General features: G+C 71.7%; 93 protein-coding genes and 3 pseudogenes (2 of these 96 only partly in view). 38 read left to right on the top strand and 58 right to left on the bottom strand.

The annotated features are described in order from the left end of the window. Window positions 1-566, top strand: partial view of a ThuA domain-containing protein gene (locus QFZ58_RS04460; RefSeq protein ID WP_307123579.1) — the 3' portion only. It extends 1192 nt beyond the left edge of the window; the window shows 566 of its 1758 coding nt (coding positions 1193-1758); its start codon lies off the left edge, out of view; it ends in the stop codon at window positions 564-566. Window positions 567-957: 391 nt separating this feature from the next. On the opposite strand, the gene QFZ58_RS04465 is transcribed toward QFZ58_RS04460, so the two are convergent. Genes QFZ58_RS04465 through QFZ58_RS04475 form a run of 3 tightly spaced genes read right to left on the bottom strand, consistent with a single transcriptional unit; the run spans window position 958 to window position 2110 of the window. After that, window positions 958-1224, bottom strand: a complete 267-nt coding sequence (locus tag QFZ58_RS04465; RefSeq protein WP_307123580.1) for a DUF4235 domain-containing protein — start codon at window positions 1222-1224, stop codon at window positions 958-960. Further along, complete coding sequence (locus QFZ58_RS04470) at window positions 1221-1700, bottom strand: DUF3618 domain-containing protein (protein ID WP_307123581.1); 480 nt, start codon at window positions 1698-1700, stop codon at window positions 1221-1223. The genes QFZ58_RS04465 and QFZ58_RS04470 overlap by 4 nt, the downstream gene beginning before the upstream one ends. Further along, window positions 1700-2110 carry a phage holin family protein gene (locus QFZ58_RS04475; RefSeq protein ID WP_307123582.1) on the bottom strand — a complete coding sequence of 137 codons (411 nt, stop codon included), beginning with the start codon at window positions 2108-2110 and terminating at the stop codon, window positions 1700-1702. Before QFZ58_RS04475 ends, QFZ58_RS04470 begins: the two co-directional genes overlap by 1 nt. Before the next feature lie 503 nt (window positions 2111-2613). Here QFZ58_RS04475 and QFZ58_RS04480 point away from each other — a divergent pair. Further along, window positions 2614-2952: pseudogene (locus QFZ58_RS04480) on the top strand (universal stress protein); the annotation flags it as partial. Window positions 2953-3397: 445 nt separating this feature from the next. On the opposite strand, the gene QFZ58_RS04490 reads toward QFZ58_RS04480, so the two are convergent. Next, a complete protein-coding gene (locus QFZ58_RS04490; RefSeq protein WP_307123583.1) occupies window positions 3398-4843 on the bottom strand; it encodes an NAD(P)/FAD-dependent oxidoreductase in 1446 nt (481 codons plus the stop codon). A 116-nt stretch (window positions 4844-4959) separates the two neighbouring features. Here QFZ58_RS04490 and trxA point away from each other — a divergent pair, with 116 nt between their 5' ends. Then, window positions 4960-5340, top strand: a complete 381-nt coding sequence (trxA, locus tag QFZ58_RS04495) for a thioredoxin (protein WP_307123584.1) — start codon at window positions 4960-4962, stop codon at window positions 5338-5340. 265 nt (window positions 5341-5605) lie between these two features. On the opposite strand, the pseudogene QFZ58_RS04500 reads toward trxA, so the two are convergent. Continuing rightward, window positions 5606-5866, bottom strand: a pseudogene (locus QFZ58_RS04500) (hypothetical protein); the annotation flags it as partial. A gap of 60 nt (window positions 5867-5926) precedes the next feature. After that, window positions 5927-6955 (bottom strand): LacI family DNA-binding transcriptional regulator, encoded by a 1029-nt coding sequence (locus QFZ58_RS04505; protein WP_307123585.1) that lies wholly within the window; start codon window positions 6953-6955, stop codon window positions 5927-5929. A gap of 133 nt (window positions 6956-7088) precedes the next feature. On the opposite strand from QFZ58_RS04505, the gene QFZ58_RS04510 reads away from it, so the two are divergent. Beyond that, complete coding sequence (locus QFZ58_RS04510) at window positions 7089-7592, top strand: type II toxin-antitoxin system PemK/MazF family toxin (protein ID WP_307123586.1); 504 nt, start codon at window positions 7089-7091, stop codon at window positions 7590-7592. Here the strand turns inward: QFZ58_RS04510 and QFZ58_RS04515 are convergent. After that, window positions 7577-8413 (bottom strand): TIGR02452 family protein, encoded by an 837-nt coding sequence (locus QFZ58_RS04515; RefSeq protein WP_307123587.1) that lies wholly within the window; start codon window positions 8411-8413, stop codon window positions 7577-7579. The two genes, QFZ58_RS04510 and QFZ58_RS04515, sit on opposite strands and share 16 nt — an antisense overlap. 147 nt (window positions 8414-8560) lie before the next feature. Here QFZ58_RS04515 and egtA point away from each other — a divergent pair, with 147 nt between their 5' ends. From egtA to egtD, 4 genes are read left to right on the top strand one after another with little or no spacing between them, the layout of a single operon-like run. Then, entirely contained in the window at window positions 8561-9874 is a 1314-nt protein-coding gene (egtA, locus tag QFZ58_RS04520; RefSeq protein ID WP_307123588.1) for an ergothioneine biosynthesis glutamate--cysteine ligase EgtA, read from the top strand. Then, window positions 9871-11217 (top strand): ergothioneine biosynthesis protein EgtB, encoded by a 1347-nt coding sequence (gene egtB, locus QFZ58_RS04525; protein WP_307123589.1) that lies wholly within the window; start codon window positions 9871-9873, stop codon window positions 11215-11217. The genes egtA and egtB overlap by 4 nt, the downstream gene beginning before the upstream one ends. Then, window positions 11217-11972 carry an ergothioneine biosynthesis protein EgtC gene (gene egtC, locus QFZ58_RS04530; RefSeq protein WP_307123590.1) on the top strand — a complete coding sequence of 252 codons (756 nt, stop codon included), beginning with the start codon at window positions 11217-11219 and terminating at the stop codon, window positions 11970-11972. The genes egtB and egtC overlap by 1 nt, the downstream gene beginning before the upstream one ends. Continuing rightward, entirely contained in the window at window positions 11969-12931 is a 963-nt protein-coding gene (egtD, locus tag QFZ58_RS04535; protein ID WP_307123591.1) for an L-histidine N(alpha)-methyltransferase, read from the top strand. Before egtC ends, egtD begins: the two co-directional genes overlap by 4 nt. A gap of 235 nt (window positions 12932-13166) precedes the next feature. Here egtD and QFZ58_RS04540 read toward each other — a convergent pair whose 3' ends face one another. Further along, the gene (locus tag QFZ58_RS04540) at window positions 13167-14420 is read right to left on the bottom strand and encodes an extracellular solute-binding protein (protein ID WP_307123592.1); all 1254 of its coding nucleotides are present in this window, start codon (window positions 14418-14420) and stop codon (window positions 13167-13169) included. 199 nt (window positions 14421-14619) lie between these two features. Here QFZ58_RS04540 and QFZ58_RS04545 point away from each other — a divergent pair, with 199 nt between their 5' ends. Further along, complete coding sequence (locus QFZ58_RS04545) at window positions 14620-14835, top strand: dodecin (protein WP_307123593.1); 216 nt, start codon at window positions 14620-14622, stop codon at window positions 14833-14835. Window positions 14836-14979: 144 nt separating this feature from the next. On the opposite strand, the pseudogene QFZ58_RS04550 reads toward QFZ58_RS04545, so the two are convergent. The 4 genes and pseudogenes from QFZ58_RS04550 to QFZ58_RS04565 all read right to left on the bottom strand — a co-directional run bounded on the left by QFZ58_RS04550 (window position 14980) and on the right by QFZ58_RS04565 (window position 17856). Next, a pseudogene (locus tag QFZ58_RS04550) lies at window positions 14980-15258 on the bottom strand (hypothetical protein). A gap of 83 nt (window positions 15259-15341) precedes the next feature. Continuing rightward, on the bottom strand, window positions 15342-16634 hold the full coding sequence (locus tag QFZ58_RS04555) for a PP2C family protein-serine/threonine phosphatase (RefSeq protein ID WP_307123594.1): 1293 nt from the start codon (window positions 16632-16634) through the stop codon (window positions 15342-15344). Beyond that, window positions 16634-17434 carry an alpha/beta fold hydrolase gene (locus QFZ58_RS04560; protein WP_307123595.1) on the bottom strand — a complete coding sequence of 267 codons (801 nt, stop codon included), beginning with the start codon at window positions 17432-17434 and terminating at the stop codon, window positions 16634-16636. The genes QFZ58_RS04555 and QFZ58_RS04560 overlap by 1 nt, the downstream gene beginning before the upstream one ends. 146 nt (window positions 17435-17580) lie before the next feature. Beyond that, the gene (locus QFZ58_RS04565) at window positions 17581-17856 is read right to left on the bottom strand and encodes a hypothetical protein (RefSeq protein ID WP_307123596.1); all 276 of its coding nucleotides are present in this window, start codon (window positions 17854-17856) and stop codon (window positions 17581-17583) included. 194 nt (window positions 17857-18050) lie between these two features. On the opposite strand from QFZ58_RS04565, the gene QFZ58_RS04570 reads away from it, so the two are divergent. Next, on the top strand, window positions 18051-18242 hold the full coding sequence (locus QFZ58_RS04570) for a DUF6381 family protein (RefSeq protein ID WP_307123597.1): 192 nt from the start codon (window positions 18051-18053) through the stop codon (window positions 18240-18242). 111 nt (window positions 18243-18353) lie between these two features. Continuing rightward, window positions 18354-20777: an excinuclease ABC subunit UvrA gene (locus QFZ58_RS04575; protein ID WP_307128767.1), complete on the top strand. Its 2424-nt coding sequence runs from the start codon at window positions 18354-18356 to the stop codon at window positions 20775-20777. A gap of 28 nt (window positions 20778-20805) precedes the next feature. Here the strand turns inward: QFZ58_RS04575 and QFZ58_RS04580 are convergent, their stop codons facing one another. The 3 genes from QFZ58_RS04580 to QFZ58_RS04590 are packed head-to-tail and all read right to left on the bottom strand — an operon-like array spanning window position 20806 to window position 24207. Beyond that, window positions 20806-21552, bottom strand: coding sequence for a succinate dehydrogenase/fumarate reductase iron-sulfur subunit (locus QFZ58_RS04580; RefSeq protein ID WP_307123598.1), 747 nt, complete (start codon window positions 21550-21552; stop codon window positions 20806-20808). Further along, window positions 21549-23498, bottom strand: coding sequence for a fumarate reductase/succinate dehydrogenase flavoprotein subunit (locus QFZ58_RS04585; protein WP_307123599.1), 1950 nt, complete (start codon window positions 23496-23498; stop codon window positions 21549-21551). Before QFZ58_RS04585 ends, QFZ58_RS04580 begins: the two co-directional genes overlap by 4 nt. Window position 23499: 1 nt before the next feature. Beyond that, on the bottom strand, window positions 23500-24207 hold the full coding sequence (locus QFZ58_RS04590) for a succinate dehydrogenase (RefSeq protein ID WP_307123600.1): 708 nt from the start codon (window positions 24205-24207) through the stop codon (window positions 23500-23502). A 96-nt stretch (window positions 24208-24303) separates the two neighbouring features. On the opposite strand from QFZ58_RS04590, the gene QFZ58_RS04595 reads away from it, so the two are divergent. After that, on the top strand, window positions 24304-25236 hold the full coding sequence (locus QFZ58_RS04595; protein ID WP_307123601.1) for a LysR family transcriptional regulator: 933 nt from the start codon (window positions 24304-24306) through the stop codon (window positions 25234-25236). Between the two features lie 10 nt (window positions 25237-25246). Here QFZ58_RS04595 and QFZ58_RS04600 read toward each other — a convergent pair whose 3' ends face one another. From QFZ58_RS04600 to QFZ58_RS04610, 3 genes are all read right to left on the bottom strand, one after another. Beyond that, complete coding sequence (locus QFZ58_RS04600) at window positions 25247-27421, bottom strand: bifunctional diguanylate cyclase/phosphodiesterase (RefSeq protein WP_307123602.1); 2175 nt, start codon at window positions 27419-27421, stop codon at window positions 25247-25249. Further along, complete coding sequence (locus QFZ58_RS04605) at window positions 27418-28236, bottom strand: SAM-dependent methyltransferase (protein ID WP_307123603.1); 819 nt, start codon at window positions 28234-28236, stop codon at window positions 27418-27420. The genes QFZ58_RS04600 and QFZ58_RS04605 overlap by 4 nt, the downstream gene beginning before the upstream one ends. Window positions 28237-28439: 203 nt before the next feature. Beyond that, window positions 28440-29402, bottom strand: coding sequence for an SCO0930 family lipoprotein (locus QFZ58_RS04610; RefSeq protein ID WP_307123604.1), 963 nt, complete (start codon window positions 29400-29402; stop codon window positions 28440-28442). A gap of 205 nt (window positions 29403-29607) precedes the next feature. Between QFZ58_RS04610 and QFZ58_RS04615 the strand changes: the two genes are divergently transcribed. From QFZ58_RS04615 to QFZ58_RS04625, 3 genes are all read left to right on the top strand, one after another. Continuing rightward, window positions 29608-30174 carry a hypothetical protein gene (locus tag QFZ58_RS04615; RefSeq protein ID WP_307129093.1) on the top strand — a complete coding sequence of 189 codons (567 nt, stop codon included), beginning with the start codon at window positions 29608-29610 and terminating at the stop codon, window positions 30172-30174. Window positions 30175-30189: 15 nt separating this feature from the next. Further along, window positions 30190-30957: a hypothetical protein gene (locus QFZ58_RS04620; protein ID WP_307123605.1), complete on the top strand. Its 768-nt coding sequence runs from the start codon at window positions 30190-30192 to the stop codon at window positions 30955-30957. Between the two features lie 183 nt (window positions 30958-31140). After that, window positions 31141-31677, top strand: a complete 537-nt coding sequence (locus QFZ58_RS04625; protein WP_307123606.1) for a hypothetical protein — start codon at window positions 31141-31143, stop codon at window positions 31675-31677. Between the two features lie 93 nt (window positions 31678-31770). On the opposite strand, the gene QFZ58_RS04630 is transcribed toward QFZ58_RS04625, so the two are convergent. After that, entirely contained in the window at window positions 31771-32451 is a 681-nt protein-coding gene (locus tag QFZ58_RS04630) for a hypothetical protein (protein WP_307123607.1), read from the bottom strand. Between the two features lie 326 nt (window positions 32452-32777). On the opposite strand from QFZ58_RS04630, the gene QFZ58_RS04635 reads away from it, so the two are divergent. Further along, on the top strand, window positions 32778-33440 hold the full coding sequence (locus tag QFZ58_RS04635; protein WP_307123608.1) for a class F sortase: 663 nt from the start codon (window positions 32778-32780) through the stop codon (window positions 33438-33440). Between the two features lie 72 nt (window positions 33441-33512). On the opposite strand, the gene QFZ58_RS04640 is transcribed toward QFZ58_RS04635, so the two are convergent. Next, a complete protein-coding gene (locus QFZ58_RS04640; RefSeq protein WP_307123609.1) occupies window positions 33513-34358 on the bottom strand; it encodes a polysaccharide deacetylase family protein in 846 nt (281 codons plus the stop codon). A gap of 166 nt (window positions 34359-34524) precedes the next feature. Here QFZ58_RS04640 and QFZ58_RS04645 point away from each other — a divergent pair, with 166 nt between their 5' ends. Further along, window positions 34525-34986, top strand: coding sequence for a universal stress protein (locus tag QFZ58_RS04645; RefSeq protein WP_307123610.1), 462 nt, complete (start codon window positions 34525-34527; stop codon window positions 34984-34986). A 33-nt stretch (window positions 34987-35019) separates the two neighbouring features. On the opposite strand, the gene QFZ58_RS04650 is transcribed toward QFZ58_RS04645, so the two are convergent. Beyond that, window positions 35020-36231 carry a CapA family protein gene (locus QFZ58_RS04650; RefSeq protein ID WP_307123611.1) on the bottom strand — a complete coding sequence of 404 codons (1212 nt, stop codon included), beginning with the start codon at window positions 36229-36231 and terminating at the stop codon, window positions 35020-35022. Between the two features lie 257 nt (window positions 36232-36488). On the opposite strand from QFZ58_RS04650, the gene QFZ58_RS04655 reads away from it, so the two are divergent. Further along, entirely contained in the window at window positions 36489-37058 is a 570-nt protein-coding gene (locus QFZ58_RS04655; protein WP_307123612.1) for a sigma-70 family RNA polymerase sigma factor, read from the top strand. On the opposite strand, the gene QFZ58_RS04660 is transcribed toward QFZ58_RS04655, so the two are convergent. Continuing rightward, window positions 36992-37189, bottom strand: a complete 198-nt coding sequence (locus QFZ58_RS04660; protein ID WP_307123613.1) for a zf-HC2 domain-containing protein — start codon at window positions 37187-37189, stop codon at window positions 36992-36994. The two genes, QFZ58_RS04655 and QFZ58_RS04660, sit on opposite strands and share 67 nt — an antisense overlap. 111 nt (window positions 37190-37300) lie before the next feature. Between QFZ58_RS04660 and QFZ58_RS04665 the strand changes: the two genes are divergently transcribed. Then, entirely contained in the window at window positions 37301-37831 is a 531-nt protein-coding gene (locus QFZ58_RS04665) for a hypothetical protein (RefSeq protein WP_307123614.1), read from the top strand. 14 nt (window positions 37832-37845) lie between these two features. On the opposite strand, the gene QFZ58_RS04670 is transcribed toward QFZ58_RS04665, so the two are convergent. The 4 genes from QFZ58_RS04670 to QFZ58_RS04685 form a co-directional block, all read right to left on the bottom strand. After that, on the bottom strand, window positions 37846-39033 hold the full coding sequence (locus tag QFZ58_RS04670) for a sensor histidine kinase (RefSeq protein ID WP_307123615.1): 1188 nt from the start codon (window positions 39031-39033) through the stop codon (window positions 37846-37848). Between the two features lie 25 nt (window positions 39034-39058). After that, the gene (locus QFZ58_RS04675) at window positions 39059-40549 is read right to left on the bottom strand and encodes a cation acetate symporter (RefSeq protein ID WP_307123616.1); all 1491 of its coding nucleotides are present in this window, start codon (window positions 40547-40549) and stop codon (window positions 39059-39061) included. Next, window positions 40546-40908, bottom strand: coding sequence for a hypothetical protein (locus QFZ58_RS04680; protein ID WP_307123617.1), 363 nt, complete (start codon window positions 40906-40908; stop codon window positions 40546-40548). Before QFZ58_RS04680 ends, QFZ58_RS04675 begins: the two co-directional genes overlap by 4 nt. Window positions 40909-40971: 63 nt before the next feature. After that, a complete protein-coding gene (locus tag QFZ58_RS04685; protein WP_307123618.1) occupies window positions 40972-41724 on the bottom strand; it encodes a LytTR family DNA-binding domain-containing protein in 753 nt (250 codons plus the stop codon). 135 nt (window positions 41725-41859) lie between these two features. Between QFZ58_RS04685 and QFZ58_RS04690 the strand changes: the two genes are divergently transcribed. After that, the gene (locus tag QFZ58_RS04690) at window positions 41860-42537 is read left to right on the top strand and encodes a zf-HC2 domain-containing protein (protein ID WP_307123619.1); all 678 of its coding nucleotides are present in this window, start codon (window positions 41860-41862) and stop codon (window positions 42535-42537) included. On the opposite strand, the gene QFZ58_RS04695 is transcribed toward QFZ58_RS04690, so the two are convergent. From QFZ58_RS04695 to QFZ58_RS04715, 5 genes are all read right to left on the bottom strand, one after another. Next, window positions 42530-43390, bottom strand: coding sequence for an Fpg/Nei family DNA glycosylase (locus QFZ58_RS04695; protein ID WP_307123620.1), 861 nt, complete (start codon window positions 43388-43390; stop codon window positions 42530-42532). The genes QFZ58_RS04690 and QFZ58_RS04695 overlap by 8 nt on opposite strands. A gap of 79 nt (window positions 43391-43469) precedes the next feature. Then, a complete protein-coding gene (locus tag QFZ58_RS04700; protein WP_307123621.1) occupies window positions 43470-44333 on the bottom strand; it encodes an amidohydrolase in 864 nt (287 codons plus the stop codon). After that, window positions 44330-45349 (bottom strand): aldo/keto reductase, encoded by a 1020-nt coding sequence (locus tag QFZ58_RS04705; RefSeq protein ID WP_307123622.1) that lies wholly within the window; start codon window positions 45347-45349, stop codon window positions 44330-44332. Before QFZ58_RS04705 ends, QFZ58_RS04700 begins: the two co-directional genes overlap by 4 nt. A 139-nt stretch (window positions 45350-45488) precedes the next feature. Beyond that, window positions 45489-46844: a wax ester/triacylglycerol synthase family O-acyltransferase gene (locus tag QFZ58_RS04710; RefSeq protein WP_307123623.1), complete on the bottom strand. Its 1356-nt coding sequence runs from the start codon at window positions 46842-46844 to the stop codon at window positions 45489-45491. 181 nt (window positions 46845-47025) lie between these two features. After that, a complete protein-coding gene (locus QFZ58_RS04715) occupies window positions 47026-49092 on the bottom strand; it encodes a SpoIIE family protein phosphatase (RefSeq protein WP_307123624.1) in 2067 nt (688 codons plus the stop codon). Window positions 49093-49250: 158 nt separating this feature from the next. Here QFZ58_RS04715 and QFZ58_RS04720 point away from each other — a divergent pair, with 158 nt between their 5' ends. From QFZ58_RS04720 to QFZ58_RS04730, 3 genes are read left to right on the top strand one after another with little or no spacing between them, the layout of a single operon-like run. Continuing rightward, entirely contained in the window at window positions 49251-50093 is an 843-nt protein-coding gene (locus QFZ58_RS04720; RefSeq protein WP_307128768.1) for a YndJ family protein, read from the top strand. Continuing rightward, window positions 50090-50629, top strand: a complete 540-nt coding sequence (locus QFZ58_RS04725; RefSeq protein ID WP_307123625.1) for a DUF1990 family protein — start codon at window positions 50090-50092, stop codon at window positions 50627-50629. The genes QFZ58_RS04720 and QFZ58_RS04725 overlap by 4 nt, the downstream gene beginning before the upstream one ends. Continuing rightward, window positions 50629-52065, top strand: coding sequence for a lipase maturation factor family protein (locus QFZ58_RS04730; protein ID WP_307123626.1), 1437 nt, complete (start codon window positions 50629-50631; stop codon window positions 52063-52065). Before QFZ58_RS04725 ends, QFZ58_RS04730 begins: the two co-directional genes overlap by 1 nt. Before the next feature lie 61 nt (window positions 52066-52126). Here QFZ58_RS04730 and QFZ58_RS04735 read toward each other — a convergent pair whose 3' ends face one another. The 3 genes from QFZ58_RS04735 to QFZ58_RS04745 all read right to left on the bottom strand — a co-directional run bounded on the left by QFZ58_RS04735 (window position 52127) and on the right by QFZ58_RS04745 (window position 55788). After that, window positions 52127-52300 (bottom strand): hypothetical protein, encoded by a 174-nt coding sequence (locus QFZ58_RS04735; protein WP_307129094.1) that lies wholly within the window; start codon window positions 52298-52300, stop codon window positions 52127-52129. Window positions 52301-52696: 396 nt separating this feature from the next. After that, the gene (locus QFZ58_RS04740; protein WP_307123627.1) at window positions 52697-54184 is read right to left on the bottom strand and encodes an SDR family NAD(P)-dependent oxidoreductase; all 1488 of its coding nucleotides are present in this window, start codon (window positions 54182-54184) and stop codon (window positions 52697-52699) included. Window positions 54185-54324: 140 nt separating this feature from the next. Further along, entirely contained in the window at window positions 54325-55788 is a 1464-nt protein-coding gene (locus QFZ58_RS04745) for an MFS transporter (protein ID WP_307123628.1), read from the bottom strand. A 247-nt stretch (window positions 55789-56035) separates the two neighbouring features. Between QFZ58_RS04745 and QFZ58_RS04750 the strand changes: the two genes are divergently transcribed. The 5 genes from QFZ58_RS04750 to QFZ58_RS04770 all read left to right on the top strand — a co-directional run bounded on the left by QFZ58_RS04750 (window position 56036) and on the right by QFZ58_RS04770 (window position 60994). Next, a complete protein-coding gene (locus QFZ58_RS04750) occupies window positions 56036-56932 on the top strand; it encodes an RNA polymerase sigma factor SigF (RefSeq protein WP_307123629.1) in 897 nt (298 codons plus the stop codon). 117 nt (window positions 56933-57049) lie between these two features. Beyond that, a complete protein-coding gene (locus QFZ58_RS04755) occupies window positions 57050-58306 on the top strand; it encodes a PP2C family protein-serine/threonine phosphatase (RefSeq protein WP_373428519.1) in 1257 nt (418 codons plus the stop codon). An 83-nt stretch (window positions 58307-58389) separates the two neighbouring features. Continuing rightward, a complete protein-coding gene (locus QFZ58_RS04760) occupies window positions 58390-60000 on the top strand; it encodes a CHASE3 domain-containing protein (RefSeq protein ID WP_307128770.1) in 1611 nt (536 codons plus the stop codon). Next, entirely contained in the window at window positions 59997-60440 is a 444-nt protein-coding gene (locus QFZ58_RS04765) for a response regulator (protein WP_307123630.1), read from the top strand. Before QFZ58_RS04760 ends, QFZ58_RS04765 begins: the two co-directional genes overlap by 4 nt. A 98-nt stretch (window positions 60441-60538) precedes the next feature. Continuing rightward, entirely contained in the window at window positions 60539-60994 is a 456-nt protein-coding gene (locus QFZ58_RS04770) for an ATP-binding protein (RefSeq protein WP_307123631.1), read from the top strand. A 110-nt stretch (window positions 60995-61104) separates the two neighbouring features. On the opposite strand, the gene QFZ58_RS04775 is transcribed toward QFZ58_RS04770, so the two are convergent. Further along, the gene (locus tag QFZ58_RS04775; protein WP_307123632.1) at window positions 61105-63456 is read right to left on the bottom strand and encodes a GH92 family glycosyl hydrolase; all 2352 of its coding nucleotides are present in this window, start codon (window positions 63454-63456) and stop codon (window positions 61105-61107) included. 329 nt (window positions 63457-63785) lie between these two features. Between QFZ58_RS04775 and QFZ58_RS04780 the strand changes: the two genes are divergently transcribed. Next, a complete protein-coding gene (locus tag QFZ58_RS04780; protein WP_307123633.1) occupies window positions 63786-64985 on the top strand; it encodes a DMT family transporter in 1200 nt (399 codons plus the stop codon). On the opposite strand, the gene QFZ58_RS04785 is transcribed toward QFZ58_RS04780, so the two are convergent. Further along, window positions 64955-66331 (bottom strand): transglycosylase family protein, encoded by a 1377-nt coding sequence (locus QFZ58_RS04785; RefSeq protein ID WP_307123634.1) that lies wholly within the window; start codon window positions 66329-66331, stop codon window positions 64955-64957. The genes QFZ58_RS04780 and QFZ58_RS04785 overlap by 31 nt on opposite strands. Window positions 66332-66721: 390 nt before the next feature. Between QFZ58_RS04785 and QFZ58_RS04790 the strand changes: the two genes are divergently transcribed. Then, on the top strand, window positions 66722-67102 hold the full coding sequence (locus tag QFZ58_RS04790; RefSeq protein ID WP_307123635.1) for a hypothetical protein: 381 nt from the start codon (window positions 66722-66724) through the stop codon (window positions 67100-67102). A 373-nt stretch (window positions 67103-67475) separates the two neighbouring features. On the opposite strand, the gene QFZ58_RS04795 is transcribed toward QFZ58_RS04790, so the two are convergent. The 13 genes from QFZ58_RS04795 to QFZ58_RS04855 all read right to left on the bottom strand — a co-directional run bounded on the left by QFZ58_RS04795 (window position 67476) and on the right by QFZ58_RS04855 (window position 83860). Next, on the bottom strand, window positions 67476-68609 hold the full coding sequence (locus tag QFZ58_RS04795; RefSeq protein WP_307128771.1) for a S1 family peptidase: 1134 nt from the start codon (window positions 68607-68609) through the stop codon (window positions 67476-67478). 151 nt (window positions 68610-68760) lie between these two features. Then, window positions 68761-70284, bottom strand: coding sequence for a carboxylesterase/lipase family protein (locus tag QFZ58_RS04800; RefSeq protein WP_307123636.1), 1524 nt, complete (start codon window positions 70282-70284; stop codon window positions 68761-68763). A gap of 247 nt (window positions 70285-70531) precedes the next feature. Continuing rightward, window positions 70532-72004 (bottom strand): UDP-N-acetylmuramoyl-L-alanyl-D-glutamate--2,6-diaminopimelate ligase, encoded by a 1473-nt coding sequence (locus QFZ58_RS04805; protein WP_307123637.1) that lies wholly within the window; start codon window positions 72002-72004, stop codon window positions 70532-70534. 294 nt (window positions 72005-72298) lie between these two features. Then, window positions 72299-74020, bottom strand: a complete 1722-nt coding sequence (locus tag QFZ58_RS04810) for an ABC transporter ATP-binding protein (RefSeq protein ID WP_307123638.1) — start codon at window positions 74018-74020, stop codon at window positions 72299-72301. After that, entirely contained in the window at window positions 74017-74826 is an 810-nt protein-coding gene (locus tag QFZ58_RS04815) for an ABC transporter permease subunit (protein WP_307123639.1), read from the bottom strand. The genes QFZ58_RS04810 and QFZ58_RS04815 overlap by 4 nt, the downstream gene beginning before the upstream one ends. Continuing rightward, window positions 74823-75776 (bottom strand): ABC transporter permease, encoded by a 954-nt coding sequence (locus QFZ58_RS04820; RefSeq protein WP_307123640.1) that lies wholly within the window; start codon window positions 75774-75776, stop codon window positions 74823-74825. The genes QFZ58_RS04815 and QFZ58_RS04820 overlap by 4 nt, the downstream gene beginning before the upstream one ends. Continuing rightward, window positions 75773-77371, bottom strand: a complete 1599-nt coding sequence (locus QFZ58_RS04825) for an ABC transporter substrate-binding protein (protein WP_307123641.1) — start codon at window positions 77369-77371, stop codon at window positions 75773-75775. The genes QFZ58_RS04820 and QFZ58_RS04825 overlap by 4 nt, the downstream gene beginning before the upstream one ends. Then, the gene (locus QFZ58_RS04830) at window positions 77368-78183 is read right to left on the bottom strand and encodes a bifunctional 2-polyprenyl-6-hydroxyphenol methylase/3-demethylubiquinol 3-O-methyltransferase UbiG (protein ID WP_307123642.1); all 816 of its coding nucleotides are present in this window, start codon (window positions 78181-78183) and stop codon (window positions 77368-77370) included. The genes QFZ58_RS04825 and QFZ58_RS04830 overlap by 4 nt, the downstream gene beginning before the upstream one ends. Beyond that, entirely contained in the window at window positions 78180-79454 is a 1275-nt protein-coding gene (locus tag QFZ58_RS04835; RefSeq protein WP_307123643.1) for an MFS transporter, read from the bottom strand. Before QFZ58_RS04835 ends, QFZ58_RS04830 begins: the two co-directional genes overlap by 4 nt. After that, entirely contained in the window at window positions 79451-80575 is a 1125-nt protein-coding gene (locus tag QFZ58_RS04840) for an enolase C-terminal domain-like protein (protein ID WP_307123644.1), read from the bottom strand. The genes QFZ58_RS04835 and QFZ58_RS04840 overlap by 4 nt, the downstream gene beginning before the upstream one ends. Then, the gene (locus QFZ58_RS04845) at window positions 80572-81657 is read right to left on the bottom strand and encodes a PLP-dependent cysteine synthase family protein (protein WP_307123645.1); all 1086 of its coding nucleotides are present in this window, start codon (window positions 81655-81657) and stop codon (window positions 80572-80574) included. Before QFZ58_RS04845 ends, QFZ58_RS04840 begins: the two co-directional genes overlap by 4 nt. Further along, on the bottom strand, window positions 81654-82607 hold the full coding sequence (locus tag QFZ58_RS04850) for a Rossmann-like domain-containing protein (RefSeq protein ID WP_307123646.1): 954 nt from the start codon (window positions 82605-82607) through the stop codon (window positions 81654-81656). The genes QFZ58_RS04845 and QFZ58_RS04850 overlap by 4 nt, the downstream gene beginning before the upstream one ends. Further along, window positions 82604-83860 (bottom strand): ATP-grasp domain-containing protein, encoded by a 1257-nt coding sequence (locus tag QFZ58_RS04855; protein WP_307123647.1) that lies wholly within the window; start codon window positions 83858-83860, stop codon window positions 82604-82606. The genes QFZ58_RS04850 and QFZ58_RS04855 overlap by 4 nt, the downstream gene beginning before the upstream one ends. Window positions 83861-84132: 272 nt before the next feature. Between QFZ58_RS04855 and QFZ58_RS04860 the strand changes: the two genes are divergently transcribed. The 4 genes from QFZ58_RS04860 (at window position 84133) to QFZ58_RS04875 (ending at window position 89588) form a co-directional block, all read left to right on the top strand. Continuing rightward, window positions 84133-84597: a DUF5709 domain-containing protein gene (locus QFZ58_RS04860; RefSeq protein ID WP_307123648.1), complete on the top strand. Its 465-nt coding sequence runs from the start codon at window positions 84133-84135 to the stop codon at window positions 84595-84597. 238 nt (window positions 84598-84835) lie between these two features. Continuing rightward, on the top strand, window positions 84836-86278 hold the full coding sequence (gene gndA / locus QFZ58_RS04865) for an NADP-dependent phosphogluconate dehydrogenase (RefSeq protein ID WP_307123649.1): 1443 nt from the start codon (window positions 84836-84838) through the stop codon (window positions 86276-86278). A gap of 27 nt (window positions 86279-86305) precedes the next feature. Continuing rightward, a complete protein-coding gene (locus QFZ58_RS04870) occupies window positions 86306-88045 on the top strand; it encodes a CdaR family transcriptional regulator (protein ID WP_307123650.1) in 1740 nt (579 codons plus the stop codon). 109 nt (window positions 88046-88154) lie between these two features. Continuing rightward, window positions 88155-89588, top strand: coding sequence for a diaminopimelate decarboxylase (locus QFZ58_RS04875; protein WP_307123651.1), 1434 nt, complete (start codon window positions 88155-88157; stop codon window positions 89586-89588). A 558-nt stretch (window positions 89589-90146) separates the two neighbouring features. Here QFZ58_RS04875 and QFZ58_RS04880 read toward each other — a convergent pair. Next, on the bottom strand, window positions 90147-90503 hold the full coding sequence (locus tag QFZ58_RS04880) for a GNAT family N-acetyltransferase (protein ID WP_307123652.1): 357 nt from the start codon (window positions 90501-90503) through the stop codon (window positions 90147-90149). A 43-nt stretch (window positions 90504-90546) separates the two neighbouring features. Next, a complete protein-coding gene (panD, locus tag QFZ58_RS04885; protein WP_307123653.1) occupies window positions 90547-90972 on the bottom strand; it encodes an aspartate 1-decarboxylase in 426 nt (141 codons plus the stop codon). Between the two features lie 945 nt (window positions 90973-91917). On the opposite strand from panD, the gene QFZ58_RS04890 reads away from it, so the two are divergent. Further along, the gene (locus QFZ58_RS04890) at window positions 91918-93099 is read left to right on the top strand and encodes a N(5)-(carboxyethyl)ornithine synthase (protein WP_307123654.1); all 1182 of its coding nucleotides are present in this window, start codon (window positions 91918-91920) and stop codon (window positions 93097-93099) included. A 386-nt stretch (window positions 93100-93485) separates the two neighbouring features. Here the strand turns inward: QFZ58_RS04890 and recA are convergent, their stop codons facing one another. From recA to QFZ58_RS04915, 5 genes are all read right to left on the bottom strand, one after another. Next, entirely contained in the window at window positions 93486-94526 is a 1041-nt protein-coding gene (gene recA / locus QFZ58_RS04895; protein ID WP_307123655.1) for a recombinase RecA, read from the bottom strand. Window positions 94527-94835: 309 nt separating this feature from the next. Beyond that, a complete protein-coding gene (locus QFZ58_RS04900; RefSeq protein ID WP_307123656.1) occupies window positions 94836-95054 on the bottom strand; it encodes a hypothetical protein in 219 nt (72 codons plus the stop codon). 295 nt (window positions 95055-95349) lie between these two features. Beyond that, window positions 95350-97782 (bottom strand): SpoIIE family protein phosphatase, encoded by a 2433-nt coding sequence (locus tag QFZ58_RS04905; protein ID WP_307123657.1) that lies wholly within the window; start codon window positions 97780-97782, stop codon window positions 95350-95352. Then, complete coding sequence (locus tag QFZ58_RS04910) at window positions 97779-102101, bottom strand: HAMP domain-containing protein (RefSeq protein ID WP_307123658.1); 4323 nt, start codon at window positions 102099-102101, stop codon at window positions 97779-97781. The genes QFZ58_RS04905 and QFZ58_RS04910 overlap by 4 nt, the downstream gene beginning before the upstream one ends. A 504-nt stretch (window positions 102102-102605) precedes the next feature. Continuing rightward, window positions 102606-104732, bottom strand: a complete 2127-nt coding sequence (locus QFZ58_RS04915; protein WP_307123659.1) for a cellulose binding domain-containing protein — start codon at window positions 104730-104732, stop codon at window positions 102606-102608. Window positions 104733-105447: 715 nt separating this feature from the next. Between QFZ58_RS04915 and QFZ58_RS04920 the strand changes: the two genes are divergently transcribed. The 3 genes from QFZ58_RS04920 (at window position 105448) to QFZ58_RS04930 (ending at window position 110848) form a co-directional block, all read left to right on the top strand. Beyond that, on the top strand, window positions 105448-106131 hold the full coding sequence (locus QFZ58_RS04920; RefSeq protein WP_307123660.1) for a lytic polysaccharide monooxygenase: 684 nt from the start codon (window positions 105448-105450) through the stop codon (window positions 106129-106131). Window positions 106132-106373: 242 nt separating this feature from the next. Further along, complete coding sequence (locus QFZ58_RS04925; RefSeq protein ID WP_307123661.1) at window positions 106374-107930, top strand: PQQ-dependent sugar dehydrogenase; 1557 nt, start codon at window positions 106374-106376, stop codon at window positions 107928-107930. 614 nt (window positions 107931-108544) lie between these two features. After that, window positions 108545-110848: a glycoside hydrolase family 9 protein gene (locus tag QFZ58_RS04930; protein WP_307123662.1), complete on the top strand. Its 2304-nt coding sequence runs from the start codon at window positions 108545-108547 to the stop codon at window positions 110846-110848. A 139-nt stretch (window positions 110849-110987) separates the two neighbouring features. On the opposite strand, the gene QFZ58_RS04935 is transcribed toward QFZ58_RS04930, so the two are convergent. Beyond that, window positions 110988-111692, bottom strand: a complete 705-nt coding sequence (locus QFZ58_RS04935; protein WP_307123663.1) for a type VII secretion system-associated protein — start codon at window positions 111690-111692, stop codon at window positions 110988-110990. Window positions 111693-111772: 80 nt separating this feature from the next. Continuing rightward, on the bottom strand, window positions 111773-114176 hold the end of the coding sequence (locus QFZ58_RS04940) for a lonely Cys domain-containing protein (protein ID WP_307123664.1). The gene runs 19232 nt beyond the window's last position; the window shows 2404 of its 21636 coding nt (coding positions 19233-21636); its start codon lies beyond the right edge, outside the window — the gene reads right to left on this strand; it ends in the stop codon at window positions 111773-111775.

Genomic DNA, 114176 nt, shown 5'->3' on the forward strand with positions numbered 1-114176 from the left:
TCCGGGTCGAGGGCGAGCGTCTGCGGGTGTACCTCAACGGAATCGAGATCAACGACTTCACCAACACCGTCCCCGCCCGCAGCCTCCGGCAGGGTCATATCGGGCTGCAGAACCACGGCGACGGTGACGACGTGTCCTTCCGCAACATCCGCATCAAGGAACTCGGAGGTACCACCGGCCCCAAGGAGGGCGCCATCACGGGCATCGGCGGCAAGTGCGTCGACGTCGCGAGCGGGGCGAGCGCGGACGGCACGCAGATCCAGCTGTGGACGTGCAACCAGTCGGCGGCCCAGACATGGACGGCCGGCACCGACAGCACGCTGCGGGCACTGGGCAAGTGCATGGACATCAGCGGCGGCGGGACGACCGACGGCACCAAGATCCAGCTCTACGGCTGCAACAACACCGCGGCCCAGAAATGGGTGCCGCAAGCCGACGGCACCCTGAGAAACCCCCAGTCCGGCAAGTGCCTCGACGCCGCCGGCGTGTCCTCCGCCGACGGCACCAGGCTCCACCTGTGGACCTGCCTCGCCGCCGACAACCAGAAGTGGATCCTGCCCGGCTGAGCGACCCCCGCAACTCCGTCGTCGCCGCGGGAGGCGGTGCCGACGGAACCGGCCGCGGTACCGGGCCGGTGACGGCGGCGGGGCGTGACGCCGAAGCGCCCCGCCGCCGTTCCTCGGGGCAGAAGGAACGCATGGTCCCACCGAACGGCGGGAGCACGCGTGAAACGCGGGCCGTTGCTCACGGCCCGGGGCGGGACTCGGCGGTACTGGGCGGTACCGGGCGCGCGCAGTGGCAGCTCCACGGGGACGTCACCCTGCCCCGGGACGGGCATGGCCGCGCCGGTCTTGGGCCACATGCGCCCTCACGTCACCACGGCCTGCTCCTCGATATGCGGCGCCTGTGAAGTGGCGGCGCCGGCCCGCTGGGGAGCGGGGCCGGCGCCGCGGCGGGTCAGCCCGGCCAGACGCCCGTCGCCCGTCGTGTCGCCAGAGCTCCCGAGCGATCTACCGCGGCCTTGACCACGGCGAAGATCGCGCCCTGGATGGCGGCGGCGAGCAGGATCTGCTGCCAGGAACGGTCTTCGTCCAAGGCGTCGGGGGCGTCGTCGTGACCCTCGATGACCTTCCAGGTCTGCTTGAACGCGGCACTCGCGATCATGCCGCTCGCCGCGCCGAGGGCCAGCCCGACCGGCTTGTAGAGGAATGCCGACGCCCTCATCGGCGTCCCCGGCCCCGGCGCACCAGCAGGAAGGCGGCGAGCAGCGCACCGCCTGCGAGGAGTGGGGTGCGGTTGGCACGTGCGACGGACGTGGCCCGGCCGGCCATGCCGACCAGCGGTTCGGGAGCCCGGTCCGCCGCGTACTGTCCTGCCCGGGTCGCGGTCTCCCGTACGTGGGCGGCGGCTTGGACCGTCTTCTCCAGGAGGGGGTCGGGCGTCCTGTCCTTGACGAGTTGCGTGGCCTGCTCCGCCTTCCCACGGATCTGGTCGGCCATCAGGGCCGCCTTTTCCGAGGCCTGTTCCTTCGCGGCGGCCGTCTTTTCCTTCGCCTGTGCCTTCACGTCGGCCTTGGCGGCCAGCGCTTCGACGGTCCGCCCGAGTTCGTCACGGGTCTGCTCGACCTGCTCGCGCAGTTCCCCGGCGTCGGAAGCGTCGGGGACGGGGGTGCCTATGTTGGTGCGGGATTCTTCCTTCATCAGTGTGCCTTCTCCTTGATCTCGGCCAGATCGGCCTTGACGCTGTCGACGGTCTGCTCGGGGGCGGGGGAGCCGGCTTCGGCGATCTGCTTCTTCCCGGCCAGGGCGGTCACGGCCGCCACGGCCGCCAGCACCGCCGTGACGACGAGGGCCGACGCCCACACCGGCATCACCAGCGCGAGAGCTGCGATGCAGGTCGCGATCAGCGCCTGGGCCGCCAAGGCCCCGATGAGGCCCGCGGCGCCGAAGAGGCCGCCGCCCTTCCCGAAGCGCTTGCCCTTCTGGGTCATTTCGGCCCGGGCCAGCTGCATCTCCTCGCGGACCAGCTCCGCCATCTGTTGCGAGGCGCGCGAGACCAGCACGCTCACCGAGTCGTCGGTGGCGTGGGTCTGCCGCTCTGCCGTGTTCATGGCTGGGTCACCTTGCCTTCCTCGGTCTGTCGGAAACATCGGCCGCCCCACGGCGGCCGGGGGCGATCACCTGTCCGTAGGTGGCGATCAGCACCGAGTGCCGGCCCCCGGTTGGCTGGTGGGGAACCTCGGCGCGAACCCGCCACGGCGAAACCTCCTCATTGACGCGTGTTTGCCGATGTCTCGGCTCGACTACCCCGCAACCGCTCCGCCACCCACTTCACCTGGGAGAGCCTGTCTCGATCCGGAAGACGGATGTTCCGCGAAGGGCCTGGGTGCACAGAGAGGAGGGTGGGAGACGGACGGACCCGGCGAAGGGACCGCACGGCCGTCCCGTCGCGGGAGAGCGACGGGCCACTTCGACACGTGACGCGTGCCGGCGACGGCCACGGCGGGGGTGGTGGGTGGCGGCATCCACGGGTACGTTCCCGCCCGGCCACCTGCCAGGACACCGGCGCACCCGTGTCACACGACCTGCCCCTTGCCCGGCGGGCCGGCCGCCCTTCTGCGCGTACGCGCCGATGCGCGGGCCGGAACTCGCCCTGGCGCAGGCCCAGCTGGGACCCGAGGCGTATCAGGTGGTGGGCTCGGCACCCGTCGAGGACACCCTGCGTATCGCCAGGGGCCGGGCCCGCGCGCAGGGTGCGGCGAACGTGCGGTCGGTCGCCGTGCAGGACGAACCGGTCGCCGCACTCGTGCGGACCGCCCGGGGGTGCTCGGCCGATCTCCTGGTCGTCGGGAACCGGGGACTGCGCTCGCTCGCCGGGCGCATCCTCGGCTCCGTACCCGCGGACATCGCCGGAAGGGCAGAACTCGACGTGCTGATCGTGCACACCACATGAGTGTGGCGGAGCCGGCGGAGGAACCTGTGGCCCCCTCAGGTGTCGACGAGGTGCGGGGAGCATCGAGGAGGTTCTGCTAGGGCGTGTTTCGAAAGTGGCGTCGTCTGCCCGAAGGGCAGGCCCGGGGGCGTCTGGTGCGTGCGATCGCAAGGCGGAGGGTCGCCTCGATACCGGGTGTATCGGGGTGATCCCGACAACGCGGCGAGCGTGCGTGCCAGACGCCCCCGGGCAGGCGGGACTTTCGAAACACGCCCTAGGCGGCGACCGCATGTGGACGAGGCGGGACATCGCCGGGCGGTCCGGGGTGGGGTCCGAGCGCACCGTGCGGATCCGGCGCGCCCTGGGGTCCCCGGTGGTCGACGACGACGCACGGGTGTTCACATCGATCGCCGCCCCTGCCGTGCCACCCGTGTACACCACCGCCGTCCGGTTCCGCCGGCGGCTGCTAGCCGCGGAAAGTCTCCAGCAGCCGCAGCCAGACCTCGCTGATCGTCGGATACGCGGGGACCGCGTGCCAGAGCCGCTCGATGGGGACCTCACCCGCGACCGCGATCGTCGCGGAGTGCAGCAGTTCCCCGATCCCCGGGCCGACGAAGGTGACGCCGAGGAGGATCTCGCGGTCCAGGTCCACGACCATCCGGGCCCGCCCCGTGTATCCCTGCGCGTAGAGGCCGGAGCCCGCGACCGAGGCCAGGTCGTAGTCGACGGCCCGCACCCGGTGGCCCGCGGCTTCCGCCTCCGCGAAGGTGAGACCGACCGAGGCGGCCTCCGGGTCGGTGAAGACGACCTGGGGAACGGCCGCGTGGTCGGCGGTGGCGGCGTGCGCACCCCAGCGGTCGGTCTCCAGCAGGGGTGCGCCCTGGGCCCGGGCCGCGATCGCTGCTCCGGCGATCCGCGCCTGGTACTTGCCCTGGTGGGTCAGGAGCGCACGGTGGTTGACGTCGCCGACGGCGTAGAGCCAGTCGCTGCCCTCGACGAGACAGCTGTCGTCGACGGCGAGCCACGAGCCGGGCTTGAGGCCTACGGTGTCGAGGCCGAGGTCGTCGGTGCGCGGGGCACGGCCGGTGGCGAAGAGGATCTCGTCGGTCTCCAGCCGTTCCCCGTTGTCCAGTTCGACGGTGACCGGGCCGTCGTGGCCTGCCCGGCGCACCGCGGTGGCCGACACGTCCGTCAGGATCCGCACACCGGCTTCGGTGAGCGCGTCCCCGACCAGCTCGCCTGCGAACGGCTCCATCTTGGGGAGCAGTCGCTTGCCGCGGATCAGCATCGTCACCTGGGCACCGAGCCCCTGCCATACGGTGGCCATCTCGACACCGACCACTCCCCCGCCGACGACGACGAGACGCCCGGGCACCTCCTTGGCGCTGGTCGCCTCACGGCTGGTCCACGGGTGCACGTCGGCGACCCCGGGCAGCGCGGGGACGACGGCCCGGCTGCCCGTGCAGACGGCGACGGCGTGCCGCGCGGTGAGCCGTTGCTCCGACCCGTCCTCCGCGGTCACCGACACCTGCCGGATGCCGGTCAGCCGCCCCTTGCCGCGGTAGATGTCCGCGCCGATGCTCTCCAGCCAGGCGACCTGGCCGTCGTCCTTCCAGTGGGAGGCCTCCTCGTCACGGTGGGCGAGGACCGCGTCCGCGTCGAGCGGTCCCTGCACGGCACCGCTCAGCCCCGGGACGCGGCGGGCGTCGGCGCGGGCGACGATCGGGCGCAGCAGCGCCTTGCTGGGCATGCACGCCCAGTACGAACACTCACCGCCGATGAGTTCGGCCTCCACCACGGCGGTGCTCAGACCGGCGGCCCGGGCGCGGTCCGCCACGTTCTCGCCGACGGGGCCCGCGCCGATGACCACGACGTCGTACGCGGTGCTCTGCTCAATGTTGGCATCAGTCATGGGAACAGTGTGGTCGTGGGTGTGCGCCGTGGCCACATGGGCAGGCGGAATAGGACGGGTCTCGGCGCCGTTGTGCCCGGCAGGACCTGACGGCTCCCAGGAAGAGGTATCAGAGTATGAGCACCGTAGAGCTCACCAAGGAAAACTTCGATCAGGTCGTGAGCGACAACGAATTCCTGCTGATCGACTTCTGGGCTTCCTGGTGCGGTCCGTGTCGGCAGTTCGCGCCGGTCTACGACTCGGCGTCCGAGCGCCACCCCGACCTGGTCTTCGCCAAGGTCGACACGGAGGCGCAGCAGGAGCTCGCGGCCGCTTTCGAGATCCGGTCCATCCCCACGCTGATGATCGTGCGGGACAACGTGGCGGTCTTCTCCCAGCCGGGAGCGCTCCCGGAGGCCGCGCTCGAGGACGTCATCGGGCAGGCCCGCAAGCTGGACATGGACGAGGTGCGCAAGTCCGTGGAGGAACAGAAGCAGGGTCAGCAGGCCCAGCAGTAGTTCCGTACTCCCTGAGGGCATGCGGCACACGTCGCGAGGGCCCGGCAGCCACCGCTGCCGGGCCCTTCGTGCGCCTGCTCGCGGGAGGTGGTCAGCCGTTTCCGGTCTCCCCTGCGGAGGGCGGCCGGTCTCCGGCCCGCTCCCCCTCGGCCGTCCGCGCCCCGGCCCCCTGCGCCCCGGCGCCCCGGTCCTCCGGCGCACCGGCCGGGGGTTCCTCCTCCGGCCGCTGCTCCCCCGCCGCGTCGCCGTTCTCCCGCTCCGCTGCGCCCATACGCTCGGCGATCCTGACGGTGAGTCCGTAGTCCAGCTCCGCGCCGTCCACCAGCAGCGCCTCGACGGTGTGGGTCGACGGGTCGATGTCCACCTCCATGCCGTCGCCCGCGTAGCGCGGGTACCCCGATGCGCCCGTGTCCCCGGTGGCCGCCACGACCCCCGAGCGGATGGCCGTGCCGGGTACGGGGGCGCCGGTGCCGGATTCCTCGTGCTCCGGGTACAGCAGGATCTCGTAGCTCTGGGGATGGCTCATGCCGACGACGCTAGACATCCGTCGCGGGCCGCGCACGTCGTGACGCCCCGGCCGGTCAGGTCAGCTGGACTCGCGTACGACGGCAGCGGCCCGCAGCAGGTGGTGACGCTCGGGGGCGCCGCCGGGGTGGTGGACCAGCCGGTCGATCATCTCCGCGGGCGGCTGCGCGGCCACCAGCTCCATCCTGACGCTGCTGAGCCGGGGCCGCAGGAGCCTGCCGAGCATCAGGTCGCCGGCGCCGATCACCGCCGTCTCGGCGGGCACCGCGACCCCGGCGTCCTGCAGCGCCCTCGTCAGGAGCATGGCGTACTCGTCGTCGTACGCGAACACGGCGTCCAGGCCCAGGTCCCGCCACCGGACGGCGAGGTCGTCGGCCGATGCCTCCTCGTACCGCAGCGGCAGCGGCTGGACGTGGGCGTCCGTGTCCGACTCCTCCACGGCCCGGCGTGCGCCCGCCAGCCGCGGGAGGGCGAACAGCGCGTGTCCGGGCTCCTGCGGCATGACGACACCGATCCGGCGGCGTCCGCGGGAGAGCAGGTGCCGGACCGCGCAGCTGCCCACTTCCCGCTGGTCCATGACCAGGGCGTGGGCGCCGTCCACCGGTTGCGGTCCGAGCGTGAGGACCGCCTTGGCACCGGAGCGGGTGAGCACCCCTATGGCGTGCGGTGTGAGGGCGATACCGCCGGGGGACACGACGGCCACGGGGCGGAGTTCGGCCCATGCCCTGGCCGCCTCCTCGGCGTCGAGACCGACGGTCCCGTACTGCACGACGGTGTAGTCGAGGCGCCGCAGATCCGTCTGCAGGTCGGTGAGGAAGCGCTGGTGGAGGGGGTCGGCCGGCAGGGGCGGGGTGGGCAGCAGCACCATCCGGGTGTGCCCCGCGCGCAGGCTCCGGGCCGCGGCGTGCGGGACGTAGCCGAGCTCGGAGGCGGCTTCCCTGACCCGGCGACGGGTGGGTTCACTGATGCGCACGGTGGTGTTGTTGTTCAGAACGTAGGACACGGTGGCCCGGGACACTCCGGCGAGCCGCGCCACATCGGCGCTGGTCGGTACGGAGGTGCCGGAGGGCTGCTCGGGTAACTGGCTCATGGCGTCGGGCAGTCTTACAGACCCCTCACCACCACCCGTGGGCCGGGGCGCCGCTCCGGGGAACGGGCGCGGCGCGCGGGCCCGGCACAGACCCGCTCCACGTTTCGCCCCGTGCGGGTTCTACGGTGTTGCGATGACGTTCCAGCATTTCGAGCACAGCGGCAACCGCAGCAGTGGCCTCGGCACGAACCACAGCAGCGACCCCTCGTCCGACTTCCCCGGCCGCAACGGCCCTGCCGCCACCACGCGGGCCGATCCCCTCGGCGTGGGCCCGGTACACACCTCGTACGCCCCCGACCGCGACGGCGCCCCCGATCCCGGCGAGATCGTCTGGACCTGGGTCCCCTTCGAGGAGAACGACGGGCGTGGCAAGGACCGGCCGGTACTGGTCGTGGCGCGTGAAGCGCCGGGCACCCTGCTCGCCGTACAGCTCTCCAGCAAGCAGCACGACAGGGACCACGAGTGGGTCGCGCTGGGCGCCGGGCCGTGGGACAGCTCCGGCCGCCCGTCCTGGGTGGATCTGGACCGGGTGCTGCGGGTCTGCGAGGACGGGATGCGGCGTGAGGCCTGTGCGCTCGACCGGGGCAGGTTCGACCTGGTCGCGGGGCGGCTGAGGGAGCGCTACGGCTGGAGCTGACCGGCGAACTCCCGGGCGAAGGCCGCCCGGACGGCGGAATCGGGAGTGCGGTCCAGGATGCCGAAGACGATCTGCTCGAAGTGGCCCGCGAACCGTCCGCCGTCGGTGAGCAGGGTGCGGAACGCGCCTGCCACCTCCGCCGGGTCGTTCTGGAACACGCCGCACCCCCAGGCCCCGAGGACCAGCCGGCGATAGCCGCGTGCGGCGGCGACCTCGAGCACCCGTCCGGCGCGGCTCGCCAGGGCTGCCGGGATGCGGTGTGCCCGGCCCGGCTCCTGTCTGCGGACGACTCCGGCGTTGGGGGCGGGCGAGGTCAGGAACCCGGCGGTGTACGGGGTGTCGAGGAGCCTGCCCCGGTCGTCGCGGAAGACGGGAACGCCTGGCGAGTGGATGACCCGGTCGCTGTAGAAGGCGGTGCGCTCGGCGCGGTGGTGGGCGTAGTACTCGGGGGCGCGCAGCAGCGTGGCGTGGAGCCCGGACGCGCGGCAGAGTGCTTCTTCCTGGGCCTGGGCGCCGTTCAGGTAGCCTCCGCCGGGGTTACGGGCGGAGGCGTAGTTCAGTACGGCCACCTTGGCAGGCGACGCGCCGGTCATCCGGTGCGCCGCCTGCAGGCTGCTCTCGGCCGTCACCTCGATGACCGGGGTGCGGTCGGTGTCCAGGGCGGCGACGGGCACGGGCTCGGGGCCGTGGAGACGGGTCCCCGAGAGCGCGGTGGTGAGGGCGCGTTCGATCGACACCTCGCGCCCTCCGGGGGTGCGGTAGCTCCCTGCCCGGACGATGGCCTCTGTCTCGCGCGCGATGCCGCGCAGTCGTGCGCTCATGGGCGCGCCCCCGTGTGGTGCATACGGGGCATGCTGGACCTCCCTGCGGCATGGGCGCAACCTGATTTCCCTGCCGCAAAGGCACCCTTGTGCGAAATGCCGCTACGGGTTTGGGTGGTAGGCAAGCACCCGAAAAGGAGGCCCGGCATGCCCCTGGACACCCCCGGTGACTACGGCCCGCCCATCGAGGCGGAGCCCCTCGGCGAGGACGACGCGGAGGACTTGCTGCGCGGCATATGTTTCAAGACGGGACCGCCCCGGACGGTCGGAGTGGAACTCGAATGGCTCATCCATGACCGTGAACATCCCGATGTCGCCGTCCCGCCCGAAAGGCTCCGCGCAGCCGCCGACGCCGTACGCGCCGTCCCGCTGGACGCGGCCCTGACCTTCGAACCGGGTGGTCAGCTGGAGCTCAGCTCCCGGCCCGCCGGTTCCCTGATGGCCTGCGTCGACACCACGACCGCCGATCTGGCGCTCGTGCGTGCCACCCTCGGCCGGGCGGGGCTCGCGCCGGTCGGTCTCGGCGTCGACCCGTGGCAACCCCCTCGCCGTCTGCTCGAGGAGCCCCGTTACGCCGCCATGGAAGCCGCCTTCGACCGTTCGGGGGACTCCGGCCGCGCCATGATGTGCACGTCCGCGTCCGTCCAGGTCTGTCTGGACGCGGGCGAGGAGGAGCCGGGGCCACTGGGCTACGGGCGGCGCTGGCAGCTCGGCCACCTGCTGGGCGCGGTCCTCGTGGCGGCGTTCGCCAATTCGCCGTTCCGGCAGGGGCGGCGTACCGGCTGGCGCTCCACGCGGCAAGCGCTGTGGACGGATCTCGATCCGGACAGGTCGCTGGCCCCCCGTACCGGCCGGCCGCCGCGCGACGCGTGGGCGGCCCATGTGCTCGACACCCCCGTCATGTGCATCCGGAGTGACGGCGACGTCCCCTGGGCCGTGCCCGAGAAGCTGACCTTCCGGGACTGGATCCGCACAGGTGCGCCGAGACCGCCGGTGCGCGGCGACCTGGAGTACCACGTCACCACGCTCTTCCCGCCGGTACGCCCGCGCGGGCACCTGGAGCTCCGCATGATCGACGCCCAGTCCGGCGACGACGGCTGGCTGGTGCCGCTGGCCGTCACCACGGCTCTGTTCGACGACCCGGAGGCCGCCGAGACCGTGTACCGCACCGTCAAGCCCCTGGCGGAGACGGCGGGCCACGCCGCCGCCCCCCGCAACCCCCTCTGGACGACGGCGGCACGTGACGGCCTGAGCGATCCGGAGCTGGCCTCGGCGGCGGCAGCCTGTTTCACGGCCGCCCTGGAGGCGCTGCCCAGGATCGGGGCGAGCCGGCATGTCATGGACACCGTTGCGGCGTTCACCGACCGCTACGTGGACCGGGGCCGATGTCCCGGCGACGATCTTCCCCACCCGGCCGAGGCCGGAGGCGTACCCGTGCACGGAAAGGGCCGTGGCCGATGACCGACACCGGCGACACCAGCATCCCGACCGACCAGGAGTTCGACGCGGAGGTGCTGCGCGGGCGTGCCCGGGCGGCGCTCCTGACCGCGCGTGAGCGCACCGCGCTGCTCACCTCCGGCGTCGACGACCACGACCTCACCGCCCAGCACTCACCGCTGATGTCGCCCCTGGTCTGGGACCTGGCGCACATCGGGAACCAGGAGGAGCTGTGGCTGCTGCGCGCGGTGGGTGGCCGTGAGGCGATGCGTCCTGAGATAGACGGGCTGTACGACGCCTTCGAGCACCCCCGTGCCAGCCGGCCGTCGCTTCCGCTGCTGCCACCCGCGGAGGCCCGGAGCTATGCCGCGGACGTGCGCGGGCGGGCGCTGGACATCCTCGACGGCGCTCCGCTCGGCGACGGCGGCCGCCCCCTCGAACGGGCGGGCTTCGCCTTCGGCATGATCGCCCAGCACGAGCAGCAGCACGACGAGACGATGCTGATCACCCACCAGTTGCGCCGCGGGCCGGCTGTGCTGGACGCCCCCGAGCCTCCCCGGCCGACCGGCGCGGTGGCGCTCCCGGCCGAGGTCCTGGTTCCGGGAGGCCCGTTCACCATGGGGACGTCGACCGAGCCGTGGGCACTGGACAACGAGCGGCCGGCGCACCGGCGTGAGGTGGCGGCGTTCTACGTCGACACCGCCCCGGTCACCTGCGGCGCCTACCGACGGTTCGTCGAGGACGGCGGCTACACGGACGACCGCTGGTGGGCTCCGGACGGGTGGGCGATGGTCCGCGAACACGGCCTGACCGCGCCTCTGTTCTGGCACCGGGACGCCGGGCAGTGGCTGCGCCGCCGCTTCGGGGTGACCGAACCGGTGCCGGACGACGAGCCCGTGCTCCACGTCAGCTGGTACGAGGCCGACGCGTACGCGCGCTGGGCCGGGCGGCGGCTGCCGACCGAGCCCGAGTGGGAGAAGGCCGCCCGCCACGACCCGGTGGCCGGGCGTTCGCGGCGCTACCCCTGGGGGGACGAGGACCCCACGCCCGAGCGGGCCAACCTGGGCCAGCGCCATCTGCGTCCTGCCGCCGCGGGGGCGTACCCGGCCGGCCGGTCCCCGTCGGGCGCGGGCCAGCTGATCGGTGACGTGTGGGAGTGGACGTCGAGCGACTTCCTGCCTTATCCGGGCTTCGCCCCGTTCCCGTACCGCGAGTACTCGGAGGTCTTCTTCGGGTCGGAGCACAAGGTGCTGCGGGGCGGCTCCTTCGCCGTGGACCCGGTCGCCTGCCGAGGTACGTTCCGCAATTGGGACCTGCCTGTGAGGCGGCAGATCTTTGCCGGCTTCCGGACTGCGAGGAGCGCCTGATGTGCCGTCATATCGCTTATCTGGGACCACCGGTGGCGCTGGGAGAGATACTCGCGGCCCCGGCCCACTCGCTCGTGCGCCAGTCCTGGGAGCCCCGGCGCCAGAAGTACGGCACGGTCAACGCGGACGGTTTCGGGGTCGGCTGGTACGCGGACGGCGACCCCGTGCCGGCACGCTACCGCCGCAAGGGCCCGGTGTGGGGCGACGAGTCCTTCGCCGATCTGGCACGCGTGGTGCGCAGCACGGCGCTGCTCGCCGCCGTCCGTGACGCGACCTTCGCCGGCGCGGACGGCGAGGCCGCCGCCGCGCCGTTCGCCGGGGGCCGCCTCCTGTTCAGCCACAACGGCGCCGTGCGGGGCTGGCCCGGTTCCCTCGAGGCGCGGGCCGCCGCCCTGCCGCCCGAACGGCTGCTCACGCTGGCGGCCCGGAGCGACTCGGCGCTGGTGTGGGCACTCGTGCAGCACCGGGTGGCCGAGGGTGACGAGCTGTCCCAGGCCGTCGCCGACACCGTCCTCGACGTCTCGTCCGCGGCACCGGGGTCCCGCCTCAACCTGCTGGTGACGGACGGCTCCGCCATCGTGGCGACGGCGTGGGGCGACACGCTCTGGTACCTCCACGAGCCGGGCCGCCGCACGGTGGTGGCCTCGGAGCCGTACGACGACGATCCCTACTGGCGCGAGGTCGCGGACCACACCCTGCTGGCCGCGACACACACCGACATTCTGCTGACCCCGCTCAAGGAGCCCGCCGCGTGAGTCCCTTCCTGCTGACCCGCACCCTGCCGGTGGACGCGACGGACGCGGCGCTGCGCGCCGACGTGCTGGACGGTCTGACCCGGCAGCCGAAGACGCTGCCGCCCAAGTGGTTCTACGACGCGCACGGCAGCGACCTGTTCGAGGAGATCACCCGGCTGGCCGAGTACTACCCGACGCGGGCCGAACGGGAGATCCTGATCGCCCGCGCGGGCGACATCGCCGCGGCGTCGGGCGCACGGACCCTGATCGAGCTGGGGTCCGGCTCCTCGGAGAAGACCAGGCATCTGCTGGACGCCCTGCCCGCACTGCACACCTACGTGCCGGTGGATGTCAGTGAGAGCGCCCTCACCGGTGCGGCCCAGGCCCTGCTGGCCGAGCGTCCCGGACTCTCCGTGCACGCGCTCATCGCGGACTTCACGCGGCCACTGGACCTGCCCGACAGCCCCGGGCCCCGGCTGGTGGCGTTCCTGGGCGGCACGCTGGGCAACCTCCTGCCGCGCGAGCGTGCGGAGTTCCTGAGTGCCGTACGGGCACGGCTCGTGCCCGGCGACGGGCTGCTGCTCGGTACGGACCTGGTCAAGGACGAGGCCACGCTCGTGACCGCGTACGACGACGCGGCCGGGGTGACGGCCGCCTTCAACAAGAACGTGCTGACGGTGGTGGACCGCGAGCTGGGGGCCGACTTCCAGCTCGACGACTTCGCCCATGTGGCCGTGTGGGACCCGGACAACGAGTGGATCGAGATGCGGCTGCGGGCCCGCCGGGCACTGACGGTGAAGATCCGCGAGCTGGATCTGGTGGTGACGTTCGAGGAGGGTGAGGAACTGCGCACGGAGGTCTCGGCGAAGTTCCGCGAGGAGGGGGTGCGCGAGGAACTGGCGGCCGCGGGGCTGCGGCTCGATCAGTGGTGGACGGACACGGAGGGCCGCTTCGCGCTGTCGCTCGCGACAGTCGACTGAGCGGCGCGCCGGCCGGGCTCACCGTCCGAGGGGATCGACGGCTGGACGTGGATCCCGGCGGCGGGCCCGGCCGGCGCTCACACCCGCGGAGCGGGACGGCGAGCGGGGCGTCCCCGGCGAACGCGGAGGGCAGGAACCGGCGCTGGACGTCCCGGAGGCGCGGACGCCCGTGGGCGTCACCCAGTACTCCTCGGGCGCGTGGTGGTCGCGCCGCCCGGCCCTCCCAGGCGGGCGGTCAGCCGGAGATGAGCTCGTGCGTGATGCGGTCCGACGCCTTCCTCGCCTCCGTCGCGGGGTCCGCGCCCTCCAGTACGGCCGTCATGTACGGCTTGATGGGGTTGTCGGTCTCGACGGCCGCCCAGTTGGGCGAATTGGGGGTGGCCCGGCCCTCGGTGGCTCCCTGGGCCATCGCGGCCGTTCCCTCCTGGCCCTCGATGACACGGGCGAGTGCGGGCTTGTTGGGTACGTAACTCATCGCCTTGGCGAGTTCCGTCTGCCACTGCTCGCTCGCCAGTGCCTTGACGACCTCGATGCCTTCGCTGCGCTGGTCGGCGTGTTCCGGGACGATCAGGTCCGACCCGCCGGTGAAGACGGCTCCCGGCTTCTTGGCGCTCTTGCCGGGAACCGGGAAGTAGCCGAGCCTGCCCTTGAGTTCGGGGTTCTGCTGCTCGATGAGGGCGGCGCTGCCGGGGACCGCGATGATCTGCGCGACGTTCCCCTTGGCGAAGACGTCGGTCTCGGGGGGCGTCTGCTCGTCGGCGTCCTTGGGGCCACTGCCGAGTGCCTGCAGCCGCTTGTAGAAGTCCATGCCCCTGAGCGCGGCGGGCGAGTGGAGGGCGCCCTCCCAGTCCCCGCTGCTGTCGTCGGCCAGTTCGCCGCCCTCGTCCCAGATGAACCCGGCGAGGACGTACCAGTTCTGACCGGCGAGGTAGATGCCCTGCCGGTCCCCGCCGTTCAGCTTCCCGGTGATCTCGATCCACTCCTCGCGGGTCCGGGGAGGGGCGGTGACACCCGCCTGCTCGAAGAGGTCCTTGTCGTAGATCACGACGCGGTTGGCGGCGTACCAGGGAATGCCGTACTGCCCCCCGTTGACGCTGCCCGGCTCCGCGAGCCCCGGGAGCCAGTCCTCCCCGCCCAGGTCACGCATCGCTTCCAGGGTGAGATCGCGCAGTCTGCCGCTCTCGGCGTACTGGGCGACCTGGGTGTTGCCGACCTCGATGACGTCCGGGGCGTCGTCGCCCTCGAGGGTCTTCATGACCTTGGGGCCGATGCCACCCCACTCCTGGACAACGAACTCCAGTTCGACAGAAGGGTGTTCGTCCTCGTAGGACTCCGTGAAGCGGTCCAGGAAGTCCTGCGAGACGCTGCCCTTCATCAGCCACACCGTCACCGTGCGGCCGTCGTCACCCGATCCGGGGAAGTAGCCGCAGCCGCCCAGCACGACGGAGGATACGAGCGCGACGGCTCCGGCCAGTATGCGGATCTTCACGAGCGTCACCTTCTGCGAAACGGCACGACGAGTTACAGGACCCGGATGGGGGGACTGCGGGCGGCGCTCGCACGGGTGGCTGGAAGTTTGGTATGGACCAATCGACAGGTCAAGGCCCGTCCCCCACCGATCACCGCTCGTGGCGCCTCGCGCGCGGCCCCGGAGTAGGGCACCGTGGAATCACGAAAGGAGACATTTGATGTCCAATCACACCTATCGGGTCACCGAAATCGTAGGATCCTCCGAGGAGGGTCTGGACGCGGCGATCCGCAACGGCGTCGCAAGAGCCTCCGAAACGTTGCACAATCTCGACTGGTTCGAGATGACGCAGGTCCGCGGCCACATCAAGGACGGCCGGATCGCCCACTACCAGGTGGGCCTCAAAGTCGGCTTCCGGCTCGACGAGAAGGCCTGACCGGGCCGGCCCGCCGCACGCGGTCCCGCAGGCCGCGGCCCGCCGCACGACCGGGGTCCCGTCCGCCGCAGCCCTTCGCACGCACGATCAGGCGGTCCTTCGCACGGCCGGGTACACCCTCGCCTGATCGGTCACGCCCCGAGTTCAGGTACGCCCCTCGCGCTCCTGCGCGTCCTTCAGCTCGGGGAGGGAACGGCCCACCGGGCACGCACGACCGGGAATCCGGCCCGTTCGGCCGCGTCACAGACCAGCTCGTCGTTCATCGACGAGGACTCGTAGCTCACGCTCCCGGCCCAGCCGCTTCAGGATCTCCAGCTTGGTGTGGCGGGCCGGCCGCCGGTCGTCGTCGCGCCGCGCCCGGTCCCGCCGCGCCCCCGCCTGGAAGTGCTGCCGGTGGCCGGTGTCCGCGAGTGTTCCGTCCAGGTCGCATACGGCCGGCGGCCGGGCGTCGTTCTCACGACGCCCACCCTGGAGGAGACCGGCACGCGTCCGGCCGGACCCACGCCTCACGGCTCCGCCTGACCGGGCCCCTCCCCGCCGGCCTCGGGCGCGAGTTCGGCGGGCACGCTGAGGGCCAGGAGCGCGGTGTCGTCGTCGAGGCCCTCACCGAGGGAGTCCAGGAGCCCGGTGAGGGCTTCGATGGTGGCCGGGGCCGAGGCCGGGGCCAGGGCCCGGGCGAACTCCAGGAGGGCCTCGTCCCCGTACCGCCCGTCGCCCGTGGTGGTTTTCGCCTCGGTCAGACCGTCCGTGTAGAGCAGCAGCGTGTCGCCGAGGCCCAGGTGCACGACGGTGCTGGCGAAGTCCGCGTCCGGGAGCACGCCGATCAGCTGGCCACCCGGAGTCGGGAGGAAGTCGGCGCTCCCGTCGGCACGCAGGAGGACGGCCGGCGGGTGGCCGCCGCTGGCCAGGACGACCCGGAACCCCCGGTGTTCGCCCTCGGGTGCCAGCAGACCGAAGATCACCGTGCAGAAGCGGGGCTCGTCGTCCTGGTGCTCGTCCTGGGTGAGCAGGGTGTTGAGGGCACTCAGGACCGTGGCGGGGTCGCGGTCGTGGACGGCCGCCGCGCGCAGGGTGTAGCGGGCGAGGGAGGTCACTGCCGCGGCGGAAGCGCCCTTGCCGCGGACGTCCCCGAGGAAGAACCCCCAGCTGCCGGACGTCAGCGGGAAGAGGTCGTAGAAATCGCCGCCCACTTCGTCGGACGAGGCGATGTGGTAGTGCGCGGCCACGTCCAGACCGGGCACGGGCACGAGCACGGGCGGCAGCAGCGAGCGCTGCAGGGTGGTCGCGAGCCGCTGCAGCCGTTCCCGTTCGTGTTCGGCCTCCCGCCGGGCGCGCAGCAGCTCCCGCTCGTACGAACGCCGGTCACGGGCGTCCAGGAGGGTGGTGCGGATCAGCAGGGGCTCACCGTCGGTGCCGGTCCGGACGGTCGACGTGACCAGGACGGGCAGCACGCCGCCGTCGGCGGCCACCAGGTCCAGGGCGATTCCGCTGACCTCCCCCTGCATGCTCAGCAGCGGGGCGAAATGCGTCTCGTGGTAGAGCCGGCCACCGACGGTGAGCAGGTCGGAGAACCGTTCGTGGCCCACCAGTTCCTCGCGCCGTCGGCCGAGCCACTTGAGGAGCGTGCCGTTGACCTTGACGATCCGGCCGTCCAGCAGGGTGGAGAGGTAGCCGCACGGCGCGTTCTCGTACAGGTCCTCGGCACTGTCGCCCAGCAGAGCCGCCAGTTCCGTCTGCCGGGGTTCGGCGGCTCCCGTGGCCCGGCTCGCCTCGTTCCCGTCGGCCTCCGGGTCGCGCATCACCGCTCCGGGACGAAGGAGGCGATGGCGTCGGCCGTGGCCCGTGGGGCGCTCAACTGGGGGCAGTGGCCCGTCGCGTCCAGCGTGACCAGTTCGCTGCCCGGGATCTGCTCGTGCACGAAGGCGCCCACCTCGGGCGGGGCGATGGCGTCGCGCGCGCACTGGGCGATCAGGGTCGGGACCGTGACCCGGGCCAGGTCGGCGCGGTTGTCGGAGAGGAACGTCGTACGTGCGAATACCCGTGCGATCTCCGGATCGGTGCGGCAGAAGCTGTTGGTGAGCTCCTCGCCGAGCTCGGGGCGTTCCGGATTCCCCATGATCACGGGGGCCATCGTCGCGGACCACCCCAGGTAATTGCTCTCCAGCGAGTCCAGGAGCTCATCGATGTCCTGTGCACTGAATCCGCCCCGGTAACCGGCGTCGTCGATGTAGCGCGGCGACGGAGTGAGCAGGACCAGTCCGTCGAAGAGGTCCGGCTCCCGTACCGAGGCCACCACACCCATCATGGAACTCACCGAGTGCCCCACGAACGTCACGGGCGCGGGCGCGAACTCGTGGCAGACAGCGGCGACGTCTCGCGCGTACCCCTCCACCGTGGAGTACTTCTCCGGGTCCCAGGCGGACGGGTCGGAGCGTCCCGCCCCCACATGGTCGAAGAGAACGACCCGCATCCTGTCTTCCAGGAGGGGTACCACCAGGCGCCACATGTTCTGATCGCATCCGAACCCGTGGGCGAGCACCACCACCGGACCGTCCTCGCGGCCCGTCACCGTCACCCGGTTCCTGCGCCATACGTCCATGGCTCAATCCTGTCATCCCTGCGGCCGGGAGGCCCGCCGCCGAGGAGGGGGCGGTGGCGTGGAGCGGCCCCGGCGGGCGCCTTCGGGAGGGGCCGGTCGAGCGTCCCTCACCGTGGCACCCACCGGGTTCGCCCCGCGAGGACCGCTCAGCCGGCCTGCTCGTCCGGCGTGGGGTGCTCGGGATGGACACCCGCCTGCCGTGCCTTGTCGCGGCCCGCTCCCGACTCGTCCAGGTCCGGGAGCTCCCCGCGGCCGTCCTCGGTAGCGGCGCCCGCCTCCTGTCCCGGTGTCTCGGGCAGGACGGGCACATCGAGCGGATCTTCGCCGTCCTGTATCTGCTGGTCGGGCATGTCCCTGGGAAGGGGCGTGTCGGCGCTCTTCCCGTCCGTGTCGGCGGCTGCCTGGGGCCGGCGCTCACTCATGGTCTTCCTCCTGTCCCGCGGCGTCGCGTGGTCGCCCCTCGCGTACCCCTCACGCACGGGACGAACCTTCATCCGCACGGGTGGGCACCGGCGCCCGCCTGCGCCGATCGCGGTGGGTGGCCGTTCGAGATGCACGGTGGCCGGGCCGCTGCTTCGCTGATCCTGTCCGCTCCCCCACAGATCCAGGAGTGATCATGAGCGTTGCAGGTGAGTCAGGCGGTCGTGCCCAGCAGATGCGCGCCAAGGCGGAGGAACTGAAGGAGGCCGCGGAGCGCGCCACCGACCCGGAGCAGCGTCAGCGGCTCCAGGACAAGGCCCGCCGCCTGCGCGAGCAGAGCGAGCAGGAGAGCGGCATGCAGGACCGGGGCATGGACCCGATGGTGTAGGTCCCGCCGCCCACGGCGCCCGCCGGCCGGTGATCCTCCCGCCCACGACGATGCGGCAGGATCACCGGCACAGCCATGTCCGTCGCCGACCGTTACGGAGCCGTACCGCTCATGCCGACCCCTCACGATCCCTACGTCCGGGTGCGCGGCGCTCGCGAGCACAACCTCCGTGCTGTGGACGTCGACATCCCGCGCGACACCCTCACGGTCTTCACCGGCGTCTCGGGCTCGGGAAAGTCCTCACTCGCGTTCGGGACCATCTACGCCGAGGCACAGCGCCGCTACTTCGAGTCGGTCGCCCCCTATGCCCGCCGGCTGATCCATCAGGTCGGGGCACCCCTTGTCGGTGAGATCACCGGTCTGCCACCTGCCGTCTCCCTGGAGCAGCGCCGGTCGGCGCCCGGTTCGCGGTCCTCGGTGGGAACCGTCACGACCCTCTCCAACTCGCTGCGCATGCTGTTCTCCCGCGCGGGCGACTACCCGGCGGGAGCCGGACGGCTCGACTCCGACGCGTTCTCGCCCAACACGGCGGCCGGGGCGTGCCCCGAGTGTCACGGGCTGGGGAGGATCCACCGCACCACCGAGGAACTGCTCGTCCCCGACCCCTCCCTGTCGATCCGGGAGGGGGCGATCGCGGCCTGGCCGGGCGCGTGGCAGGGCAAGAACCTCCGCGATGTGCTGGACGCGCTCGGTCATGACGTGGACCGGCCGTGGCGGGAGCTCGATCCGCGGACCCGGGAGTGGATCCTGTTCACCGACGAGCAGCCGGTGGTCACCGTCCACCCGGTCCGCGAGGCGGGCCGGATCCAGCGCCCCTATCAGGGCACGTACATGAGTGCGCGGCGCTATGTGATGCACACGTTCGCCGATTCCCGCAGCCGTGCGCTGCGGGCGAAGGCGGAGCGTTTCCTGACCGCCGAGCCGTGCCCCGTGTGCCGCGGCAGCCGGCTGCGGCCCGAGGCGCTGGCGGTCACCTTCGCCGGCCGGACGATCGCCGACCTCGTCGCCCTGCCCCTGACGTCCCTCACCGAGGTGCTGCGTGCGGCCGGTGGCGACGGCACGGCGCACGTGCTGACGGCCGACCTGCTGGCCCGGATCGAACCCGTGTCGGAGCTGGGCCTGGGCTACCTCAGTCTGGACCGCACGACCCCGACCCTGTCCTCGGGCGAGCTGCAACGGCTGCGTCTCGCCACGCAGCTGCGCTCGGGGCTCTTCGGTGTCGTCTATGTACTGGACGAACCGTCGGCCGGCCTCCATCCGGCGGACACGGAGTCCCTGCTCCGCGTCCTCGGAAGGCTGAGGGAGGCGGGGAACTCGGTCTTCGTGGTGGAGCACCAGATGGACGTGGTGCGGCAGGCCGACTGGCTGGTGGACGTGGGGCCGCTGGCGGGCGAGCACGGCGGCCGGGTCCTGCACAGCGGGCCGCCGGCGGGATTGGCCGGGGTGGCGGAGTCCGCGACCCGCCGGTTCCTGTTCGACGAGGAGCCGCTGCCGGAGCGGGAGGCGCGCGCCCCGGCCGGCTGGATCACCCTGTTCGGGGTCGACCGGCACAACGTGCGTGGTGTCGACGCCTCGTTCCCGCTCGGTGTGCTGACCGCCGTGACGGGGGTCTCGGGGTCGGGCAAGTCGACCCTGGTCGGTGACGTCCTGGCGGGGGTTCTCGCCGACCGGCGGGCGGCGGACCCGGCGCAGGACCCCGGCGCACCCGTGGCACACGGCTGCGCGTCGGCCCGCGGGCTGGAGGCGGTGGACCGTCTGGTGCAGGTGGACCAGAAGCCCATCGGCCGCACGCCCCGGTCCAACCTGGCCACGTACACCGGACTGTTCGACGTCGTACGGAAGCTGTTCGCGGGCACGGAGACGGCGCGGGAGCGGGGGTACCGGGCGGGGCGCTTCTCGTTCAACGTGGCGGGCGGGCGCTGCGAGACCTGCCAGGGCGAGGGTTTCGTCTCCGTGGAGCTGCTCTTCCTGCCCAGTACGTACGCTCCCTGCCCGGACTGCCACGGTGCCCGCTACAACCGGCGGACCCTGGAGGTCACCCTGCGCGGCCTCACGATCGCAGAGGTCCTGGATCTGACCGTGGCGTCGGCGGCCACGTTCCTTGCCGGAACACCGGCGGCGGAGCGCAGTCTGCGGGCGCTGCTCGACGTGGGGCTCGGCTATCTGCGGCTCGGCCAGCCGGCGACGGAGCTGTCGGGCGGGGAGGCGCAGCGGATCAAGCTGGCCACGGAGCTTCAGCGCGTCCGGCGGGGGCACACCCTGTATCTGCTGGACGAGCCGACGACGGGCCTGCACCCGGCCGACGTGGAGGTGCTCATGCGGCAGCTGCACGGCCTGGTCGACGCGGGCGACACCGTGGTGGTCGTGGAACACGACATGGCGGTCGTGGCCGGCGCGGACCACGTGATCGACCTGGGGCCGGGCGGCGGGGACCGGGGCGGCCGGATCGTCGCCACGGGCTCCCCGTCGCAGGTCGCGCGGGCGGCGGGGAGTCGCACGGCGGCCTATCTTGCGAGGGCTCTGCGGACGGTCTGAGCCCTCGCCGCCCCGGTCGGCGCCGCGGTCAGCGGCGTACCTTGCGCGTGGCCCGCAGCCACTCCTTGTTCATCGCGGCGATCGACGGCAGCGGAATGCCCTTGGGGCAGGCCGTCGCGCACTCGCCTGTCAGGGTGCAGCCCCCGAATCCCTCCTCGTCCATGGTGGAGACCATGTCGAGCACCCGGGTCTCACGCTCGGGTGCGCCCTGCGGGAGCACGTTGAGGTGGTTGATCTTGGCCGAGGTGAACAGCATCGCCGAGCCGTTGGGGCAGGCGGCGACGCAGGCACCGCAGCCGATGCACTCGGCGTGCTCGAAGGCGAAGTCGGCGTCCTGCTTGGGCACGGGGGTGGCGTGTGCGTCGGGTGCCGTCCCGGTGGGGGCGGAGATGTATCCGCCGGACTGGATGATCCGGTCGAAGGCCGAACGGTCGACGACGAGGTCCTTGACGACGGGGAAGGCCGAGGCGCGCCACGGCTCGATGTCGATCGTGTCGCCGTCCCGGAAGGACCGCATGTGCAGCTGGCAGGTGGTGGTGCGTTCGGGGCCGTGGGCGTCGCCGTTGATGACGAGACTGCACGCGCCGCAGATGCCTTCACGGCAGTCGTGGTCGAAGGCGACGGGCTCGTCCCCGCCGAGGATGAGCTCCTCGTTGAGGGTGTCGAGCATCTCCAGGAACGACATGTCCTGGGAGATGCCGTCGACTTCGTAGGTGGCCATGGCGCCGGGCGCCTCGGCGTTCTGCTGGCGCCAGACGCGCAGGGTGAGCTTCATGCGTAGCTCCGCTGGGTGGGGTGGACGTACTCGAAGACGAGGTCTTCCTTGTGCAGGACGGGGGCGTCGCCGGTGGCGCTGAACTCCCAGGCGGCGGCGTAGGAGAACTCCTCGTCCCTGCGGGCGGCTTCGCCGTCCGGGGTCTGCGACTCCTCGCGGAAGTGGCCGCCGCAGGATTCGGCGCGGTGCAGGGCGTCGAGGCACATCAGCTCGGCGAGCTCCAGGTAGTCGACGATGCGGTTGGCCTTCTCCAGCGACTGGTTGAGCTGTTCGCCGGTGCCCGGCACCTTGATGCGGCGCCAGAACTCCTCGCGGATCTGCGGGATGCGGTCCAGGGCCTTGCGCAGTCCTTCCTCGGTGCGGGCCATCCCGCAGAACTCCCACATGAGTTCACCGATCTCGCGGTGGAAGGAGTCCGGGGTGCGGTCCCCGTCGACGGCGAGGAGAAGGTTGATGCGGTCCTCGGTCTCGGCGACGGCCTCGGCGACCGCCGGGTGGCCGGCGTCGATTGTCTCGCTGTGCGGGTGGCGGGCGAGGTAGTCGTTGATGGTGGACGGCAGGACGAAGTAACCGTCGGCGAGGCCCTGCATCAGCGCGGAGGCACCGAGCCGGTTGGCTCCGTGGTCGGAGAAGTTGGCCTCACCGATCGCGAAGAGACCGGGGACCGTGGTCTGGAGGTCGTAGTCGACCCAGAGCCCGCCCATCGTGTAGTGCACGGCAGGATAGATGCGCATCGGCGTCTCGTACGGGTTCTCCGCGGTGATCTGCGCGTACATGTCGAAGAGGTTGCCGTACTTCTCCTCGACGGCGGCCCTGCCCATCCGCTGGATGGCCTCCGCGAAGTCGAGGTAGACGCCCTGGCCGCCCGGTCCGACGCCGCGGCCCTCGTCGCAGACGTTCTTCGCGGCGCGGGAGGCGATGTCGCGGGGCACGAGGTTCCCGAAGGCGGGGTAGATGCGCTCCAGGTAGTAGTCGCGCTCCTGCTCGGGGATCTCGTTGGCGGGCCGCTGGTCGCCCTTGGCCTTGGGGACCCAGATGCGGCCGTCGTTGCGCAGGGATTCACTCATCAGCGTCAGCTTGGACTGGTGGTCGCCGGTGCGCGGGATGCAGGTGGGGTGGATCTGGGTGAAGCAGGGGTTCGCGAAGTACGCGCCCCGGCGGTGGGCGCGCCAGATCGCGGTGGCGTTGGAGTTCATGGCGTTGGTCGACAGGTGGAAGACGTTGCCGTACCCGCCGCTGGCCAGGACGACCGCGTCCGCGAAGTAGGTGTCGATCTTCCCGGTGACCAGGTCACGGGCCACGATGCCGCGGGCCCTCCCGTCGACGACGATCAGGTCGAGCATCTCGGTGCGGGCGTGCAGGTCGACGTTGCCCGCGGCGATCTGACGCGAGAGCGCCTGGTAGGCGCCGAGGAGAAGCTGCTGCCCGGTCTGGCCGCGGGCGTAGAAGGTGCGGGAGACCTGGACGCCGCCGAAGGAGCGGTTGTCCAGGAGGCCGCCGTACTCGCGGGCGAAGGGGACACCCTGGGCGACGCACTGGTCGATGATCTCCACGGAGATCTCGGCCAGGCGGTGGACGTTGGACTCCCGTGCGCGGAAGTCGCCGCCCTTGACGGTGTCGTAGAAGAGCCGGTGCACGGAGTCGCCGTCGTTGCGGTAGTTCTTGGCCGCGTTGATGCCGCCCTGCGCGGCGACGGAGTGGGCCCGGCGGGGCGAGTCCTGGAAACAGAACTGGACGACGTGATAGCCCTGTTCGGCCAGGGTCGCGCCGGCCGAACCGCCGGCCAGTCCGGTGCCGACGACGATGACGGTGTGCTTGCGGCGGTTGGCGGGGTTGACGAGCTTCGCCTGGAAGCGGCGGGTGTCCCAGCGTTCCGCGACGGGGCCGTCGGGCGCCTTGGAGTCGACGAGGGGCTCGCCGGTCCGGTAGTTCGTGTAGTCACTCATGTCAGCTCACCACTCCGGTCATGACGGCGACGGGCACGGAGACGAATCCGGCCGTCAGCGCCACTGCGAGGACAGTGGCGAGGGTCTTCAGGACACGATTGCGGGCGGCGTTGCCCACGCCGAGGGTCTGCGCGGCGCTCCAGAGTCCGTGCCGGACGTGCAGGCCGAGGGCCAGCACGGCGACGATGTATACGACGTTGCCGTACCAGGTGGAGAAGGTGTCGAGCACGTTCTGGTAGGGGTGCCCGGACTGGAAGCCGCCCGGGTGCACGGTGCCGGTCGTCAGGTCCAGGATGTGCCAGGCGATGAACAGCGCGAGGATGATGCCGCCGTAGCGCATGGTGCGGGTGGCGTAGCTCGCACGCGCCTTCTTGTGCACGTACGCCGTCGGGCGCGCCCTGAGGTCACGGCGGCTCAGCTGGTACGCGGAGACGGCGTGCAGGACGACGGCCGCGACGAGCACCACGCGGATGATCCACAGCGCCCACTCGTAGTGCAGGAAAGGGTCTCCGACGGTCCGGAGCCAGTGCGCGTAGTGGTTGAACTCGTCGGATCCGAAGAAGATCTTCAGGTTGCCCAGCATGTGGACAACCAGGTAGCCGAGCATGATCAGGCCGCTCACAGCCATGATCGTCTTCTTGCCGACGGACGAGTCCCAGAGCGTACGCGTCATGGACGGCCGTCGGTCCGTCCGCGTTGCCAATGCCATGGACACGACGCTAGAGGCGAGAGGTGCCATCAGTCCAAGACATGAAACGAGTCATGTTCATAGGCATCGGCTATGCGACTCGCTATCGTCGGTCCCATGCACTTCCAGCAGCTCACCTACTTCGTGGCCGTGGCCGAGGCCAGGCACTTCACGCGGGCCGCCGAAGTGGTGCACGTGTCCCAGCCCTCCCTCTCCCAGCAGATCAAGGCACTGGAGAACGAGCTGGGCGCCGAACTGTTCAGCCGCGCGCGGGGCAACATCACACTCACGGACGCCGGCGAGGCCCTCCTGCCGCTGGCCCGCCGGATCCTTGCCGACGCCGACACCGCACGGCACGAGGTGCAGGAGCTGGTCCAGCTGCGCCGGGGACGGATCAGGCTCGGCGCCACCCCGAGCGTCTGCACCGGTCTGCTGCCCGATGTGCTGCGCGCCTTCCACGGCGCACACCCGGGGATCCAGCTCCTGATCGAGGAGGGCGGATCCCATGACCTCGTGCGCGAGCTGGCGCGGGGCGCCCTGGACCTCGCGCTGCTCGTACTGCCGCTGCCCGCGGCCTCACCCGCGCTGACCACGGTCGAGCTGCTGCACGAGGACCTCGTGGTGGTGTCGTCCTCGGCCCGCCCTGCGCCCGGGCGCAGGGGCGCCGTGCACGTCGCCGATCTGGAGAACGAGCCGCTCGTGATGTTCCGGCACGGCTACGACCTGCGGGAGCTGACCGTCGCCGCATGCCGCGCGGAGGGCTTCGAGCCGTCGTTCACGGTGGAGGGCGGGGAGATGGACGCCGTACTGGGCTTCGTACGGGCGGGGCTCGGGATCGCGGTGGTACCCCGCATGGTCGCCGTCAGGGCCGGGCAGGATCTGCGGACGACTCCGCTGGCCTCGCCGGGCCTGCGGCGCACGATCGCTCTCGCGCACCGCAGTGACGTCGAACCGCCGCGCGCGGCACGCGAGCTGCAGCGCATGCTGCTCGGCACGGGGCCGCACGCCGTCCCCGCGGCCGCCGGCGGGCCCGGCCCGTCCGGCGGCTGAGGGGAAGCCGTCAGACCGCGTCCGCCAGCAGCAGCGAGTGGATCCGGTCCGGTGCGCCCGGCCTGGCGTAGTACCAGCCCTGCGCCGTGTCGCAGCCGAGCTGCCTCAGCTGCTCGGCCTGGGCGCCGGTCTCCACGCCCTCCACCGTGACCGCGAGGTCCAGGCTGTGGGCGAGCGAGACGATGCCCTCGACGATCTTCAGGTCGACCGGGTCCGCCGGATGGTGCTGCATCCCCTGCGTGAAGGAACGATCCAGCTTGAGCACGCTGACCGGCAGACGCCGCAGGTTCGCCAGGTTCGAGTAGCCCGTCCCGAAGTCGTCGAGGGCGATGGCGACGCCCATCTCGGCCAGTTGGCGCAGCGGCTTGAGCAGGTCGTCGTCGGCGCCGATCAGCGCGGACTCGGTGACCTCCAGGCAGAGCGCACCCGGTTCCAGTCCCGAGCGTTCCAGCACGTCGACGGTCTCGGCGACCAGCCTGGGGTGGTGGAGCTGGGTGGGCGAGAGGTTGACGTTGATCCGCAGCGGACCTCCGTCGGTGTGCCGCTCCTGCCAGAAGTTGGCCTGGCGGACGGACTCCTCCAGCACCCAGCGCCCGAGCGGCACGATGAGCCCCGTGTGCTCGGCGAGGGGGATGAAGCGGTCCGGCCCCAGGACGCCGTGCTGCGGGTGGCACCAGCGCACCAGCGCCTCCGCGCCGTGCACACTGCCGTCGCCCAGGTGCACCAGCGGCTGGTACTCGATGAAGAACTCCCCGCGGTCCAGCGCCGTGGGCAGGGCTGTCGTCAGCCCGTGCCGGGTGATGGCGCGGGCATCGGCCTCGGCGTCGGCGATCGCGAAGCGGTTGCCACCCGCCGCCTTGGCCCGGTACATGGTGATGTCCGCGCTGCGCAGCACCTCGGCGGCGGTACGTTCGCCGGACGGTCCTTCGACGACGCCGATGGATCCGCGTACGGTCAGCTCCCGCCCGTCCAGGCGCATGGGCGTGGCGAGCGCCGAGAGGATGCGTCCGGCCAGCTCGTCGACCTCTTCCTCGGTACGGGGGCCGGTCGTCAGGGCCACGAACTCGTCCCCGCCGAGCCGGGCGACCATCTCACCGGGAGCGGTCGCACAGCTCTGCAGCCGGTCGGCGACCTCGACCAGCAGCCGGTCGCCGGCCGCGTGGCCGAGGCTGTCGTTGATCGCCTTGAAGCCGTCGAGGTCGAGGTAGCAGAGCCCGAAGCGCATGCCCTCCCTGAGCGCGAGGGCCTTCTCCAGGCGTTCGAAGAACAGGGTCCGGTTGGGCAGGCCGGTGAGCGCGTCATGGGTGGCCTCGTACCGCAGCCGCAGGTTGAGCAGCCGCCGTTCGGTGGTGTCCTCCATGAGGGCGAGCTGGTACTCGGGCCGCCCCTCCGAGTCCCGCAGCAGCGACACCGTGAGGTTGGTCCACAGCACGGTGCCGTCGTTGCGGTAGTACGGCTTCTCGACGCTGTAGTGCTCGCGCTCGCCGCGTACGAGTTCGTCGTAGTACTTCCACACGTGCGGCGAGTCCTCCGGGTGGACCCACTCGTTCACCTTGTGGCTGCGGACGTGGTGCTCCAGCCCGCCGAACATCCGGGTGAGGGTGTCGTTGATCTCCAGGATGTTGCCGTCCAGGTCGGCGATGCCGATCCCGATGGCGGCGTCCTTGAACACGGCGCGGAAGCGTGCCTCGGTCGCGTGCAGCGCCTGTTCGGCGTGCGAACGAGCGGTGAGTGCCGAGCGTGCGATGGCCTCCTGTTCGGTGAGGGTGCGTTCGCGGAGCGCCTGCGTGAACCCGCCGGCCAACGCGTGCTGGATGCGCGCGCACCGGGCACGGCTGTCCTCGGTGGACAGCACCACCGGCCCGTTGCCGCCGCAGTAGAGCACCAGGTACGAGTCGATGACGCCGAGCGTGGAACTCAGGGCGTCGGGATCCGTGCAGTGGGCGGCGACCAGTGCGCCTCCCACCCGCTGGGCGGGTGTCGCGTCGAAGGGCCGCGCGTGCAGGATCGTGTCCAGCTCCCGGGCCAGCGGCAGCAGATGCTGCTCGAACTCCGCGCGGGTCATCGAGGTTGCCGTGGAGGGGAAGATGGCCCGGCTCCAGATGGTGGCGAATCTTCGGAGCCGGCCCTCGGGACCGTCCGGTTCCGCGTCCGGTGTACCGGACGCCTGGGCGGGAATGCTCACGCCTTGCGCCCAACCCCGGCGAAGCCCGAGAAGGCGAACGGATCTTCCTGCGCCCGGCCCTCGGGGGACTCTGGGCGCCAGTCGGGCATGGAGACGAGTCCGGGCTCGACCATCTCGTAACCCTCGAAGAAACGGCTGATCTCCGCGGGCGACCGCATGATCAGCGGGTTGCGGATGTTGCGGTAGACGCCGACCGCCCCGCCCGCCTCCTCCTGCGAGAGCGGAATGCCCTCGTACGAGGCATGGGTCAGGATGAGCAGGCTGCCGGGAGCCAGCTCCTCCCGCAGTTCGGCGACCGCCGCGTACGGGTCGTCGGCGTCCTCGATGAAGTGGAGCACCGCCACGAGCAGCAGGGCCACGGGCTTGTCCAGGTCGAGGAGTCCGCGGATCTCCGGATTGTCCAGGATGTCACGGGGTTTGCGCAGGTCCGCCGCGGCGACCATGCTCCGCTCGTTGCCCTCGAGGACCGCCTGGCTGTGCGCGACGGCGACCGGGTCGTGGTCGACGTAGACGACCCTGGCCTCCGGGTCGGCCGCCTGGGCGACTTCATGGACATTGCCGAATGTCGGTATGCCGGAGCCGATGTCCAGGAACTGGCTGATGCCCGAATGGGTTGCGTAGTGGACCGCCCTGCGCATGAAGGCCCGATTCGCCTGCATGATCTTGGGAAGCCCCGGCAGGAACTCCATGGCCTTGCGGGCCGCTTCCCGGTCCACCTCGAAATTGTGCGAACCGCCCAGATAGAAGTCGTACATGCGAGACACACTCGGCACCGAGATGTCAATGCCCTGCGGTGCCCAGGCGGGACGCTCCATCGATGTCTCCAACAAGTCGCCACGGCGATCCGGCCATGTTCATGGTCAGTGTTGACCAGAGGCTACTGACCGGCCGCCAGGAGAGCGAGTGGAAACGGAAATTAGAGATCCGTTATTGGTCACACACCGGTGGCATGTGCAACGGCCCGTCGCTGCGTGTGAACACGCGGCGACGGACCGGTACGAAAGTGCGTTCCGGGGTCCTACTTGGTGGCACCGACCAGCTTGGCGTCGGGAGACACGGCGTACCATGTCCCGCCGACACCTTGGCCGTTGGTGTCTCCCGGCGCCGCGTCGCCGGAGAAGGTGTAGATCGGCCAGCAGTCGACCGACTGCTGCTGGATGCCGTCGGGTCGGTCGAAGGTGACAAATCCCTTCGTGGTGACACCCTCGACGTCGTTCTTCGCCACAGGGCTGACGACCGGCCACTTCTTGAGGCAGTCGCCCGTGCACGCCGACTTCATCGGCCAGGCCGAATCCTTCTTGAAGCGGTAAACCGTCATACCCCTTTTGTCGACGACGATGTTTCCGAGTTCGGGGTCCTTGCGGACCGAAAGTCCGGCGAGATCCGCCGGCGCGGAGCCGACCGGCCCGTCCGCGTTCACCGCCGCCTTCTTTCCGTCCGGCGCCGCGGCGAACCACGTCCCGCCGACACCCTGCCCGTTGGATTCCCCAGGGCCGGTGTCCTTGGCATACCGGTACATCGGCCAGCCCGCGACGGTGAGTTGTTTCGACCCGTCGGCCCTGGTGACCTCGCCGATCAGTGCGGCGTCGGTGCCCGCGGCTGCCGTGGCGTTCCCGGCGGGCACCACCGGCCAGGTCTTCGCGCAGTCACCCTCGCACGTGGACTTCGGAGGCTGCGCGGTGTCCTTGTCGAAACGGTAGAGCGTGAAACCCTCGCTGTCGGTCAGCACCTTGCCCAGTTCCTTGCTGTCCCACACCGCGAGCTGTCCGGCCTCCCTCGACGCCGCCGCGTCGGTGTCCGCCGCGGAGCCGTAGCCCCCGTCCGAGCCGTAGCCGCTGTCGGCCGGCTGCTGTGCGGGGGCCGCGTTGCCCACGGGCCGGCTGTCGGTGGACGACGCGCCATTCTCCTGACCGCACGCCGTCGTCAGCGCCAACAGGGCCATCGTCGTCACCGCGAGCGAGGCGTTCCGCCAGGTATTCATGTCGACTCCCGTTGTCCTTCTGCCGTTTGGGACGCGGGTTCGCGTCTTTCATGGCCCTTGGTACGGGCGTGGGGCACCGCCGTGTTCAATGCACCGCCGGGAAAGTTTTCGGGGCGCAAACACAGATCCCCCGAGGTCCCCACCATCGGGCGAATCAGGCGGGTTCACCGCGTGTCCCGCCACGGCGGGGACCATGCTCCCCGGCGTGTACGGATCACGCATATCGCGGCTCGCGGCCGCCACCGCTCTGCTCTGGCTGCTCGCCGTACCCGCGCCCGCGGCCGGCGACTCCTGCGCGGTCGCCTCCATCGGGCAGGGGGAGGGCGGCTCGTCCGTCGCCGTCGCCGGCGACGGGGAGTGCGAGGCCGTCATCACCGAGCCCGAACCGCCCCCGCCGCCCCCGCCGCCTCCACCTCCCCCGCCCGAGCCCGAGACCCCACCGCCGCCTCCTCCCCCGCCGCCTCCCCCGCCGCCTCCGGCTCCCGCACCGCCCCCGCCGCCCCCGCCGCCCGCACCGGAACCCGCACAGGAACCCGAACCCGCACCACCGCCACCACCCCCGCCCCTGACCCCGACCCCGTCACCCTCGCCCTCACCCTCACCCTCGGTTCGGCCCGCCATTCCCGCCCCCGAGCCGGTCGCCCTGCCCACCTACCGCAAGCCGGCCCGCAAGGCACCCAGGTCCGGCTCCTCACTCGTCTCGCTCACCTTGGTGATCACCGCCCCCGCCGTCTTCGCCGTAGCAGTGCTGCGGCCCCGATCGTCCCGCTGACCGCGAAGGGAACCCATGTCGGAATGGCTCGTTCTGACCATCGCGATGGCCTCGGCCTGTGCCGTCGTCCTGACCATCGCCATCCTCAACAACCGCCGGATCGGCGACGACGACGACCCGTCGGAGACGCCCGACGTCATCGAGTACATGACGATGATGATCGGCGTGGTCTACGCGATCGTGCTCGGCCTGGCCATCGCGGGCGTCTGGGAGGGCCGCAGCGCCGCCCAGGAGTCGGTGCGCCTGGAGGCCCAGGCCCTGCACGAGGTCAGTGCACGCTCCGCGGTCTACCCGGCCGAGGTGCGCGACCGCATCCGCAAGGACGTCGACGCGTACGTGACCTATGTCGTCGGAGACGAGTGGCAGGCCATGACCGACCACGGCACCCTCACCGAGAAGGGCACCGAACTTCTCGACCGGGTACAGGCCGACGTCACGGAGTACGAACCCCGCACGGACCACGAGGGGCAGGCCTACCAGCCGCTGGTGGACCAGGTGGCCGCCGTGGACGACGCCCGTGGTGCGCGGGGGCAGAACGCCGGCGCGACGATGCCGGGAGTCGTCTGGTTCGGCCTCATCACCGGAGCCCTGGTGACCGTCGGGCTGATCTTCACGCTCCAGATCCGCAGAACCTTCCGTGAACTGCTGCTCGCCGGCCTCTTCAGCGTGCTGATCGCGTTTCTCCTCTTCCTCATCTGGGACTTCGACGCTCCCTTCGGCCGGGGCATCTCGGCCACGACCGCACCTTTCGTCGACCTGTTCCCGCACGCCACGGGTGGATAGCGCCGGGGCGCCGGTCCTGTTCCCCGGCCGATGCGCCGGCCGGGGGACAGGACTGCCCCATTCGCCTGACCCCGATCGCGGGTGGTATGGAGCACTCCTAGCGTTTCGGGCATCGAGGTGCATTTCCCACGCCGTGCGGAAATCGGTTCCGCGGCTGCTCCTCGGGGACCCGGAGGATTAACCATGCGCGCGATACGTGTCGCACCCGTCGCTCTGCTGGGCGCCGCCGCCTGCGCCCTGATGACACCGGCCGCATCGGCCCACGTGCTCACCGGCGGCACGTCCACCACCTTCACGCCGACCATCACCCCCTCGACGGTCGCGCCGGGAGGGCGGGTCACCCTCGGCGCCGTCGGCTGCACCAGCGATGCGACCGCGTCGTCGGGCGTGTTCGACACGGTCACGATCCCGCGCGGGAGGTCGGCCACCGCCACGGTCGACCAGAACGCCAGGCGGGGTGCCGTCCACCAGGTGACGTTCCGCTGCGGCACCACCACGCGGACGGCCAACCTCTCCATCACGGGCGGTGCCACCACCACCCCGACGACGGCACCCACCACCAGCTCCACCGCCACTCCCAGCGGTGTGCTGGGCGGGCTCGGCGGCAGCATCGACCCGGTGGACCCCGTGGAGATCGCCGCAGGCTCGGCACTCGTGACGGCCGCCGCGGCCGGCACCTTCTTCGCCCTGCGCAGGCGCCGCACCGGCCGTCAGCACTGACGGCACGGCTCCCCACCGCACGACGGTCGCCCCGGGTCCTGGTCCAGGACTCGGGGCGACGGGCGTATCGGGCCGGGCGGGAGGTCGGACGCCTCAGGCCGCCGCATTGCTCATCCGGCGACGGACGATGAAGACGGCACCACCCACGGCCGCCGCGGCGGCAAGACCGCCGCCTACCTGCATCTCCACGGAGCTCGGGCCGATGGAACCACCGAGACCGCCCTGTGCGCCCCGGCTGGGGAGCACGGTGAAGCGGGCCGTCGCGACCGGGTCGGTCTCGTTGCCACGGTTGCCACGGTCTCCGCCGTTGCCGCCATTGTTGCGGTCTCCGCCGTTGCCGCCGTTGCCGCCGTTGTTGCGGTCGCCGCCGTTGCCCGCGTTGTCGCGGTCACCGCCGTTGCCCCCGTCGCCGCCGTTGCCGCCGTTGCCGCCGCTTCCGAAGTTGTTGTCGCTGTCGTTGCACCTCACGGACAGGCTGTAGTGGCCGGGCGTCGCGTTGTCCCGGATGCGCGCCGTGGCATAGCCGACCCGGCCCGGCGACAGGTTCACCGTCGGGAACGCGTTCGACCAGACCTTGCCGCCGGAGCGGCCGCAGCCCTCGGCGCTGATCTGCAGGGTGGCGCCCTGGTGGACCGAGGACGGGTTGACGGTGACGTTGGTCGGAGCATTGTTCGGGTTGCTGCCCGGGCCGCCGCCCGCAGCGGCCAGCGGGGCAGCGAGCCCGACGGCCGCGAATGCGGTCGCGGTCACCGCGAGAGCGCGTGAAGCACGCATCGTTGAACCTCCATCGGGAAGCGCGCCCCGGAGCCTTGTTCTCCGGGATCAGTGGACGAGAACGCGTCCCATGACGAACCCTCACCAAATACCGCAGCCGACGCACTTCGGCACTGCTCCACCCCGGTGAGCCGACACGCCGTGGTGCGAGGTCAGGAACTGACGGAGTCGCAGGTCACAGAGCGTCAGAAGTTTTATCCGCTCATTACTCCGAAGAGAAGACGCCCGTGCGACGGCAGGACCGCCCGCCACCCGTTCGCCCCTCTCCGATCGCGGCCCGTGACCGGCGCACCTAGCCTGTGCGATGTCGCGACGAAGGGAGAACCATGGGCCGGGACCAGTGGGGCGCCGAGCGGAGCAGACGCACACCCTGGGGCGCCATCGCCCTGGTGATGCTCACCGGCATCGCCCTCATGCGCAACGGAGTGGACACCTCTGCCGGGCCGCCGCAACCGGCCGCCGCGGCATCGGTCGCCGGCGCCCGGGATCCGGCCACGGCGGCCCCCGTCGCCGGTGATCCGGTCCAGCCGCTCCCGTACGCCCCCGCCGCGCGCGTGCAGATCCCGTCCATCCAGGTCGACGCCCCCGTGATCGACGTGAACCTGGACCCGGCCGGCTGGATCGAGGCGCCTCCCCCGCAGGACCCGAACCTCGCCGGGTGGTACCAGAACGGCATCGCCCCAGGCCAGCGCGGGACGGCCGTGGTGGTCGGCCATGTCGACAACCTGGCCGGTCCCGCCGTCTTCTACGGTCTGGGCTCCCTGACCAAGGGACAGCAGGTGGAGGTGGAGCGCTACGACGGCAGGGTGGCGGTGTTCGAGATCTACGGCGTCGAGGTCTTCCCCAAGGACGGCTTCCCCGGCGCCCGGGTGTACGGCGACACCGGGTACGCCGAGCTCCGGGTCATCACCTGCGGCGGCGGCTACTCGAAGGCCGGCGGGTACGACGGGAACGTCGTGGTCTTCGCCCGGCTCGTCGAGACGCGGTAGCACGGGCCCGAAGGCACCCGAGGACGTCCACCGCGGACCCCGTACGGCCGGGCGGCCTCCGGTGCCCGGCCGTCACCCGCGGTGAGGGACCGTCGGCCGGTAGCCGTTCCCGAGCAGCGCGGGGAGGTACCGTCGCAGCGCCGCCACGCTCTGGGACCGGTTGCCGCCCGCGTCGTGCGAGAGGATCACGACGCCGGGGGCCGCGCCCCGCTCGACCCGGCGGACGATGGTGTCGGTTCCCGGCCTCGTCCAGTCCAGGCTGTCGACGGTCCAGGCCATCGGTTCCATGCCCATCGAGGCGCCGATCTCGAAGGAGTTGCGGTTCCAGGCGCCGTACGGGGCTCGGTACCAGAGGGGCGGGGCGCCCAGCGTCTGTTCGATCACGTCGCTGGTGCGGCCCAGTTCGTCCCTGATCGCGCTCCGCGAGAGCTCCGGGATCAGCGGGTGCGACCAGGAGTGGTTGCCCACCACGTGCCCGTCGTCCGCCATGACGCGCAGCAGGTCCCGGTGGTCGGTGGCCATCTCGCCGCAGACGAAGAACATCGCCCGGACGCCGTACCTGCGCAGCGTGGCGAGGACGTCCGGTGTGTATCGGGGGTCGGGGCCGTCGTCGAAGCTGAGCACCATGGCATCGCGCCCGAGCTCCGGCAGCTCCTCGAAGGGGCGGGTGCGGACCGGTGGCGGCGCGGGCAGGAAGCGGGGGGCACCGTGCCCGGTCATGGGTCTCAGCCGGTAGGCCCCGCCCCCGGTCTGCGCGCGGGCCGGCGGCCCGGCGACCGGGTCCGGCGGCTCTCCGCCCGGCCGGGCGGGCGTACCGGCCGGGTCCGCGGCGACCATGCGTACGGCGGTGGCGGCCCCGAGCGCGAGGGCGAGGCGCAGGAGCGTGCGGCGTCCGGCCGGGAGCTGATCATTTTTCATGACCAACTGCTCGCACGGAGTCCCATGCGGACCTGCCGACGACACCGGGTATGCGGCGATGTGCACCCGATGGGGCGAGTGGGGCGCGACGGCCCGCACGGGCATCCCGGGCCGGCCGGTGCCCCGGGCGACGACGCGGCCGGCGCGAGCGGCTAACCTCGTGGCCGTGACAGACCAGCAACGACACCGGTTCGAGCGCGGCACGGACGGCCCCAAAGTGATCGTCGCCGGCATCGACGGATCGGACTCCTCGATGCGTGCCGCGGCGTACGCGGCGGGCCTCGCCCGCCGTCAGAACGCGATGCTCGCCCTCGTCTACGTGCAGCCGGTGCTCTCGGCCGGCGCGGCCCTGGGGGCACCGGTGGCCGAGGCGACCGGTGACGTCGCCGAGGGGCTGGTGAACGAGATCAGGACGGCGACGGAGCGGCTCAAGGACATATGGAACGTGCGGTGGGAGTTCCACACCTTCCGCGGCGATCCGTACAACGGACTCGTGACGGCGGCGGACGAACTGAAGGCGGACGCCGTGGTGGTCGGGGCGTCGGAGTCCGCCGGGCACCGGTTCGTCGGATCGGTGGCGGTGCGGCTGGTGAAGGCCGGGCGCTGGCCGGTCACCGTGGTGCCGTGAGGCCCGCCCTGCCGCCTTCTCCGCGTCGCCGGGTCATTTTCCCCTGACGAGACCGTCCTGGGCCGCGCCCCGGCTGAGTACCACGCCGCTGATCCGGTCCCGGATCTCTCGTCGCCTGCCGGTGGGGTCCCCGTGCGGAGCGTCGAGTGCGGTGACGCGCCCGGTTTCGGTGTCGAACCACTGGGGCAGGAACTCGGCCTTCGTGACCTTCCAGCGCTCACCGGCTGCGGCAGGCGGCGCGAAGGTGAAGCGGCCCATCGAGCTCTCGTTTCCGCGCGGGTCCCGCACGCCCTCGTGGTTGATCATCGCACCGGCGATCTGGTCGCCCATGCCGTAGACGACCCACGTGCCGTTGACCTTCTCGTACGCCTGCGGGACATGCGCGTGGGTGCCCAGGACGAGGTCGATGTCGGGGCGCCCCGCCGTGGTGGAGGCCGTCAGCTCGCGTCCGAGTGCCAGCTGCGTGTCGTCGGGGGCGTCCTGCCATTCCGTACCCCAGTGCAGAGAGAGGACGACCACGTCGGCGCCCTCACGGCGGGCCGCACGGGCATCGGCGAGGATCCGGTTCCTGTCGATCAGGTTGACGGCCCAGGGACGCCCGGCGGGGAGCGGGATGTCGTTCGTGCCGTAGGTGTACGCGAGGTGGGCGACCTTCGCCGCCTTCTTGCCGGTGCCCGCCTTGAGCACGGTCGTCCGGCCGGCCTCGGACACGGAGCGGGCGGAGCCGGCGTGGGCGACGCCGGCCTTGTCCAGCGCGTCGAGCGTGCGCCCGATGCCCTGGGCCCCGTCGTCCAGGGTGTGGTTGGAGGCCGTGGAACAGGAGTCGAAGCCGGTGGCGCGCAGGGCCGTCGCCACCTCGGACGGCGAGCGGAAGGACGGGTAGCCCGTGTAGGGACCGCCGTCCTGGGCGTAGACCGTCTCCATGTGACAGATGGCCAGATCCGCACGCGAGACCAGAGGGGCGGCGCCCTTGAGCATCGGGCGGAAGTCGTATCCCCTTCCGCCGGCGTCGGCGGCCGCGCGTTCGATGATCGAGGAGTGCGGCAGGACGTCGCCCGAGGCCAGCAGGGTGAAGGTGCGGGCAGTGTCCGCTTCCCCGGCCCCCGCTCCGCCCACGCCCCGCTCTTCGGACAGCTGCCGCCCGGCGAACCCGGGTGGCGTGGACTGCTGGCCGGTACAGGCCGTCGCGGCGGCAAGCAGTCCGGCGACGGCGAGCACCGTGGCGTGTCGGATGCGGTGCGTCATCTGCGGGACTCCCAGTTCGGATGATATCGGCCATCCGAATACACATATATTCATACCGGCGAGTCAAGGGCAAAGAGGGCTAAGTACCTGAATCGGCCGTATCGCCGTCTCGTGACCGTTCACCGCACCACTCGCCGCTCCGTGCGACCGCTCGGCGCACACCTCGGCGCACCGCCTGTTCCCCCGCTCGCTGATGCGTTCGTATACGCCAGGCAGGAGCGAAGCGGCAGGGGCCGCTTCGGGAAAGGACGTGCACGATGACCACGGCGACGACCGATGAGCGGGCCCTCGCGGAGCTGCAGCGGGAACACGGGCCGGCCCTGTTCCACTTCCTGCTCGGGCTGACCTTCGGCGACCGCCAGCGGGCGGAGGACCTGCTGCAGGAGACCTTGGTGCGCGCCTGGCAGCACCCGGAGGCGTTCGACGCCCCGTACGACTCGATGCGCCCCTGGCTCTTCACCGTGGCCAGGCGCCTGGCCATCGACGCCCGCAGGTCCCGTCAGGCCCGGCCTACCGAGGTCAGCGACGTGGTCCTGGAGAGTGCGCCCGCGCGGGAGAACACCGCGGACGCGGCGGTACGCGCGCTCGACGTGCGCGAAGCCGTCAGGACGCTGAGCCCCGAACACCGCGCGGTCCTCGTACAGATCTACTTCCGCGGGCTGAGCGTGGGTGAGACGGCCCAGGCCCTCGGCATACCGGCGGGCACCGTCAAGTCCCGCTCGTACTACGCACTGCGGCTGCTCTCGCGCAACCTCCCCGGCTATTCCAGCAGGTCCTCCTCGTCGAGCAGCGAAAGCAGGCACACGGCCTCCGCGACCTCCACGTAGGCCGCGGCGCACCCGTCGCACCGCTGGAGGTGCCGGGCGACGGGGCCGGTCTCCTCCGCGGCCAGGGCGCCGAGCACGTACCCGCCCAGCAGCCGCACCACGTGGGGCTCGTCACCGCGGTCGGCGGTCATCACACCTCGAATCTCCCGACGGATCCTGCCCTTCTGCCCACGCGGGGCACGCGCCCCCGGTTCAATGCTGCGTGAAGCCCCGTACCGAGTCGAAGGAAGAGGCGAGACGGGATGCGTCCCGAACAGCACGACGGAACCAGCGGGGGCCGGCTGCTGGTCCCGATGGACTGGATGTACGCCGAGTACCTCGCGGACGAGGTGCTCGTGACCGGTGACCTGATGGAGCCGGCGACGCTCGAGTACCGCGCGGGTCGCGATGCCCTGGCCCTGACGGTCTTCCTCTCGGACGGGGTGGTACTCGTCCCCCACGCGGCGGTCGCCGACGCGCTGCCCGCGGCCCGGGTGGACGAACTGCGCCTGCTCACCGCGTACGGAACGCCCTGGACGCGGTGGGTCTGCGAGCGGCTGGAGGCGCGGGCGCGGTCGGTGCTGCCGGGCGGCCGGCCGGATCCCGATCTGGCGCTGGCGCGTGCGGCCTGGCGGTGGCTCGAGGAGACGGAGCTGCTGGCGGCGGATCTGGAGGCGATCGGCGCGCCGCGCCGGGATCACCCGGCGGACGAGCAGGACGGCGAGGCGCGGGTGTGGACGCCCGCCTGGCAGCTCGGCCTGCCGCTGGGGCACCTGGCGGTCCATCTGTACTGAGCACTGCGGCCGGATCACGAACCGTGGACGCCCGCACGGTACTTGGGCAACCGCAGGGTGATCTTCATGCCCGCCCCGAGGCCCGTCTCGATGACGAGCCCGTACGCGTCGCCGTACACCTGCCGCAGCCGCTCGTCCACGTTGAGCAGGCCGATCCCGGAGGAGATGCCGCCCTCCCCGCGCAGGATCCGCCGCAGCCGCTCCGGCTCCATCCCGGCGCCGTCGTCCTCGATGACGACCTCGGCCTCGGCACCGGCGTCCAGGGCGCTGATGGTGATGCGGCTGCTGCGCACCGCACCCTCCAGCCCGTGCTTGACCGCGTTCTCGACCAGCGGCTGGAGGCAGAGGAACGGCAGGGAGACGGGGAGCACCTCCGGGGCCACCTGCAGGGTCACGGAGAGCCGTTCGCCGAACCGGGCCCGTACGAGCGCCAGGTACTGGTCGATGGAGTGGAGTTCGTCGGCCAGCGTGGTGAACTCGCCGTGCCTGCGGAACGAGTAGCGGGTGAAATCGGCGAACTCCAGGAGCAGTTCACGCGCCTGTTCGGGATCGGTCCGGACGAAGGAAGCGATGGCGGCGAGCGAGTTGAAGATGAAGTGCGGCGAGATCTGGGCCCGCAGCGCCTTGATCTCGGCCTCGATGAGCTGGGTGCGGGAGCGGTCGAGCTCGGCGAGTTCCAGCTGTACGCAGACCCATCGGGCCACCTCCCCCGCCGCCCGCGCGAGCACGGCCGATTCGCGGGGGGCGTACGCCACGAGCGTACCGAGCACCCGGTGGTCGACCGTCAACGGGACCGCGACCGCCCAGCGGAGCGGGCAGTCCAGGTCACCGCAGTCGCTGTGGAAGGCGGTGTCCCGGCCGCTGGCGAGGAGCGCCTGGACCTGGTCCATCACGTCCTTGCCGTGGTAATCCCCCTCGCCGTCCCACGCGAGCACCCGGTCGCGGTCGGTGAGGCAGAGGGCGTCGGTGCCGAGCAGCGAGCGGAGCCGGCGCGCCGATCTGCCGGCGCTCTCCTCGGTCAGTCCGGCGCGCAGCGGGGGCGCGGCCAGGGAAGCCGTGTGCAGGGTCTCGAACGTGGCGTGCTCGACGGGGGTACCGACATCGCTGGTGCGCACCGGGCGGGCCGTGCGGCCCAGCAGGAAGCCGGTCCCGAAGAGCAGTAGGGCGAGCACGGTGATGACGGCGATCCCGGCCCCGGTCATCGTCCGGCCTCCGTGCGGGTGGCCGTCATCGTCCTCTTCCCGAGGTCAGCGCTTCCGGCAGGTGGAAGCGGGACATGGCGGCGTTGGTGCCCGGCGGTATCCGTCCCGGGGTGGCGAGGGAGACCAGGATCATGGCGAGGAAGCCGACCGGTACGGACCAGACCGCGGGCCAGGCGAGCAGGGCGTGCGGCCAGCCCGGCGGCCGGACCGCGCCGCTGACGGTGATCGCCACGGACAGCAGCGCGGAACCCCCGCCGAGCAGCAGCCCCGCGATCGCCCCGGGCGGGGTGAGCCGGCGCCACCAGATGCCGAGGACGAGCAGGGGACAGAACGACGAGGCGGAGACCGCGAACGCCATCCCGACGGCGTCGGCCACCGGCACCCTGCCGACCAGCAGCGACCCGGCCAGCGGTACGGCGATGGCGAGGACGGTGGCCAGCCGGAAGTGCCGTACGCCCCGCGAGGGCAGGACGTCCTGCGTGATCACTCCGGCGACGGCCATGGTGAGCCCGGACGCCGTGGAGAGGAACGCGGCGAACGCGCCGCCCGCGACGAGCGCGCCGAGCAGGTCACCGCCGAGACCGCCGATCACCCGGGCGGGCAGCAGCAGCACGGCGGCGTCGGAGTCGCCGCCGTGGATGAGCTCGGGTGCGTACAGCCTGCCCAGCGCCCCGTACACCGGGGGCAGCAGGTAGAACGTGCCGACCAGGGCGAGGACCGCGACGGTGGTCCGGCGGGCGTCTCGGCCGTTGGGGCTGGTGTAGAAGCGCACCACGACGTGGGGCAGGCCCATCGTGCCGAGGAAGGTCGCCACGATCAGTCCGTACGTCGCGTAGAGCGGGTGGTCGGCGCGGAAGGCCGAGACCTGGTCGTCGAAGCTGACGCGGGGCTGTCCGTCGCCGCGCCAGGCCAGCACCAGGAAGACCGCCGGGACGAGGAGCGCGGTGAGCTTCAGCCAGTACTGGAACACCTGGACGAAGGTGATCGAGCGCATGCCGCCCGCCGCGACGGCGATCACCACGACCGAGGCGACGAGGACGTCGCCGAGCCAGCCGGGCGCTCCTGTGAGGGTTTTCAGGGTGAGGCCGGCGCCCTGGAGCTGCGGTACGAGGTACACCCAGCCCGCGCCGACCACGAAGACGCTGACCAGCCTGCGCACCTCCCGCGACTCCAGGCGCCCTTCGGCGAAGTCCGGCAGGGTGTACGCCCCGGAGCGGCGCAGCGGAGCGGCCACGAAGACCAGCAGCACGAGGTATCCGGCGGTGTAGCCGACCGGGTACCAGAGCATGTCGGGGCCGTGCACGAGGACCAGCCCGGCGATACCGAGGAAGGAGGCCGCCGAGAGGTACTCGCCGCTGATCGCCGCGGCGTTGAGCCGCGGCCGTACGGTGCGGGAGGCGACGTAGAAGTCGGATGTGGTGCGGGAGATCCGCAGCCCGAATCCGCCGACGAGGACGGTGGCGAGGACGACGAGGGCGACCGCCACCACCGATGCCGGATGGCCGGGTGCGCTCACGGTGCGGGGAGGCCTTCCACGAGCCTGGCGAAGTCGCGCTCGTTGCGTTCCGCACGACGTACGTACCACCAGGCGGTCACCGTGAGCGGCGGATAGGTGGCGAAGCCGAGCACCGCCCAGACGACGGCGTCGCTGTGCAGGGCCTCGAAGACCAGGGGCAGGGTGCCGGCCACCAGGGCGAGGACGGCGAAGGCGGTGAGCCCCGCACGGAGCTGACTGCGCATCAGCGAGCGCACGTAGGCGCCGCCGAGCGCCGTCTGCTCGTCGATCTCCGACTGGGCACGGTAGCGGGGCAGCGGACGCACCCGTCGCGGCTCCCCCGTGACCACTTCGCGCCGGGGCGTGCTCTCTGCGGACATGGGCTCGGAGTGTAGGCGCCACGGGGGGCGCCTGGGAAGGGGTCGCAGCGAGGTAGGCGCAGGTCAGCGGCCGGTCTGCCGCATCAGGAGGTCACGCAGGGCCCGGGTGTGACGACGGCTGACCGCGAGCTCCGCCTCCCCGATGCGCACGCTCATGCTGCCCGCGTCGAGCCGTAGCTCGTCGATGCGGTTCAGCGCGACGAGATGGCGCCGGTGGATGCGCACGAAACCCCGGGACCGCCAGCGTTCCTCGAGGGTGGTGAGCGGGATCCGGACGAGGTGGCTGCCCGTGGCGGTGTGCAGCCGGGCGTAGTCGCCCTGCGCCTCGGCGTACGCGATGTCCTCGACGGGGACGAACCGGATGACCCCGCCGAGTTCGACCGCGATCTGGTCGGCCGCGCTGTCGTGGACGGGTGCGGAGCGTTCGCCGACCTGTTCGGCGACGCGGCGCACGGCTTCGGCCAGGCGCTCCCGGCGCACGGGTTTGAGCACGTAGTCGACGGCCTTGAGGTCGAAGGCGTGCACGGCGAAGCCTTCGTGGGCGGTGACGAAGACGATGAGAGGGGGCGCTGCGAAGCCGGCCAGGAGCTGCGCCACGTCGAGTCCGGTGAGACCGGCCATGTGGATGTCCAGGAAGACGACGTCGATGGCCGACGGGTCCTCCGGTCCGGCGTCGACGGCGCCACCGATGCGTCGCAGCGCCTCGGTGGCCCCCGTGGCCCCTTCGGCGCTCCGGATGCGGGGGTCGGCGCGCAGGAGGTAGAGCAGTTCCTCCAGGGCGGGCTCTTCGTCGTCGACGGCCAGTACTCGCAGCATGAGCCCGGAGTGTACGACCTGGGGCGTGACGGCCAGAGGGCGCCGGGAGCCCACTCGCTCCGTGCGCCGGGTCGTCGGGGCTTCCCATGGTGCGGTGGCCTGAGTGATACCCGGTTTCGCCGCGTACCTGAGGGCATGCGCCCCACCGAATGCCCTCAGGACGCCGCAGCCTACGCGCTCGGTGTGCTGGGTGCCGCCGACGCCTTCCGCTTCGAGGAGCACCTGGCCGGGTGTACCGCGTGCGCGGTCCGGGTGGGGCAGTTCGGGGTGGTGGCGGACCGGCTGGCGGCGTACGCGGAGCTGCTGCCTGCGGGGGCCGCCCCGGTGGAGGCTCCCGGCCCCCAGCTGCTGGGCCGGCTGGTCGCCGCGGTCGCGGCCGGGCGCCGCACGTCGCGTAGGCGGCGGCTGGCACTCGTGGCGGCTGCCGTGGTGCTCGGCGTCGGCGGGCCGGCGGCGGTGGCCGGCACGCAGGGCGGGCCACCGGGGCGGGCGGTGCAGGAGCGGTGGACCGGGGCGGGGGCGCAGCCCGAACCGGCGGTGCGCGCGGTGGTGACGACGGGTGCGCGGGAGTGGGGTACGGACGTCGGTCTCGAGGTGGCGGCGCGGGTCCCGGAGCCGGGGGTGTGCGCGCTGGTCGCTGTGGGGCGGGACGGCAGTGAGCAGACGGTGAGCACCTGGTCGGCGGGCGGGGGCGGCGGGCAGCGGGTGACGCTGCGGGGCGGCGCGGCGCTGCGGCCGGCGGACATCGATCACTTCGAGGTGCGGGCCGGGGACGGCCGCCGGCTGGCGACGGTGACCCGCTCGGCTACTTGAGCAGGCGGGACAGGCGGCGGTCGGCGAGGGGCTTCCCGCCGGTCTGGCAGGTGGGGCAGTACTGCAGCGAGGAGTCGCTGAACGACACCTCCAGTACGGTGTCACCGCAGACGGGGCAGGCCTGTCCGGCGCGGCCGTGGACGCGCATGCCGCTCTTCTTCTCCGCCTTGAGCTTCCCGGCCGCGACACCGCGGGAGCGTTCCACGGCCTCCTGGAGGGTGGTGCGCAGGGCGGTGTGCAGGTGGGTGATGTCGTCGTCGCCGAGGCTGGTGGTGAGCTTGAAGGGCGACATCTTCGCGACGTGCAGGATCTCGTCGCTGTAGGCGTTGCCGACGCCCGCGATCAGCGACTGGTCCCGGAGGGCCCCTTTGATCTGCCGGCGCACGCCGCCGAGCAGCCGGGCGAACGCCTCGCGGTCGAAGGAGTCGGCCAGGGGGTCGGGGCCGAGACGTGCGACGCCGGGCACCTCCGCCGGGTCGCGCACCAGGTGTACGGCGAGGCGCTTGGTGGTGCCCATCTCGGTCAGGTCGAAGCCGTCGCCGCCGGTGAGAACCGTGCGCAGGGCCAGGGGCCCCTTGCCCGGCCGCGGCGGGGCCGTGGGGAAGCCGTCCTTCCACTGCAGCCAGCCGGCCCGGGCCAGGTGGATGATCAGGTGGAGGCCTCCGGCCGTGATGTCCAGGAACTTGCCGTGGCGGGCCATGGCGGTGACGGTGGCTCCCTCCAGGGCGGTGAGCGGTGGGTCGTACGTCTTGAGGACGCTGATCGCGAGGGGCAGGACGCGGGCGATCTCCTTGCCGACGAGGTGGTCGTCGAGGAAGTCCCGCAGGGCTTCGACTTCCGGCAGTTCGGGCATGACTCCAGCCTGCCGCAGCGGTCCGGCGGATGCCTGCCGGACGGCACACGGCACACGGCACACGGCACACGGCACACGGTCAGGATGTGCGCAGGCCGTAGACGCGGCGGGCGGTCCCGGCGAAGACGGAGCGCACTCCGTCGTCGCCGAGACGGCCGGTGAGCGTGCGTGCCGCGCCGACGACGTCGGCGTACGGAGCGGCGAGCAGGCACACCGGCCAGTCGGAGCCGAACATCAGACGGCCGGGGCCGAAGGCGTCGATCATCGTGTCGGTGTACGGCCGCAGGTCCTCGACGGTCCAGGAGCGGGGGTCCGCCTCGGTGACCAGGCCGGAGAGTTTGCAGGCGGTGTTGGGCAGCGCGGCCAGCGCCCGCAGGCCGTCGGCCCACGGGTGCGTGCGCCGCTGGGCCACCGGCGGTTTGCCCGCGTGGTCGAGGACGAAGGTGAGCCCGGGCACGAGCGCCGCGGCACGGGCCGCGGCGGGCAGGTGGACCGGCCGGACGACGAGGTCGTAGACGAGTCCGGCGTCGGCGACGGCCCGGAGCCCTCGCAGGACGTCGGGGCGCAGCAGCCATTCGGGGTCGGGTTCGCTCTGGACCTGGTGGCGGACGCCGACGAGCCGGTCGCCGCCGGGCAGTTCGCGGAACCCCGCGAGGGTGTCTGCGACGTCCGGTGCGGTGAGGTCGGTCCAGCCGACGACACCCGCGACGAGGTGGTCGGCGGCGGCGAGCGCGAGGAGCTCGGGGGTCTCCTCGGGGGCGGTGACGGTCTGGACGAGGACGGTGGCGCCCACGCCTGCGGCGCGGGCGTCGGGCTTCAGGTCGTCGAGGGCGAAGGTGCGGCGCAGCGGGGCCAGGTGCTCGCCGCCGAGCCAGTCCTGGGCTCGTACGGTCAGGTCCCACACGTGGTGGTGGGCGTCGACGATGCGCGGGGACGGCGTCACGTGCCGGACCCCGGGTGGTCGCCCGCTCCCGGGGAGGGCCGGCAGGCGTCCAGGAGCCCTTCGGTGCGCAGGTCGTCCCAGAGTGCGTCCGGCACGGGTGTGCGGAGCAGGGCGGCGGCGTCCCGTACCTCGTCGGCCGAACGGGTTCCGACGAGGACTCCCGCGACGGCCGGGTGACCGAGCGGGTGATGCAGCGCGGCGGCCCGCAGCGGGACTCCGTGCTTCTCCGTCACGGCCTTGATGCGCAGAGCCCGTTCGACGAGGGGGGCGGGGGCCGCGGCATAGTCGTACGTCGCTCCGGGGCGCGGGTCGGCGAGCAGTCCGGAGTTGAAGACGCCTCCGACGACGACGCTGCGTCCCCGCGAGGCGGCCTCGGGCAGCAGGGTGTCGAGTGCGCTGCGGTCGAGGAGGGTGAAGCGGCCGGCGCACAGGACGACGTCCACGTCTGTGTCGCGCACGAAGCGGGTGAGCATGGCGGTCTGGTTCATGCCGGCGCCGATGGCGCCGACCATGCCTTCCGCGCGCAGCTTCTCCAGAGCCGGATACCCCTCGCGGAACGCCGCCTCCTCGTGGTCGTCGGGGTCGTGGAGGTAGACGACGTCCACGCGGTCGAGGCCGAGCCGTTCGAGGCTGTCCTCCAGGGACCTGCGGATGCCGTCGCCGCTGAAGTCCCAGCGGCGGCGGTGGGTGTGCGGGACGGCGAACCCTTCCGACAGTCCGTCGGACGCCGCCGCCTCCGCGGCCGTCAGTGGCTCCAGTACCCGGCCGGCCTTCGTGGAGACCGCGTACGCGTCCCTGGGGTGTGCGCGCAGGGCCTCGCCGAGGCGGCGTTCGGACAGCCCGGTCCCGTAGTGCGGTGCCGTGTCGAAGTAGCGGACGCCCTCCTGCCACGCCGCGTCGACGGCGGCGGCGGCCTGTTCGGCTCCGACCTCGGTGAAGAGGTTGCCGATGGCCGCCGCACCGAAGGACAGTTCGGTGATCTCCACCGGACTGCGTCCGAGCCTGTTGCGCCGCATGCTGAGCCGCCCTCACCGGTGATCGTTACCCGTCCGGAGGGCCATATTCATCGGGTCACTCGGAGGCGTCAACCCCCTCGGCACCGTGACAGCGGGGTGTACCGCGGCGAACAGTCCGATCTCTGACCGAAATCGGCCCTCAGGCCGGAGCAGGCACCGTGGGCAGGAGGGAGCCGAGTTCGCGCAATTCGTCGTGGACCGCCGACGACAGCCGGTCGAGATCGGGCAGCGCCTTGCCGTCGGCCACGAGACCGACCTGAACCTGACCGCCGTACGTGGACAGGGCGATGGCCAGCGACTGCCCGCGGGCCAGCGGGGCCATCGGGTAGACGGCGCGCAGCGGGCAGCCGCCGAGCGAGAGCGCCGAGCGCGGCAGCGGCACGCTGGTGACCAGGATGTCGAAGAGCATCCGGGCCGCGCTACCGGCCAGCGGCGCACCGAAGCGGTGCGCCAGCGCGGGCAGTTGATCGGCCAGTACGGCGAGGGCACCCGCACCGCGCATCGGCCCCGCGGCCTTGTTGCGCTCCATGGCCGTGCGCACCAGTCGCAGCCGCTCCCGGGCGTCTGGTTCGCCCACCGGGAGGTCGAGCAGGTAGGCGGAGAGCCGGTTGCCGGTGACGGCGCCGCCCGGCCTGCGCCGGGAGACGGGGACGAGTGCACGGGGGTCGGCGGCGGGAAGATCTCCCCGCCCGAGCATCCAGCGCCGCAGCGCTCCGGCGACCACTGCGAGCAGCACGTCGTTGGCGGTGCCGCCCTCGGCCCGGCGGATCCGCTGGACCGCCCCGGCGTCGAGATCCACGGTGGCCAGGCGCCGGGTGCCGCTGGAAGTCGCGGTCAGGGCGGTCGTCCCGCGCAGATCCAGGCGGCTGGCCCGTACCACCGAGGCGCCGACACCGAGCGCCCGGCCGACGTCCCCGATCCGGTCGAGGGCCATCCCCGCCACCTCGTACGGGCCGGGCAGCCAGGGGCGCGGGGGCAGCGGTGCCCGGCGGCGCACCGCTCCGCGGCCGGTGCCCGCGGCCGCGACCTGGTCGAAGATGCCGGCGCCGATGGCGACGGCCCGCATGCCGTCGGCCAGGGCGTGGTGCAGCTTGACGAGCACCGCGAACGGGCCGTCCCCGGCACCGTCGAGCAGGTACATCTGCCAGGGGGGCCGGCCCCGTTCGAGCGGCTGTTCCATGAGTTCACCGGCGAGCCGCGTGGCCTCGGCCATGAAGTCACCCCGGCCGAGCACCGCGCGCCGGACGTGGCGGTGCACGTCGAAGTCCTTGTCGGCGAACCAGGCGGCGCCGCCCACCGGCAGCAGCACATCCCGCACCCGCATCCGCAGTCGTGGAATGGCGGCGGCGCGGGTGCCGAGGAGTTCCAGCAGGTCCTGCCGGGTGACTCCGGCCACCGGGGAGAAGACCGCGAGCGCGCCGAGGTGCATCGGATGGGTGTCGGATTCGAGGTGCCAGAAAGCCAGATCAAGAGGTGCCAGTAGCTCGGTACTCAACAGGGCCTCGCGTCATCGACAGGAGAACTGCGGGATCGCAGTCAATCGCTGATGGTCGGTTACAGACAAGCATCGACATATTACGTACTGTTACAGTCTCACACGCTGGTGAACGCACCACCGGCACCGATCACCGATCCACGCTCAGGACGCCTTTCCGTACGCCGGCGCCCGCCCGTGCTCATCCGTGCTCGGGGATGGCGAACTCGCACCACACGGATTTGCCGTTGCCTCGCGACTCCACCCCCCAGATGTCGGCCAGTCGGTCGACGAGCATGAGTCCCCGGCCCGACACGCCCGACTCCCCCACGTCCCTGCGGCGCGGCAGCGCGCTGGACCGGTCCTCGACATCGACCCGCAGGCGCCTGCCGGCACCGGTGAGCATCCGGATGGTGACGATCGCGCCGCCGTCGGTGTGCACCAGCGCGTTGGTGATCAGCTCGTCCGCCGCCAGCTCGATCTCGTCCGTCCGGTCCTTCGCACCCCAGGCGCGCACCGCCGCCCGGATCATGTGACGGGACGACGTCAGCGCCTCCGGGTCGTTCTGCGCGACGTGCTGCTGGAGCCGGCCGCCCGGGTGCGGCGCGTAGGCGGCGTCGCGGCGCAGGAGGAGCACCGCCACGTCGTCGTCACCGCCGCGCTCGTCGACGACCTCACAGAGCCGGTCGGCCAGCCGCTGGAGGTCCCGCGGGCCGTCGCTCACCATCGCCGTCAGCAGCCGCATGCCCGCGTCGAAGTCCTCGCCCGGCAGTTCCACCAGCCCGTCGGTGTACAGGACGATGGTCTGGCCGGGATCCAGGTCCACGGTGTTGACGGGGTATTCGAGCCGCCCGAACTCGACGGAGAGGCCCAGGGGCAGTCCCCCTTCGGCGCTCAGTTTGCGGCAGCTTCCGTCGACGTCCCGCACGAGCGGTTCGACGTGCCCCGCGCGCACGAGCTGCACCACTCCGGTGATCGGGTCCACCTCGGCGTACGAGCAGGTCGCGAACCGGTCGGTGTCGAGTTCGTGGAGGAAGACGGAGGCCCTGGCCATGACCGTGGCGGGGCTGTGCCCTTCGGCGGCGTAGGCCCGCAGGACGATGCGCAGCTGCCCCATGACCGCCGCCGCGTGCGTGTCGTGGCCCTGTACGTCCCCGATGACGGCTCCGACCCGGCCGTTGGGCAGCGGAATGATGTCGTACCAGTCGCCGCCGATGTCCCGCCCGAGCCGTGCCGAGCGGTAGCGGACGGCGACCTGGGCACCGGCCACCTCGGGGATCCGCCGCGGCAGCATCGCCTGCTGCAGACCCTCGGCGAGGTCGTGTTCCTGCTCGTAGAGCATGGCCCGCTGCAGGCTCTGGGCGATCGAGCTGCCGAGCGCCACCAGCAGATTGCGCTCGTCGCCCGTGAAACCCGCCTTGTTGCCGTAGAGCAGGCCGAGCGCGCCGATCGGGCGGGCCTGGGCGATGAGCGGGAGGTAGGCGGCTGCGGTGATACCGAGATGGCTGATGTGGGGCCACAGGAGCGGGTACGAGGCGGCGAAGTCCTCGGCCGACTCGATGAAGCGGGGCGCGAGGGTGCGGATCACCTCACTCATCGGGTAGTCGTCGTCCGTGCGGGTGAAGCGGGTACCGGGCACATAGGCCCCTTCGGGCCCGTCCGCCACCAGGTGGATGCGCCCTGACTCCAGGAGGCCCATGACCAGGCTCGTGGCGCCGAGGTGCGCCAGGCCCTGGGAGTTCTTCAGCACGTCGGTGACGTCCCTGACGGTCCGCGCGTGGGCCAGGGCGGCCGTGGCGCCCTCGACCAGGCTGGTGCGGCGCCGGCGCTCCTCGTCCACGGTCCGGCGGGCAGTGGAGTCGGCGAGTTCCTGCGTGGCGTCGCGGACGATCCCGATGATGCGGCGGGGCCTGCCGGTGCCGTCCCGGCGGATGAAGCCCTGCGTATGGGTCCACTGCAGGGATCCGTCGCGTCGGGCCCTGCGGAAGTAGGCGCCGTAGTTGCTCAGGCCGCTCTTGAGGGCCTGCGAGACCATGCGGTCCAGCCGCTCGGCCTCGTCGGCCGGAACACGCGGGGCGAGGGATGTGGGGCGGTTGTCGTACTCCTCGGGGCGAAGATCGAACACGTCGAGGGCGGGCTGGTCCATGTGCATGAGACCGCTGTCCAGATCCCAGTCGAAGCTGCCCATTCGGTTCAGGGCGAGGCTGAGGTCCGGGTGGGCGGGCCAGTCGTCCGGGAGTGACAGGGCACCCGCAACCCGATCATCCATGTGCGCCACTCTGCCATTATTTGTCCGATTCTTCGACTGTGCGCACCGCCTTGAACGCGTTCAAGAAAGCCTCTACGCTCAGCCCGAAAAGACTTGAACGCGTTCAACTCTTCGGGGGTCCCAGGGGAGCGGCGCGCCACGACGCGGGGGTGGGCACGGTGTCCGTGCTGGTCGGACTGATCGTGATGCTCGGGATGCTGGTGGTCGTGCCGATGGGCCTGCGGCTCGTCGGCGACCCCGGGCTCGACCGGATACGGCGCCTGTGGCCGTGCTTCGCGGTGCCGGGCGCCGTGTCCCTCTGGCTGCCGCGCGGCAGCGCCGCCACGGCACTCGCGCTCTTCTACGCACTGGGAACCGCGCTCCTCGCCGCCCACGCACCCCGGCGCGTGGCCCGGACCCGCAGCCTGCGCCCGGCGGAGATCGCCCTCCTCACCGCGCTGGCCACCCCGTCCGTCGCCGCCCTCGCCCTCGTGGCCGAACGCTCGGGACACGACCTGTTCGGCTTCGGGCCGGGCATCCTGGCGCTGACCGTCCCGCACTTCCACTTCGCCGGCTTCGCCGCCGCTCTCGTCGCGGGCCTCGTCTGCCGGGCGGGGAACGACGGGGCCGCCGGCCGCTTCGCCGCCCTGAGTGTGCCCCTCGGCACCCTCCTGGTCCTGGGCGGCTACTTCGTCGGTGACCGGGCCGAGCTGGCAGGCGCCGTGGTACTCACCGCCGGGATGTGGACGGTCGCCCTGCTGACCTGGCGCACCGCCCGGGCCGGCGACCGGGACCGTGCCACCCGGGTGCTGCTCGCCGTCTCGGCCGCCGTCCTCGTGGCGACCATGGCGCTCGCGCTGAGCTGGGCACTCGGCGAAGCGACCGGGCTGCCGCACCCCACCCTGACCTGGATGGCCGCCACCCACGGGCTGGGCAACGCGCTGGGCTTCGCGCTCTGCTCGCTGCTCGCATGGCGCCGTCTCCACGACCGTGCCCCCTCCCAGGAAGGCAGGACCGCATGAGCACTCTGACGTACCCGGAAGTGGGCGCCACCCGTCTCGGGCCGCTCCCGGACGGCTACAACCACCTGCACCACCGGACCGCCGTCGGCCGGGGCCGGGCGTGCTTCGAGGCTGCGGGCGCCGCCGTCACCGAGTGGCGGATGCACCGCGCCACCGGGGTGCGGGTGCGCGCGTCGGCCGTTCGGGCCTCGGCCGGAGCCGCGGTCGAGGTGTCGGTGGGTGTGGGACGGCTCCGCCTCACCGCCCCCTGCGAGGTCGTCTGGACCGCGTACGAGCAGAACCGCACCGGTTTCGGCTACGGCACGCGGGCGCGGCATCCCGAATGCGGCGAGGAGAGCTTCGTGGTGGAACTCGCGGACGACGGGACGGTGTGGTTCACGGTCACGGCGTTCTCCCGCCCCTGCGCGTGGTACAGCCGCCTGGCCGGCCCCGTGGTGCCGGCGCTCCAGCGGTGGTACGCCCGCAGGCTCGGTACGGTGCTGCGAAGGACCGTGTCGGCGGCGTGGAGGCGGGGCGGGGCCGGATACTGGACGTGATGGACTGGTTCACCGCAGACGGCTACTGGCTGAGCAGGCTGGTCTTCCAGCGCTCGCTCGCCGTCGTCTACCTGGTCGCCTTCGTCTGCGCCGCCCTCCAGTTCCGGGCACTGATCGGGGAACGGGGCATGCTCCCCGTGCCCGACCTGCTCCGGCGCACCCCCTGGCGCGCCGCCCCCGGGCTGTTCCGGCTGCACTACTCCGACCGCTTCTTCGCCCTGGTGGCCTGGACGGGCGCCGCCGTCTCGCTCGCCCTGGTCGCCGGCCTGGACGGTCACCTGCCGCTGTGGGCGGCCATGGTCCTGTGGGCGGTCCCCTGGGTGCTCTACCTGTCGATCGTCCAGGTCGGCCAGACCTGGTACGGCTTCGGCTGGGAATCCCTGCTCCTGGAGACGGGCTTCCTTGCCGTCTTCCTCGGCAACGAGGAGACGGCCGCCCCTGTCCTGGTGCTGTGGCTGCTGCGGTGGCTGCTCTTCCGGCTGGAGTTCGGCGCAGGGCTCATCAAGATCCGCGGGGACGCGTGCTGGCGGCGGCTCACCTGTCTCGACTTCCACCACGAGACCCAGCCGATGCCGGGGCCACTGAGCTGGTTCTTCCACCGGCTGCCGAAACCGGCGCACCGGGTCGAGGTGGCCGCCAACCACGTGACCCAGCTGGCCGTCCCCTTCCTGTTGTTCACCCCGCAACCGGTGGCGAGCGTCGCGGCCGGCCTGATGGTGGTCACCCAGCTCTGGCTCGTGCTGTCGGGGAACTTCGCCTGGCTGAACTGGCTGACCATCGTCATCGCCCTCGCGGCGATCGACTGGTCCCCCCTGGCCGGGCCCGCACCCGCGGTCTCCGCCCCACCGGTCTGGTACGAGGTGGTGGTCATCGCGGTCACCGCCCTCGTCCTGGCCCTCAGCTACCGGCCGGCGCGCAACCTCGCTTCCCGCCGCCAGGTGATGAACCGGTCCTTCGACCCGTTTCACCTGGTCAACACCTACGGGGCGTTCGGCAGCATCAGCAGGACACGGCTGGAGGTCGTCGTCGAGGGCACCGACGAACCGGTGATCCACGAGACCACCCGATGGCGGGAGTACGGCTTCCGCGGCAAACCCGGCGATCCGCGCCGGATGCCCCGCCAGTTCGCCCCGTACCACCTGCGGCTGGACTGGATGATGTGGTTCGCGGCGCTCTCCCCCGCATACGCCCGCTCCTGGTTCGGGCCGTTCACCGAACGGCTGCTGCTGGGCGACCGGGACACCCTGCGGCTGCTGCGCCACAACCCGTTCCCCGGCGCCCCTCCGGTCCATGTCCGGGCCAGGGTCTTCCACTACAGGTTCACGGACTGGCACGAGCTGCGGTCCACGGGATGCTGGTGGCACCGGACCTACGTACGGGACTTCATGCGGCCCACCTCCCTGCCGGCACCGCTACGGCGCCGCGGCCCGTCATGAGAACGGCTCCGGCCCCCGCGGACGCGGGGGCCGGAGCTCAGCTCTGTGCGACGCGGGAGCGTCAGTCGATGCCGGGCAGGATGTGCGGCTCGGCCAGATCGTCCTCGTAGCCGGCCAGCCGGATCGGCGCCGACCGCGCCCAGACCTCGATGTTCCGGAGCTTCTGGGGCCGGTGGGGCCGCTCTCCGGACAGTTCGGCCGGGCGTTGTTCGCTCTGTGTCATTTCAGGTGTCACCGCGGACTCCTTTGTGTCGCGTAACCCCGGGGCGGTGGCGACGCCACGGCGGTGAGAACCGTGTATCGACCGCCCGCTGCGGGGCAGGGGCAGAAACAGTTCGGTCGCGGTGGCGCCGGTACGGGGCGGGACGTCGGCCTGCTTACAGACCTGTCCCAGGACGGCCGAGGAAGTTTCGTGGATCCCTTGGTGGCGTCCGTTCACTTCAGAGTAACCAAATGAGCGCCATCCCGCTCGACAGAACGTGTGGCCTAGGTCACTTTCAGCCAACGAGCCCTGCGGTCACCTGCGGCTCACGCGCCCCGCCGGTCACCCTCCCCCGGTGTGCGCGGGCTCCACGACAGCGGCGGCGGCCCGTGGGTACGGGCCGCCGCCGCGGCGGTCTGCGGGCCGGATTCACCAGCCGGCAGGCGCGTAATCCTTGAGGAAGCAGCCGTACAGTTCCTCGCCCGCTTCGCCCCGCACGATCGGGTCGTAGACACGGGCGGCACCGTCGACGAGGTCGAGCGGCGCGTGGAAACCCTCCTCGGCGAGGCGGATCTTGTCCGGGTGGGGGCGCTCGTCCGTGATCCAGCCCGTGTCGACGGCCGTCATGAGGATGCGGTCCTTCTCGAACATCTCCTGGGCGCTGGTACGGGTCAGCATGTTCAGCGCGGCTTTGGCCATGTTGGTGTGGGGGTGGCCCGCGCCCTTGTACCCGCGGCTGAACACACCCTCCATGGCCGAGACGTTAACGACGTAGGCGCGCTCCGACGCCCTCGCCATCGCCGGGCGCAGCCGGCTGATCAGGATGAAGGGGGCCGTGGAATTGCAGAGCTGGACCTCGAGGAGCTCGATCGGCTCGACCTCCTCGACCGTCTGGATCCAGCTGTTCGTGTCGTGCAGGTCGGGCACCAGGCCGCCCGCGTCGATAGCGGTCCCGGCGGCGATGCGCGCCGGCGAGGCGGATCCGGTGACCAGCGCGAGGTCGGTGACGTCCTGGGCGCTCAGCCCCTGGCCCTCCTTGCGGGCGGCCGGCAGCGCAGCCACCCGGTCCACGGTCCCGCTGCCGAACGTTCCGATGACCTCGGCGGCCGGCAGTTCACCCGCGGGCAGCGGTGCGGATTCGGCGCTGAGCAGCTCGCTGTAGGCCTGCGCGGAGCGGCGGACCGTCTGCGCGGCGTTGTTGATCAGGATGTCCAGCGGCCCCTCGGCGGCGACCGAATCGGCCAGCGCCACCACCTGGGCGGGGTCGCGCAGGTCGATTCCGACGATCTTCAGCCGGTGGATCCACTCGTCGCTGTCCGGCATTGCCTTGAAGCGGCGGATCGCGTCGTTGGGGAAACGGGTGGTGATCGTCGTATGGGCGCCGTCGCGCAGCAGCCGCAGCGCGATGTACATGCCGATCTTGGCCCGGCCGCCGGTGAGCAGCGCCCGGCGGCCCGTGAGGTCGGTGCGGGCGTCGCGCCGGGCACGGTTCTCCATGGCGCACGGCGGGCAGAGCTGGTGGTAGAAGGCGTCGACCTCGACGTACCTCGTCTTGCAGATGTAACAGGACCTGGGGCGCCGGAGTATGCCGGCGATCTCGGCGGTGGCCGAGGACGAGGGCAGAACGCCCTGGGTCTCGTCGTCGATGCGTTCGGCGGAGCCGGTGGCGGTGGCTTCGGTGACCGCCCTGTCGTGCGCGGTCTTGGCGGCGCGGCGCTCCTGGCGGCGGCGCTGCTTCACGGTGCGGTAGATGCCCGCCGTGGCCCGGCGTACGGCGATGGCGTCCGGGTGGTCGACCTCGATGGTGTCGAGCTCGTCGAGCACACTCAGGCAGACGGCCAGCCGCTCCGGGTCGATACCGGGACCGAACTCGTCGATTCCGGGAGCGAGCTCCGGGCTGTCCTCTGTCACCGTCATTGCCGTTCCTCTGTACTCGTCACTCGCGCCGCTGCTGGGCGTGGGGAGGAGGTCCGGCCGGGAGCCGGCGAGGGCCGGCACACCATGGGCCGAATGCCCCGGTCAAGTCTGCCACGAGTCCGGGGCTGCTCCGTTCGGCGTCAGGCCTTGCCCTCACTCACCGAGAGCGGGGTGGCGATGTCCTCCAGCGATTTCTGCTCCGCCGCCACCGCGAAGAAGGAGGCGACCAGTCCGGCGGCCACCATGAGGGCGGCTCCGATGCAGAACGCCAGGACGGTCTCGCCGACCACGCCGCTCGACGTCAGGTCCGCGAAGACCAGCGGACCCGTGATGCCACCGGCGGCGGTGCCGATGGCGTAGAAGAAGGCGATGGCCATCGCGCGGGTCTCCATGGGGAAGATCTCGCTCACGGTCAGGTAGGCGGAACTCGCACCGGCGGAGGCCACGAAGAGGACCGCGCACCAGCAGGCGGTCATGGTGACGGCGGTGAGCGCCCCGGCGCCGAAGAGCCACGCGGTGCCGAAGAGCAGCAGTCCGGAGAGGATGTACGTCCCCGCGATCATCGGTTTGCGCCCGACCGTGTCGAAGAGGCGGCCGAGGAAGAGCGGTCCCAGGAAGTTGCAGAAGGCGATGACGGCGAAGTAGTAGCCGGTGGCGCCGCTCGAGACGTCGAAGAACTTCACGAGGATCGATCCGAAGCCGAAGGTGATCGCGTTGTAGAGGAAGGCCTGCCCGATGAAGAGGGCGAGCCCGAGGACCGCCCGCTTCGGGTAGGAGCGGAAGACGGTCCGGGCGATCAGACCGAACCCGATGCTCTTGCGCTGCCTCACGGTGATGGCCGGCTCGGCCGGGGGCAGGCTCCTGCCGGTCTCCGACTCCACTTCGCGCTCCACCCCCTCGACGAGCTGCTCCGCCTCTTCGTCGCGGCCGTGGATGAACATCCAGCGCGGGCTCTCCGGCACGTGGCGGCGCACCACGAGGATGACGAGCCCGAGGACCACTCCCAGCGCGAACGTGAGCCGCCAGCCGATGTCCTTCGGGAAGATGTCGGTGTTCAGGGCGAGTACGGAGAGCAGGGAGCCCGCCATCGCCCCGAGCCAGAAGCTTCCGTTGATGATGAGGTCGACCCGGCCCCGGTACTTACTGGGGATCAGTTCGTCGATGGCCGAGTTGATGGCCGCGTACTCCCCGCCGATCCCGAAGCCGGTGAGGAAACGGAAGAGGAAGAACCACCAGGCGGAGAAGGAGATCGCGGTCAGGGCGGTCGCCGCCAGGTAGACGGCGAGGGTGATGAGGAAGAGCTTCTTGCGTCCGAAGCGGTCGGTGAGCCAGCCGAAGACCAGCGCACCGGAGCAGGCTCCGGCCACGTACAGCGCGGCCGCGATGCCGGTGACCTGGGCGTCGGTGATGGGGAGTCCGCTGCCGTCCTCCGAGAGCCTGCTGGCGATGTTTCCGACGACCGTCACTTCGAGGCCGTCCAGGATCCAGACCGTGCCGAGCCCGATGACGATCATCCAATGCCATTTGGACCAGGGCAGCCGGTCCAATCGGGCGGGAATCCTCGTGGTGACGGTGCGCTGACCCGCCACGCCGCTGTCGCTCATGCCCTCTCCTTCTCTTCCCGGGAACACCACACGTGCCCGCGATGAGGCGTCCCTCACACACGGACTATGCGACAGATAGGGCAAATCACCACAAACGCTGCGTATTCGATCCGCCCGATGGCGGCGACGTGAAGAAGGACGGCCGGTTCCGGCAGAGAGATAAAGAAGTTCCGTAAAAAGGAGGCATGACTTCCGGGAAGCCGGGAAGGTGCGGGTCGATACACCGGATTTCAGGGAGGGCGACACCATGACGGCCATGTCAGTGCGGACCACCGAAGCGATCGGCGCAACCGGCGCGCAGTGCGACGAGGCGGGCACGCGTTCCGACGAGGCCGCGCTTCCGTGGATCGAGGACGCGGGCAAGGTCGCCCCGCAGGACGCGCGTGCCATGTCGAAGCTGTTCTTCGACCGGCTCCAGGTCCTCGAAGAAGGAACCCACGAATACCAGTACGCGCGCAACACCCTGATCGAGATGAACCTCTCGCTGGTGCGGTTCGCCGCCTCGCGGTTCCGTAACCGGGGCGGGGACGACACCGAGGACATCATCCAGGTCGGGACGATCGGTCTGATCAAGGCGATCGACCGCTTCGACCTGTCGCGTGAGGTGGAGTTCGCCACGTTCGCGGTGCCCTACATCGTCGGTGAGATCAAGCGGTTCTTCCGCGACACGACCTGGTCCGTACATGTGCCGCGCCGGCTGCAGGAGTTGCGGGTCGAGCTCGCGAAGGCCAAGGAGCACCTGTCGGCCGAGCTGGACCGCGACCCGACGGTCGCGGAGCTCGCCAGGCACCTGGATCTCCCCGAGGAGGAGATCATCGAGGGCCTGGTCGCCGCCAACGGCTACTCGGCGGGCTCGCTGGACACCCCGAGCGCCGACAGCGACTCCGGCAACGACCAGCGGGCCTACGCCGATGTGCTCGGCGAGGAGGACCCGGCCATGGAGAGTGTGGAGAATCTGCACGCACTCGCGCCGCTGCTGCGACAGCTGGACGACCGCGAGCGGGCGATCGTCCGCATGCGTTTCGGCCAGGAGATGACGCAGGCCCAGATCGGCGCCGAGCTGGGCGTGTCACAGATGCACGTGTCGCGCCTGCTCAGCAGGATCGTGCAGCGTCTGCGCGCCGGCATGTGCGTCGAGGCCTGACCCAGGCGTCCCTTACCGATCTACCGAGGCCCGGCGGTCAGCCGGGCCTCGGTCACATATGCTTCACGGCGTCGCGGCGCAGGTGGGAAGCGCTGTCCGTCCGAGGGAGTGTGGAGCGTGGTCGAATTGCCGCTGGGCACTTCTGCGCGACTGTTGGAGCCCGCCGGTATCCCTGAGCAGCAGAACGACGCTGCCGACACGTCGTCCGTGTGGAACGTCGACGCGTCCCTGCTCCTGGTCGAGGACGACGCGGGTGACGCGCTGCTCGTCGAGGAGCTGCTGAGCGACAGTGAGCTGGACTCCGGGCTGACATGGTGCAAGACGCTGGCAGAGGCGCGGCGGTTCCTGCGGACCTGCCGCACGCCGGTCTGCGTCCTGCTGGATCTGCACCTGCCCGATGTGCACGGCCTCGACGCGGTCAGTCAGCTGGTCGAGTCCGCCCCTGACGCCGCCATCGTCGTGCTGACGGGCCTCGCCGAGTCGGAGACCGGACTGTCCGCGGTCGCCCACGGCGCACAGGACTACCTCGTCAAGGGCCGGCTCGATCCCGAGATCCTGGGCCGCGCGATCCGCTACGCGCTGCAGCGCAAGCACGCCGAGCGATCGGCCACCGCCATCCGGACCAGCCAGCTCATCGCCCAGGAGAACGCCAGGCTGGAACGGGCACTGCTGCCCATCCCGTTGCTGCGGGACGACAGTTTCCGGGTCGCCGCCCGCTATGAGGCCGGCCGTGCCCACGGCCTGCTGAGCGGCGACTTCTACGACGTCGTGCAGACCGCGGACGGTGCGGTGCACGCCGTGATCGGTGACGTGTCGGGGCACGGAGCAGCCGAGGCGGCCCTCGGTGTCTGTCTGCGGGTCGCCTGGCGCACCGCCGTCCTGACCGGGGTTTCCCAGCTCGAGAAGATCGAGCTCCTGGAGGGGATACTCGTCGCCGAGCGGTCGGATCCCCATGTGTTCGCCACGGTGACCACGCTCGTGTTCCCGCCGGGCAGGGACCGCGTCCACATCGCACGGGCCGGGCACCCCGGTCTGCTGCTGCGCCTCGGCACGGACGTCAGCTGGGTGGAGCCCGACGTGGGCATGGCCCTGGGCCTGCTGCCCGGCGTCGGCCGCTGGACGCTCACGGAACTGAAGCTGGCTCCCGGCAGCGAGGTCGTCCTCTTCACGGACGGCCTGTTCGAGGGCCGTACGGGCCCGCAGTCCCGGCTCGGGGAGGAAGGGTTGCTGGACATGGCGACGAAGTACGGCGCGCTGGAACCGCGCGCCTTCGTCGACGCCCTCGTCGCCGAGGCCACCGACAGTGCTTCCCCGTACGGAGGGCTGGCCGACGACGTCGCCGTCCTGCACCTGGGCTGGAGGGTCGACTCGTGAGCGCTTCCGGAACCACGGAAAGGCCCGGCACCCTCGCGGAAGGGCCCGGCGGAGGCACGGCGGAGGCACGCGGAACCACGGAGGTGACCGACAGGCGGCCGGCGGCCTTCGCGCGGCTGTCCGTGCAGAACTGGGTGCACCTGATCCTGGCGGGTTTCGTCCTGGTGGTCTGCGGATGCCTCGTCGTCGGCGGGCTCGTACTCGCCCACATCTCCGACCGGACCACGGACCTCGTGGACCGCATCCAGCCCGCCCGCTCGACGTCGTTCCAGCTGCAGAACGCGCTGCTCGACCAGGAGACCGGGGTACGCGGGTTCGTCCTCTCCGGTGACACCTCGTTCCTGGAACCCTACGAGGCCGGTGTGCGGGCAGAGCGGCTGCGGCTGGCCCGCCTGCGCTCACTGGTCGGGGACGAGGAGCCGCTCGCCGGGGACCTGGACCGGATCGAGGAGGCCGCCCAACAGTGGCGCACCGTGCGGGCCGAGCCGCTGATCGCCGCGGCGCGCATGGGAGAGCCGGCTGCCGCCGGGTCGGCCCCACTCCGGCAGAGCAAGACCGAGTTCGACACGCTGCGACGGCTGTACACCGCCCAGCAGCAGCACCTGGACACCGCTCGGGACCACGTCCGTGCCGAGCTCGACGACGCCCGGGTCATCCGTGACCGGGTACTGATCGCGCTGGTGATCGGTTTCGTCCTGACCCTCGTCTCGCTCAGCCTGCTGCTGAACCGCGTGGTGGGCCGGCCGCTGAACGCGTTGGCCAGGGCGTCGGACGAGGTACGGGCCGGGACGTTCGGCCGCCGGATCGAGGTCCGGGGGCCGTCGGACGTGGAAGCGGTGGCCTCGGCGGTGGAGGACATGCGCCGCCGTCTGGTCGCGGAGCTCGCCGAGTCCCAGGAGCGCGAGACCCTGCTGGCCGAACAGACCGGGGAGCTGCGGCGCTCCAACTCCGAGCTGGAACAGTTCGCGTACGTGGCCTCGCACGACCTGCAGGAGCCGCTGCGCAAGGTGGCTTCCTTCTGCCAGCTGCTGGAGAAGCGGTACGGCTCGGAGCTCGACACACGCGGCAAGCAGTACATCGACTTCGCGGTCGACGGCGCCAAGCGCATGCAGGTGCTCATCAACGACCTGCTGACCTTCTCCCGGGTGGGCCGGGTCCATGAGAGCTGGAAGCCGGTGGACCTGGACCGCTCGCTGGACCGGGCGCTGTCCAATCTGACCCTCGCCGTCCAGGAGGCCGAGGCCACCGTCGTACGCGAGGACACGCTGCCGGAGCTGCTCGGCGACTCGACGTCGCTCACCATGATCTGGCAGAACCTCATCGGGAACGCGGTCAAGTTCCGCCGGCCCGACGTGTCGTGCCGGATCACCATCGGGTGCGTGCGGGAGGGCGACGACTGGCATCTCACGGTCGCGGACAACGGGATCGGGATCGCACCGGAGTTCTCCGACAAGGTGTTCGTCATCTTCCAGCGTCTGCACGCCCGTGACGAGTACGAGGGGACGGGCATCGGTCTCTCCCTCTGCCGTAAGATCGTCGAGTTCCATGGTGGCCGGATCTGGCTGGACCCGGCGCCGGCCGAGGGCACGCTCATCCACTTCACCCTGCCCGTACTGCCCGAGGCACCCACCCACACCACGGCGGAGCTGCTCGCGCCCGCCGTGCTCACCCCCCGTTCGGGAGACCACGCGTGAACGAGCCGGTCAAGCCCATCGAGGTCCTGCTGGTCGAGGACGATCCCGGCGACGAGCTGATGACCCGCGAGGCGTTCGAGGACAACAAGATCCGCAATACCCTGCACGTGGTCCGCGACGGACAGGAGGCGCTCGACTTCCTCTACCGTCAGGGCCAGTACACGGACGCCCCGCGTCCCGATCTGGTGCTTCTCGACCTGAATCTGCCGAGGTACGACGGCAGGCAGGTGCTCGAACGCATCAAGACGGACCCGGAACTGGCGCTGATCCCGGTGGTGGTGCTCACCACGTCCTCGGCAGAGGAGGACATCCTGCGCAGCTATAAACTGCACGCCAACGCCTATGTCACCAAGCCGGTCGACCTGGAGCAGTTCATCGGTGCGGTGCGCCAGATCGACGACTTCTTCGTGAGCGTGGTCCGGCTGCCCGGACGTGCGTAAAATGAGCGAAGTCTCCTGGAGTGGGTTCTCTCGACGCGGGTAGACGATCGGCGAGAAATGGTCTGCACGACCACCCTGCGGCGTCTTGGCTGGAGCACATGAACGATCAGGCCACTTCACGGCCGGACGACACCTGTCGGAGCGTGTCGTCCACGGAGGTTCTGCTCACCGCCCAGGTCTTCGACGGCGAGCCGGGATGCATCGCCGAGGCCCGCGCGTTGGCTGAGCGCTTCCTGGTGCGCCTGGTGGCGGAGTGGCTGGCTGTGCTCGGCGAGCACACCCGCAGCGATCTCATGCTGGCGGTCAGCGAGCTCGTCACCAACGCCGACCGATACAGCCACGGCCCGTACATGCTCGAGCTGGAGGGCAACGCGGAGCGCATCAGCGTGACCGTGTACGACAGCAGCACAGCCCTCCCCGTCCTCTACTCCCCCGACCCCAGCCGCCTCGGCGGTCACGGCATGGAGATCGTGGTCGCGCTCTGCGACCGGCTCACGGCCGAGCGGGTGCCGGTGGGCAAGCGCATCCGGGCGGAGTTCCAGCTGAGCACCTGAGCGAGTGCGTACGCATGGCGCCCGCCACTGGACACACGGTCCGGGGGCGGGCGCCGATGCGTACGGCACCCCTGTCTCAGCGCCTGTTTCAGCGCCTGCTCAGCGCGTTCTCAGCGCAGAGGCGGCGGGGCGTCCGAGGGAGACGTGCCCCAGGTGGAGGGTTCCGCGCCCACCTCGAACGAGAGCGAGCGGGCCGAGCGGATGTCCTGGGTGGTCAGGTAGGTCCGGGGCTGGTCCGCTCCGTCGAGCCGGGCGGAGCGGATGTAGCGGTCGGTGTCGGACGTGCCCGGTGCCCGTACGGTGAACGACCCGTGCGGGTAGTAGCGGCGGTCCAGCGTGAGGTCGACCCGGTCGAAGACGGGCGTGGACAGACCCCAGGTGTCGGTGCCGGGCTGGACGGGGAAGATGCCGATCGACGACAGCACGTCCCACGCGGACATGGTGCCCATGTCGTCGTTGCCGGTCATGCCGGTCGGGGTGTCGGTGAACAGGGTCAGCGCGCCGTGCACCACGTCGGTCGTCTTCCAGGGCTGCCCGGTCGACAGGTAGGTGTAGGGGGCGATGAGGTCCGGTTCGTTCTGGGGGTTGTACTTGTCGGCGTTGTAGTAGTCGTACGGGCCGTTGACCCACACCTCGCGCACGGTCTTCGCCGGATCGGCGAGGAGCTGGTCGTAGGCAAAGAAGGAGTCGAGGCGCGCGTTCGTCGCGTCCGTGCCGCCGATCAGGTCGACGAGGCCGGGCAGGTCCTGGGGTACGAGCCACTGGTACTGCCACGACGTGCCCTCGTGGAAGCCCTCGCTCTGCGCCGGGTCGGCCGGTCCGGTGAAGGCGCCCTGTCCGTCACGGGAGCGGAAGAAGCCGGTCGAGGCGTCGAAGATGCGGTGGTAGTTCTGCGCCCGCTCCCGGTAGCGTCGGGCGTCGGCGTCGTGGCCGAGCTCGGCGGCCATCTCGCCGAGCATCGCGTCGGACAGCGCGTACTCGAGGGTGGCGGATCCGCCGTGGTCGTAGTCGGAGTCTCCGGGCTTGGCGTGCGGGCGGCCCTTGAGGTACGGGACGAATCCGTCCGCCAGGTACTCCTTGTTCGCCTCGCGGCCCACGGCCGGTGAGCCGGCGGGAGGAACGCCGTCGGCGTTCTTCTTCAGGGTGCGGTAGGCCTGCTCCTCGTACCCCTCGAGCAGCCCCTGCTGGTAGGCGTTGGTCAGGTAGGGGGTCACGGGGTCACCCGTCATGATGTTCGTCTCGACGGTTCCGTAGCCCCACTTGGGCAGCCAGCCGCTCTGCTCGTCGATCTTCAGGACGGAGATCGCCATGTCCCGCGCCTCGCGCGGGGCGAGCAGCGAGAGCAGTTGTGCCTGGGTGCGGTAGGTGTCCCACAGTGACCAGTTCTGGTAGTACGAGAAGCCCTTGGCACGGTGGATCTTCTGGTCCCAGCCCGTGTATCGGCCGTCGACGTCCTGGCCGACGTTCGGGCCGAGGAAGGAGCGGTAGAGGGAGGAGTAGAACGTGCGCCGCTGGGTCTCGGTGCCTCCCTGGGCCTGTACGTCGTCCAGGCGTTCCTCCCAGGTGGCGCGAGCCGCCCGGGCGACGCGGTCGAAGCTGCGGCCGCCCTCGGCGCGCAGGTTGCGGGCGGCGCCGGCCGCGTCGACGTAGCTGATCGCGGTGGTGGCCTCGACGGTCCGGTCCTTCGTGGTGTCGAAGCGGACCCAGGCGCCGTTGCCGCCGGTGCCGGTGGACCGGGGTGCGCCGGTCACCGAACCGTCCTTCCAGGTGCCGGAGTCGGCGAAGGGGCGGTCGAACCGGGTGACGGTGTAGAGGGTGTACGGCTCGGTGTCCTGGCAGAAGCCGCGGCCCGTGATGGCCGTGCGGACCGTACGGGAGTCGAGCACCTCCACCGTGGTGCTGACCGTCCGGTGCAGGGACTGGCCCGCGTTGATCAGGACGTTGGCCTTGTCGGTGGCCGGGAAGGTGTAGCGCTGGACCCCGGTGCGCTCGGTGGCGGTCAGCTCGGCGTCGATACCGCCGTACGAGGTGAGACCGACCTGGTAGTAGCCGGGGCTCGCCTTCTCGTCGCTGTGGCTGAATCCGGAGGCGTACGCGGCGTTGTCCGTCTCGGTGATGTCGCCCGTGGTGGGCAGCACCGGCAGGTCTCCGCCGAGACCGCAGCCCACGCCCGAGGGGTGGATGCTGCTGAAGCCGCGGATCTCGGTGTCCGTGTAGTCGTATCCGACGCTGTGGCCGGTGTCCGGCGAGAGCTGGACCATGGAGAAGGGGACGGCGGCACCGGGGTAGGTGTTGCCCTCGTTCTGGCTGCCGATGAACGGATTCACCAGGTCGGTGAGGTGTCCGTCCGCGCGGGGTGCCGCCTGGGCCGTGGGGCCGGTGGCGAGGATGCCTCCGAGGAGCGCGACGGCTGCCAGCGTCGCCGCCGGTCCGCGCAGTCTCGGCCGTTGGGTCCGATGCATGGGGGGAAGTCCTCCTTCAAGGCTTGGACAACGTTGTCAGCATGGGCCTCTACAACGTTGAAATATAGGCAGTGGCATGACAACACGCCCCGGCCCCGGTGTCCAGGTGCACGACGTGACAACGACCGTTCGTCACCGCCGCCCGTGACACGGCGCAGTCGCGCGGCGGCTCCCCGTACGCCGTCGGCCGCATCTTCTGACTCCTGGGGGATGCGGGACTACCGTCGGGAGGAGGACCCAGGAGTGGTGTACGTACTACCGGAGCAGTACGCCGAATCGCCGCCTCAAGGACGACGACTCGGCGGCCTCGACGGGACATCGTGGTGTACATGAGTTCCCTTGCGCTCTCCGTGCTTCTGTCACTGGTCTCCGCGGTCGCCTACGCGGCCGGGGCGATCGTCCAGGAGCGCGTGGCCGCGGCCGGTGACGGCCGCCCGTACGCGCCGCTGCGCAACGCCGTCTGGTGGGCGGCGGTGGCGCTGAACGGCGTGGGCGCGCTGCTGCACGTGGTGGCGCTGGCCTACGGCCCCCTCAGCCTCGTCCAGCCGCTCGGCGCCCTGACGATCGTGTTCGCGCTGCCGATGGCGGCGCTCTTCGTCCACCGCCGGGCGGGCAGGACGGCCTGGCGCGGCGCGGTCATGGCGACGGTCGGACTCGCCGGGCTGCTGGCGCTCACGGGAAACGCGGGATCGCACACACTGACGAGTTCCGAACAACTGATGCTGGCAACGGGAACGTTCGGCGCGGTCGTCGCCGCGCTCCTGCTCGCCCGGGGATTCCACCACCCGATGCTGCGCAGTGTGGTGCTGGCCACCGGAGCCGGCATCGCGTTCGGCATCGCCTCGGTCTTCACCAAGACCGTCGCGGTGGAGTGGACGTCCGGTTCGGTGACCTCGGGTCTGCCGACGCTGCTGGTGATCGCGGGCCTGGCCGCAGCCGGCCTCCTGCTCTCCCAGGCCGCCTACCGGGGTGCCGGGCTGACGGCGCCGCTCGCGACCGTCACGGTGGTCAATCCGGTGGTGGCCGCCGCGGTGGGCATCACCGTGTTCGGGGAGCAGTTCCGCCACGGCTTGACGGGAACCCTGGGCGCGCTCGGCTGCGGTGCGCTGGCGGCGGCCGGGCTGATCCTGCTGACCACGGAGCGGGTGGGGGCCGAGCGCCGCGCGTCGCACGGGGCCCGGGCGGGCGAGCATGCCCCACCGGGTACCGACGGGGAGGGGCGCACGCCGGAGCCCACCACCCCCGCGCAGGACGCGGACGGCCCGCAGGACGGGCAGGGTGCTTCGGCGCTCCCCGGGCCCGCGAAGCCGCCGGCCCCCCGTGAGGCGGAGCCGCCCGCCCCCTTTCCGGCGCCGACGGGGTTGTCGCTGCCCCTGACACTGCCGTTGGAGCACGGTGGAGGGCGCGTGGAGTTCGGCAGGGAGCGGCCGGCGTCCGGTCCGGCGCGCAGGGGTGACTTACCCGGCCTGGGCACCGGGGCGGCCGGGACCGGTGTGGTTCAGACGCTGACGCCTCCGGCCCTCAGGTAGGCCAGGGGATCGACGTCGGAGCCGTAGCCGGGGCCGGTGCGGATCTCGAAGTGCAGGTGCGGACCGGTGCTGTTGCCCGTCGAGCCCGAGCGGGCGATACGCCGGCCGCTTTCCACGCGCTGGCCCTCGCGCACGTGGAGCGCCGAGAGGTGCGCGTACTGGCTGTACTTGCCGTCACTGTGCCGGATGACGATCTCGTAGCCGTACGCCCCCGCCCAGCCCGCCGAGACGACCGTCCCGGATGCGACGGCCTTCACCGAGGTTCCCGTGGGAACGGGGAAGTCGACGCCCGTGTGGTAGCCGCTCGACCAGGAACCCGCCTGGTGGTAGGGGGTGCCCGTGCGCGCCTGGACCGGCGCGGTGAAGCCGGAGTGCTGTTTGGCCGCCTGCTTCGGCCTGGCCGTCTGCCGGGGCTCGGCTGCGGGCTTCGAGGACTGCTTGGGTGCCGGTCTCGCCGTCCGCTCCGGGGCGGGCTTCGCCGTCCGCTCCGCCGCGGGCTTCGCCGTCCGCTCCGGGGCGGCCGGCCTGGACTCCTTCTTCTGTGCGGGCTTCGCCCCGGGCCGGGCGGCGGGCTTCGCGGCCGCTTTCCGCGTCGGGGCGGCCGTGCCGGCGCTCGGCGCCTTGGCCATGTCGAGGCTGAGCCGCTGCCCGGGGAGGATGAGGTCGGGGTCGGCGCCGACGACGGCCCGGTTCGCCGTGTACAGGCGCTGCCAGCCGCCCTGGACCCGTTCGGCGGACGCGATGCCGGAGAGGGAGTCGCCGCGCTCGACGGTGTACGACTCGCGCGCGGTGGGTACGGCCGTCGGCGACGGGGCCGCCGGCACGGCCTTGTCCTGCCTCGCCCTGTCCTGCCTCGCCCCGCCCAGCGCGGCCTTGCCCCTCGCCGACGTGCCCGGCGCGGACTCCTGCTTCGTGGCGTCGACCGGCGCGCTGCCGCGCGTCTGCGGAGCGACGTCCGGCGCGTCGCCTCCGCGCGTCAGGCCCGCCTGCACGGAACAGGCCGGCCACGCTCCCGGCCCCTGCCCGTCCAGCACCTTCTCGGCGACGGCTATCTGCTGGTCCCTGGTCGCCAGGTCGGCACGGACGGCGTAGGCGGTACCGCCGTAGGCGGCCCAGGTCGAGCCCGTGAACTGCAGGCCGCCGTAGTAGCCGTTACCCGTGTTGATGTGCCAGTTGCCGGTCGACTCGCACGCGGCGACCTTCTCCCACACGTCGGTGGAGGCGGCACCGGCCGAGGCAGCCGTGAGAAGCGGGAGCGCGAGTCCCGCGCCACCCGCCGTCACCGTGAGCGAGGCACGGTTGATCCGGCTGGGCTGATATCTGCGGTGCCGTCCGTTCGCGGCCATGACTTGGCTCCCCCACTGACAGTAGGACACGTGGCAAGCGGCCAACTTATGGGCAGGCAAAGGGCCGTGACAAGTGTGTCACCGGAATGCGGGCCATCCTGGCCACCCCGTCGTCCCTCGCGCGCACGGCGCACGCCTCGGGCACGCACCGCGCACGCCTCGCGCGCTCGCCTCCCGGCCGGGCCGCGGAAGGACCGGCGCCCCTGCGGCCGCACCCCGGTCCTCGCCCTCGGAGCCGCGGCCGGCGGTCCGTGAGGCCGTCGGCCCGGGGGCGCGGAGTGGAGCGCCGTCAGGGCCGCTCGAGCGGCCCTGACGGCGGGTGCGGTCCGGCACGCGACCGGTGCGGACCGGCGATCCGGTGCGGGGGGCCGGTGCACTTATGCTCACCGTATGGAGCAGAGCGAAGTCCTCAAGCGAGTGATCGGCATCCTGACGGAGGCGGGCGAGATTCAGCGCCAGGCCGAGGACCTGGACGGGGACGATCCGGAGGTGGGCGGCAGCATCGTGACGACCCTCCTCAACGAGACCATGCCGCACATCGCCATTCCCGCGGACGCCAGCGTCGAGGATATGGCCGCCCTCGTGGGCCGCGAAGTCGGTGGCGCCGTCGAACAGTTGGTCGGAGCGTTCACTCTGGCCTTCATCGCGCTCGCTCAGATCCACGACTCGGGCCAGCAGGACGTCACCTCCGCCGACGTGCTGCAGGACCTCGCGCTGCGCGCGGAGGAACTGAGCTCCGGGGACGACGACGGCCCCGAGGATTCGCTCTAGGCACTCGTTCGGACCATGCCGGGCCCGCATGCCGTGCCTCGCCGCGTCGCCGTCAGCCGCCGGGGCTCCTGCCCCAGGCCTCTCGGCCCGCTCGAGCCGGAAGACCCCGGCTGGGCCTCTTCCATCCTGTGACGCACGGCTCCGGGCCCGCTCCCCGTTCCAGCCTGACCCGGGCGAACGCCTTCGCCTCCGAGGCGAGGTGTGCCGTCCTCGTGGCCGGGCGGAGCGGGCGCCCCGTCAGGTGGGTGCCCGTCCGGGCCGGAGGGGGACGGCCGGCCACCGAGCCCGAGGTCTGCTGCGGCCGTCGGGCCGGCCCGAGGCCGCAGCGGACCGGCCGCACACCGCCGGATCACCGGACCCGGCGGCGGTCGGTTCAGGCGGTGTGGAGCGTGAGCCCGTAGCGGCTGAGGATCTCGTTGATCGGCTGGTGCCAGGTCTCGCCGCCGCTGCTGCAGTTGCCCCAGCCGCCCGAGGTGACGCCCTGGGCCTGGTCACCGCTGATGAACGACCCTCCCGAGTCGCCCGGTTCGGCGCAGACACTGGTCTTGGTCATCTGGCGGACGGCGCCCTGGCTGTAGTTGACGGTCTCGTTCTTGGCCAGGACGTTGCCGCAGTGCCAGTGCGAGGTGGATCCGGAGCGGCAGATCGAGGCGCCGACCGGAGCCTCGCTGGAACCGCGGACCAGCTGGTCGGAGACGGTGCCCCAGCCCAGGACGACCGGTACGGTCCACCAGCCGCTGCCGACGTTGACCCAGGCGTAGTCGTTCTCGGGGAAGGACGACCCCTGGAAGTTGCCTATGGCCGAGCCGTCCCAGCCCCTCACCGCTCCGCCCGCCTGGCCGCAGTGTCCGGCCGTGACGAAGCCCCCGTACACCGAGAAGCCGATGGAGCAGCGGACGTTGCCCGTGTAGTACGGGTCGCCGCCGACCGTCCCCGCGGCGAAGGTCTGCGGGGCCCCGGCGGTCTGCCTCACCGTGACGGGACCGGCTTTCCGCGCCTTGGCGACGAAGGCACGGACATCGTTGTCATCACGCTGGGACGCGACGACGTCCACCACGACGGTGCTGGCCCGGGGATCGACGTGCCAGCTGCTGACACCGGCCGGCGCCGGAAGGGCGTCCAGCCGGCTCTTCGCGGTGTCCAGCTGCCGTGCGGTGTGGTCGACCAGCCGGGCGTCCGCGCCGGCTGCGCGCACGGAGCGGGCGGCGTCGCCGTCCGTGACGGCGACCGTCAGTTTGCCGCTGTCCGCGTCGAACCAGGAGCCGCCGAAGGAGGCTCCTGCCGCCTTCCGCGCGGGGCCCTCCAGGGCGGTCGCCGCCTTCTCGGCGGTGAGCCGGGCCTCGGCCTGCCCCTTCGTCAGCCCGAGGTCCCTCTGCATCGCGGTGATCAGACCTGACGACGCCTGCGGTTCGGCGGCGGGGGGAGCGTCCGCTGCGGAGGCCTGGGTCAGGCCGGCGGTCGCCCAGGTGCCGATGATGAGCAGTGCGGACAGACCGGTCCGCACCATCGTCGTATGTCTCACGGGGAGTGCCCCTTCTGTTGTTCCAGCATCGTGGGGGTGGAACAGGAAGCACCCGAGAGCGGAACTGAGAGCGCTCTCAGACTGCTGTGACAGGACTGTAATGGACATCGCTAGTCAGGTCCATGCCAATGACGGATCAGGGTGCGAGCAGCGGGAGTCCGGCGGCACGCCACGGTGCACGGAACGCGTCCCACCGGCCCCGGGAATCGGACCCACTCGGCTCCCCCGTGTCCCAGATGCGGACGGGACCGCCGGCGTCGGGCGTGACCGGCGGCCATCCGGGGTCGCCTGAGGCCGCGAACCCCGCCCAGGCGCGCACCATGCGCTGCGCCAGTGCCCGGTCCGCCTCTCCCGGCGGCCCGCCGACGAGGAAGTGGCAGGGCTCCTCGCCCACGTTGCCGAACGCGAAAGGGATGTCCGCGCAGTGCCAGGCCCGGACCCGCTCCCCGCCGCCGCCGCGCTGCCGTGCGAAGCGGGAGAGGAAGGCCCGGCCGCCCGCCCGGGCATGGGCTTCGGCGAGCCTGCTGCTGTACTCGCCGAACAGCAGGTCCCCGTACACCGCCAGGTAGAGATCGAGGACGGGGGCGCCGGGAAGAAGTGCGCGGTAGGCGTCCAGCAGCGCTGGGGACAGTCCGTGGTCGGCGGCGAAGAGGGCGAGCTGCCCCTCCGTGGTGACCTTCGCGCTGCTGCCCACGGCGTCCAGGAGCCAGTACTCCTCGACGGCGTGGCAGACGAGGAGGTCCACGGCCCGGGCACTCCCGGTGGCGCACGCCGTGAGGGGGTCCAAGGGGAGCGTGTCGACGCCCGCCACCGGCCCGTAGATCGCCGGGTCGTAGTGGCGTGGGCCCGAGCCGGAGTCCCGCCGGTAGCCCTCGGCGACGGCGTCGGAGGCCTCGACGAGGGCAGCCGGGGACGCGGAGAGCAGTCCGTCGCGCGTGGCGGGGACGCCGGCCGCCACGGCCACCTCCGCCGTGGTGAGGGCCGCGGAACCGGGCGAGGCGCAGGCGTTCACGGCGGAGTGGGCGATGGCGCGTCGGAAGAGGCCCCGCGCCCGGTCCGTCGCCATCAGGCAGGCGACCGAGGTCGCACCGGAGGACTGGCCCGCCACGGTGACGTTCCCGGCGGCGCCGCCGAAGGCGGCGATGTTGTCCCGCACCCACTCCAGGGCGGCGATCTGGTCGAGCAGGCCCCGGTTGTCCGGGCACGGATCCATGCCGCGGGCGGGCGGGACATGGCCGAATCCCTCGAAACCCAGTCGGTAGTTGAGCGTGACGACCACGAGTCCGTGACCGGCCAGGGCCGTGCCGTCGAAGTCCGGCTGCGCGGACGAGCCGAAGACGTAGGCGCCACCGTGGATCCAGACGAGCACGGGCAGCTCGTCGCCCTCGTGCGCCGGGGTCCAGATGTTGAGGCTGAGGATGTCCTCCTCCCCCGGCGACCAGGCGGGCGCTCCAGGCAACTGCGCCGACTGCGGTGCCACCGGCCCGAAGTCGGTACAGGTCCTGACCCCGTCCCAGGCCGCGGCCGGACGTGGGGCACGGAACCGGTCTGCCCCGAACGGCGGTGCGGCGTACGGAATTCCGCGCAGCACCGCGACTCCCGGATCGCGCGGGGACGTTCTCCCCGACACCGCCCCGCTCCTGGTCATGAAGACCGTCATCCGCTCTCCCCGCTCCTCCCGTCCGCCGCACGCCGGGCGGTCCAGGTGGCAGCCTTTCACCGCACGGCCGGCCCGGGCCAACACCAGGATCGCGGCGATTGACACACTGCCGGTGTGGATCGGGTCGCAGTGCGCACCGCTCAGGACGTGCGGGAGGTAGGACCTGCCGCCCAGGGCGCCCCTCCCCCGGAGCGCGGACCGTGGAGGGGGCGGGGCGCCGGACGCGGTTCGGGGTCCGCGGCCGGGCTCAGCCTCCGGCGATCTCCCGGGCCGTGGCCATGTCGCTGAAGGGCAGCAGTTGGTCCCCGATGATCTGGAAGGGCTCGCTGCCCTTCCCTGCGATGAGGACGACGTCCTGCGGGCCGGCCTCGAACAGGGCGAAGCCGATGGCCCGGCGGCGGTCGACGAAGCGCTCGAACGGTGTACCGGTCGACTCGATGCCGGGCGCGACCTGGTCCAGGATGCCCTCGGGGTCCTCGCCGCGCGGATTGTCCGAGGTGAGCACACACAGGTCGGAGTGGGTACCGGCGATGGCCCCCATCTCTGCCCGCTTGGTGGTGTCCCGGTCCCCGCCGCAGCCGAAGACGGTGATGACCCTGGCCGGGGCGAACCCGCGGATCGTGCCCAGCACCTTGTCCAGGGAGTCGGGGGAATGGGCGTAGTCCACGATCACGGAGGTGCCCGTCGCCGTCGTGAAGCGTTCGAACCGGCCCGGGATCTGGGGCATCTTCTCGAGCGCTGCGACCAGTCCGGGCAGGTCGTGCCCCAGGACGTGGCAGGCCGCCACCGTGGCCAGCGCGTTGGCCACCGAGAACCTGCCCGGCGAGGGGATCGCCGCCGGGTACGTGCGGCCGTCGTGGTGCAGGGTGAAACGGGTGCCCTCGGCGTCGACGGTCAGATCGGTGGCCCGGTAGTCGGCCTCGGTGTCGAGGGCGTACGTGGTCACCGCACCGGGCATCATCGCCGAGATGCCGGCCCCCACCGGATCGTCGGCGTTGACCACGGCGTGCCGGCACAGCCCCTGGAAGAGACGGAGCTTGGCGTCCCGGTACTTCTCCATCGTGCCGTGGTCGTCCAGGTGGTCCTGGCTGAGGTTGGTGAAGATCCCCACGTCGACGAACGTACGGTCCACCCGGTGCGTCAGCAGACCCATCGACGTGGCCTCCAGGACCACGCTCCCCACCCCCCGGTCCCGCATGCACCCCAGCAGGTACTGCAGGTCGGGCGACTCCGGTGTGCTCAGCACCGACCGGGGCATCGGGATCAGCTCGTCGCCGATCCGGCTGCCGGCCGTACCGATGACCCCGGTCCTCGCACCCTCGGAGATCCGCAGGACGGATTCGACCATGTACGAGACCGAGGTCTTCCCGTTTGTGCCGGTGATCGCCACCATGTCCATCTGCCGCCCCGGCTCACCGTGGTACCGCGAGGCCACGACCGCGGCCGCCGTGCGGGTGTCCGGCACCCGTACGACGCAGACGTCCGCCGGCCCCGCCGGCAGTACACAGCTGCCGTCCACGACGACCGCCGCCGCGCCCCGGGCGAGCGCCGGGGCCACGGCGCCCGGGCCCCCCTCCTCGTGCCCGGGAACAGCGACGAACAGTGCTCCCGGCATGACCCGGTCCACGTCGAAGGTCGTCCCCGCGGTGATCGAGGTCGCCTCCGGATCTCCCTGGAGGATGTGGTGGTCCAGCCCGGCCAGCAGCCCGCTCAGCTTCAAAATGGTCCCTTCGAGGGTGGCTCGGCCGCGATGCGGCGTCGCCGGGGCGCGGCGACGGCGGTGTACCGAGGCTGCGGTGAGGAAGTCGAGCCCGCGCGCTGCACGGATGCGCGCGGGAGTTACGAGAGGGCCGGGGCCCGGTCAGGAACGGCGGCAGGCCGCTAGCCGTGCCCGTGCGGGGCGATGCGGCAGCTCGCGGGCGCACCGGAGGCGGCCCTGTGCGGGCACTTCCCTGTGGCGACGGTACGACCCATGGGCCGAGTGTACGTCCGCCCGGGTGGTGCGGATTCCGCTTCAGCGACGCAGGGCGCCCCCGTACGCCGACGCGGTGAGCAGGGAGGCCGTGAACGGGTGCCGGGGAGCCGTCAGAACCTCGTCCCTGGTGCCCTGCTCCACCACGTCACCACCGTCGAGCACGGCGATGCGCGTGGCTGGGGCCGCCGTGTCCAGGTCGTGGGTGATCAGCACGACGCTCGGACCGTCGTGCTGCCGGATCAGAGCGGCGAGCAGGTCCAGCAGGGAGCGCCGGGCGACCGGATCGAGACCCGCGGTGATCTCGTCGCAGACCAGGACCCGGGGCCGCGCGAGGAGGGCCCTGGCCAGCGCGGCACGCTGGAGTTCACCGCCGGACAGCCGTCCGGGGAGTCTGCGGACGAGGTCGTCCGCCAGCCCCAGGCCGGCCAGGGTCCGCCGGGCCTCGGCCGTCGCCTCCGGGTGGCCGAGGCCGCGCAGGCGCACGGCTGTGCGTGCCACCTGACCGAGGACCGGCCGGTGTTCGTCGAATGCCGCCCGGGCGTCCTGGAAGACGTACTGCACGGCGGCGAGCTGGTCGCGGGTGCGGCTGCGCAGGCTTCGGGGCAACGCCGTCCCGCCGAGCAGGACGGTCCCTTCGTGGTCGCGGTGGAGCCCTGCGAGGCAGCGGCCGAGTGTGGTCTTGCCGCTTCCGGAACGGCCGACGACGGCGAGGCATTCGCCGCTGCGGAGAGCGAGGCGGTCCACGTTCAGTACGGGGACACGGGCGCCGCCGGTCCGGTGCCGGGCGACGAGGCCGGACACCGTCAGCACCTCGGCACCGGGTTGCCCGCTTCCGGCGTACGGCAACGTCCTGGGTTCGACGAGGAGTTCCTTGGTCCACGGGTGGGTGGGGGCGGTCAGCACCTCGGCCGTGGGGCCCTTCTCCACGACGCGGCCGCCGCGCATCACGAGGATCTCGTCGGCGAGTTCGCGTACGACGTCGAGGTCGTGGCTGAGCAGCAGTACGGCGATGCCGCGTGCCGCCACTGCCCGGAACCGTTCGGTGATGTGCCGCTTGGTCAGGGCGTCCTGCCCGGTGGTGGGCTCGTCCGCGACGATGACGCGGGCGCCGAGCAGCAGTGCCTGGGCCAGCACGACACGCTGCTGCTGGCCTCCGGACAGCTGATGCGGGTATCGGCCCAGAAGCTGCGCCGCATCGGGGAGTCGGGCGTCCTCGAGCGCCTGGACCACCCGCTGTCTCGCGGCGGCGCGGCGCCGGCCGCGGGGCAGGTCACGCACCTGCCGCCGCGCCAGGTCGTGCAGGAGCGCCCCGATGTGGCGGGCCGGGTTGAGTACAGCCGCGGGGTGCTGGGGGACGTATCCGACGCGGGCGTCCCGGACCTCCACCTCTCCCGTCACCCGGGCGCCCTCGGGATACTCGCCGAGCAGGGCGAGCCCGGTGGTCGTCTTCCCGCTTCCGGACGCGCCGACCAGGGCGGTGACCGTTCCGGCCCGGATGCGCAGGCCGATGTGGCCGACGAGCGTGTGTCCGTCCACCTCGACGGTCAGGTCGGTGATCGCGGCGAGCACGGTGCCCGAGGTCTCGGCGGGCACGGCGGTCTCGGCGGGCACGGCGGGCACGGCGGGCACGGCGGGCACGGCGGGCACGGCGGTCTCAGCATTCTCGGCGGTCTCGGCGGTCTCGGCGGTCTCGGCGGTCTCGGCGGTCTCGGCGGTCTCGGCGGTCTCGGCGGTCTCGGCGGGCACGGTCTCCTCGGTCATGCGCGTCGGCCCCTTCCAGGAGTGGTGCGGAGTTCCGTGGCCGCGTCGACGAGCAGGTTGCCGCCCGTCGTCAACGCGACGATCAGCAGGGCGGGCACGACGACCGCCCACGGCTGCACGAAGAGCCCGGTCCGGTTGCGGTCCACCATCACGGCCCAGTCGGCGGCGTCGGGAGCGACTCCGATGCCGAGGAACGCCGCTGTGGCGACGAGGTAGAGCACACCGGTCAGGCGGATCCCGGCATCGGCTGCCAGCGTCCGCAGGATCGACCGCCCGACGTAGCCGACGGCCAGCCGCCACCAGGTCTCCCCCTGCATCCTCAGCGCCTCCACGGCCGGCCGGGAGGCAGCCTCGGCGGCGGCGGCGCGCACGATGCGGGCCGCGTCCGGGACGGAGACGAAGGCGACCAGCAGGGTGAGCCCGGCGGCACCCGGCGGAAAGGCCGCGGCGACCAGCAGGAGCATGAGCAGAGAGGGCACGGCGAGCAGCACGTCCAAGGGACGCATCAGCAGCTCCTCCAGCCACCTGCGGTGGGTGAGCGCGCTGATCAGCCCGACGGGCACGGCCACGAGGTAGGCGAGGGCGGTGGCCGCGAGGGCGACCAGCACCACCGGCCTGCCGCCGAGGAGTACCTGGTCCAGGACGTCCCGGCCGACGAAGTCGGTGCCCAGCAGGTGCCCGGGGCCGAGGGTGAAGGAGGCGGCGCGGATCGCCGGCTCCCCGACGAGGAAGGGCCCGAACAGGGCGAGGCCGAGCGGCACTCCGGCGACGGCGGCGCCGGGCCCGTATCTGCCGGGGCGCTTCATGCCGCCACCCCCGCCCGGGGTGACAGACGACGGGTGACGAGGTCGGCACCGAGGTTGAGGACGACGGTGGTGACGGCGAAGACCACCGCGAGGCCCTGGATCACAGGGATGTCGCGGTCGGCCACGGCGTGCATGAGGACGGTGCCGAGTCCGGGGATCACGTACAGGGCCTCCACGACGATGACGCCGCACAGCAGCCAGTCGATGGTGCGGGCGAGCTGCTGCGTTGCGGGGGCGAGGGCGTTGGGCAGGGCGTGCCCGTATCGGACGCGGACGCCCGAGATGCCGTAGCGCGTGGCCTGGGCTGTGTACGGGGCGCCGAGCGCGTCGATCATTCCGGCCCTGACCAGCCGTGCCAGCGAGCAGACCGGCCGGGCCAGCAGCACGAGGACGGGCAGGACCAGTGCGGCCGGGTGGGCGAGCAGGTCGGTGCCGTAACCGACGGCGGTGGGCGGGAACCAGCCCAGCCGCAGCGCGAAGACGCTCACCAGCAGGACACCCAGGGCGAATTCGGGGATCGCGTAGAGGCCGAGGGTCACCGAGCTGATCAGCCGGTCGGTGAGCCGGCCCTCGCGGCGGGCGGCGAGCACGCCGAGGCCGACCCCGAGGGGAACCAGGAGCAGGACGGTGGCGGTCGCCAGGAGCAGGGTGGGGCCGAAGCCGTCGGCGAGGAAGCCGGTCACGGGCCGCCCTGAGGTGAGCGAGGTCCCGAAGTCGCCGTGCAGCATCCCCCCGGCCCATTCGGCGAGCCGGACGTGGGCGGGGCGGTCGAGCCCCATCGCCTCACGGACGGCCGCGATGCGTTCCGGGTCCGGCTGGTCGCCGGCGAAGGCCACGGCCGCGTCGCCCGGCAGCGCCTCGGTGAGCGCGAAGACCAGCAGCACGACGGCCGCGGTCTGCGCGACTCCGAGGAGCAGCCGCCGGACGATCCAGGAGCGCGGTCCGCTCACGCCAGCCAGACCTTGTCGAAGCGGGCCCAGTCCAGGGTGTTGGCGGGCGCTTCGCGTACGACACCCCGTACGGAGCGCGCGGTGCCGAGGATCCAGTCGCCGAAGCCCCAGACCAGGAACCCGCCCTCGGCGTGCAGTTGCCGCTGCATCCGCCCGTAGAGGGCGGCCCGGTCCGCCGTGTCCCGGGTGGACTGGGCCTGTCGGTAGAGGGTGTCGAAGTTCTTGTCCTGCCACTTGGTGGCGTTGGTGGTGGAGTCGGTGAGCAGCCGCTGGGAGATGTGGGACTCGATGGGCATGGCTCCGGAGCGGTAGCAGCAGAGGGTGCCGGAGTCGAGGATGTCCTTCCAGTAGGAGTCCTTGCTGCCCATCCGTACGGTGACGGTGACTCCGGCGCGTGCCGCCTGGTCGCGGAAGATCCCGGCGGCTTCGGTGAATCCCGCGGCGACGGCGGAGGTGTCGAGGGTGACTTCCAGGCCGTCCGCGCCGGCCTGTTTCAGGAGGTGGCGGGCGCGGGTGATGTCCTGTTCGCGCTGCGGAAGGCCGTCTGCGTAGTACTCGTACCCCTTGCCGAAGAGGTCGTTGCCCACGTCACCCGCGCCGGACAGCGCACCGTCCACCAGTTCCTCGCGGCCGGCGATGTGGAAGAACGCCTGGCGGACCCGGGGGTCGTCGAAGGGCGGCCGGTCCGTCTTCATGGCGAAGGCCTGCATGGCGCTGTTGCGCAGGCGGACAATCTCCACGCTGCCCGCGTCCTCGTGGGCGCGGCCGGTGGCGGGGTTGAGTTCGTGGGCGTACTCGATCTGCCCGCCGAGGAGGGCGTTGATGCGGGCAGCCTCCTCGTTGGCGACGATGAATTCGAGCTCGTCGAGGTACGGAGCCCCGTCCCAGTGGTCGTCGTTGCGCCGTAGGACGGTGGAACGCCCGGGTGTGAAGGAGACGAACCGGAAGGGTCCCGAGCCGACCGGGTCCGTGTCGAAGGCGGTGGCCCCCTCGGGGACGATGTGGGTGCCGAAGGCGGCCATGACGTTGGGGAACTCGGCTGTCGGCCGCTTGAGTACGAATTCGACGGTCCGCTCCCCTCGCGCGCGGCTCGCCCTCAGGTCGACGGGTTCGAGGGAGGCGCGGGCGCGATAGGCCTTCTTCGGGTCGGCGATCCGGTGGTAGCTGTACAGGACGTCGGCGGCGGTGACGGGCCTCCCGTCGTGGAAGACGGCCTGCCGCAGAGTGACCGTCCACCGGTCGAGGGCGGCGTTCGGCTCCCACTCCTGTGCCAGTCGTGGCTCGGCGGACAGGTCGGCGCCGTAGTCGGCGAGCTTGTCGAACAGGGCCTTGCCCCGGGCCGCGTCGGCGAAGAGGTTGCCCAGGTGGGGGTCGAGGGTCTCGCTCGCGCCGCCCCCCGCGAAGGCGGCGCGCAGCCGTCCGCCACGCCGCGGTGTGCCGTCCCCCTTGCCGGCGGTGCTCCCGGTGGAGGCGGAGCCGGAGCACCCTGCGAGCGCGAGGCCGCCGACTCCGGCGGCGGCTCCCCCGGCCGCGGCCAGGAAGCCCCGTCTGCGCAGACCGGGGAAGGCGTGCTGTTCGTCGGGTGATGCGGTCATGGGTGTTCTCCTGTCGCTGGGTGTGCGGTTGTCCTGGCGATGACGTGGAGACGGTCGCCGTCTGCCGTGGTGCCGGGCGCGGTGCCCGGCCTCCAGGCCGGTTCGGTGCGCGGCCCGGGGCCGTCGTGCAGGGCGAGGACGTCGAAACCGTGTGCGGTGAGCAGGTGGCGCAGTTCCTGGGGGAAGAGCAGGCGCCAGGCGGAGCTCTCCTCGACGGGCGGGCTGCCGTCGTCCGCGGTCCAGGTGCGGGTGCGGCGCAGGAGCTGGGCGCCACGGTCCAGACGCAGTCGTGTGACCGAGCGGTAGGTGGTGCCGTCGAAGGTGAACCGCGCTGCGGCGGTGGTGCCCGGAGGTTCGTCGCGGCCGAGGAAGTACGCGCCGTTGCGCATCTCCGCGACCAGCAGCCCACCGGGAGCCAGGGCGCGGCGGCAGGAGGCCATGAAGCCGTCGAGCTGCCGGTTCGTGTGGCAGTAGAGCAGCGAACTGTCCAGGCACACCACGGCGTCGAACGCCTGCTGCCCGAAATCGAATTGGCTGAGGTCGGCCCGGGTGTACACCGGTCCGGGGTGGTGGGCGCGGGCGTGGGTGAGCATCGTGTCGGAGAGGTCGGCCGCCGTGACGCGGCGTCCCGCACGGTGCAGGTGGGCCGCGTCGCGGCCGGTGCCGCAGCCGAGGTCCAGGACCCGCGGGCCTGCCCCGTACCGGCGCAGGCAGTCCTCCGTCCAGCGGCCGGCGAGCCGGCCGGGGTCGGGGAAGCGGGCCTCGTACAGTTCCGGGCGGTCGGTGAGGTGGTTCCCCGTCCTGTCTGTCATGCCGGCACCGGTACGGGTGCGGGACGGGCCGGGGGCAATGTGCCGACGCGGTGCAGCCATGCCACTCCGCCCGCCGAGACGAGCCCCAGGGTGAGACAGCAGGCCCACGGCAGGAGCGCGGCCGCGCCTCCCGTTCCGCCGCGCTCGGCCGCGTCCATGGCCCAGCCGACAGCGGTGTTCCCGACGGCCGCCGCGATGCCGGAGACGGCGTAGAAGATGCCGAAGTACGTGCCCGTCAGCTCGGGCCGTCCGAAGCCGGGGATCAGTTCCATGACGAACGGCTGCGCGGTCATGATCCCGAGGTGGAGCAGGAGGGCTCCGGCCAGGACGGGCAGTGCGCGCAGGACGGCGTCCGTGGTGCCGGACGGGGGGACGTCCGTGCCGGCCACCGCCATGGGCGGTACGAAGGCCAGGGCCATCAGGCCGACGCCCGCGGCCATCCATCGGGCCCTGCTGCCGCGGCCCTTCAGCGTGCGGGTGATGCGCAGTTGCAGGGCGAGACCGGCGAGCGTTCCGACGAGGAAGACGAGTCCGGCCGCACCGTCCCAGCCGGTGGCCTGCCGGACTCCGGCGGGCAGCAGCAGGTAGAGCTGGTTCTCCAGGGTGAACATGCCGGTCATGGCCAGGGCGAAGGCGAGGAAGGCACGGTTGCCGACGGCTTCCCGCCAGTCCCCGGTGACGCTGCCGGTGGCGGGAGGGGCCTCCCGGGCGGGCAGCACCAGGGCCTGGGCCACGGTGAGCAGCGCGAAGACAGCGGCGGCGGTGAGTGCCGAGGCCCGGAAGTCGACGAGCAGCAGGGCGCTGCCCAGGAGGGGACCGAGGAGGGCGCCGGTGGTGGCGAAGACGTTGAAGAGCGCGAACGCCTCGGCCCCGCGCTCGCCCGCCTCCTGGGCGAGGTAGGTGCGGACGGCGGGGTTGAACAGGGCCCCGGCCAGTCCGCTGAGCACCGAGGCGGCGAGCAGGACGGGCAGTCCGTCGCCGAGGGCGAACAGGGCGAAGCCGACGGTGCGTATCGCGCAGCCGGCGATGATGACACCGCGGGCCCCGAGCCGGTCGGCCGCCGAGCCGCCTATGAGGAAGAGGCCTTGCTGACTCAGGTTGCGCACACCGAGCACGATGCCGACGACGGCCGCCGGCATCCCGAGGTCGTCACCGAGGTGGGTGGCGAGGTAGGGGATGAGCAGGTAGAAGCCGGTGTTGACGCCGAGCTGGTTGACCAGCAGCAGCCGGATGGCGAGCGGGAAGCTCCGGATCTCGTGCCAGGTGCTCACGACGCCACGCCCCGGTGCTGCGCGACCCGGCCACCGTCCGGGCCGTCGGCTGCCGCTCCGGCTGACGCGCCGGGGCCGGCCGCTGCGCGGGGCCGTACGCCGAGCCCCGGCTGCCCGGTCGTCCCGACGAAGCCGTCGGCGCCGCCGATGCCGGTCCAGGGGTCGTGGGCGAGCAGGAGGTGCCCGTCGAGGTCGACCCAGCGGGCGCGGTCGGCGATGTGGACCGCGGGTGCGATACCGAGCGTGCTGGCGGTCAGGCAGCCGAGCATGAGGTCGGTGCCGCTGCCGTCGATCAGGGCGGCGATGCGCAGTGCGGCGTGGACGCCACCGCACTTGGCGAGTTTGACGTTGATCCCGTGCACGCGCCCGGCGAGCCGCTGGGCGTCCGCGTAGGTGACCGCGTCCTCGTCGGCGATGACCGGCACGGGTGATCGGGCGGCGAGTCGCGCGAGGGCTTCCGGGTCGCCGGGGGCGAGGGGCTGTTCCACGGCTTCGATGCCGAGCGCGGCGAAACGGGGCAGGAGCGTGCGCGCCTGTCCGGCGGACCAGGCACCGTTGGGGTCGAGGAGGAGCCGGGCGGCGGGGGCCGCCGCCCGGACGGCGCGTACCCGGTCCAGGTCGGCGTCCTCGTCACGGTCACCGGCCTTGATCTTGATGACGGAGAAGCCCGCGTCCGCCAGCCGGCGGGCCTGGGCCGCAGCCCTGCCCGGGGACGTGAGGGAGACGGTGCGGGCGGTGGCGGCCCTGGGGGCCACGGGCGCACCGAGGAACCGGTGGACGGCCGTCGCTGTGCGTTTGCCCACCAGGTCCAGGAGGGCGGCCTCGACGGCGGCGGTCACCGCGGCCGGTGTCCCATCGGTGGCGAGGTCACCGACGCGCAGGGCGTGCAGTGCGGTCTCCGGTCCGGCGAAGCGGGCGAGCCGTCCGGCGGCCTGGGCCAGGAGCCGTTGCAGGGTGCGGGTGTCGAGTCCGTAGAAGACGCTGGTGACGGCCTCCCCGTGGCCGCTCAGCCCTTCGTGTTCCACGGTCAGGCACACGGCGTCGCGGGAGGTCATGGTGGAGCGCGAGATGCGCAGCGGCTCGGCGAGTACGAGCCGCACGGTGCGCTGCGTGGTGTTCACGGCTGCCTTTCCGGACGTTCCGCCAGTGGGTCGGTGACGGTGGTGCACCTGGCCCAGCCGCGGGACTGGGCGGCGCGCGGGTGCGGGACGTCGACGGGGCGGGTGGCGGCCCGGTCGGGGGCCAGGCGGTGGGCGGTCGCGAAGTCGTCGTCGAAGACGGAGCCGAGGTAGCGGTGCGGTCCGTCGGGGAAGACGGTGGCGACGGCGGCGCCGGGGTGGGTGCGCGCCGCCCAGGCGGCGACGCGTGCGACGGCGCCGGTGCTCCATCCACCGCTGACGAAGTTGCCGCGGGCGAGGCGTCTGCACGCGTCGGCCGCCTCCGCCGCACCGAGCCAGTGGACCTCGTCGAAGGCCTCGTAGGCGACGTTGCGCGGATGGATGCTGCTGCCGAGTCCGCGCATGAGCCGGGGCGCGGCGGGCTGGCCGAAGATGGTCGATCCGGTGGAGTCGACGGCGACGATGCGCAGCGCCGGCCAGTGCCTGCGCAGCGGTCCGGCGATCCCTGCGCTGTGTCCACCGGTGCCGACGCTGCACACGAGGATGTCGAGGTGGTCCAGCTGGGTGGCGAGTTCGGCGGCGAGGGACGCGTAACCCGCCGTGTTGTCCGGGTTGTTGTACTGGTCGGGCCAGTACGCGCCGGGCAGGCTGCCGAGCAGGTCGTGCAGGCGCTCCAGCCGGGCACCCTGCCATCCGCCTTGCCGGGCGGGCCGGTCGACGATCTCCAGCCGGGCACCGTAGGCACGGAGCAACTGCCGCATGGAGGGCTCGAGTTCGCTGTCGCCCACCAGGACGACAGGGTGGCCGAGAGCCTGTCCGGCGAAGGCGAGGCCTATGCCGAGGGTGCCGGATGTCGACTCCACGACCGGTGCACCGGGGCGCAGTTCGCCGCGTTCCTCGGCGCCGAGGAGCATGGAAACGGCTGCGCGGGCCTTCATGCCGCCGACGGCCTGCCCTTCGAGTTTGGCCCAGAAGCCCGGGTGGGGCCCGGGGAGGCCCGTGGTGATTCTGGCCAGGGGGGTGCGGCCGAGGAGGGCGAGGAGTTCCCGGTTGGGGGTCAGGGTCTGCGGCGATGCCGTGGTCACGAGGTGCCTCCGTCGTCCGCGCGGTAGCGGTGGATGGTGCCGGGTCCGCCGTCGAGCCAGAAGAAGGGGTACGGCTCCGCACAGACCGCGGACACCCCCGCGCCGAGGAAGCGGGGCAGTACGGCGCTGCCGGTCTGGGCGAACATGACCAGGGGTGTGCCGTGTTGCCGGGCGCGCCGCCGAAGGGGGTCGAAGGTGCCGTTGCCGAGGGTCATGCCGGAGGCCAGCACCGCGTCACAGTGCTCGATCTCCCCCAGGGCGTCCGTGCGGACAGGTTCGCCCCACTCGGTGGTGCCGCCCTTCAGGTCGCACGGCACGGCGGTGAGGTTGCGCGAACGGAGCTCGCCGATGAGGGAGTTGACGACGCCGACGAGGAGTACGGTGCCGCCGGGAGGGACCTGCACGAGATCGACGACGGCAGTGGCCCGCGCCCGTGAACGCTCCAGCGAGGTTCCCGCGGCGACGGCCACCGGCTCCGCCCCGTTGTCCGGGGTGTGCGGCAGGACGTCCATCAGGTAGGCGTCCAGAGCCGCGACGCGGACAGGCGGCAGCGGGTGGGCGAGGAGCGTCGCGACGTCGGTGCCCGCACAGGATTCGACCGTGGTGCCGGGGAGCGCGCCGGGTTCGACGGCGCAGGATCCGACGGCCCGGCCGAGGCGGAGGCTGAGGACCTCGTTGCGATATCCGCCGCGCCGCCCGTCGTGCCGGACGGCTTGGGAGGTCGTGAAGGCGACGGCGATACGGCGGGTGCGCGGGTCGGGACCGAGCCCCCCGGCCAGTGCGTGTTCCACGAGCTCGTCCAGCGTGTCGAAGCCTGGGATACCGGTGCCCGGGGAGTCGGGGCGCGAGGTACTGGTGTGGCGGGTGTCGATGCTCGGGGTGCTGATGTGGGATGCGTCGGGGGGCGGGGTGCTGGTGCCCGATGCGTCGGTGTGCAGGTTCGTCGTCATGAGCGCACCAGCCGGGGTCGCACTCCGGCGAGCAGTGCCTCGACACGGTCACGGGCGCCGAGGCCGGCCGGGTCGCCCGCCATGATGTGCCCCAGGTAGGCGTTGTTGCTGTCCGCCGCCTCGATCCTGCGACCCGGTTCGGCCAGTCGTACCTCCAGCACTCCTTCGCCCTCGTGCACCCCCGCGGCCCCCTCGACGGACGCGAGGGTGCCCGCGGTGTCGGGGACCAGGAACCCGATGGCGGCGCTGTGCAGACCCGTGTCCCTCCGCCGCAGGTCCGGTTCGCGGCCGAGCGCCACGTCGACGCAGGCCGCGGCGAGGTCGATGCCGGTGACATGGCGGACCAGTTCGGTGATGCGGTTGCCCGCGGGACGGGGGTTGACCTCGACGACCCGGGGCCCGCCCGAGGTCAGCTTGATCTCGGTGTGCGCGACGACGTCGTCGAGCCCGAGCGCGGTCCCGGCGCGTACGGCGGTGTCGGTGGCGGCGGCGCGATCCTCCGCGTCGAGGGCGGCGGGGAACATGTGGCCGGTCTCGACGAAGGCCGGCGCTCCGCCGACACTCTTGTCCGTCACCCCCACGACATGGGTGACGCCTCGGTACGACACGGTCTCGACGCTCACCTCGGGCCCGTGCAGGTACTCCTCGAGCAGGACGTGGGGAGCACGGTGCTGGCCGCGCGCGTTGCGGGGGAACGCCGCCAGGGCGGCGCAGGCCGCGGAGAGCTGCGCCGCGTCGTCCACCCGGCGTACGAGCATGCCCGCGCACAGGTCGACCGGCTTGACGACCAGCGGGTAGCCGATGTCCCCGGCCGCCTCCAGGGCGGCGTCCGCGTCCGTACAGACGGCGAAACGGGGGCCTGGTACCCCTGCGGCGGCCAGGACGCGGCGGGTCGCGTCCTTGCGGCAGGCGTTCTCGATCGCTTCGGCGGCGGGGCCCGGCAGGCCGAGCCGGGCGGCGATCCGGGCGGCAGTCGGCAGGTAGTAGTCGCAGGAGGTGATCACTCCGTCGAAGCCCATCGCCCCGTGCAGTCGCTCGACCTGGGCGAGCAGCGCATCGACCTCGTTGGTCTGCGCCGTGACGACGTTACGGGCCGTGAGCAGCGGGTGGTCCGTTCCCTCCGGTGCGGCGCGGAGGTAGTGGTGCAGGTCGCGGGTGAGGAAGGTGAATTCGTGCCCACCCTCGCCCAGGGCCCGGGGCAGCAGCCTGCTCATCGATCCGACCCAGCTTTCGACCACCAACAGGTGAGCCACGAGCTCCCCCTTCTCACAGTGCCGTCGGGAATGCGGGCAGGCGTAGGTCACCCCTCGAAGAGGGACCGCCGGGCCCGACGAACACACGCTATCGATAATCGTTTTCATTGTCATCTGATTCGGTGTCACAGTCATGGAGGAAGGGGCTTCCGTTGCGCCCCTGGCAGGACCGGAGTGGAATTGCGTACAGGGACACGGAAAGGGGCGTGAGGAACCCGGCACCCCGCGACGCGGTGGAAGCGCCGTCCACACCGGACCGGAAGGGACGCACCATGACCGACACCGACCGGGGGGACGACGTCTACCAGCCCCAGGAACCGGAGGCCTTCGACCGGGACGACCGGCTCGATCTGGAGGACACCCTGGACACGACGGGGGTCTCCGACCTCCTGGACGAGGGGTACTCCCCGCCCGACCGTCCGTGGGCCGTCGACGACGAAGGCACCACCGCGTCGGAGCAGCAGGCCCGCGAATCCCTCGACACCCGTCTGACCAGGGAGGTACCCGAAGGGGACGACTCCCCCGGCGACGGTCTGGGAGATCTGGCGGACGGTGACGGCGAGCTCTACGACACGGAAGTGGGCACCGACCGTGCCGGCCGGCTCACCCAGCAGGGCGACGGCCACGTCGAGGCCACGCTCACCGCCCAGGACGTCGGCGTCGACGGTGCGGCGGCGTCCGCGGAGGAAGCGGCGATGCATGTGATCCCCGAGACAGGGGATGAGCAGACGTACTGAACGCTCCGTCCCCCGGCCCCGTACCTCTGACCGGCCCTCCGTTCCGGCCCCGCGCCCCTGCCACCTCTCCGGCCCGCCCGCACAGGGTTCCCCTCCCACCTGCCGGCCCGGTTTCCGTCCGGAGGGCCCGCCCATCGGTCTCCTCCCGGTATTCCCTCCCCGGCCCGCCCCATAGGTCCCCGCCCCTTCCCCTCCCTCTTCCCCCCAGCCCGCCCGGGCAGATTGCAGGAGCACACAGATGAGCGGCACTGCGCAGATCGGCGTCACAGGACTGGCGGTCATGGGCCGCAACCTCGCCCGTAACTTCGCCCGCAACGGCTTCACCGTCGCCGTGCACAACCGCACCACCGCGAAGACCGACGCCCTGGTCAAGAAGTTCGGCGAGGAGGGCACGTTCGTCGCCGCGCACACTCCCGAAGAGTTCGTCGCCGCTCTGGAACGCCCCCGCCGCCTCGTGATCATGGTGAAGGCCGGAGAACCGACCGACGCCGTGATCAAGGAGTTCGCCCCTCTCCTGGAAGAGGGCGACGTCGTCATCGACGGCGGCAACGCCCACTTCGAGGACACCCGGCGCCGCGAGAAGGAGCTGCGCGAGCGCGGCATCCACTTCGTGGGCGTGGGCATCTCCGGGGGCGAGGAAGGCGCATTGAACGGGCCGAGCATCATGCCGGGCGGCTCCGAGGAGTCGTACGCCTCGCTGGGCCCGATGCTGGAGAAGATCGCGGCCAAGGCGAAGGACGGGACCCCCTGCACCACCCACATCGGGCCGGACGCCGCGGGTCACTTCGTGAAGATGGTCCACAACGGCATCGAGTACGCCGACATGCAGCTCATCGCGGAGGCGTACCACCTGCTGCGCGCCGTCGCCGGCTACTCCCCCGAACAGATCGCGGAGACCTTCCGCAGCTGGAACACCGGGCGCCTGGACTCCTACCTCATCGAGATCACGGCCGAGGTGCTCGCCCACACGGACGCGGTCACCGGCACCCCGTTCGTCGACGTCGTGCAGGACCGGGCGGAGCAGAAGGGCACCGGCCGCTGGACGGTGCAGATCGCGCTCGACCTGGGCGTGCCGGTGTCCGGTATCGCCGAGGCGGTCTTCGCACGCTCCCTGTCCGGGCACGCCGACCTGCGGGAGGCGGCCCGCGGCCTGCCGGGGCCGTCGGCCACCCCGCTGGGCGAGGAGGGGGCGGCGGCCTTCGCGGACCGGGTCGAGCAGGCCCTGTACGCGTCCAAGATCGTCTCCTACACGCAGGGGTTCCATCAGATCAGGGCGGGCAGCGAGGCGTACGACTGGGACATCGACCTCGGGGCGGTGGCAGGGATCTGGCGGGCGGGGTGCATCATCCGCGCGGCCTTCCTGGACCGGATCCGCTCGGCGTACGACAGCCGTCCCGACCTGCTGAGCCTCCTCTCCGACCAGCAGTTCGCCCAGGAGATCGGCGCGGCGCAGGACGACTGGCGCACGGTGATCGCCGAAGCCGTACGGCAGGGGGTGCCCACCCCCGGCTTCGCCGCGGCGCTCTCGTACTACGACGGACTGCGCGCCGACCGGCTGCCCGCGGCGCTCACCCAGGGCCAGCGCGACTTCTTCGGGGCACACACCTACCGGCGCACCGACCGCGAGGGCTCGTTCCACACGCTGTGGGGCGACGACAGGTCGGAGGTCCCCGCCGGCTGACCCGCCCGGCCCTCGTATGCTCGGCCCGTGACCAGCAGCCCGCCCACCGGCGAACCTGCGCCCGGGACCACGCTCCGCCGGCTCCTCGCCCATGACGACGCGGGCACGCTGAGGTTGCTGCTGGCTCCCGCCGGACCGGACGTGACGGTCCGGGGTGTGGTCTTCGGCGACGAGGTGGCGGAGCTGTCCGCCGCCGCGCGGGTCGTCCTGGCCGTCGGACCGTCCGCGGCGTCGGCGAAGGCCGCTGGACCCGTGCGGGAGGCGGCCGGGCGCGGTGCCTGCGCCGTGGTGCTGCGGGACACGGAAGGTGTGCCCGCGGCGGCGGAGGTCCTGGCCGCAGCGGAGGAGTCGGGGATCGCGCTGCTGGTGCGTGCGGCGTGGACCGACTGGAGCGACACCGCCGCGTTGCTGCGCTCCGCCCTGGCACTCGCCGCGGCGGGGACCGGCGCCGAGGAGGACGCTCAGCCGCACGTCGACGGCCTGGACGCGCTGGCCTCGGCCATCGCCGCGTACACGGGTGGCTCGATCACCATCGAGGACACCTCGTTCCGCGTCCTGGCCCACTCGGCGACCCTGCCGGAGGCCGACGGCGTGCGCCGGTCCACGATCCTGGGCGGCCGGGTGCCGCAGTGGCGGATCGCGGAGCTGCGGCGCAGCGGGGTGCTGCGGGCACTGTGGACCTCGCGGGACGTGATCAGCCGCCCTGCCGACGGAGACAGCCCCGAGCGGCTGGTGGTCGCAGTCCGCAACGGGCCCGAGGTGCTGGGCTCGATCTGGGCGGCGGCGGACGGTCGCAGCCTCTCTCCGCAGGCCGGGGACGCCCTGCGACGCGCCGCCGAGGCCGCCGCTCCGCACCTCGTACGGCACCGGCTGCGGGAGAGCGGGGCCGTACGCCGTCGGGACGACGCCCTGCGGGGCCTGCTGTACGGACACGGTGACGGGCGCACCCACGCGTGGTCGCTGGGGCTGCCGCCCGAAACCCCGTGCGCGGTGGTGATCGCGGAGCCGGCCGGGAGCTCACGGCCACCGGGGCAGGGCCCGCAGCCGGCCCGAGGCTCGCGACCGCCCGCCGGTGGCTCCCCGTCGCCGGACGCCGGGACCTGGCCTTCCGCACGGCGCACGCTGGACGTACTGGCCCTGCAGGCGTCGTCGTACCGCTCCGGCGCCCTGGCGCTGCGCGAGGCCGAGCGGCTGCTCGTCCTGCTGCCCGTGGTGGGCACCGATCAGGACCGCGAGGTCCTCGGCCTCGCCCGGGAACTGGCCGACCTGGCGTCCTCACTGCCCGGTGGTGTGCCCGTACGGGCAGGGGCCGGGCGCGTCGTCCCGTCCGCCGCCGAAGCGGCCGTCTCCTGCGAGGAGGCGGCCCTGGTGGTGCGGTTCCTGCGCGAGCGGGAGCGGCGGGACCGGGCGGGTAGGACGGACGGGACCGGCGCGGTGATACGTCACGCCGGGCCCGCGGAGGCCGGACCGGGCCTCGACGTCCTGCGCGTACTGGACACGGTGAGGCCGTTGTGGGAGTCGGGTACGGGGCCGGTGCACGACCTCGTACGCACCGATCTGGCGGCGGGGGGCGCGCTGGTCCGGTCGCTCGCCGCGTACCTCGACGCCTCGGGTGACGTGGTGCGGGCGGCACAGCGGCTCGTCGTCCATCCCAATACCCTGCGCTACCGCGTGCGTCGCGCGCAGGAGCGTTTCGGCATCGATCTGGACGACCCCGACACCCGGCTGCTGCTCGCGCTCGCGGTGCGCCTGACGGGTGACATGTGACCGGTTGACGGCACGTTCATCCGGGGGTTGTACGTCCGGCCACGGTTTGGCGCCAGTCTTGTCCTTCGCGACAAAGACCCGGGGGGTTCCCATCAACGACTCTCGCCGTATGACATCGACGAATTCCGGGGTCACCGCGCCTTCCGGGACGACCGCGAATTCCGTAAGCACCGCGCCTTCCGGGACCACCGCGACGGGCTCCCCGTGTGCTCCGCGCACAGCACGGTTCGACGGGGCGGTCCGCAGGGCCGTGGCCGACGGGCTGCTCGGTGAGCAGCAGCCCGTGGCCGGCTTCCTCGACGTGGACGGCGTGCGGGACTCCGTCACCGCGCTGATGGACGCCTTCGCCGCGGTGCCGGGCACGCCCGTCCTCCACACCTTCGCGGCGAAGGCCGCCTCCCTCGTTCCGGTGCTGCGACTGCTCGCCGACTGCGGCATGGGCTGCGAGGTGGCGAGCCCCGGCGAGCTGCGCCTCGCCGTCGAGGCCGGGTTCGCGCCGGAACGGATCGTCCTGGACTCCCCGGCCAAGACCCGTGAGGAACTGCGGCTGGCGCTGGCGCTCGGTGTGGCGGTGAACGCCGACAGTCCGGGCGAGCTCAGGCGCATCGAGGAGCTGCGCTCCCCCGGCTCGTCGTCCGTACTCGGGCTACGGGTCAACCCGCAGGTGGGAGGGGGTTCCATCGGGGCGATGAGCACCGCGACGGCCACATCCAAGTTCGGTGTGGCCCTGCGGGATCCGGGCGCCCGCGAGCAGGTCGTACGGGCATTCGCGGAGCGTTCCTGGCTGACCAGGCTCCACGCGCATGTCGGATCCCAGGGATGCCCGCTGGAGCTCATCGCGGAGGGAATCGCCGAGACGTACAGGCTGGCCGAGGAGATCAACGAGTCGGTGGGGGCCCGGCGGATCACCGGTATCGACATCGGCGGCGGACTGCCGGTCAACTTCGCCGGCGACGAGGTCCGCCCCGCCTTCACGGACTACGTGGCCGCGCTCCGGGCAGCGGCTCCCGGACTCTTCGACGGCCGCTACGACCTGGTCACCGAGTTCGGCAGATCGCTGCTGGCCAAGAACGGGTTCATCGGGGCACGCGTGGAGTACACCAAGGAAGCGGGCGGTCGCCGCATCGCGCTCACCCACGCCGGGGCCCAGATCGCCACCCGTACGGTCCTCATGCCCGACGCCTGGCCGCTGCGGGTCGGGGTCTTCGACGCGGACGGCTCCCCCGGGGAGCGCCCGCCGATGGTCCAGGACATCGCCGGGCCCTGCTGTTTCGCCGGGGACGTGGTGGCTCACGGCCGGGAGCTGCCCGAACTCCGGGAGGGCGACTACGTCGTCCTGTACGACACGGGCGCGTACTACTTCTCCACCCCCTGGGCCTACAACAGCCTCCCGAGGCCCGCCGTGTACGGCTTCTCCGGCGGGCCGGACGGAGCGGCACTGCGCTTCGCCCCGGTCCGTGACGCGCAGTCGCTGGACTCGGTGGCGCTGGAGAGCGGGCTGGAGCACGCCGACGCGCTGACGGGCCTGGGCGGCCGCCGGTAGCCCCGGCGGCCGGCCCGCGCCCTGATGACCGGCCCGCGCCGTGAGCGCGGGCCGCCCGCACCCTGACGGCCGTCGACCGGGCTGAGGGGCGCCGGGCGCGTCCGGTTCCGGCCGCCTGACAGGACGCGGTCGGCCTAGCCCGCCGGCTGCGGCGAGGGTTCGGGCTCCGGTACGGGTTCCGGGCTGGGACTCGGCGGCTGAGGAATGGGATCCGGCGCCGGTCCGGGTGGCACGGGCTGCGGCGGGCCGGGCGGCGGGGACGGCACCGGCGCCGGCTCCGGCGCGGGCGGCGCGGGCACCGGCGACGGTGGCCCGGGAACGGGCGGGGCCGGCGCGGGCGGTACGGGATCAGGAATCGGATGGGTCATCTCGGGCCTCCTACAGCGAGCAGGTGTACGAGCGGATCGAGATGGATCACATCTCCACCGTCTCCCGATGCGGCTGCCCCCGCCTGCCGAGTCCACACACACGTCTCCGCCGGACGAGGCCCCTGTCCCGAGCGGCTTCCGGGCCGCGCGGCATCCGGCCGGACCCGGGCGGCTCACGTCCTCCGCCGGCTCAGAGCAGCTCGGGATGCGACTCGAGCTGCCTCCGCGCCCCCTGCGTGAGCTCCTCGGGTGCCTCGGGTGCCAGCTCGGGGTGACGGCCGGCCCACTTCGCGACGTACGGGCAGAGCGGGACGACCGGCACCCCCTCGCGAGCCGCCATGGCGTAGAACTCGCGGGCCAGGGCGCCCGCGATGCCCTTCCCCTCGTACGCCGGCTTCACGACGGTGTGTACGGCCACCAGGGCGCCCGGTTCCGGGTACATCACGAAGTACGCGATGGTTCCGGCGACCGTACCGTCCTCGTACGCCACCAGCTTGCCGTGTTCCCGGTCGTCGCGGATTGCGAGCGACGTGTTCTCTGCTGCCATGGGGTGCTCCCTGCGGTGGACGCGGATCGGGAAGGGGTACGGGTCAGCCCTGCGCGGGTACCGCGTGCGGGCTGCGCTCCGTACGCGTTCCCGGAACGGGCGCCGACGCATCGGCGCCCAGGGCGACGATGCGGTTGTCCGCGTCGACGTGCACGACGCTCGGCCTGAGCGTGCGGGCCTCGGCGTCGTCGACCTGGGCGTAGCTGATGAGGATGACCAGGTCGCCGGGGTGGACCAGGTGGGCCGCGGCCCCGTTGATCCCGATGACGCCGGAACCCCGCTCCCCCTCGATGACGTACGTCTCGAGCCTGGCGCCGTTGTCGATATCCACGATGTGGACGAGCTCACCGGGCAGCAGGTCGGCCGCGTCCATCAGATCGGCGTCGACCGTCACGGAACCGACGTAATGCAGGTCAGCCTGGGTGACGGTGGCGCGGTGGATCTTGGACTTGAACATCGTACGCATCATCGGGGTACTCCTCGGATAGGCTCCCTGCCTGCGTTTTTGCAGGTCAAGGGCTGTTTCGACACCATACAACGAGTCGCACGCCCGGGCAGCTCTCCCCAGGCTTTTCAGGACTCATGCTGACCACTTGCTGACTTTTCCGACGTCTCGTCAGGCGCCCGGGGGAGGGCTTCACCTCCTCTCGCGGGCCCGGCCGTGGCGACGACCCAAGCCTACGCAGCACCCCCCGAAGGGCGTCCGTGATCACCGTCACGCGGACGGTCCGGACGGTAGTCAGGAGCGAAGGTGCTCGACCGGAAGCCGGGCCACGCACCGCCATGGGGCAGCCGGCCCAGGCCCCTCGTATCCCACCGCACGGGAGGGGGCACCCACAGTTCCATGAAACAGAGTGGCCGAAGAAGCGCGGCAACATCGCGCCGGATCGCCGGTCGGCCGAACCAGAACGTTCTGGAGCAGCGCGCTCGGCGCAGTGCTGCTCGTCCACGCCGGAGCACACGGCACGGTCGCCGACCTCGACCTCGACCTCGCCGGAGCGATGACCATCCATGACGGCCCCGAGCCCGGCCGGCTCAGCCGAACGGGTCGGCGACGACGTGCGCGGTCCCCGCGCGACGGTGGCCGGGGCGCCCGCGGTCCACGCCGGACAGCGTGAGCGCGGACAGGGCGTGGAGAAGCGGTCGGATCCGCCGCTACCTGCGACAGAGGGGCATCCGGCATGTCATGGAGAAGAGCGACCGGACCGGAGACCGCACCATCTCGATCCGCTGCATGACTGGTTCCCGCGAGCGCTGGACCGAGGCCTTGGCCACCTACGACCACCCGCAGTTCGGCTTGCCTGTTGCAGGCGATCGGGCGGGTGCCCATCAGGGCGCCCGGCCCGGAGAAACACCGCCGACCAAGTCCCCGCGCTCCGACATGTGTTAGACAGGTAGTGACCTGAGGGGTATTTTGCAGCAGCTCAAGCTCGGCATCATGTCGCAGACCCGCAAAGAGAACGAACACCGACTGCCGATCCACCCAGCGCACTTCGAGCGCATCGACGTCGGCCTTCAGTCCAGCATCTACCTGCAGACCGGTTACGGAGAGCACTTCGGTGCTTCGGACGCTCAGCTTGCACCGCATGTCGCCGGTTTCCGCTCACGCGAGGAGCTGATCGCGGAGTGCGACGTCATCCTCCTGGCCAAACCGTTGCACGAGGATCTGGCGGAGCTGCGGGAGGGGCAGGTGCTGTGGGGATGGCCGCACTGTGTGCAGGACGAGAAGGTCACGCAGGCCGCCATCGACCGCAGGCTCACGGTGATCGCCTTCGAGGCGATGAACCACTGGACCCGGGCAGGTGGATTCAGCCTCCACGTTTTCCACAAGAACAACGAGCTGGCCGGCTACTCGTCGGTGCTGCATGCCATGTCGCTGACCGGGACGACCGGTGACTACGGGCGCCGGCGACGAGCGGTGGTGATCGGCTTCGGCGCCGCCGCCCGCGGCGCGGTGACCGCGCTCAGCGCGCTGGGGATTCACGACGTGGACGTGCTGACTGCCCGCGGCACCGCCGCCGTCAGCTCACCGATCCACTCGGCACGGATCGTGCACTTCGACCACGACGTGGCCGACGACACCCTCGACCCCCGACGCAGCATCGCGCTCACCGAGGACGGCCCGGAGCCGCTGGCCGAGTTCCTGGCCGGGCACGACATCATCGTCAACTGCGTGCTCCAGGACACCGCGGCGCCGCTGATGTTCCTCATAGAGGAGGACCTGCCGAAGCTCGCGCCCGGCACCCTCGTCATCGACGTCTCCTGCGACGAGGACATGGGTTTCACCTGGGCTCGGCCCACCACCTTCAACGAGCCGATGTTCACCGTCGGCGACCACGTCCACTACTACGCCGTGGACCACAGCCCTTCCTACCTGTGGGACGCGGCCACCTGGGAGAACAGTGAGGCGCTGATCCCGTTCCTGCGCCCGGTCCTCGAAGGACCGGCCGGCTGGGACGGTGACCTCACGATTCGCCGAGCGATCGAGATCCGCGGCGGCACGGTCCTGAACCCCGCCGTCCTGGCCTTCCAGCACCGTGCCGGACAGTACCCGCACGCAATGCTCCGAAGCGACGCCACCCGGTCGACGGTGTAACCACACCGGGTGCGCCGTCGAACGGACGACCCGGCCCTCCGACAGCCATGGCTCGTACGTCGCTCGCTTCCCGGACCTCGCGTCGCCCCTGAAGGACAAGATCGCCAGACGAAACAGCGTGTCTGCGGAATGAGGCATTCGGGAACAGCTCGGGTCCCTCCCGTCGCGATCGCCGGGAGGACTCACTTCGCCGCTGGGGGCGTCTCGCCATCGCCGCTGGACGTTGGCCTATGGTCTCGTGCTCGCCCAGAGCACCTCCATCCCAGCGCTACCGCACCCCCCTGGGGCCGCCGGAGGGCGCGATCGAACCCCGGCCGTCGTAACCGGACAGCCGGAACGCTGCCCATGTCTGTCAGGCGGCGCTCCTCGCCCAGGTCCGGGCGGCATCAGACCGGAACGGTGCCGGTGTCCTCGGCGACAGCGTCCTTCGCCGATGCCCCGATTCCGAGCTTCTCGAGGATCTTCTTCTCGATCTCGTCGGCGAGGTCGGGATTGTCCTTGAGGAAGTTGCGGGCGTTCTCCTTGCCCTGACCGAGCTGGTCACCCTCGTAGGTGTACCAGGCACCGGCCTTGCGGACGAAGCCGTGCTCCACACCCATGTCGATCAGGCCGCCCTCACGGCTGATGCCCTGGCCGTAGAGGATGTCGAACTCGGCCTGCTTGAACGGCGGCGCGACCTTGTTCTTGACGACCTTGACGCGGGTGCGGTTACCGACGGCGTCGGTGCCGTCCTTGAGCGTCTCGATCCGCCGGATGTCCAGCCGGACCGAGGCGTAGAACTTCAGCGCCCGGCCACCCGTCGTGGTCTCCGGCGAACCGAACATCACGCCGATCTTCTCGCGGAGCTGGTTGATGAAGATCGCCGTCGTCCTGGTCTGGCCGAGCGCACCAGTGATCTTGCGGAGCGCCTGGCTCATCAGGCGGGCCTGCAGACCCATGTGGGAGTCGCCCATCTCGCCCTCGATCTCGGCGCGTGGGACCAGGGCCGCGACGGAGTCGATCACGATCAAGTCGATCGCGCCGGAGCGGATCAGGATGTCGACGATCTCCAGTGCCTGTTCACCGTTGTCCGGCTGGGACAGGATGAGGTTGTCGGTGTCGACGCCGAGCTTCTTCGCGTACTCCGGGTCCAGAGCGTGCTCCGCGTCGATGAACGCCACCGAGCCACCGAGCTTCTGCGCGTTCGCCACGGCGTGCAGCGTCAGCGTCGTCTTGCCGGAGGACTCCGGCCCGTACACCTCCACCACGCGGCCGCGCGGCAGACCGCCGACGCCGAGCGCGACGTCGAGCGCGGTCGATCCGGTGGGGATCACCTCGATCGGCTCGTTCGGCCGCTCACCGAGGCGCATCACCGCGCCCTTGCCGAACTTCCGCTCGATCTGTGCGAGCGCGGTGTCCAGCGCCTTCTCGTGATCGGTTCCTGCCATGAGCTTCACCCGGTCCGATTGAGTGGCACGCCGCACGTCGGAGAACGTGAGCGTCTAATGCCGACAACGGACGTGTCGGAGATCCCAAAAAACGAACATCCGATCGAATTTCGTGTCCAGTGAAAGGTACCAAACCCAGGAGAGCGGGACCGGTCGCTCACCGGCCGCTCCACACCTTGCTGCGGGACGAAGACCGCACCGTCCGCTTCCCTCTTCGGCGGGCGGACCGGTGGTAACGGCTCGGTCCGCGCCCACTGAGCATCGGCCAACGGCACACCCCCGGCCGACGACCGAATGATCCGGAACTGCCTATTGCTCCAGGAGGCACAGACCGGTCAGTGGGTACGGCAGAAGCGCGACGTCGCGGGACTCCTGCCCGGCGGCAGGTCCGTCGGGCAGTGGAACGGCACGGATGTGGCCGTCGAGGGCGGAGGTATAGGCAGTGCCCGCCTCTCCGTCGACGGAGAGGCCGGTCGCCTCCTCGAGCCCGGCGGCGAGGCCTTTTCGGCACCGTCGGGCCTCCCGCACGGGTGTATCAAATCCGTCCGATGCGCGGCCGACTCGCCGTCGTTTCGTGGGGCTGCGGTCCCTTGGAACGGACAGCGAAGACGCCCAGAGGTACAGGTCCATCTTCAAGGGGGCGTGCACAAAGGGAGGAACACCGACTAGGCACGCCACTCCCTCTCGAGGACAGCGTCGCGGTCTGCGGTAAGCGGAACCTCGCAACACAGGCAGACGGTCGGATCGTCAGAGACGACTTCGGACCGCTACCTGTTCCGTCGACCGGGCGAGCCGTGGGTGGCCGGCCGCTCGGGCGCGCTTCTCATCCCACCCTGACGCCGATGATGCACGTGTCGTCGTCCGTGTCCGACTCGCTGTGGGTGAGCAGCCGGTCGAGTCTCCGTTCCAGTGACGGTGCCGGCGCCTTCGCGGTGGCGAGGAGCTGGGACAAGGAGTCCTCGACGCTCGTGTCCCTGCGTTCGATGAGCCCGTCGGTGTACATCAGAAGAGTGTCGGAGACCTCCAGCCGGATCTCCTCCTCCTGGTATTCGGCCTCCGCGAGCGCACCGAGCAGCAGTCCCTGCAGCAGCGGCAGCTTGATCGCCTCCTCGCCCCGCACGAGCACGGGGGGCAGATGGCCCGCCCTGGCCCAGCGCAGGATCCGGGTCTCGGGGTCGAACAGACCGCAGACCGCGGTGGCGGTCACCTGCTCGGTGAGGTGGTGGGCCACGATGTTCAGCCAGGTCAGGAGCTGCCCCGGGCCCGCCCCCGTGATGGCCAGACCGCGCATGGCGTTCCGCAGGACGACCATCCCCGTCGCGGCCTTTATGCCGTGGCCGGCGATGTCACCGACGCACAGAAGTATCTTCTTGGACGGCAGGACGACGGCGTCGTACCAGTCGCCCCCGACCTCGGACTCCGACTCAGCCGGCCGATAGCGGACGGCGACTTCGAGGCCGGGCGCGTCGAGCGGCGCCTGGGTCGGCGGCATGATGGCGTGCTGGAGCTGCAGCGCCAGTCGATTGCGTTCCGCCGATTCCTGTTCCGAATAGGCGAGTTGGTCACGGGTCGCTGCCAACGCCACCTCGGTCCAGTGCTGCGAGGAGATGTCCTGGTAGGCCCCTCGGACCGCGAGCAGACGCTCGTCCGCGTCGAGCACCGGTTCGGCGATCACCCGGATATGGCGAGTCACCCCGTCGGGCCGCACCAGACGGAAGGCGGTGGAGGCGGGCTTGCGGTGGTAGAGCACCGCGCGCAGGAACCGGCCGATGGCCACGGCGTCGTCGGGGTGCGCGTGGTCTGCCAGATCCTGGAGGGAGACCGGGGTGTCGGTGACGGAACGCCCGTACAGGGAGAAGAGCGGCCCGTTCCAGGTGATCCTGCCGGTGACGATGTTCTCCTCGAACCCGCCGATCCTGCCCAGACGCTGCGCGTGCTGGAGGAGGCTGGCGAGCCGGGCGGTCTCGTCCTCGATGCGCCAGATCAACAGCACGCTACCGCTGTGGCGGGTGATGCTGAGGTCGGCGACGGAGGACAGCGGTACGTCGTCGATGAGAGCGGTCAGTGTCATGCGCCGGGCCCGGAAGGGCTCCCCGGTGGCGTAGACGCGGGCGATCTTCTCGAAGAGTTCGCTGTCGCTTGCGGCCATGGGGTAGGCCTCCACCAGGAGGGCGCCGTCGATCGCGCCGCGAGAGCGCCCTGCCGGGTCCAGGAAGTGGCTGTTGACGTGGCGGATCCGGAAGTCGACGAGGTCGCCTTCGTCATCCAGGTGCGGTGTCAGGACGAGAGCCGGGTCGTACAGGCCTTCGCTCAGGTCCACGAGCTCGGCGATGCCGGCCGGTTCCCGGTTGTCCGGATGCGGCCCGTCGGCCGGCAGGTCTTCGAGGGTGTGGGCGCACAGCTCGGCCAGCGCCTCGATCTGGCGGACGACGGCCTGCGTGTGCTCGGGCAGGTGCTGGGGCCAGCAGATCTCCAGCACCCCGTGCATGCGGCCTCCGGTTCCGGCGGCGAGGGCGACACGGCCGCTCTGCGGGTTCTGCCGGTGGCCGATGGACGGGAGCCCCGCCTCGGCCAGGGAGGTGATCCGCACCGTCCGCAGGTCGGTGAGTACCTGGCGTGCCACGGTCGCCACACCGGGCGGCACGTAGCGCCAGCGCTCGGCCTCGCCGGCAGTGAAACCGGCGTGGCCGCACAGGGTGAGCGAGGCGTCGGGTCCCGCTGACCAGATGGCCACCGCCGTGGCGCCCAGGGGCTCGAGCGCGTGCTGCAGCAGGGACTCGGCGACGGCCTGGGTATCGCTCGCGGCGAGTGCGGCGCACTCGGCGGTGCGCAGGCGCACGGCGACGGAGCTGCCGCTGTTGTGCGCTTCCTCGCTCTCGGGGCTGCCGCTGACCTGCCGGACGAAGTCCTCCGCGACCTGCGCCACGTGGTCGCGCGCGGCCTCGTTGATGATGTCGGCGGCGAGTTCGAGCGGGGACAGCCCGGCCTGGTCGGCCAGCTCGCCGAGCTGCCGTGCGGCCTGGGCCGGACCGCATCCCAGCCGCTCGATCATGATGCCCTTGGCGAGCTCGATCAAGGCTCGCCCGTCCGCCTCGGCGTGCGCCGCGCTCACCTCGGCCCGCAGGCGCTTCACCGTGGCCACGAGGCGCCCCACGGTGGACACCGGGGTCCCGGGCTCGGGCGGCGCGACGACGCCGTCCCGCTCGCCGGGGCCCACCACGCCGGGTCCCTCACCGGCCGCTTCGTCCCTGGTCATGAAACCACCGGCGCTTCGTCGGACTGGGGGGTCAGCCACCGGCGTACGCAGGCGATGAGGTCGTTGGCGTCCAGCGGCTTGGTGACGTAGTCGCTGGCCCCGGCCGCCAGGCTCTTCTCCCGGTCCCCCGGCATGGCCTTCGCGGTGACACTGATGATCGGCAGGGAAACGTGCTCGGGCAGTTCCCGGATCTTCGTCGTCGCGGTGTAGCCGTCCATCTCCGGCATCATCACGTCCATCAGGATGAGGTCGATGCCGGGGTGCATGCGGAGAGCCTCGATTCCCTTGAGGCCGTTCTCCGCGTGCAGCACGTTGACGCCGTGCATCTCGAGGATTCCGCTGAGTGCGTAGAGGTTGCGCGCGTCGTCGTCGACCACCAGCACGGTGCGGCCGCGAAGGCTGTCGTCGATGGTCTCGGGGACCGGCGGGCTCGTCTCCTCGCCGCGCACGAGGGGGACGACGGCGCCGGGCCTCTCGGCCGACAGATGGAGGGCGATGCGTTCGCGGAGCTCGTCCAGGCTGGAGAGGAGCTCCAGCGGACGGACCCGGCCCCTGGCCTGGAGTTCCCGCTCCTGAGCGGCGTCCATGCGCCGGTTGTTGTGCGCGAGCACGGGAACGGTCTTGAGCGCGGGGTCGCCGTCCACCGCGTCCAGGAACCCCCTGGCGCCGTCGTCTGCCATGTCGAGTTCGAGAACGACGCAGTGGAACGGCGCCGCGGCCAGGGCGCTCGCGGCGTCCTGGGGACCGACTGCGGCGATCACCTCGATGTCCTCGCTGCCGTGGCTGCCCGTCAGTTCGGCCACCGCACTCTCGGCGACGAGGGACAGCAGGCCGCGCGGGCGCTCCTCTATCACCAGGAGCCGGCGCGGCTTGCGCGGTTCGGGCTCCGCGGGGCCGGCCTGCCGGCGGCTGTCGTGCGCCTCGTCGGCGGAGACCGGTACCGCCCCGGAGGTGAGTTCGGCCGGCGGACTGGCCTGGTCCTGGAAGTCGGCACGGGCGACCGGCAGGTACAGGGTGAAGGTACTGCCCTGACCGAGTGTGCTCCGGGCGGTGAGGGCGCCGCCGAGCAGGTGCGCGATTTCCCGGCTGATGGACAGCCCCAGCCCGGTGCCTCCGTACTTGCGGCTGGTCGTGCCGTCGGCCTGCTGGAACGCGCCGAAGATCGTTTCGAGCTGCTGCTCGGCGATGCCGATGCCCGTGTCCTTCACCTGGAAGGCGACGACCGCGCCTCCGCGGTGCACCGAGCTGGGGAGATCCCTGTCGGTCGCGGGCTCGATGCGCAGTTCCACGCTGCCGCGTTCGGTGAACTTCACCGCGTTGGAGATCAGATTCCGCAGGACCTGCCGGAGCCGTGAGTCGTCGGTGAGCAGGTCGACCGGCACGCCGGGGGCGGTCGTGATGGTGAACGCCAGGCTCTTCTGCGTGGTCATGGGCCGGAACGTGGCCTCGACGTAGTCCAGAAGCTGCCGCAGCGTGAAACGCTCCGGGTTGAGGTCCATCTTCCCGGCCTCGACCTTCGAGAGGTCGAGGATGTCGTTGATCAGCTGGAGCAGGTCGCTGCCCGCCGAGTGGATGATCCCTGCGTACTCGACCTGCTTGACCGTGAGGTTGCGGGTCGGGTTCTGGGCCAGCAACTGGGCCAGGATGAGGAGGCTGTTGAGCGGGGTACGCAGCTCGTGGCTCATGTTGGCCAGGAACTCGGACTTGTAGGTGGAGGCGAGCGACAGCTGCTGGGCCCTCTCCTCCAGCTCCTGGCGCGCCTGCTCGATCTCGAGGTTCTTCGCCTCGATGTCGCTGTTCTGGGCGGCCAGCAGCGCCGCCTTCTCCTCGAGTTCCGCGTTGGACCGCTGCAGCTCCTCCTGCTGGACCTGCAGTTCCTCGGAGCGCGACTGGAGCTCGCCGGTGAGCCGCTGCGACTCGCCGAGGAGTTCATCCGTACGCGCATTGGCGACGATGGTGTTGACGTTGACGCCCACCATCTCCATCAGCTGCTCGAGGAAGTCGCGGTGCACGGGCGTGAACGGGGTGAAGGAAGCCAGTTCGATCACGCCGAGCACCTGGTCGTCGACGACGATGGGCAGCACGATCAGGCTGCCGGCGGGCATCGGCCCGAGTCCCGAGGAGATGCTGATGTAGTCGCCGGGGACGCCGTCCGCGGCGATCGTACGGCGGCTGCGGGCGGCCTGGCCGACGAGGGACTCCCCCATCCGGAAGCGGTCGCTCCCCGCACTGCCGACGGGCCGGCCGTACGAGCCCACGATGCGCAGTTCGGTGCCCTCGGGAGTCTCCTCGGCGAGGTAGAAGGCGCCGTACTGGGCGGCGACGAGCGGGGTCAGCTCGTCCATGACCAGCTCACCGACGACGGCCAGGTCGCGGTGCCCCTGCATCAGTCCGGAGATGCGGGCCAGATTCGACTTCAGCCAGTCCTGTTCCTGGTTGGCCCGGGTCGTCTCGCGCAGGGAGCCGACCATGGAGTTGATGTTGTCCTTCAGCTCCGCGACCTCACCGGACGCGTCGACCGTGATGGACCGGGTCAGGTCACCCTCGGCCACGGCGCTGGCCACCTCGGCGATGGCCCGTACCTGGCGGGTGAGGTTGCCCGCGAGTTCGTTCACGTTCTCGGTGAGGCGCTTCCACGTGCCCGAGACGCCCTCGACCTCGGCTTGGCCACCCAGACGGCCCTCGCTGCCCACCTCGCGGGCGACTCGCGTCACCTCGGCTGCGAAGGAGGACAGCTGGTCGACCATCGTGTTGATGGTCGTCTTCAGTTCCAGGATCTCGCCGCGGGCGTCGACGTCGATCTTCTTCGAGAGGTCGCCGTTGGCGACCGCGGTGGTGACGAGGGCGATGTTACGGACCTGGCCGGTCAGGTTGTTCGCCATCGAGTTGACGTTGTCCGTGAGGTCCTTCCACGTGCCCGCCACGTTGGGGACCCGGGCCTGGCCACCCAGCCGTCCCTCGGTCCCGACCTCGCGTGCCACCCGGGTCACCTCGTCGGCGAACGCGGACAGGGTGTCCACCATGGTGTTGATGACCTCGGCGAGCGCCGCGATCTCGCCCTCGGCGTCCACGGTGATCTTCCGGGACAGGTCGCCCCGGGCGACGGCGGTGGCCACCTGGGCGATCGAGCGCACCTGTCCCGTCAGGTTGGACGCCATCACGTTGACGTTGTCGGTGAGGTCCTTCCAGGTGCCGGAGGCGCCCCGGACGGTCGCCTGCCCGCCCAGTTTGCCCTCCGTGCCCACCTCGCGTGCCACACGCGTCGCTTCGTCCGCGAAGGCGGAGAGCTGGTCGACCATCGTGTTGATGGTCTCCTTCAGCTCCAGGATCTCGCCGCGGGCCGTGACGCCGATCTTCTGCGACAGGTCGCCCTGGGCCACGGCGGTGGCCACCTGGGCGATGGACCGCACCTGCGCCGTGAGGTTGCCGGCCATGAAGTTGACCGAGTCGGTCAGGTCCCGCCAGGTACCGGAGACACCCTTCACATCCGCCTGACCACCGAGGATCCCCTCGGTGCCGACGTCCCGTGCCATGCGGGTCACCTCGTCGGCGAAGGACGAGAGCTGGTCGACCATCGTGTTGATGGTGTCTTTCAGTTCCAGGATCTCGCCGCGGGCGGTGACCGTGATCTTCTGCGACAGATCGCCCTGGGCCACGGCCGTCGTCACCTGGGCGATGTTGCGCACCTGCGACGTGAGGTTTCCGGCCATGGAATTGACGGAGTCGGTCAGGTCCCGCCAGGTACCGGAGACACCCTTCACATCCGCCTGGCCACCGAGATTGCCTTCCGTGCCCACCTCGCGGGCCACACGGGTCACCTCGTCCGCGAACGCGGAGAGCTGGTCGACCATCGTGTTGATGGTCTTCTTGAGTTCGAGGATCTCGCCACGGGCATCGACGTCGATCTTCTGCGAGAGGTCGCCCCTGGCCACCGCGGTGGCCACGTGAGCGATGTCGCGGACCTGCGTGGTGAGGTTGCCCGCCATGGCGTTGACGGAGTCCGTCAGGTCGGCCCACGTGCCCGAGACACCGGGCACCTTGGCCTGGCCGCCGAGCGTGCCCTCCGTCCCGACCTCCCGGGCCACTCGCGTCACCTCGGACGTGAACAGGGAGAGCTGATCGACCATGCCGTTGAACACGGTGGCGATCTCCCCGAGCAGTCCCTCGGAGCCGCTCGGCAGACGCGTACCGAAGTCTCCGTCGCGCACCGCCGTGAGCCCTGCGAGAAGCTGGCGCAGTTCCGGCTCGCCCACCTTCCCTGCCCCCCGGGTACGGGCGCGCTGCACCGGGCGCGTGTTCTCAGCTGTCGTATCCGCCATGGTCAATTCCTCAGTAGGCTCGCCCGGCACCCGCCGGAAAAGCGGCATGCCACCCCGAGGCCCCGTACGTGGCCCCTCCCCCTCCGACGTCCCCCACGCCGGCGATAAGTTGCCGCCAGGCAACTGTGTAGCAGGGTACCCGAGGCCGTCCTGATATGCCGCCCTCGTCGATCACCCCGCGGTGGTGGGCGACCTCGCGGCATCCGCCCCGGCCCCCGGCCCGGGCACCCGCGTCGGCCCCGCTGGATGTCGCGCTCGTGTGCGACATCCAGCGAGTCGGCCCCCTGAGCCCTGCTGCGTTCTCGTCGCCCTGGCCAGGATGTTCCGTCCCCTCGGGTGTTCGCCGTGACACACGCAGCCGGCTGTCGCCGGCGGGTACACCGGGAGGGTGGCGAGATGGGCCGAGCGGCATCCGGCCGGCCCGCCGCGCAGGCGCTGACCGCGTACGGGTGGGCCGCCCGGGAGCAGGCCTGCGCGCGGCCCCGGTCCCGGGCGGCCCGGACGTCAGCCGCTCGAGCAGACGCTGCCGTTGAGGCGGAAGACCGTCGGGTCCGGGCCCGGCCCGTCGTTGGCGCCGACGAATCCGAAGGAGGCTGACGAGCCGCCGTCCGGCGCCAGCGGCCCCGCACCTTCGGGGGCGGTCACCCGCACGTGTGAGCCGGTCTGGTGGAACGTCGCGCTCCAGCCGGAGGACACCGACTGCCCCGCGGTCGGCCAGTCCCAGTCCACGGTCCAGCCGGTGATCGGCGTGTCCGAGAGGTTGCGGACGGTCACCGTGGCCACGAAACCGTTGCCCCAGCTCGTGTCACGGTGGTACGCCACCGCGCAGGCGGCGTCCGACGGGGTGCCGGTGGTGAAGGTCAGCGGGGATGACGGGGTGGAGAGCCGTCCCGAGGCGTCGGCCGCCAGCACGTTGACCGTGTGGGTGCTGCCCGGGGGCAGGTTCCGCAAGGTCACGGATGTGCCGGTGCTCTCACCGACCAGGCGGGTGTGCGCGCCGTCGCGCTCCTGGACCAGGTAGCGGGTGGCACCCGCCGCTCCCTCCCAGGACAGGCGCGCAGTGGTGTCGGTCACCACGTCCAGCTTCGGGGTGCCCGGGGTTGCGGCGGCCGAGGACCCCGGCCCGGTGCCGGCCTGCGGTTCGAGGGTGACGGTGAGCAACGCGTACGGCGGCACGGTGACCTGGGACGCGGACGCCTCCCCTGCGGTGATCGCGGTGATGTCGCTGTCGCCCCGCGCGTAGCGGCTGACCTCGGGCGCAGTGGCGGACGGGGTGAAGCCCGAGTACCCGAGGTCCACGGTCTGCGCGGCGTCCGGGTTCTTGTTGACGAGCAGGACGCTCAGCCGCCCGTCACGACGGAGCACAGCGTGCGCCGAGACGTCTTGCGCGGAGGACGCGGCAGCGACCATTGTGTCGCCCGCGGAACCCAGTTCGCCGGTCATCTTCATGCCGTAGTAGGGATGGAACGGCGTGTTCGGCGCCGGCTCGCACACGTCACCGGTGCAAGCGCCGCTGGAGAGCATCCCCATGTCGCCGTAGTCGGTCTCGCCGTCGACGGTCGTGATGTCGCCCGCGCCGTTGTGGGTGTTCCACCAGTCGACGGTGAACACGCCGTTCTCCAGAGCCGTCATGAACGCGTCGGCCGCGAACAGCCCGTTGGGGCGGGCGGTGAGCCGGGCGCCACCGGTGTTGGTGTTGATCTCGGTGAGGGCGATGCCGATGTCCGGCGAGTCCGCGCCTGCGTACCGGTCGATCTGGCCGCGCACCTCCCGCAGTTCACCAGGCAGCCTGGCCAGTCTGGCCGAGGCGTCCGCGGCAGTGGTGTCGGATCCACCCGCGTACCAGTGGACGCTCACGAAGTCGATGACGTCGGCCACTTCGGGGAGCACGGTGTGGTTCCAGTCACCGGAATCGCCCTCGCCGACCACGCCGTCCGGCCACTCACCCGGAGTGGTGAGGACTGCGCCGATCTTGACGGTCGGATCGACGGCCTTCATGGCCGCCGCGTAGGCGCGCACCTGGCGGGCGTACTCCCGGGGACTCCTGTCCTCGTGGTCGTCGTGCTCCCAGCCGCTGCCGTAGTGGCCGTTGCCGTATATCTCGTTGCCGATCTCCCAGTACTTCGCGCCGTAGTCCTTGGTGACGTTCGCGTACCTGACCCAGCCGGCCGCCTCCTCGGGCGTGCCCGAGCCGTAGTTGGCGATCAGGATCGGTTGCGCCCCGGTGGCACGGACGGTGCCCATGAAGGCGTCGAAGCCGGTGCCCGGGGCGACATACCCCCCGGGTGCCGTGTGCGTCTCCCAGTGGTAGATGTCCGCGTACGAACCACCGGGGTAGCGCATCGCCCCGACGTCGGCCGCCTTCATCAGGTCGGCGACCTCGGGGTCGTTCATGTGCGAGTCCCATACAGCGGTATTGACCCCACGGGCGGTGTCGGAGAGCCGGCCCAGCGCCGCCTGGGCATTGATCCGGACATCGACGTCCGCGACATCGGCCGCCTGCGGCGCGGCGGGTGCGACGCCGGTCAGTGAGGACAGCAGGGCCAGCGCGGCTGCCAGAACGGCCGCGCCGCGCGCGAGGGGGCGAAAGCCGGCACCGGCCGGGCGGCCGGGTCTGTGCGGTGCTGGCATGGGGGTCCTCCCTGGGTGGTCCGGCGGCACGGGCCGGGCAGTGGATGCCGGACCGTACCGCCGAGCAGGCGAAGTGCCGCGGGCAGGCGAAGCCGCCACGGCAGCGGGACGTTCCGTGCCGGTGGCACGGAAGACGAAGCGTGAACGCGGTGCGGTCGTGCGCGTGTGGGACAGCGGCAGGATCCCGCCAATGGGAGCGCTCCCATAATGAGAGCGGTGTGACGCCCTGTCAACGCCCGGACGGCCGGGTGACGATCGGTCCGGCCGATGGGCCTGACGCCTTTCAGCACGATGCCCCCGGGGGAACGGTCGCGGGGGCGTCGGCGTCGCGACGGAGGCGTGCGCCTCGCGCGGCTGGGGCACATCCGGGAGTTGCCCCAGGAGGATGGCTCCTCGTCCACACGGCTCTCGCCTTTCCGCTCCTCGTCTCAGGGGTCCGGTCCGGCCGCCCGGGTGGAGACCCGCCGGCCACTCGGGATGCAGAACGGCGCAGGTGGCGTCTCCGATCCGCGCCGTCGGCGGCACAGCGGCACGGCGTCCCGCGGGGCGGGGCCCGTCCGGTGAGCGCATTGTTTTGCGCCACGCGGCGCGGAAGTGGCGTGTTCGAATGTTGCCGCTTCGTTTCGCAGCGCGGGAACCTGGGTGAGCGGGAGCGCTCCCACGCAGTCACACCCCCGCCGGGAAACCGGCATTCCCCCACCGAAAGCAGAGAATCATGGATTGTCAGGTACACGTAAGCCACCGTGCCACGCGCTTACGGCGCAGTCTGACGCTCGTGCTGAGCACCGTCGCCGCCGTCCTCCTCAGCCTGATCCCCTGGAGCAGCACCGCCGTGGCGCACGGATCGGTCATCGACCCGGCGTCGCGCAACTACGGTTGCTGGCAACGCTGGGGCAGCGACTTCCAGAACCCGGCCATGGCGCAGCAGGACCCCATGTGCTGGCAGGCCTGGCAGGCCGATCCCAACGCGATGTGGAACTGGAACGGCCTGTACCGCAACGGCTCCGCCGGCAACTTCCAGGCGGTCGTCCCGGACGGGCAGTTGTGCAGCGGCGGCCGGACGGAGGGCGGACGCTACAACGCGCTGGATGCCGTGGGCGCGTGGAAGACCACCAACATCAGCAACAACTTCACCGTCAAGCTGTACGACCAGGCCAGTCACGGCGCGGACTACTTCCGCGTCTACGTCTCACGGCAGGGCTTCGACCCCACGACCCAGGCTCTGCGCTGGAGCGACCTCCAGCAGGTCGCCGCCACCGGTAGGTACGGGCCGAGCCAGAACTACTCGATCCCCGTCAGCACGTCCGGCTACACCGGCCGCCATGTCGTCTACACGATCTGGCAGGCCTCGCACATGGACCAGACGTACTTCCTGTGCAGCGATGTGAACTTCGGCTGACCTCGCCGTCCCACGGGCGGTCCCGCCGGATGCGACACCGTCCGGCGGGACACGCTCATGTCCCGACCTGCCCGAACTCTTCCCACCTGCCCCTGCCCGGACAGGCTCGCGGCCCCCGGCCTCCCCACCGGGACACACGCGTGCCCCCGCGTTCGGACACACCACCGGGTCACCACCGGGTGCGCGCACCAGCCGTCCACGAACGCCACCGCCGTGCAAGCGTCCTCATCACTGGAGCCGACATGCCACGCCGCCACTGGACCGGGCAGCTTCTGCTGGCCCTCCTGCTGACCACCCTCGCCCCGTTGCCCGCCGCCGCGGCCCGGTCCTCGGCGGCGGACCCACCCGCGACCCGGGGCACGGTGCCCGCCGCTGCGGCGGCCCCCTCGTCCGTCCCCCTCCCCTCGCTCCACGCGACCACCACCCAGGTGGCCTCCGGACTCAGGCGACCCACCGCCGTCATCGCTCCCGACGACGGCACGGACCGGTTGTTCATCACCGAGAAGTCCGGCACCGTACGCGTCTACCACCCGGGCACGGGCCTGGCCCGGGACCCGCTCCTCGACATCACGTCGGCCGTGGACGAATCCGGCAACGAACGTGGCCTGCTCGGCATCGCCGTCCCACCCGACTTCGCCGACAGCCATCACCTGTACCTGGCGTACACCACCCTTCCCGACAGCGCGGTCACGCTCGCCCGCTACCGGCTCGACGAGTCCCGTCTGGAGCCCCTGCTGTCCCAGCCGCATGCCGAGTACAGCAACCACAACGGCGGTCAACTCGCCTTCGGCCCCGACGGCGACCTGTACTGGAGCATCGGTGACGGCGGTGGCTCCGGGGACCCCTTCCGCTCCGGCCAGCGGCTGGACACCCTTCTGGGCAAGGTCATGCGCATCGACGTGAGCCACGGCTGCGGCCCGCTCCCCTACTGCGTCCCCGACGACAACCCCTTCGTCGGAACCCCCGGCGCCCGGGGGGAGATATGGCTGTACGGCTTGCGCAATCCGTGGCGGTTCTCCTTCGACAGCTCCGACGGCTCGATGTGGATCGGCGACGTGGGCCAGGGCCGGTGGGAGGAGATCGACCACCTGCCGTCCGGGCAAGGAGGGCTGAACCTCGGCTGGTCCTGCTACGAGGGCCTGGAGCGGTTCGAGGGCGGCGACTGCGGGTCCGCGGAGTCCTACACCGAGCCGGTCTTCACCTACTCCCCGTACACCGGCGGCTGCTCGGTCATCGGCGGTCACGTCTACCGGGGCCGGCAGTACGCCGACCTCCTGGGCGGCACGTACATCGCCACCGACTACTGCTCGTCCACGGTGTGGGCGCTGCGCCCCGACGGCCAAGGCGGTTACGCCCAGGCCGAGATCGGTGAGATGCCCACCCAGGTGACGTCCATCGGCACGACCGCCGACGGTGAGTTCTACGTGGTCAACGACCTGCCCGGCGGCCTGCACCGCGTGTCCTTCGCACGGGAGGAGCCCACCTGCCGGGTGGACCGCACGGTGCAGGCCTGGGGCACCGGAACGACGGTCGACCTCACGGTCACCAACACGGGCAGCACCCCCGTGAACGGCTGGAGGCTGGAGTTCCCGCTGGCCCTCGGGCAGACCGTCATCTCCGACTGGAACACCGACCTCACCCAGGGCAGCAACACGATCACCGCCGCCAACGCCTCGCACAACGCCTCGATCGCTCCCGGCGCGAGCGTCTCCCTCGGCTACCTCGCCGGTCACACCGGCGACGCGTCGTCGCCACCACGGTTCACGCTCAACGGGGACGCCTGCGCCGTCGGCCGCTGAGCCTCCTCCACCGACGCGGCCTCCGCCCCCCTGGGCCGGAACGATCCGCCGCGCCGCTGCAGGCACACCCACCCACCGCCTGGCACCCCGCCCCGCCTTCGCCCCCGTCCCCGCCCCGGCCCGCACGAGCCGCGCACCTTCGCCCCCGTCCCCGCCCCGGCCCGCACGAGCCGCGCACCTCGGCCCCCGTCCCCGCCCCGGCCCGCACGAGCCGCGCACCTCCGCCCCCGTCCCCGCCCCGGCCCGCACGAGCCGCGCACCTCCGCCCCCGTCCCCGCCCCGGCCCGCACGAGCCGCGCACCTCCGCCCCCGTCCCCGCCCCGGCCCGCACGAGCCGCGCACCTTCGCCCCCGTCCCCGCCCCGGCCCGCACGAGCCGCGCACCTCCGCCCCGCCCCTGCCGGCGTCCCACCCACGGCTCACGGCGTGCCGCCCGCCCCCGCCGGTACGTCGCACCGTCCCTACGCGATTCACCGTCCGCCGCCCACCCCACGGAAAGACGATCCGTTGCGCCTGCCAGCCTTCTCACAGCCGCCCCGTACACCCCTCCCGCCCCCTTCTCCGCGCAGTGCCCACCGTCCCCGTCGCTCCCGGTGGGGTGCCGTCATCGTCGGTGTGGCCGCACTGCTCGCCGCCGTCCTCACACCCCTCGCCGCCACGCCGGCCGAGGCCGCCCCGGCGTTCGCCTACGGCGAGGCGCTGCAGAAGTCGCTCTTCTTCTACGAGGCCCAGCGCTCCGGCCGTCTGCCCGACGGCAACCGCGTCTCCTGGCGGGGCGACTCGGGACTGGACGACGGCAAGGACGTCGGCCTGGACCTGACCGGCGGCTGGTACGACGCCGGCGACCACGTCAAGTTCGGCCTGCCCATGGCGTACAGCGCCACCGTCCTGGCCTGGGGCGGCATCGAGCAGAAGGCCGCGTACGCCGCGTCAGGGCAGCTGAAGTACCTCAAGGACAGTCTGCGCTTCGTCAACGACTACTTCGTCAAGGCACACCCCTCCCCGAACGTGCTGTACGGGCAGGTGGGCAACGGCGCCGACGACCACAAGTGGTGGGGCCCGGCCGAGGTGATGCCGATGGCCCGGCCCGCCTACCGGATCGACGCCTCCTGTCCCGGCACCGACCTCGCCGGGCAGACGGCCGCCGCGATGGCCGCCTCCTCGATGCTGTTCACCGACGACGACCCGGCGTACGCGGCGAAACTGGTCACCCACGCGAAGCAGCTGTACGCCTTCGCCGACACCTACCGAGGCAAGTACAGCGACTGCATCACCGACGCGAAGTCGTACTACAACTCCTGGAGCGGCTACCAGGACGAGCTGGTGTGGGGGGCGATCTGGCTCTATCAGGCCACCGGTGACGCCGCCTACCTGACCAAGGCCGAGGGCTACTACGACGGTCTCTCCACCGAGCCGCAGACCACCACCCGCTCCTACCGGTGGACACTCTCCTGGGACGACACCTCCTACGGCTCCTACGTCCTCCTCGCCAAGGCCACCGGCAAGCAGAGGTACGTCGACGACACCAACCGGTGGCTGGACTGGTGGACGTCCGGGGTGAACGGCGCGAAGGTCCGTTACTCCCCCGGCGGCGAGGCCGTGCTGGACTCGTGGGGTTCACTGCGTTACGCGGCCAACACCGCGTTCGCCGCGCTCTCGTACAGCGACTGGCTGACCGGCGACGCGCCCCGCAAGGCGCGCTACCACGACTTCGCGGTGCGCCAGATCGACTACGCGCTCGGCGACAACCCGCGCAGGGCGAGCTATGTCGTCGGCTTCGGCGCCAACCCTCCCACCAAGCCGCACCACCGCACCTCGCACGGTTCGTGGACCGACCAGATCACCAGCCCCGCCGAAAGCCGCCACACCCTCTACGGCGCCCTCGTCGGCGGACCGGGCGCACCCGACGACGCCTACAGCGACGAGCGGCAGAACTACACCGACAACGAGGTGGCCACGGACTACAACGCGGCCTTCACCGGTGCCCTCGCCCGCCTCTACGCCGAGTACGGCGGTGCCCCGCTCACCGCGTTCCCGCCGGCCGACGGGCCGGACGGGCCGCAGGTGCTGGCGCAGGCGTCGGTGAACGCCTCCGGGGCGCACTTCACCGAGATCAAGGCGTACCTGGTGAACAAGTCCGCCTGGCCGGCGCGACCGCTGGCGAAGGCTGCACTGCGGTACTACTTCACGCTGGAACCAGGAGTCTCACCGACCGACATCACGGTCACCACCAACTACAACCAGTGCGGCACGGCGAGTGGCCCCACGCGGTACGAGGGCGACGTGTACTTCGTGAGCGTCGACTGCTCGAACACGGTCATCGCTCCGGCCGGGCAGTCGGCGTACCGCAAGGAGGTCCAGTTCCGCATCGCCTCCTCGGGCGCCTGGGACCCGTCCGACGACTGGTCCGTCCAGGGCCTGCCCACCACGCCGGGCGCCACCCCGGCGGACGCGCCGAACATGGTGCTGCTGGACGGGGGTGTACGTCAGTGGGGAGCGGTGCCGGACGGATCCGATCCGACACCCACACCCACTCCTACACCCACACCTACTCCTACGCCGACTCCCACCCCCACCCCGACACCGACCCCGACCCCCACCCCGGGCGTCGCGTGTGCCGTCACCTACAAGGTCAGCTCCTCCTGGGGCGGCGGCTTCACCGCCGACGTCACCGTCCGTGACACCGGAACCACCGCTGTGGACGGCTGGCGCCTCGTCTGGAAGTTCGCCGGCGCCGAGAAGGTGACCAGCGCCTGGAACGCGACGGCCACCCAGGCCGGCGCGGTCGTGACCGCCACCGACGGCGGTCACAACAAGGTGATCCCACCGGGCGGTTCGGCGTCCTTCGGGTTCCAGGGCTCCGGCACGCCCGGTGCCGCCCCCGCGGGCTTCGCCCTGAACGGCGTTTCCTGCGCCTGACGGACGCGCCGTGGGCGGTCGGGAGGCGTTACGCGCACGACTGTCTCCCGACCGCCCCTCGTTCTCCTTCAGGTCGGCCGCAGAAACGCTGGTCCGACCAGGCGACGTCTGAGCCGTAGGTGCCGATATCCGCAGCCTGTCATCCCCCGGCGGTGTCGCTGGCCGTCTCGGCCGTCGCCCCTGATCCGGCCGACGGCGAACCGGTGCGGGCCGGGCCTCCCTGCGACTCCTCCACCGCAGGTGCCGCTTCCCGCGGCGCCGCTTCCCGCAGCACCTCCGCGAGCCCGTCGGTGGTCACCACCATGCTGACCGGGGCTGAACTGTTGAGACACAGGCTGTGGCCAGGAGGGATCCGGCCGATCAGGTCCGCGGTCGGCAGCCGTTCGAACCCCAGCCGTCCCGCGGCCTGGAGGTAGCGGGGGGATGTGTAGACCGGGACCACCGCCGTGCCGTCGGGCGCCGACGCGCTCACCGGTTCGCCGTCCGCCGTGACCAGTACCGCGACCACTGCCCTGGCCAGGGCGGCGGTGACACTTTCAGCCGGGCCGTATCCGGTGGTGGCGAGCTGGACGGCGCGGTCCACGTCGTCGGCGGGCTCGGGCCACCCCATCGCCTCGGGTGACGGCCTGTAGTCCTCGTTGTCCTGCCACTCGACGATGGTGCCCTCGGAGTCGGAGCGCCACTGACCGACCACGGCCCACGAGGGCGGCGGGCCCTCACCCTGCCATGCGGGATCGTTCAGGTGGAGCCAGTGGTCGGGAGCCGTTCTTGCGGCCCGGACGAACTCCTCGGGAGGCGCGGGGTCCACGGGGGCTGCGGCGGTCTCGGCGCCGGAGTCGCTCATCTTTTTCCTCGCTTGCAGGGGTGCGTGTGTCGGTTTCGGGGCACTCGGCCGTTGGTGCTACAGGGGTACCCGGTGCGGATTCATCCGTCGTCCCGCTGTCGCAGGCCCAGGCCGGAGCGGAGGGTGCCGGCCAGTTCCGTGGCGGACGCCGGTACCGCCCCGGTGTCCACCTTCCCGTCCAGCAGGTGCCCGGCGACCCGGCGTACCGCGTCGCGGAAGGCGTCACCGGCGTACCGGGCGTCGGCGAGTACCGCGTGCGGCTCCAGCACCAGCCGGACGGCGATGGCCCAGGCACGGGTGGTGTCCGTCTCGCCCGTGCCCCCGGGTGCCGCGCCGGCGAAGTCGGCGTAGGCCTGGGCCCACAGCCGCCGCGAGACGTTCGCGGCGACCGCGTCCATCTCGTCCGTCCAGGCGTCGGGCCGCGCCATCCGCACCCGCACCAGGTCCAGCGGCGGCAGGGCGGCCGCCGGCAGCCGGCCGTCGCCGCGCAGGACCATCTCGGTCTGCTGACCGGGGGAGAGCGTGACGCCCGCGGCGCCGAGGTCCTCCAGGCCGACGGTCTCGTTCGCGGTGTGCCCCGGCGGGGCAGACGGCAGGTCGGCCTCGGTCACCTGCCCCGCGATCCACCGGTGCAGCCCGGCGTCCCTCGGGACGGCCGGGGCCCCCTCCACCGCGCCGGAGCCGTCGCCCGAACCGTCGCCCGAACCGTCGCCCGAGCCGTCGCCCCGGCCGGCCCCGTTGGTCCCACCGGCAGTGCGGGCTCCGGCGGACGGGTGGGCGAACGCGGCGGAGTCGGGCACCGCCACGGCCGTACGGAGCGTCGGCGCGCCGGGCGCCGCCCCCGTACCCGTGGTGCGGGAGGGGTCTCCCTCCGGGGGTGTGGTCCGCCCCCAGGTGCCCGCCGCGGCCGGCTGACCGTCAGGGCCGGGCAGCACCGCGACGGTGTACGTCCCGGTCGCCGGGTCGTGGTGGAGCGTGGTGGCGCTGTGCGTGGTCCACCAGTTCCTGGCCGAGTTCCTGGCCCCCTCACCCGCGATGCTGCCCTCGACCGGCCGCGTGCCGGACGGCCTGCCGTGCGGAACCACCGCGACGACCTCGGCGTACCCGTCCTCGGCCAGCAGTACCGGGTCGCGGAAGACCAGTTCACCGAACTCGTGGGGCGGCACAGGCCCCGGCATGCGGAGCCCGTCGGCGTCACCGTCGGCGATGTACACGAAGGGCGCCGGGCGGTGCGGGTCGGTCGTCCAGGGAGCGGGTTCCGTGGCGACGGGTACGAGCGAGCCGTCGGACGCGTGCCCCAGCAGGGTGACCACACGGGGGTCGAACGTGCCCCGCGGCCGGGCCGTGGCGTCCAGCGCCCGGCCCCAGGCCGTGCCCTGGGCGTCCGTGAGGAGCCGGTCGGACTCCAGCGCACCCTGTTGCTCCAGGTGGTGGGCGGCCACCTCGTGGAGTTGCCGCGGGTCCCGGCCCACGGCCGCCGCCTGCCGCGCCACGAGGACCGCGTCGCCGAACCGGGCCGGGTCGGCGGCGGGCAGGTGCAGCACCGCGGCGGCGAACGCGCCCGGGTCCGCGTGGGCCGTCACCGTGGCGACCTTGAACGACGCCCACAGCAGCCGCGACCACTCGGCCTCGCCCACCGGCGCCGTGGCGTCCAGCCCGAGGACCTGGCGGGCGACGGTTTCGCGGTGAGGTGACGAGGCGAGGTCCGCGAGCATGTGGACCAGGTGCGGCAGGCCGATCCAGCCGGTCAGGGGGCCCCGCAGGCCCGCGTCCCATCGACGGGCCGCCTCCGCCAGCAGGCTCCGGTGGCTGTCCAGGGTGAACTGCGGATCCTGTCCCGGCGGGTGCCCGCCCGCGTGGTACCGGGTGAGGATCTGCTCGTACAGGTCGAGGGTGAACCTGCGCGCGCCGTCGCGGTTCAGCTGCGGATCGGCTTCACGCATCAGGTCGAGCGCGCCCGCGCCACGCAGCAGCTCCGGATACTCCGCGGTCGCCTCGACCGTGGGGCCGAAGATCCGGCGCAGCGCCCGGACCAGCCGCAGGGTCCGCTCCCGTGCCGCCTCGGGGGCCTGGCCCGGACCGGAGTGCAGCCCGGCTTCGCGGGCGCGCCGGTCCAGTGCGTCCCCGGCCGGCTCCGGCCGGAACTCCACCCACGGGTGCGCCTGGCCCCGCGCGTCGGTGAAGAGGCTGAGGTGGGTCTCGGGGTCGCCGGGCCGTGCCGGCACGGAGGCGTTCATCAGGACGGTGGCGAACACCGTGCGGCCCGTCTCGTCGGCCGTGTGCTGGCCGACCGCGACGGCCGCGAGCGGGTCCGGCACGAACGGCAGCGGACCGTCGATGTGGAGCCCGTGCATCTCGCCGATGCCGGGGGGCGTCGCCGCGTAGCAGATGAGCAGGACCACGGGGTGCTCGGGGGCCAGCGAGGCCAGGCTGCGGCGGCGGGCGAGCCGGCGGGCGAAGCTCCGCCCGTCGTCCTTCCGCTCC

The organism is Streptomyces sp. B1I3 (assembly GCF_030816615.1).
GTDB lineage: Bacteria > Actinomycetota > Actinomycetes > Streptomycetales > Streptomycetaceae > Streptomyces.

Bases quoted from the DNA above. Each gene is read 5' to 3' on its own strand.
- egtB (WP_307123589.1), top strand. From the start codon at position 9,871: ATGACCGACACCGGCGACACCAGCATCCCGACCGACCAGGAGTTCGAC.
- QFZ58_RS04620 (WP_307123605.1), top strand. From the start codon at position 30,190: ATGTCGGAATGGCTCGTTCTGACCATCGCGATGGCCTCGGCCTGTGCC.
- QFZ58_RS04625 (WP_307123606.1), top strand. From the start codon at position 31,141: ATGCGCGCGATACGTGTCGCACCCGTCGCTCTGCTGGGCGCCGCCGCC.
- QFZ58_RS04640 (WP_307123609.1), bottom strand. From the start codon at position 34,358: ATGAAAAATGATCAGCTCCCGGCCGGACGCCGCACGCTCCTGCGCCTC.
- QFZ58_RS04680 (WP_307123617.1), bottom strand. From the start codon at position 40,908: ATGTCCGCAGAGAGCACGCCCCGGCGCGAAGTGGTCACGGGGGAGCCG.
- QFZ58_RS04730 (WP_307123626.1), top strand. From the start codon at position 50,629: ATGGACTGGTTCACCGCAGACGGCTACTGGCTGAGCAGGCTGGTCTTC.
- QFZ58_RS04580 (WP_307123598.1), bottom strand. From the start codon at position 21,552: ATGAAGCTCACCCTGCGCGTCTGGCGCCAGCAGAACGCCGAGGCGCCC.
- QFZ58_RS04770 (WP_307123631.1), top strand. From the start codon at position 60,539: ATGAACGATCAGGCCACTTCACGGCCGGACGACACCTGTCGGAGCGTG.
- QFZ58_RS04515 (WP_307123587.1), bottom strand. From the start codon at position 8,413: ATGAGCGCACGACTGCGCGGCATCGCGCGCGAGACAGAGGCCATCGTC.
- QFZ58_RS04915 (WP_307123659.1), bottom strand. From the start codon at position 104,732: ATGCCAGCACCGCACAGACCCGGCCGCCCGGCCGGTGCCGGCTTTCGC.
- QFZ58_RS04610 (WP_307123604.1), bottom strand. From the start codon at position 29,402: ATGAATACCTGGCGGAACGCCTCGCTCGCGGTGACGACGATGGCCCTG.
- QFZ58_RS04695 (WP_307123620.1), bottom strand. From the start codon at position 43,390: ATGCCCGAACTGCCGGAAGTCGAAGCCCTGCGGGACTTCCTCGACGAC.
- QFZ58_RS04560 (WP_307123595.1), bottom strand. From the start codon at position 17,434: ATGGACGTATGGCGCAGGAACCGGGTGACGGTGACGGGCCGCGAGGAC.
- QFZ58_RS04775 (WP_307123632.1), bottom strand. From the start codon at position 63,456: ATGCATCGGACCCAACGGCCGAGACTGCGCGGACCGGCGGCGACGCTG.
- QFZ58_RS04750 (WP_307123629.1), top strand. From the start codon at position 56,036: ATGACGGCCATGTCAGTGCGGACCACCGAAGCGATCGGCGCAACCGGC.
- QFZ58_RS04905 (WP_307123657.1), bottom strand. From the start codon at position 97,782: ATGACCAGGGACGAAGCGGCCGGTGAGGGACCCGGCGTGGTGGGCCCC.
- QFZ58_RS04800 (WP_307123636.1), bottom strand. From the start codon at position 70,284: ATGACGGTCTTCATGACCAGGAGCGGGGCGGTGTCGGGGAGAACGTCC.
- QFZ58_RS04470 (WP_307123581.1), bottom strand. From the start codon at position 1,700: ATGAAGGAAGAATCCCGCACCAACATAGGCACCCCCGTCCCCGACGCT.
- QFZ58_RS04790 (WP_307123635.1), top strand. From the start codon at position 66,722: ATGGAGCAGAGCGAAGTCCTCAAGCGAGTGATCGGCATCCTGACGGAG.
- QFZ58_RS04650 (WP_307123611.1), bottom strand. From the start codon at position 36,231: ATGACGCACCGCATCCGACACGCCACGGTGCTCGCCGTCGCCGGACTG.
- trxA (WP_307123584.1), top strand. From the start codon at position 4,960: ATGAGCACCGTAGAGCTCACCAAGGAAAACTTCGATCAGGTCGTGAGC.
- gndA (WP_307123649.1), top strand. From the start codon at position 84,836: ATGAGCGGCACTGCGCAGATCGGCGTCACAGGACTGGCGGTCATGGGC.
- QFZ58_RS04725 (WP_307123625.1), top strand. From the start codon at position 50,090: ATGAGCACTCTGACGTACCCGGAAGTGGGCGCCACCCGTCTCGGGCCG.
- QFZ58_RS04925 (WP_307123661.1), top strand. From the start codon at position 106,374: ATGCCACGCCGCCACTGGACCGGGCAGCTTCTGCTGGCCCTCCTGCTG.
- QFZ58_RS04465 (WP_307123580.1), bottom strand. From the start codon at position 1,224: ATGAGGGCGTCGGCATTCCTCTACAAGCCGGTCGGGCTGGCCCTCGGC.
- QFZ58_RS04635 (WP_307123608.1), top strand. From the start codon at position 32,778: ATGGGCCGGGACCAGTGGGGCGCCGAGCGGAGCAGACGCACACCCTGG.
- QFZ58_RS04545 (WP_307123593.1), top strand. From the start codon at position 14,620: ATGTCCAATCACACCTATCGGGTCACCGAAATCGTAGGATCCTCCGAG.
- QFZ58_RS04595 (WP_307123601.1), top strand. From the start codon at position 24,304: ATGCACTTCCAGCAGCTCACCTACTTCGTGGCCGTGGCCGAGGCCAGG.
- QFZ58_RS04685 (WP_307123618.1), bottom strand. From the start codon at position 41,724: ATGCTGCGAGTACTGGCCGTCGACGACGAAGAGCCCGCCCTGGAGGAA.
- QFZ58_RS04875 (WP_307123651.1), top strand. From the start codon at position 88,155: ATGACATCGACGAATTCCGGGGTCACCGCGCCTTCCGGGACGACCGCG.
- QFZ58_RS04910 (WP_307123658.1), bottom strand. From the start codon at position 102,101: ATGGCGGATACGACAGCTGAGAACACGCGCCCGGTGCAGCGCGCCCGT.
- QFZ58_RS04575 (WP_307128767.1), top strand. From the start codon at position 18,354: ATGCCGACCCCTCACGATCCCTACGTCCGGGTGCGCGGCGCTCGCGAG.
- QFZ58_RS04935 (WP_307123663.1), bottom strand. From the start codon at position 111,692: ATGAGCGACTCCGGCGCCGAGACCGCCGCAGCCCCCGTGGACCCCGCG.
- QFZ58_RS04570 (WP_307123597.1), top strand. From the start codon at position 18,051: ATGAGCGTTGCAGGTGAGTCAGGCGGTCGTGCCCAGCAGATGCGCGCC.
- QFZ58_RS04715 (WP_307123624.1), bottom strand. From the start codon at position 49,092: ATGGATGATCGGGTTGCGGGTGCCCTGTCACTCCCGGACGACTGGCCC.
- QFZ58_RS04795 (WP_307128771.1), bottom strand. From the start codon at position 68,609: ATGGTGCGGACCGGTCTGTCCGCACTGCTCATCATCGGCACCTGGGCG.
- QFZ58_RS04810 (WP_307123638.1), bottom strand. From the start codon at position 74,020: ATGACCGAGGAGACCGTGCCCGCCGAGACCGCCGAGACCGCCGAGACC.
- recA (WP_307123655.1), bottom strand. From the start codon at position 94,526: ATGGCAGGAACCGATCACGAGAAGGCGCTGGACACCGCGCTCGCACAG.
- QFZ58_RS04830 (WP_307123642.1), bottom strand. From the start codon at position 78,183: ATGACAGACAGGACGGGGAACCACCTCACCGACCGCCCGGAACTGTAC.
- QFZ58_RS04475 (WP_307123582.1), bottom strand. From the start codon at position 2,110: ATGAACACGGCAGAGCGGCAGACCCACGCCACCGACGACTCGGTGAGC.
- QFZ58_RS04660 (WP_307123613.1), bottom strand. From the start codon at position 37,189: ATGACCGCCGACCGCGGTGACGAGCCCCACGTGGTGCGGCTGCTGGGC.
- egtC (WP_307123590.1), top strand. From the start codon at position 11,217: ATGTGCCGTCATATCGCTTATCTGGGACCACCGGTGGCGCTGGGAGAG.
- QFZ58_RS04565 (WP_307123596.1), bottom strand. From the start codon at position 17,856: ATGAGTGAGCGCCGGCCCCAGGCAGCCGCCGACACGGACGGGAAGAGC.
- QFZ58_RS04490 (WP_307123583.1), bottom strand. From the start codon at position 4,843: ATGACTGATGCCAACATTGAGCAGAGCACCGCGTACGACGTCGTGGTC.
- QFZ58_RS04605 (WP_307123603.1), bottom strand. From the start codon at position 28,236: ATGGAGCGTCCCGCCTGGGCACCGCAGGGCATTGACATCTCGGTGCCG.
- QFZ58_RS04860 (WP_307123648.1), top strand. From the start codon at position 84,133: ATGACCGACACCGACCGGGGGGACGACGTCTACCAGCCCCAGGAACCG.
- QFZ58_RS04555 (WP_307123594.1), bottom strand. From the start codon at position 16,634: ATGCGCGACCCGGAGGCCGACGGGAACGAGGCGAGCCGGGCCACGGGA.
- QFZ58_RS04825 (WP_307123641.1), bottom strand. From the start codon at position 77,371: ATGACCGCATCACCCGACGAACAGCACGCCTTCCCCGGTCTGCGCAGA.
- QFZ58_RS04510 (WP_307123586.1), top strand. From the start codon at position 7,089: ATGACGTTCCAGCATTTCGAGCACAGCGGCAACCGCAGCAGTGGCCTC.
- QFZ58_RS04505 (WP_307123585.1), bottom strand. From the start codon at position 6,955: ATGAGCCAGTTACCCGAGCAGCCCTCCGGCACCTCCGTACCGACCAGC.
- QFZ58_RS04705 (WP_307123622.1), bottom strand. From the start codon at position 45,349: ATGCGGCGCAACAGGCTCGGACGCAGTCCGGTGGAGATCACCGAACTG.
- QFZ58_RS04690 (WP_307123619.1), top strand. From the start codon at position 41,860: ATGCGCCCCACCGAATGCCCTCAGGACGCCGCAGCCTACGCGCTCGGT.
- QFZ58_RS04850 (WP_307123646.1), bottom strand. From the start codon at position 82,607: ATGACGACGAACCTGCACACCGACGCATCGGGCACCAGCACCCCGCCC.
- QFZ58_RS04920 (WP_307123660.1), top strand. From the start codon at position 105,448: ATGGATTGTCAGGTACACGTAAGCCACCGTGCCACGCGCTTACGGCGC.
- panD (WP_307123653.1), bottom strand. From the start codon at position 90,972: ATGATGCGTACGATGTTCAAGTCCAAGATCCACCGCGCCACCGTCACC.
- QFZ58_RS04590 (WP_307123600.1), bottom strand. From the start codon at position 24,207: ATGGCATTGGCAACGCGGACGGACCGACGGCCGTCCATGACGCGTACG.
- egtA (WP_307123588.1), top strand. From the start codon at position 8,561: ATGCCCCTGGACACCCCCGGTGACTACGGCCCGCCCATCGAGGCGGAG.
- QFZ58_RS04670 (WP_307123615.1), bottom strand. From the start codon at position 39,033: ATGACCGGGGCCGGGATCGCCGTCATCACCGTGCTCGCCCTACTGCTC.
- QFZ58_RS04740 (WP_307123627.1), bottom strand. From the start codon at position 54,184: ATGACGGTGACAGAGGACAGCCCGGAGCTCGCTCCCGGAATCGACGAG.
- QFZ58_RS04630 (WP_307123607.1), bottom strand. From the start codon at position 32,451: ATGCGTGCTTCACGCGCTCTCGCGGTGACCGCGACCGCATTCGCGGCC.
- QFZ58_RS04880 (WP_307123652.1), bottom strand. From the start codon at position 90,503: ATGGCAGCAGAGAACACGTCGCTCGCAATCCGCGACGACCGGGAACAC.
- QFZ58_RS04815 (WP_307123639.1), bottom strand. From the start codon at position 74,826: ATGAAGCGCCCCGGCAGATACGGGCCCGGCGCCGCCGTCGCCGGAGTG.
- QFZ58_RS04785 (WP_307123634.1), bottom strand. From the start codon at position 66,331: ATGGCCGCGAACGGACGGCACCGCAGATATCAGCCCAGCCGGATCAAC.
- QFZ58_RS04585 (WP_307123599.1), bottom strand. From the start codon at position 23,498: ATGAGTGACTACACGAACTACCGGACCGGCGAGCCCCTCGTCGACTCC.
- QFZ58_RS04655 (WP_307123612.1), top strand. From the start codon at position 36,489: ATGACCACGGCGACGACCGATGAGCGGGCCCTCGCGGAGCTGCAGCGG.
- QFZ58_RS04780 (WP_307123633.1), top strand. From the start codon at position 63,786: ATGAGTTCCCTTGCGCTCTCCGTGCTTCTGTCACTGGTCTCCGCGGTC.
- QFZ58_RS04745 (WP_307123628.1), bottom strand. From the start codon at position 55,788: ATGAGCGACAGCGGCGTGGCGGGTCAGCGCACCGTCACCACGAGGATT.
- QFZ58_RS04665 (WP_307123614.1), top strand. From the start codon at position 37,301: ATGCGTCCCGAACAGCACGACGGAACCAGCGGGGGCCGGCTGCTGGTC.